This window comes from Microbacterium sp. T2.11-28 (assembly GCF_950097975.1).
Classification (GTDB): Bacteria; Actinomycetota; Actinomycetes; order Actinomycetales; family Microbacteriaceae; genus Microbacterium.
In genome coordinates, this window is the sequence record NZ_CATNHF010000012.1 from 279,015 (window position 1) to 393,711 (window position 114,697).

At 72.3% G+C, this 114,697-nt stretch carries 94 protein-coding genes and 3 tRNA genes (2 of these 97 only partly in view); 52 read left to right on the forward strand and 45 right to left on the reverse strand.

The window, feature by feature from the left end; translation table 11 throughout:
* The 4 genes in view from QQZ13_RS08385 to QQZ13_RS08400 are tightly spaced (each overlapping or abutting the next) and all read left to right on the forward strand, a layout consistent with a single transcriptional unit that may run on beyond the window.
* Positions 1 to 1,111 carry the 3' portion of an ABC transporter ATP-binding protein gene (locus QQZ13_RS08385; protein WP_284528568.1) on the forward strand. Its footprint begins 551 nt before the window's first position, so only the last 1,111 of its 1,662 coding nucleotides appear in the window; its start codon lies off the left edge, out of view; its stop codon occupies positions 1,109 to 1,111.
* Complete coding sequence (locus QQZ13_RS08390; RefSeq protein WP_284528569.1) at positions 1,108 to 2,130, forward strand: putative FMN-dependent luciferase-like monooxygenase; 1,023 nt, start codon at positions 1,108 to 1,110, stop codon at positions 2,128 to 2,130. Before QQZ13_RS08385 ends, QQZ13_RS08390 begins: the two co-directional genes overlap by 4 nt.
* Positions 2,127 to 2,726: a CMD domain protein gene (locus tag QQZ13_RS08395; protein WP_284528570.1), complete on the forward strand. Its 600-nt coding sequence runs from the start codon at positions 2,127 to 2,129 to the stop codon at positions 2,724 to 2,726. The genes QQZ13_RS08390 and QQZ13_RS08395 overlap by 4 nt, the downstream gene beginning before the upstream one ends.
* Positions 2,723 to 3,349, forward strand: coding sequence for an alkylhydroperoxidase domain protein (locus QQZ13_RS08400; RefSeq protein WP_284528571.1), 627 nt, complete (start codon positions 2,723 to 2,725; stop codon positions 3,347 to 3,349). The genes QQZ13_RS08395 and QQZ13_RS08400 overlap by 4 nt, the downstream gene beginning before the upstream one ends.
* Before the next feature lie 134 nt (positions 3,350 to 3,483).
* Here QQZ13_RS08400 and QQZ13_RS08405 read toward each other — a convergent pair whose 3' ends face one another.
* The 6 genes from QQZ13_RS08405 to QQZ13_RS08430 all read right to left on the reverse strand — a co-directional run bounded on the left by QQZ13_RS08405 (position 3,484) and on the right by QQZ13_RS08430 (position 9,078).
* Positions 3,484 to 4,347 carry a siderophore-interacting protein gene (locus tag QQZ13_RS08405; RefSeq protein ID WP_284528572.1) on the reverse strand — a complete coding sequence of 288 codons (864 nt, stop codon included), beginning with the start codon at positions 4,345 to 4,347 and terminating at the stop codon, positions 3,484 to 3,486.
* A gap of 54 nt (positions 4,348 to 4,401) precedes the next feature.
* Positions 4,402 to 5,274: an energy-coupling factor transporter transmembrane protein EcfT gene (locus tag QQZ13_RS08410; RefSeq protein ID WP_284528573.1), complete on the reverse strand. Its 873-nt coding sequence runs from the start codon at positions 5,272 to 5,274 to the stop codon at positions 4,402 to 4,404.
* Complete coding sequence (locus QQZ13_RS08415) at positions 5,271 to 7,067, reverse strand: ABC transporter ATP-binding protein (protein WP_284528574.1); 1,797 nt, start codon at positions 7,065 to 7,067, stop codon at positions 5,271 to 5,273. Before QQZ13_RS08415 ends, QQZ13_RS08410 begins: the two co-directional genes overlap by 4 nt.
* Before the next feature lie 100 nt (positions 7,068 to 7,167).
* Positions 7,168 to 7,716 (reverse strand): ECF transporter S component, encoded by a 549-nt coding sequence (locus QQZ13_RS08420; protein WP_284528575.1) that lies wholly within the window; start codon positions 7,714 to 7,716, stop codon positions 7,168 to 7,170.
* Between the two features lie 37 nt (positions 7,717 to 7,753).
* Positions 7,754 to 8,734, reverse strand: coding sequence for a pirin family protein (locus QQZ13_RS08425; protein ID WP_284528576.1), 981 nt, complete (start codon positions 8,732 to 8,734; stop codon positions 7,754 to 7,756).
* The gene (locus QQZ13_RS08430) at positions 8,731 to 9,078 is read right to left on the reverse strand and encodes a GNAT family N-acetyltransferase (RefSeq protein WP_284528577.1); all 348 of its coding nucleotides are present in this window, start codon (positions 9,076 to 9,078) and stop codon (positions 8,731 to 8,733) included. Before QQZ13_RS08430 ends, QQZ13_RS08425 begins: the two co-directional genes overlap by 4 nt.
* A 177-nt stretch (positions 9,079 to 9,255) precedes the next feature.
* On the opposite strand from QQZ13_RS08430, the gene QQZ13_RS08435 reads away from it, so the two are divergent.
* From QQZ13_RS08435 to QQZ13_RS08490, 12 genes are all read left to right on the forward strand, one after another.
* A complete protein-coding gene (locus QQZ13_RS08435; protein WP_284528578.1) occupies positions 9,256 to 11,517 on the forward strand; it encodes a carbon starvation CstA family protein in 2,262 nt (753 codons plus the stop codon).
* Positions 11,518 to 11,519: 2 nt separating this feature from the next.
* On the forward strand, positions 11,520 to 11,825 hold the full coding sequence (locus QQZ13_RS08440) for a YbdD/YjiX family protein (protein ID WP_342395262.1): 306 nt from the start codon (positions 11,520 to 11,522) through the stop codon (positions 11,823 to 11,825).
* Between the two features lie 151 nt (positions 11,826 to 11,976).
* Positions 11,977 to 13,167: a sensor histidine kinase gene (locus tag QQZ13_RS08445; protein WP_284528579.1), complete on the forward strand. Its 1,191-nt coding sequence runs from the start codon at positions 11,977 to 11,979 to the stop codon at positions 13,165 to 13,167.
* A 53-nt stretch (positions 13,168 to 13,220) separates the two neighbouring features.
* Positions 13,221 to 13,970, forward strand: a complete 750-nt coding sequence (locus QQZ13_RS08450; RefSeq protein ID WP_284528580.1) for a LytTR family DNA-binding domain-containing protein — start codon at positions 13,221 to 13,223, stop codon at positions 13,968 to 13,970.
* A complete protein-coding gene (locus QQZ13_RS08455; protein WP_284528581.1) occupies positions 13,967 to 14,353 on the forward strand; it encodes a heavy metal transporter in 387 nt (128 codons plus the stop codon). The genes QQZ13_RS08450 and QQZ13_RS08455 overlap by 4 nt, the downstream gene beginning before the upstream one ends.
* Entirely contained in the window at positions 14,350 to 15,807 is a 1,458-nt protein-coding gene (locus QQZ13_RS08460; RefSeq protein WP_284528582.1) for a cation acetate symporter, read from the forward strand. Before QQZ13_RS08455 ends, QQZ13_RS08460 begins: the two co-directional genes overlap by 4 nt.
* Before the next feature lie 149 nt (positions 15,808 to 15,956).
* Positions 15,957 to 17,156, forward strand: a complete 1,200-nt coding sequence (locus tag QQZ13_RS08465; RefSeq protein ID WP_284528583.1) for a glycoside hydrolase family 3 N-terminal domain-containing protein — start codon at positions 15,957 to 15,959, stop codon at positions 17,154 to 17,156.
* A 110-nt stretch (positions 17,157 to 17,266) separates the two neighbouring features.
* Positions 17,267 to 19,789, forward strand: a complete 2,523-nt coding sequence (locus QQZ13_RS08470; protein ID WP_284528584.1) for an RNA helicase — start codon at positions 17,267 to 17,269, stop codon at positions 19,787 to 19,789.
* A 49-nt stretch (positions 19,790 to 19,838) separates the two neighbouring features.
* Positions 19,839 to 20,375, forward strand: coding sequence for a DUF1697 domain-containing protein (locus QQZ13_RS08475; protein WP_284528585.1), 537 nt, complete (start codon positions 19,839 to 19,841; stop codon positions 20,373 to 20,375).
* Between the two features lie 63 nt (positions 20,376 to 20,438).
* Positions 20,439 to 22,493 (forward strand): DNA helicase RecQ, encoded by a 2,055-nt coding sequence (gene recQ, locus QQZ13_RS08480; protein ID WP_284528586.1) that lies wholly within the window; start codon positions 20,439 to 20,441, stop codon positions 22,491 to 22,493.
* Between the two features lie 195 nt (positions 22,494 to 22,688).
* Positions 22,689 to 24,794, forward strand: coding sequence for an acyl-CoA dehydrogenase (locus QQZ13_RS08485; RefSeq protein WP_284528587.1), 2,106 nt, complete (start codon positions 22,689 to 22,691; stop codon positions 24,792 to 24,794).
* A 228-nt stretch (positions 24,795 to 25,022) separates the two neighbouring features.
* Positions 25,023 to 25,595 carry a DNA-3-methyladenine glycosylase I gene (locus QQZ13_RS08490; RefSeq protein WP_284528588.1) on the forward strand — a complete coding sequence of 191 codons (573 nt, stop codon included), beginning with the start codon at positions 25,023 to 25,025 and terminating at the stop codon, positions 25,593 to 25,595.
* On the opposite strand, the gene QQZ13_RS08495 is transcribed toward QQZ13_RS08490, so the two are convergent.
* The 4 genes from QQZ13_RS08495 to QQZ13_RS08510 are packed head-to-tail and all read right to left on the reverse strand — an operon-like array spanning position 25,580 to position 28,744.
* Complete coding sequence (locus QQZ13_RS08495; protein ID WP_284528589.1) at positions 25,580 to 26,269, reverse strand: ABC transporter ATP-binding protein; 690 nt, start codon at positions 26,267 to 26,269, stop codon at positions 25,580 to 25,582. The genes QQZ13_RS08490 and QQZ13_RS08495 overlap by 16 nt on opposite strands.
* Entirely contained in the window at positions 26,266 to 27,360 is a 1,095-nt protein-coding gene (locus QQZ13_RS08500; RefSeq protein ID WP_284528590.1) for a hypothetical protein, read from the reverse strand. The genes QQZ13_RS08495 and QQZ13_RS08500 overlap by 4 nt, the downstream gene beginning before the upstream one ends.
* The gene (locus QQZ13_RS08505; RefSeq protein WP_284528591.1) at positions 27,357 to 28,475 is read right to left on the reverse strand and encodes a hypothetical protein; all 1,119 of its coding nucleotides are present in this window, start codon (positions 28,473 to 28,475) and stop codon (positions 27,357 to 27,359) included. The genes QQZ13_RS08500 and QQZ13_RS08505 overlap by 4 nt, the downstream gene beginning before the upstream one ends.
* Positions 28,472 to 28,744, reverse strand: coding sequence for a hypothetical protein (locus QQZ13_RS08510; protein ID WP_284528592.1), 273 nt, complete (start codon positions 28,742 to 28,744; stop codon positions 28,472 to 28,474). The genes QQZ13_RS08505 and QQZ13_RS08510 overlap by 4 nt, the downstream gene beginning before the upstream one ends.
* A gap of 244 nt (positions 28,745 to 28,988) precedes the next feature.
* Between QQZ13_RS08510 and QQZ13_RS08515 the strand changes: the two genes are divergently transcribed.
* The 9 genes from QQZ13_RS08515 to QQZ13_RS08555 all read left to right on the forward strand — a co-directional run bounded on the left by QQZ13_RS08515 (position 28,989) and on the right by QQZ13_RS08555 (position 46,615).
* Entirely contained in the window at positions 28,989 to 31,340 is a 2,352-nt protein-coding gene (locus tag QQZ13_RS08515) for an excinuclease ABC subunit UvrA (RefSeq protein ID WP_284528593.1), read from the forward strand.
* Between the two features lie 256 nt (positions 31,341 to 31,596).
* The gene (locus QQZ13_RS08520) at positions 31,597 to 37,692 is read left to right on the forward strand and encodes an Ig-like domain-containing protein (protein ID WP_284528594.1); all 6,096 of its coding nucleotides are present in this window, start codon (positions 31,597 to 31,599) and stop codon (positions 37,690 to 37,692) included.
* A 59-nt stretch (positions 37,693 to 37,751) separates the two neighbouring features.
* Complete coding sequence (locus QQZ13_RS08525) at positions 37,752 to 38,723, forward strand: MoxR family ATPase (RefSeq protein ID WP_284528595.1); 972 nt, start codon at positions 37,752 to 37,754, stop codon at positions 38,721 to 38,723.
* Positions 38,723 to 40,075: a DUF58 domain-containing protein gene (locus QQZ13_RS08530; protein ID WP_284528596.1), complete on the forward strand. Its 1,353-nt coding sequence runs from the start codon at positions 38,723 to 38,725 to the stop codon at positions 40,073 to 40,075. Before QQZ13_RS08525 ends, QQZ13_RS08530 begins: the two co-directional genes overlap by 1 nt.
* Complete coding sequence (locus tag QQZ13_RS08535; RefSeq protein WP_284528597.1) at positions 40,072 to 42,336, forward strand: transglutaminase family protein; 2,265 nt, start codon at positions 40,072 to 40,074, stop codon at positions 42,334 to 42,336. The genes QQZ13_RS08530 and QQZ13_RS08535 overlap by 4 nt, the downstream gene beginning before the upstream one ends.
* Positions 42,333 to 42,764 (forward strand): FHA domain-containing protein, encoded by a 432-nt coding sequence (locus QQZ13_RS08540; protein WP_284528598.1) that lies wholly within the window; start codon positions 42,333 to 42,335, stop codon positions 42,762 to 42,764. Before QQZ13_RS08535 ends, QQZ13_RS08540 begins: the two co-directional genes overlap by 4 nt.
* The gene (locus tag QQZ13_RS08545; RefSeq protein WP_284528599.1) at positions 42,764 to 43,609 is read left to right on the forward strand and encodes a PP2C family serine/threonine-protein phosphatase; all 846 of its coding nucleotides are present in this window, start codon (positions 42,764 to 42,766) and stop codon (positions 43,607 to 43,609) included. Before QQZ13_RS08540 ends, QQZ13_RS08545 begins: the two co-directional genes overlap by 1 nt.
* A complete protein-coding gene (locus QQZ13_RS08550; RefSeq protein WP_284528600.1) occupies positions 43,602 to 44,933 on the forward strand; it encodes an FHA domain-containing protein in 1,332 nt (443 codons plus the stop codon). The genes QQZ13_RS08545 and QQZ13_RS08550 overlap by 8 nt, the downstream gene beginning before the upstream one ends.
* On the forward strand, positions 44,930 to 46,615 hold the full coding sequence (locus tag QQZ13_RS08555) for a serine/threonine-protein kinase (protein WP_284528601.1): 1,686 nt from the start codon (positions 44,930 to 44,932) through the stop codon (positions 46,613 to 46,615). Before QQZ13_RS08550 ends, QQZ13_RS08555 begins: the two co-directional genes overlap by 4 nt.
* 135 nt (positions 46,616 to 46,750) lie before the next feature.
* Here QQZ13_RS08555 and QQZ13_RS08560 read toward each other — a convergent pair whose 3' ends face one another.
* The 3 genes from QQZ13_RS08560 to QQZ13_RS08570 form a co-directional block, all read right to left on the reverse strand.
* The gene (locus QQZ13_RS08560; protein ID WP_284528602.1) at positions 46,751 to 47,167 is read right to left on the reverse strand and encodes a recombinase family protein; all 417 of its coding nucleotides are present in this window, start codon (positions 47,165 to 47,167) and stop codon (positions 46,751 to 46,753) included.
* 89 nt (positions 47,168 to 47,256) lie between these two features.
* Positions 47,257 to 49,011, reverse strand: coding sequence for a sodium:proton antiporter (locus QQZ13_RS08565; protein ID WP_284528603.1), 1,755 nt, complete (start codon positions 49,009 to 49,011; stop codon positions 47,257 to 47,259).
* A gap of 27 nt (positions 49,012 to 49,038) precedes the next feature.
* A complete protein-coding gene (locus QQZ13_RS08570) occupies positions 49,039 to 50,052 on the reverse strand; it encodes a malate dehydrogenase (protein ID WP_284528604.1) in 1,014 nt (337 codons plus the stop codon).
* Positions 50,053 to 50,145: 93 nt separating this feature from the next.
* Here QQZ13_RS08570 and QQZ13_RS08575 point away from each other — a divergent pair, with 93 nt between their 5' ends.
* The 3 genes from QQZ13_RS08575 (at position 50,146) to QQZ13_RS08585 (ending at position 53,949) form a co-directional block, all read left to right on the forward strand.
* On the forward strand, positions 50,146 to 51,012 hold the full coding sequence (locus QQZ13_RS08575) for a neutral zinc metallopeptidase (RefSeq protein ID WP_284528605.1): 867 nt from the start codon (positions 50,146 to 50,148) through the stop codon (positions 51,010 to 51,012).
* Positions 51,009 to 52,016, forward strand: coding sequence for a prolyl aminopeptidase (gene pip, locus QQZ13_RS08580; RefSeq protein ID WP_284528606.1), 1,008 nt, complete (start codon positions 51,009 to 51,011; stop codon positions 52,014 to 52,016). The genes QQZ13_RS08575 and pip overlap by 4 nt, the downstream gene beginning before the upstream one ends.
* Positions 52,017 to 52,398: 382 nt before the next feature.
* Positions 52,399 to 53,949 (forward strand): DEAD/DEAH box helicase, encoded by a 1,551-nt coding sequence (locus QQZ13_RS08585; protein WP_284528607.1) that lies wholly within the window; start codon positions 52,399 to 52,401, stop codon positions 53,947 to 53,949.
* A gap of 193 nt (positions 53,950 to 54,142) precedes the next feature.
* Here the strand turns inward: QQZ13_RS08585 and QQZ13_RS08590 are convergent, their stop codons facing one another.
* The 4 genes from QQZ13_RS08590 to QQZ13_RS08605 form a co-directional block, all read right to left on the reverse strand.
* A complete protein-coding gene (locus QQZ13_RS08590) occupies positions 54,143 to 55,888 on the reverse strand; it encodes an aldehyde dehydrogenase family protein (RefSeq protein WP_284528608.1) in 1,746 nt (581 codons plus the stop codon).
* 56 nt (positions 55,889 to 55,944) lie between these two features.
* The gene (locus tag QQZ13_RS08595) at positions 55,945 to 57,420 is read right to left on the reverse strand and encodes an MFS transporter (protein ID WP_284528609.1); all 1,476 of its coding nucleotides are present in this window, start codon (positions 57,418 to 57,420) and stop codon (positions 55,945 to 55,947) included.
* Positions 57,421 to 57,580: 160 nt separating this feature from the next.
* Positions 57,581 to 58,831 carry a kynureninase gene (locus QQZ13_RS08600; protein ID WP_284528610.1) on the reverse strand — a complete coding sequence of 417 codons (1,251 nt, stop codon included), beginning with the start codon at positions 58,829 to 58,831 and terminating at the stop codon, positions 57,581 to 57,583.
* A gap of 31 nt (positions 58,832 to 58,862) precedes the next feature.
* Positions 58,863 to 59,123, reverse strand: a complete 261-nt coding sequence (locus tag QQZ13_RS08605; RefSeq protein WP_284528611.1) for a glutaredoxin domain-containing protein — start codon at positions 59,121 to 59,123, stop codon at positions 58,863 to 58,865.
* A 136-nt stretch (positions 59,124 to 59,259) separates the two neighbouring features.
* Between QQZ13_RS08605 and QQZ13_RS08610 the strand changes: the two genes are divergently transcribed.
* Positions 59,260 to 60,414, forward strand: coding sequence for a glycosyltransferase (locus QQZ13_RS08610; protein WP_284528814.1), 1,155 nt, complete (start codon positions 59,260 to 59,262; stop codon positions 60,412 to 60,414).
* Here the strand turns inward: QQZ13_RS08610 and QQZ13_RS08615 are convergent, their stop codons facing one another.
* The 10 genes from QQZ13_RS08615 to QQZ13_RS08660 form a co-directional block, all read right to left on the reverse strand.
* The gene (locus tag QQZ13_RS08615) at positions 60,415 to 60,768 is read right to left on the reverse strand and encodes a hypothetical protein (protein WP_284528612.1); all 354 of its coding nucleotides are present in this window, start codon (positions 60,766 to 60,768) and stop codon (positions 60,415 to 60,417) included.
* Between the two features lie 24 nt (positions 60,769 to 60,792).
* Entirely contained in the window at positions 60,793 to 61,254 is a 462-nt protein-coding gene (locus QQZ13_RS08620; RefSeq protein ID WP_284528613.1) for an adenylyltransferase/cytidyltransferase family protein, read from the reverse strand.
* A 113-nt stretch (positions 61,255 to 61,367) separates the two neighbouring features.
* The gene (locus QQZ13_RS08625) at positions 61,368 to 62,342 is read right to left on the reverse strand and encodes a GDP-L-fucose synthase (RefSeq protein WP_284528614.1); all 975 of its coding nucleotides are present in this window, start codon (positions 62,340 to 62,342) and stop codon (positions 61,368 to 61,370) included.
* Positions 62,339 to 63,370: a GDP-mannose 4,6-dehydratase gene (gmd, locus tag QQZ13_RS08630; protein WP_284528615.1), complete on the reverse strand. Its 1,032-nt coding sequence runs from the start codon at positions 63,368 to 63,370 to the stop codon at positions 62,339 to 62,341. Before gmd ends, QQZ13_RS08625 begins: the two co-directional genes overlap by 4 nt.
* Positions 63,371 to 63,473: 103 nt before the next feature.
* Positions 63,474 to 64,874: a hypothetical protein gene (locus tag QQZ13_RS08635; protein WP_284528616.1), complete on the reverse strand. Its 1,401-nt coding sequence runs from the start codon at positions 64,872 to 64,874 to the stop codon at positions 63,474 to 63,476.
* Positions 64,871 to 66,136, reverse strand: a complete 1,266-nt coding sequence (locus QQZ13_RS08640) for a hypothetical protein (protein WP_284528617.1) — start codon at positions 66,134 to 66,136, stop codon at positions 64,871 to 64,873. Before QQZ13_RS08640 ends, QQZ13_RS08635 begins: the two co-directional genes overlap by 4 nt.
* 13 nt (positions 66,137 to 66,149) lie before the next feature.
* A complete protein-coding gene (locus tag QQZ13_RS08645) occupies positions 66,150 to 66,893 on the reverse strand; it encodes a CDP-alcohol phosphatidyltransferase family protein (RefSeq protein WP_284528618.1) in 744 nt (247 codons plus the stop codon).
* Positions 66,894 to 66,958: 65 nt separating this feature from the next.
* A complete protein-coding gene (locus QQZ13_RS08650) occupies positions 66,959 to 68,146 on the reverse strand; it encodes a glycosyltransferase (protein WP_284528619.1) in 1,188 nt (395 codons plus the stop codon).
* Positions 68,143 to 68,733, reverse strand: coding sequence for an acetyltransferase (locus QQZ13_RS08655; RefSeq protein WP_284528620.1), 591 nt, complete (start codon positions 68,731 to 68,733; stop codon positions 68,143 to 68,145). Before QQZ13_RS08655 ends, QQZ13_RS08650 begins: the two co-directional genes overlap by 4 nt.
* A gap of 80 nt (positions 68,734 to 68,813) precedes the next feature.
* Complete coding sequence (locus tag QQZ13_RS08660; RefSeq protein ID WP_284528621.1) at positions 68,814 to 69,536, reverse strand: hypothetical protein; 723 nt, start codon at positions 69,534 to 69,536, stop codon at positions 68,814 to 68,816.
* Between the two features lie 112 nt (positions 69,537 to 69,648).
* Between QQZ13_RS08660 and QQZ13_RS08665 the strand changes: the two genes are divergently transcribed.
* Positions 69,649 to 71,016: a polysaccharide biosynthesis tyrosine autokinase gene (locus QQZ13_RS08665; protein WP_284528622.1), complete on the forward strand. Its 1,368-nt coding sequence runs from the start codon at positions 69,649 to 69,651 to the stop codon at positions 71,014 to 71,016.
* 6 nt (positions 71,017 to 71,022) lie between these two features.
* Positions 71,023 to 71,574, forward strand: coding sequence for a low molecular weight phosphatase family protein (locus QQZ13_RS08670; protein ID WP_284528623.1), 552 nt, complete (start codon positions 71,023 to 71,025; stop codon positions 71,572 to 71,574).
* Positions 71,575 to 71,684: 110 nt separating this feature from the next.
* On the opposite strand, the gene QQZ13_RS08675 is transcribed toward QQZ13_RS08670, so the two are convergent.
* On the reverse strand, positions 71,685 to 73,907 hold the full coding sequence (locus QQZ13_RS08675; protein WP_284528624.1) for an endo-1,3-alpha-glucanase family glycosylhydrolase: 2,223 nt from the start codon (positions 73,905 to 73,907) through the stop codon (positions 71,685 to 71,687).
* A 373-nt stretch (positions 73,908 to 74,280) separates the two neighbouring features.
* On the opposite strand from QQZ13_RS08675, the gene QQZ13_RS08680 reads away from it, so the two are divergent.
* The gene (locus QQZ13_RS08680; RefSeq protein ID WP_284528625.1) at positions 74,281 to 79,896 is read left to right on the forward strand and encodes a DNRLRE domain-containing protein; all 5,616 of its coding nucleotides are present in this window, start codon (positions 74,281 to 74,283) and stop codon (positions 79,894 to 79,896) included.
* Positions 79,897 to 80,043: 147 nt separating this feature from the next.
* Here QQZ13_RS08680 and QQZ13_RS08685 read toward each other — a convergent pair whose 3' ends face one another.
* From QQZ13_RS08685 to QQZ13_RS08695, 3 genes are all read right to left on the reverse strand, one after another.
* Positions 80,044 to 80,895 carry a PhzF family phenazine biosynthesis protein gene (locus QQZ13_RS08685; RefSeq protein ID WP_284528626.1) on the reverse strand — a complete coding sequence of 284 codons (852 nt, stop codon included), beginning with the start codon at positions 80,893 to 80,895 and terminating at the stop codon, positions 80,044 to 80,046.
* A 123-nt stretch (positions 80,896 to 81,018) separates the two neighbouring features.
* Entirely contained in the window at positions 81,019 to 82,248 is a 1,230-nt protein-coding gene (locus QQZ13_RS08690) for a glycosyltransferase (protein WP_284528627.1), read from the reverse strand.
* A 4-nt stretch (positions 82,249 to 82,252) separates the two neighbouring features.
* Positions 82,253 to 83,782 (reverse strand): sugar transferase, encoded by a 1,530-nt coding sequence (locus QQZ13_RS08695; RefSeq protein WP_284528628.1) that lies wholly within the window; start codon positions 83,780 to 83,782, stop codon positions 82,253 to 82,255.
* A gap of 354 nt (positions 83,783 to 84,136) precedes the next feature.
* Here QQZ13_RS08695 and QQZ13_RS08700 point away from each other — a divergent pair, with 354 nt between their 5' ends.
* The 3 genes from QQZ13_RS08700 to QQZ13_RS08710 all read left to right on the forward strand — a co-directional run bounded on the left by QQZ13_RS08700 (position 84,137) and on the right by QQZ13_RS08710 (position 85,910).
* On the forward strand, positions 84,137 to 84,445 hold the full coding sequence (locus QQZ13_RS08700) for a hypothetical protein (protein ID WP_284528629.1): 309 nt from the start codon (positions 84,137 to 84,139) through the stop codon (positions 84,443 to 84,445).
* Positions 84,446 to 84,544: 99 nt separating this feature from the next.
* Positions 84,545 to 84,832 carry a hypothetical protein gene (locus QQZ13_RS08705; RefSeq protein ID WP_284528630.1) on the forward strand — a complete coding sequence of 96 codons (288 nt, stop codon included), beginning with the start codon at positions 84,545 to 84,547 and terminating at the stop codon, positions 84,830 to 84,832.
* A 10-nt stretch (positions 84,833 to 84,842) separates the two neighbouring features.
* Positions 84,843 to 85,910 carry a YbdK family carboxylate-amine ligase gene (locus QQZ13_RS08710; protein WP_284528631.1) on the forward strand — a complete coding sequence of 356 codons (1,068 nt, stop codon included), beginning with the start codon at positions 84,843 to 84,845 and terminating at the stop codon, positions 85,908 to 85,910.
* A 31-nt stretch (positions 85,911 to 85,941) separates the two neighbouring features.
* Here the strand turns inward: QQZ13_RS08710 and QQZ13_RS08715 are convergent, their stop codons facing one another.
* Both QQZ13_RS08715 and QQZ13_RS08720 read right to left on the reverse strand, forming a co-directional pair.
* The gene (locus QQZ13_RS08715) at positions 85,942 to 86,367 is read right to left on the reverse strand and encodes a DUF1801 domain-containing protein (RefSeq protein WP_284528632.1); all 426 of its coding nucleotides are present in this window, start codon (positions 86,365 to 86,367) and stop codon (positions 85,942 to 85,944) included.
* Positions 86,368 to 86,406: 39 nt separating this feature from the next.
* Positions 86,407 to 87,033, reverse strand: a complete 627-nt coding sequence (locus tag QQZ13_RS08720) for a TetR/AcrR family transcriptional regulator (protein ID WP_284528633.1) — start codon at positions 87,031 to 87,033, stop codon at positions 86,407 to 86,409.
* 111 nt (positions 87,034 to 87,144) lie between these two features.
* Here QQZ13_RS08720 and QQZ13_RS08725 point away from each other — a divergent pair, with 111 nt between their 5' ends.
* Positions 87,145 to 87,969 carry a sugar phosphate isomerase/epimerase gene (locus tag QQZ13_RS08725; RefSeq protein ID WP_284528634.1) on the forward strand — a complete coding sequence of 275 codons (825 nt, stop codon included), beginning with the start codon at positions 87,145 to 87,147 and terminating at the stop codon, positions 87,967 to 87,969.
* Positions 87,966 to 89,093 (forward strand): Gfo/Idh/MocA family protein, encoded by a 1,128-nt coding sequence (locus QQZ13_RS08730; protein WP_284528635.1) that lies wholly within the window; start codon positions 87,966 to 87,968, stop codon positions 89,091 to 89,093. Before QQZ13_RS08725 ends, QQZ13_RS08730 begins: the two co-directional genes overlap by 4 nt.
* A gap of 133 nt (positions 89,094 to 89,226) precedes the next feature.
* Here QQZ13_RS08730 and QQZ13_RS08735 read toward each other — a convergent pair whose 3' ends face one another.
* On the reverse strand, positions 89,227 to 92,982 hold the full coding sequence (locus tag QQZ13_RS08735; RefSeq protein WP_284528636.1) for a LamG-like jellyroll fold domain-containing protein: 3,756 nt from the start codon (positions 92,980 to 92,982) through the stop codon (positions 89,227 to 89,229).
* A gap of 305 nt (positions 92,983 to 93,287) precedes the next feature.
* Between QQZ13_RS08735 and QQZ13_RS08740 the strand changes: the two genes are divergently transcribed.
* Genes QQZ13_RS08740 through QQZ13_RS08750 form a run of 3 tightly spaced genes read left to right on the forward strand, consistent with a single transcriptional unit; the run spans position 93,288 to position 95,979 of the window.
* Positions 93,288 to 94,040: an ABC transporter ATP-binding protein gene (locus tag QQZ13_RS08740; RefSeq protein WP_284528637.1), complete on the forward strand. Its 753-nt coding sequence runs from the start codon at positions 93,288 to 93,290 to the stop codon at positions 94,038 to 94,040.
* Positions 94,037 to 95,338: an ABC transporter permease gene (locus QQZ13_RS08745; protein ID WP_284528638.1), complete on the forward strand. Its 1,302-nt coding sequence runs from the start codon at positions 94,037 to 94,039 to the stop codon at positions 95,336 to 95,338. The genes QQZ13_RS08740 and QQZ13_RS08745 overlap by 4 nt, the downstream gene beginning before the upstream one ends.
* Before the next feature lie 20 nt (positions 95,339 to 95,358).
* Positions 95,359 to 95,979: a TetR/AcrR family transcriptional regulator gene (locus tag QQZ13_RS08750; RefSeq protein WP_284528639.1), complete on the forward strand. Its 621-nt coding sequence runs from the start codon at positions 95,359 to 95,361 to the stop codon at positions 95,977 to 95,979.
* Positions 95,980 to 96,007: 28 nt separating this feature from the next.
* On the opposite strand, the gene QQZ13_RS08755 is transcribed toward QQZ13_RS08750, so the two are convergent.
* Together QQZ13_RS08755 and QQZ13_RS08760 are read right to left on the reverse strand one after the other, a co-directional pair.
* A complete protein-coding gene (locus QQZ13_RS08755) occupies positions 96,008 to 96,673 on the reverse strand; it encodes a GAP family protein (RefSeq protein WP_284528640.1) in 666 nt (221 codons plus the stop codon).
* The gene (locus QQZ13_RS08760; protein ID WP_284528641.1) at positions 96,670 to 97,194 is read right to left on the reverse strand and encodes a TetR/AcrR family transcriptional regulator; all 525 of its coding nucleotides are present in this window, start codon (positions 97,192 to 97,194) and stop codon (positions 96,670 to 96,672) included. Before QQZ13_RS08760 ends, QQZ13_RS08755 begins: the two co-directional genes overlap by 4 nt.
* Before the next feature lie 120 nt (positions 97,195 to 97,314).
* Here QQZ13_RS08760 and QQZ13_RS08765 point away from each other — a divergent pair, with 120 nt between their 5' ends.
* Positions 97,315 to 97,671 carry a nuclear transport factor 2 family protein gene (locus tag QQZ13_RS08765; RefSeq protein WP_284528642.1) on the forward strand — a complete coding sequence of 119 codons (357 nt, stop codon included), beginning with the start codon at positions 97,315 to 97,317 and terminating at the stop codon, positions 97,669 to 97,671.
* Positions 97,672 to 97,749: 78 nt separating this feature from the next.
* On the opposite strand, the gene QQZ13_RS08770 is transcribed toward QQZ13_RS08765, so the two are convergent.
* Both QQZ13_RS08770 and QQZ13_RS08775 read right to left on the reverse strand, forming a co-directional pair.
* Positions 97,750 to 98,535 (reverse strand): SDR family oxidoreductase, encoded by a 786-nt coding sequence (locus tag QQZ13_RS08770; RefSeq protein ID WP_284528643.1) that lies wholly within the window; start codon positions 98,533 to 98,535, stop codon positions 97,750 to 97,752.
* Between the two features lie 126 nt (positions 98,536 to 98,661).
* The gene (locus QQZ13_RS08775; RefSeq protein ID WP_284528644.1) at positions 98,662 to 99,102 is read right to left on the reverse strand and encodes a MarR family winged helix-turn-helix transcriptional regulator; all 441 of its coding nucleotides are present in this window, start codon (positions 99,100 to 99,102) and stop codon (positions 98,662 to 98,664) included.
* 233 nt (positions 99,103 to 99,335) lie between these two features.
* On the opposite strand from QQZ13_RS08775, the gene QQZ13_RS08780 reads away from it, so the two are divergent.
* The 4 genes from QQZ13_RS08780 (at position 99,336) to QQZ13_RS08795 (ending at position 102,091) form a co-directional block, all read left to right on the forward strand.
* Positions 99,336 to 100,469, forward strand: a complete 1,134-nt coding sequence (locus QQZ13_RS08780; RefSeq protein ID WP_284528645.1) for a hypothetical protein — start codon at positions 99,336 to 99,338, stop codon at positions 100,467 to 100,469.
* The gene (locus tag QQZ13_RS08785) at positions 100,466 to 100,762 is read left to right on the forward strand and encodes an MGMT family protein (RefSeq protein WP_284528646.1); all 297 of its coding nucleotides are present in this window, start codon (positions 100,466 to 100,468) and stop codon (positions 100,760 to 100,762) included. Before QQZ13_RS08780 ends, QQZ13_RS08785 begins: the two co-directional genes overlap by 4 nt.
* An 86-nt stretch (positions 100,763 to 100,848) precedes the next feature.
* Positions 100,849 to 101,562 (forward strand): alpha/beta fold hydrolase, encoded by a 714-nt coding sequence (locus tag QQZ13_RS08790; RefSeq protein WP_284528647.1) that lies wholly within the window; start codon positions 100,849 to 100,851, stop codon positions 101,560 to 101,562.
* On the forward strand, positions 101,552 to 102,091 hold the full coding sequence (locus QQZ13_RS08795) for a MarR family winged helix-turn-helix transcriptional regulator (RefSeq protein ID WP_284528648.1): 540 nt from the start codon (positions 101,552 to 101,554) through the stop codon (positions 102,089 to 102,091). The genes QQZ13_RS08790 and QQZ13_RS08795 overlap by 11 nt, the downstream gene beginning before the upstream one ends.
* Positions 102,092 to 102,152: 61 nt before the next feature.
* On the opposite strand, the gene QQZ13_RS08800 is transcribed toward QQZ13_RS08795, so the two are convergent.
* The gene (locus QQZ13_RS08800) at positions 102,153 to 103,745 is read right to left on the reverse strand and encodes a glycoside hydrolase family 6 protein (protein ID WP_284528649.1); all 1,593 of its coding nucleotides are present in this window, start codon (positions 103,743 to 103,745) and stop codon (positions 102,153 to 102,155) included.
* 223 nt (positions 103,746 to 103,968) lie between these two features.
* Between QQZ13_RS08800 and QQZ13_RS08805 the strand changes: the two genes are divergently transcribed.
* The gene (locus QQZ13_RS08805; RefSeq protein WP_284528650.1) at positions 103,969 to 105,003 is read left to right on the forward strand and encodes a LacI family DNA-binding transcriptional regulator; all 1,035 of its coding nucleotides are present in this window, start codon (positions 103,969 to 103,971) and stop codon (positions 105,001 to 105,003) included.
* Positions 105,004 to 105,032: 29 nt separating this feature from the next.
* Here QQZ13_RS08805 and QQZ13_RS08810 read toward each other — a convergent pair whose 3' ends face one another.
* The 5 genes from QQZ13_RS08810 to QQZ13_RS08830 form a co-directional block, all read right to left on the reverse strand.
* Positions 105,033 to 106,178 carry an RNA polymerase sigma factor gene (locus QQZ13_RS08810; protein ID WP_284528651.1) on the reverse strand — a complete coding sequence of 382 codons (1,146 nt, stop codon included), beginning with the start codon at positions 106,176 to 106,178 and terminating at the stop codon, positions 105,033 to 105,035.
* The gene (locus QQZ13_RS08815) at positions 106,175 to 106,582 is read right to left on the reverse strand and encodes a YciI family protein (protein WP_284528652.1); all 408 of its coding nucleotides are present in this window, start codon (positions 106,580 to 106,582) and stop codon (positions 106,175 to 106,177) included. The genes QQZ13_RS08810 and QQZ13_RS08815 overlap by 4 nt, the downstream gene beginning before the upstream one ends.
* 201 nt (positions 106,583 to 106,783) lie before the next feature.
* Positions 106,784 to 106,856 (reverse strand) — tRNA-Phe (locus QQZ13_RS08820).
* A gap of 77 nt (positions 106,857 to 106,933) precedes the next feature.
* Positions 106,934 to 107,007 (reverse strand) — tRNA-Asp (locus QQZ13_RS08825).
* A 30-nt stretch (positions 107,008 to 107,037) separates the two neighbouring features.
* A tRNA-Glu gene (locus QQZ13_RS08830) sits at positions 107,038 to 107,110 on the reverse strand.
* A gap of 216 nt (positions 107,111 to 107,326) precedes the next feature.
* On the opposite strand from QQZ13_RS08830, the gene QQZ13_RS08835 reads away from it, so the two are divergent.
* Positions 107,327 to 108,715, forward strand: coding sequence for a M23 family metallopeptidase (locus QQZ13_RS08835; protein WP_284528653.1), 1,389 nt, complete (start codon positions 107,327 to 107,329; stop codon positions 108,713 to 108,715).
* Positions 108,716 to 108,778: 63 nt separating this feature from the next.
* On the opposite strand, the gene ppa is transcribed toward QQZ13_RS08835, so the two are convergent.
* On the reverse strand, positions 108,779 to 109,312 hold the full coding sequence (ppa, locus tag QQZ13_RS08840) for an inorganic diphosphatase (protein WP_284528654.1): 534 nt from the start codon (positions 109,310 to 109,312) through the stop codon (positions 108,779 to 108,781).
* A gap of 202 nt (positions 109,313 to 109,514) precedes the next feature.
* On the opposite strand from ppa, the gene tilS reads away from it, so the two are divergent.
* The 5 genes from tilS to folE form a co-directional block, all read left to right on the forward strand.
* Positions 109,515 to 110,507, forward strand: coding sequence for a tRNA lysidine(34) synthetase TilS (gene tilS / locus QQZ13_RS08845; RefSeq protein WP_284528655.1), 993 nt, complete (start codon positions 109,515 to 109,517; stop codon positions 110,505 to 110,507).
* Positions 110,508 to 110,595: 88 nt separating this feature from the next.
* The gene (locus QQZ13_RS08850) at positions 110,596 to 111,888 is read left to right on the forward strand and encodes a hypothetical protein (RefSeq protein WP_284528656.1); all 1,293 of its coding nucleotides are present in this window, start codon (positions 110,596 to 110,598) and stop codon (positions 111,886 to 111,888) included.
* Between the two features lie 113 nt (positions 111,889 to 112,001).
* Positions 112,002 to 112,553, forward strand: coding sequence for a hypoxanthine phosphoribosyltransferase (hpt, locus tag QQZ13_RS08855; RefSeq protein ID WP_284528657.1), 552 nt, complete (start codon positions 112,002 to 112,004; stop codon positions 112,551 to 112,553).
* An 83-nt stretch (positions 112,554 to 112,636) separates the two neighbouring features.
* A complete protein-coding gene (ftsH, locus tag QQZ13_RS08860) occupies positions 112,637 to 114,646 on the forward strand; it encodes an ATP-dependent zinc metalloprotease FtsH (RefSeq protein ID WP_284528658.1) in 2,010 nt (669 codons plus the stop codon).
* Between the two features lie 9 nt (positions 114,647 to 114,655).
* Positions 114,656 to 114,697 carry the 5' end (the start) of a GTP cyclohydrolase I gene (gene folE / locus QQZ13_RS08865; RefSeq protein ID WP_284528659.1) on the forward strand. Its footprint extends 549 nt past the window's final position, so only the first 42 of its 591 coding nucleotides appear in the window; the start codon lies at positions 114,656 to 114,658; the stop codon falls past the right edge of the window.

Here is a 114,697-nt window from a genome sequence, read left to right on the forward strand (position 1 = left end):
CCTCGACGTGACGGTCCAGCGCACCGTGCTCGACCTCCTCGACGACCTCCGCCGCGAGGACCGCTCGGGCCTGCTGTTCGTCACCCACGACCTCGCCGTGGCCGCCGAGCGCGCCGACCGGATCATCGTGCTCGAGGGAGGCGCCGTGCAGGACGCCGGCGACGTACGCACCGTGCTCGGCGGCGCCGGGCATCGCGCCGCGCCCTACACCCGGCGCCTCATCGCCGACGCGCCCGCCCTCCAGCCCGCGCGGTTCCGCGAGGCGCCGCCGGCGACCGGCGAGCCGCCCGCGATCGAGGTCGCGGGGCTCGCGAAGGTGTTCACGGGGCACCGCGGCCGTCCCGACGTGGCCGCCCTGCGGGACGTGTCGTTCACCGTGGCACGGGGCACCACCCACGCGATCGTCGGCGAGTCCGGATCGGGCAAGTCGACCGTCGCGCGCATCGCGCTCGGATTCGAGTCCCCGTCGGCGGGGACGGTGAAAGTCGCCGGCACCGACGTGTCCGGGACGCAGGGCCACGGCCTGCGCGGCGCCGGCCTCCGGCGGTTCCGGGCGAGCGTGCAGCTGGTCTATCAGAGCCCGTATGCGTCGCTCGATCCCTCGCTCAGCATCCTCGACACGGTCTCGGAGCCGCTGCGGCGCTTCGGCGGGCTCCCGCGCCGTGAGGCCCGCCGTTCCGCCGCAGAGCTCCTCGAGCGGGTCGCCCTCGCCCCGGCGCTCCACGATCGGCGCCCCCGGGAGCTGTCGGGCGGCCAGCGGCAACGCGTCGCCATCGCCCGCGCGATCGCCCCGCGGCCCGAAGTGCTCGTGCTCGACGAGCCGGTCTCGGCCCTCGACGTCACGGTGCAGGCCCAGATCCTCGCCCTCCTGGACGACCTCCAGCGCGAGTTCGGCCTCACCTACCTCTTCATCTCGCACGACCTCGCCGTGGTCCGTCGGATCTCCGACACGGTGACGGTGCTGTCGCACGGCCGCGTCGAGGAGACCGGGACCGCCCGCGACGTGTTCGAGTGCCCGCGGAGCGACTACACGGTGGCTCTGCTCGAGGCGATCCCCGTGCCGTCCCTCGCCCCGGCCCCTCTCCCCGCGCCCATCGGAGGCCACGCATGACCCAGCTCGCCCTGTTCACCCGCCTGCTCGACGATGCGTCCCCCGCCGAGCGCTACGCGCTCGCGCTCGCTCAGCTCCAGCAGGCCGAGCGCCTCGGCCTCGACCGCGCCTGGGTCGCGCAGCACCACTTCCGTGCCGCCGAGGGCGGGCTCCCGTCGCCGTTCGTGTTCCTCGCGCATGCGGCCGCCGCGACCAGCGCGATCCGCCTCGGCACCGGCGTCGTGACGCTGACGCTCGAGGACCCCGTGCGCGTCGCCGAGGACGCCGTGGTGCTCGACCTCCTCACCGGCGGCCGCCTCGACCTCGGGCTCGGCAGCGGCGGCACTCCGACCTCGTTCGCGCCCTTCGGCCTGCGCCTGGACGACAAGACCGCGGTGTACGAGGCGAAGCTCGACACGCTGCTCACCGCCCTGCGCGGCGGAGACGTCGGCGGCGGGAACACCCTGTACCCGGACGCCGGGACCCTGGGCGACCGGGTGTGGCAGGCCACCTTCTCGGCGGAAGGCGGCGCCCGCGCGGGGCGTCACGGGCACGGGCTGCTCCTCTCCCGCACCCAGCCCCGCCCCGACGACCGTCCGGACGCCACGCTGGCCGAGCTCCAGCTGCCCATCGTCGACGCGTACCTCGAGGCACTGCCGGCCGGCGCCCGCGGGTTCGTCACGGCATCCCGCACCGTCTTCGTGGCCGACGACCGCGACGAGGCGCGCGCCTTCGCCGAGACGGGGCTGCGGCGGGCCGCGCGCTCCTTCCGCGGCGGCCGGCTCGCGCCCGACGCCGACCTCGACGAGCTCATCGCCGCGAGCGACACCCACGTCGGCACCGCCGACGAGGTCGCCGCCTCCCTCGCCGCCGACCCGACCCTCGCCCGCGCCGACGAGATCGCGTTCCAGGTGCACTCCGTCGACGCCCCGCACGCGCACGTGCTGCGCTCGATCGAGCTCTTCGCGACCGAGGTCGCCCCCGCCCTGGGCTGGCGCAGCCCGGCATCCCCGCCCATCACCACAGGAGGACACTCATGACCACCACCGTCCCGGACGTCGTCGACGAGATCTCGGGCGCATCGCCCGCGGTCGCGGCGCGGCGCCGACCCGTGACCCGCGAGCAGTCGCAGGCGAGCTTCGACGCGCTCTTCTCGCCCCTCGACGACCGTCACCTGGCGACCCCTGACCGCTGGCTGCTCGCCGCCTTCGCGACCCGCCTCACCGCCGGCGACCACACCGCCGGCTTCTACGCGGACCGTGCCCGGATCGCCGCACCCGCCCTCGCCGAACGCGTGCTCGACGAGGCCGAGGCCCAGTCCGTGGCCGGCCCGTACGGGGTCTACGCCGAGCCGGGGCTGCGGGGCGAGGACATCGTCGGCCCGCGCTACGCGCCGTCGGCCGACCTGCGCGCGGCCGTCGGTGAGAAGCTCGCCGCCGGCCTCGCCCACGTGCACCTGCTGACCTACCGGCTGCGCGAGACCGACGGCGCGTCGCACGACGCCCTCGTCGACGCGGGCTGGAGCGTCGACGGCATCGTCACGCTGTCGCAGCTGATCGCCTTCCTCGCCTTCCAGCAGCGGGTGGCCGCCGGCCTGCGCGTCCTGTCGGCGAGCGAGGCGGGGGAGGCGGCATGAGCGGCACGATCTCCGACGCGACGGGCACCGCGCGCGCACTCCGGCACGACGCCCCCCATCCCGACGGCTTCACGCGGGAGAGCGTCGGCTGGCTGCCGTGGCTCGAGCCGCTGCCCGCCGAGGAGCTGACCGACCGCCATCATGCGGGCCTCGTCGACCGCGGCCGAGCCAACTCGGATTACTTCCGCCTCCTGGCGCGGGACCCCGAGATCCTGCGGGCGCGCACCCTCACCGACAAGGACATCTTCTACAACGTCGCCGAGGGCCTGCCGCGCGAGGATCGCGAGCTCGCGGCCGCGGCGGCGTCACGCGTCAACGGCTGCGTCTTCTGCGCCTCGGTGCACGCGCGGTTCGCGGCCCATTTCTCGGGCCGCGACGCCGACGTCGACCGCCTCCTCGCCGAGGGCGTCGGCGCCGACCTCGGCGAGCGGTGGAACGCGATCGTGGCCGCCGCCGTCGCGCTCACGCAGACGCCGATCGCCTTCGGGCCCGCGCACGTCGCGCGCCTGCGGGCGGCCGGGCTCGACGACCTGGAGATCTCCGACGTCGTGCACGGCGCCGCGTTCTTCAACTGGGCGAACCGCCTCATGCTCACCCTCGGCCGGGCGGTCGCGCCCGCCTAGCCGCCGCACGCGGGGGCGAAAGCAGGCAGGATCGCGACGCAGGGCTGGGGGCCATCCAGCCTGCTTTCGCCCCCGCCCGCCGGCGTCACCCCGCCCGCCGGCGTCACCCCGGCCCGGCCCGCCCCGGCCCGGGGTCAGGACCGTTCCGCCGACTGCCGCCCGGCCGCCGGTACCTCGCCGGCGCCGACGCGCCAGTACCCGACGAAGCTGACGGCGCCCTTGTCGAGGCCGCGCTCGCCGACGAGGTACCGGCGGGCGGCGGTCGGCAGCGCCTGCTCGCCGACGATGAAGGCGTGCGGATCGCCGGGGAGGTCCCGCTCCTGCAGTGCCGCCAGCGCGAGGCTCCCCGGCTTCACGCCGGCGCCGCGGACGATCCACTGCACATCGACCCCCGCCGGCGCATCGAAGGGGAGGATGTCGTCGGCCGACGGCGCCTCGATGATCGCGAACCCGGTGGCCGTCGCCGGCAGCGAGGCGCACACCCCCGCGACCGCCGGCGCACCGGTCTCGTCGGCGACGAGGGCGACCCGCTCCACGCCGCGCTCGGGGCGGAACCCGAGGCCCTCGTCGATGATCACGACGGACTCGCCCGGGGTCGCGGCCTCCGCCCACCGCGAGGCGGGACCGGCGGCGTCGCCCGAGCCGTGCAGCACGAAGTCGACGTCGATCTCCGCTCCGCCGCCGTCGGGGCCGCCGGCGCGGTAGGCGCGGACGGTGTAGTTGCGCATCACGGGACGCATCCCGGCGGGGATCCGCAGGTACTTCAGGTAGCCGAGGATGCTGTTGGCCTTGGCCGGGATCCGCTCCAGCCCCTCGTCGCCGCCCACCGGCAGGAAGAGGCGGAACCACTGGTCGTAGCCGAGCGGGCGGAAGCGCGCGATGTCGCCGCCGCCGAGCGTGATCCGCATCCAGTGAGGGCTCAGCCGCTCGGTGCGCAGCACCGTCAGGTGTAGGAGCTCCTGCACGGCGGGCTTCACGAGGGTGCTGGATCGAGCCATGAGGACGTCCTTTCGGGGAAGGTGCCGGCGTGCGCGGGGCTCACGGCGGCGGGATCAGGCGGCCGCCCAGGGGAATCCCGCCCCGGGGAATCCCGCCCAGGGGAATCCCGCCCAGGGTGATGCCGCCCAGGGGAACAGCAGCCACAGGATGACGAGCGAGACGGCCGCGAACGCCACCGTGAACGCGGTGTCGCGCGCCCGCCACGGCACCAGGTGCCGCTCGGTGCGGTCGGTGTGCGCGCCGAACGCGCGGGCGTCCATGGCGAGCGCGACCCGCTCGGCGTGGCGGATCGCCCCCGCCAGCAGCGGCACGAGGTATCCCCACCAGCGGGCGATCGCCGCGAACGGGCCGCGTCCGCCGTGCGAGCCGCGCACGCGATGCGCCTGCCGGATGACGTCGAGCTCGTGGCCGAACCGGGGGACGAAGCGGAACGCGGCGAGCGCGGTGTAGCCCACCCGGTAGGGCACGCGCAGCTGCTGCACGCTGGCCCGTACGAGGTCGGGGCCGGTCGTGGTGAGACCGGCGATCAGCGCGAGGGCGATGATCGCGGCCAGCCGCAGGGCGGTCGCCAGCCCGATCACCAGGGCCCCGCCGTACAGGGTCCAGGGTCCGATGGTCAGGACCACCTCCGACTGGTCCACGCGGCTCGCGTCGGCCCACACGGCCATGCCGAACCCGAGCAGTGCGACGGCCGCGGGAAGGGCGACCAGCAGCAGGAGCACGACGCGCGGGGTGAGCCGCGCTCCGGCGACGAGCACCGCGTAGGCGAGGCCGATGAAGGCGAGCGGCGTGACGAGGTCGCGGACGAAGACGAGCGCGATCATCGCCGGCAGCGGGGCGGCGAGCTTGGCGAGCGGATTGAGGCCGAGGAGGAACCTCCCGCGCGCGGCGAGGTCGGCGTACGGATCGGCGGCGAGGACGGTCACGGCGCCGCCTCGGCGGGACGGACGGTCCGGGCGTCGTGCTGCGGAGCGGGCAGGTCGGCGAGCCGGGTGACGCCGGCGAGCGCGGGATGGCGCGACCCCTGCAGCGCCTGACGCAGCGGCGGGAGGCGGAGCCCGGCGCGCCGCAGCAGCGCGGCATCGGCGAACACGTCGCCCGTCGTCGTGTCCGCGACGACGCGGCCGTCGTCGAGCACGATGGTCCGGTCGGCGTAGTCGGTGACCAGCTGCATGTCGTGGGTGACGACGATGACGGTGGTCCCGGTGTCGTTGAGCTCCCGGAGCAGCCGTAGCAGCTCGTCGGCCCGGGCGCGGTCCTGGCCGAACGTCGGCTCGTCGAGCGCGAGGATCGGGGCGCCGGCGACGAGCGCCGTGCCCACCGAGAGGCGACGCTTCTGCCCTCCCGACAGGAGGAACGGGTGGGTGTCGGCGCGGTCCTCGAGCCCGAACCGGGCGAGCACCTCGAGGGCGCGTGCGCGGACCTCGTCCTCCGGCAGCCGTTGCAGCCGCAGGCCGTGGGCGAGCTCGTCGAAGACGGTGTGGGCGATGAACTGGTGCTCGGGGTTCTGGAACACGAAGCCGATCCGCCGGGAGAGGCTGCGCAGGTCGGTGCGCGCGGGATCGGCTCCGGCGACGCTCACGTGCCCGCGGGGGAGCGGGATGACCCCGGCGATCGCCTGCAGGAGCGTCGTCTTGCCGGCGCCGTTGGCGCCCACGATCGCGACGAACTCGCCGCCGCGCACCTCGAGGTCGATCCCGTGCAGCACGCGGGTGCGGCCCCGCGAGAGCGACAAGTCCCGCACCGTGACGACCGGCTCGATCGGCGCGGCGGGCGGGGCGGGCGGCGTGGCGGCCGGGGCGCCCTCCGCGGCGGCGGGCACGGTCGCCGGCGGTGGGGCGTCGGCGGCCTCGACGGCGGCGCGCAGCTCGTCGGGGGTGAGCGGCAGCGGGTCGATCCGCCATCCCGCCTCGCGCAGCGCGAGGGCGGCGAGGGTGGAGACCGGCAGCCACACTCCGAGCGCGTGCAGCTCCTCGGCGCGGCCGCGCAGCACGTCGTCGGTCGTGCCGTCGGCGACGGTCCGTCCGCGGGCGTCGAGCACGACCACGCGGTCGGTGAGGCCGACGGCCTGGTCGAGGTTGTGCTCGATGAGCACGATCGCGCGATCGCCGGCGGAGACGACGTCGGCGAGGGTGGCGTACACCTCCTCGATGCCGGCGGGATCGAGGTTGGCGGTCGGCTCGTCGAGCACGAGCACGGGCGATCCCATCGCCAGCGCGCACGCGATCGCGAGCCGCTGCCGGCCGCCGCCGGAGAGCCGGTCGGGGTTGTCGGCGCGGCGCTCCCACAGTCCGACGCGGCGGAGAGCGTCTTCGGTGCGCGCGAGCACGATCTCCACGGGGAGGCGGAGATTCTCGGGACCGAAGGCGACCTCGTCGAGCAGGGTGCCCGTCACCAGCTGCGCGTCGGGGTCCTGGAAGACCATCCCGACGGTCGTGCTGAGCGTCGCCACCGGCGTGGTCGCCGCATCCCTCCCGCCGATGCGCACGTCCCCGTCGATCCGCGCGGGGATCGCGTGGGGGATCAGCCCGTTGAGCGACAGTGCCAGCGTGGACTTGCCCGAGCCGCTCGGCCCCAGGAGGAGGACGACCTCGCCGGGGTGCACCGCGAACGATGCGCCCGCGGGCGTCGCCGTCGTCTCGCCGTCGTGGGTGATCGCGACGCCTTCGACCTGCACCACCGGGGTGCCGGTCGCCGTGTCGTCCGCTCGGTTCCCCACACCCCTAACTTAGCCCACCCTAACCTCACCTCTCCTGGGCCGGTCGCCTGGGCAGCGGGAGCCGGGGCAGCGGGGCGTGAGCGTAGCGGCGGGGAGGCGGTCAGGCGTGGGCGCGGGCCACGCCGGCGCGGCGCAGGCCCCGGCCGACCGCGAGGCCGCCGGCGGTCCACACGACCGGCGACACCACCGACAGCGCCAGGTAGGCGATCTGCGCCCACGGCTCGAGCTTGCCGAGGTCGGCGGCGAAGAAGACGACGACGGCGATGATGACGCCGATGATCGCGGCCGAGATGAAGAAGCGCCACGGCCCCCAGGCGCGGTAGCGGGTGGCGGCGGCGACGGCCTCCTGGATCGCTCCGAACAGTAGCGCCGTGCCGAGGAACCGCCCGATCCACATCGGGGCGAAGGCGCTCGCGACGAGGGCGGCGAGCACGTGCGTGATGAGCGCGACGAGCGGCAGGCGCAGCACCTCCTGCGCGATGATCCCCGGCAGCACGTGGGCCCCCAGCAGCATCCCGTAGAGGAAGGGTGCGGTGGCCAGCACGACGAGGCTCAGCGAGCCGGCGATGCCGCCGACGATGCCCGTCGCGACGCCGATCGCCGCGCAGACGAGCAGCACGCGCGTCGACAGGAGCGGGGTTCGGGCCACCTCTCCAGCGTAGTCGCGCGAGGGAAGGGGCCGACCCTCAGCGGCCGGGGGAATCCGGCCGGCGGCGCCGGGTGAGGCGCACGCCCGGCAGCGGCGGTGCGGGGATGCGCTCCTCGCCGTGTCCGACGACGTGCCCGAAGCGGTCGGTGCCCGCCTCCCACGCGTCGCGTGCCGCCACGATCTCCTCGTGCGTGCGGCCGACGAAGTTCCACCACATGACGATGTCGTCCTCGAACGGCTCGCCGCCGAGGAGGAACACGGTGGCGTCCTGCGTCGCGGTCACCTCGACGCCGTCGCGCTGCACGCCGAGGTAGAGCAGCCCGAGGTCGGGCACGGCGACGGGATCCGGGGCGTGCACGGTCGGAGCGCCCGAGATGCCGACGACGGCGTACTCCCACTCCGGGTTCAGCGGCAGCCGGGTGCGCACCCCCGCCGGGATGACCACCTCGGCCCCGACGATCGGCGTGTACATGCGGGCGGGCGAGGTCGCGCCGGCGAACTCCCCCACCACCACGTGCGCTGTGGCGCCGCCGTCGAGCGCGACGACCGGCAGGTCTCCGATGCGCTCGAAGTCGCGCTCGCCGTGGCGGCGCGACTCGGGCAGGGCGACCCACAGCTGCAGGGCGTCGAGGGGCACCGCGTCCTCGCCGACGGAGTACTCCGAGTGCGAGATGCCTGCGCCGCTGGTCATGATGTTCAGCACGCCGCGCCGCACGACCACGTCGCTGCCGATCGCGTCGCGGTGACGCACCTCGCCGACGAACGGCCACGTCACGGTCTGCAGGCCGATGTGCGGGTGCGGCTCGACGCGCATCCGCGCGGTCTGCGGACCGAACCGGTCCAGGAAGCACCACGCGCCGACCATCGGCAGCGCGCGCTGCGGCAGGCTCCGGTGCACCGACATGCCCCGGACGCCCCCCAGGGGCACCTCGCGCGCCTCCAGCAGGAGCGCACGCGGGCCGTCGCACGCGATGGCCGCCTCCCGCGCGGGCTCGTGGGGCGCGTCGAGCCGGGTCATGCGTCCGCGGCGTCGATCTCGTCGCTGCCGGCCGCGTCGGCGGTGGGGCGCCACCGCACCTGCAGGCCGTCGACGTCGTGGGACTGCAGGTACTTCACGACGAACGGGCACACCGGCACGACGGTCTCCCCGCGCGCCGCCACGTCGGCGAGCGCCCGGCCGACCAGGACCGAGCCGAGGCCGCGACCGCTGAAGGCGGGGTCGATCTCGGTGTGAGGGAAGACGAGGCGGCCCTGGTCGTCCTCGCGGAACAGCGTGAACCCCGCGACGGTGTCGCCCTGACGGATCTCGTAGCGCCCCTTCGCGTCGTTGCGCTCGACCGTGATCCCGACGTCATCGCTCATGGCATCCCTCTCCTCGCTTCCCCCAACGTACGTCGTGGCCGGGGTGTTCCGCGAGCCTCCGCGGCCCGGCGCGGGGCGGGTGCCCGCCGTTCGTCGCGGCATCCGCGCCGCTCGTCGCACGTCGGCCCGCGGACGCGCCGCCCCCGGCGGGCCGGTTCCTACCCTGAAGCGCACGCAATGACGCGCCCACGAGGAGATCCGATGACTGCACCTTCCCCGACCCTGCCCCCGGTGGCCGTCTCCGACGACGACCACGCCTCACACGCCCGCTGGACCCCCCTGAAGATCGCGATCTGGGTCGCGATCGCCCTCCTGGGCGGTGTCGCCTGGGTCATGCTCGCGCTCGTGCGCGGCGAGACCGTGAACGCGATCTGGTTCGTGTTCGCCGCCGTCTGCACCTATCTGATCGGCTACCGCTTCTACTCGAAGGTCATCGAGCGCTACATCACGCGTCCCGACGACCGCCGCGCCACGCCCGCCGAGGTGCGCTCGGACGGCAAGGACTACGTCCCCACCGACCGCCGCGTGCTCTACGGGCACCACTTCGCCGCCATCGCCGGCGCCGGCCCGCTCGTCGGACCCGTGCTCGCCGCGCAGATGGGATACCTGCCCGGCACGATCTGGATCATCGTCGGCGTCGTGCTCGCCGGCGCCGTGCAGGACTACACCGTGCTGTTCTTCTCCATGCGCCGCGGCGGCCGCACGATCGGCCAGATGGCGCGGCAGGAGCTCGGCAGGATCGGCGGCACCGCCGCGATCATCGCGTCGCTGCTCATCATGCTGATCATCGTCGCGATCCTGGCCCTGGTCGTCGTCAACGCCCTCGGCGAGAGCCCGTGGGGCGTCTTCTCGGTCGCCATGACCATCCCCATCGCGCTGTTCATGGGCGTGTACCTGCGCTACCTGCGCCCCGGCAAGGTCACCGAGGTCTCGCTCATCGGCTTCGTCCTCCTGATGTTCGCCATCGTCGGCGGCGGATGGGTCGCCGGCACCGAGTGGGGACAGGCGATCTTCCACCTCGACCGCACCACGATCGCCGTCGGCATCATCATCTACGGCTTCGTCGCCGCGGTGCTCCCCGTCTGGCTGCTGCTGGCCCCCCGCGACTACCTGTCCACGTTCATGAAGATCGGCGTGATCGTCATGCTGGCCGGCGCGATCGTGCTGGTCCGTCCCGAGATCTCCGTCCCGGCGGTCACGATCTTCGGCGAGAACGGGCTCGGCCCCGTCTTCGCCGGTCCGCTCTTCCCGTTCCTGTTCGTCACCATCGCCTGCGGTGCGCTGTCGGGCTTCCACGCGCTGATCGCCTCGGGCACGACGCCCAAGCTCGTCGAGAAGGAGCGCCAGACGCGCTTCATCGGCTACGGCGGCATGCTCATGGAGTCCTTCGTCGCGATCATGGCGCTCGTTGCCGCGATCTCGATCGACCAGGGCATCTACTTCGCCATGAACGCACCGGCCGCCCTCACCGGCGGCACGGTGGAGGGCGCGGTCGCGTTCGTGAACTCGCTCGGGCTCACCGGGTCGCCGCTCACCGCCGACATGCTCACCGGCACCGCCGCCGCCGTGGGCGAGGAGTCGATCGTCTCCCGCACCGGCGGCGCGCCGACGCTGGCCCTCGGCCTCGCGCACATCATGCAGCAGGCCCTCGGCGGGCAGGCGCTCATGGCGTTCTGGTACCACTTCGCCATCATGTTCGAGGCGCTGTTCATCCTCACCGCCGTCGACGCCGGCACCCGTGTCGCCCGCTTCATGCTGCAGGACTCCATCGGCGCCTGGTTCCCCAGGTTCCGCGACGTCTCGTGGCGTCCCGGCGTGTGGATCTGCACCGCGATCATGGTCGCCGGCTGGGGGACGATCCTCATCCTCGGCGTCACCGACCCGCTGGGTGGCATCAACACGTTCTTCCCGCTGTTCGGCATCGCCAACCAGCTGCTGGCGGCCATCGCGCTCGCCGTGGTCATGGCGATCGTCGCCAAGCGCGGCCGGAGCTACGTGAAGTGGCTGTGGATCGTCGCCCTGCCGCTGGCCTTCACGGCGGTCGTCACCGTCACGGCGTCGCTCTACAAGATCTTCTCGCCGGTCCCGGCGATCGGGTACTGGGCGAACCACTTCAAGTACCGTGCGGCCCTCGACTCCGGCGACGACAGCCTCGGCACCCCCGAGGTGATCGGCGCGGTCATCCGCAACACCGCGGTGCAGGGCACGCTCTCGATCATCTTCGTGACGCTCGCCGTCGTGGTGATCGTGACGGCCGTCATCGTGACGGTGCGGGCCATCCGCGCCGGCGGCGGTGAGGAGACCGAGGACGAGGCGGTGCCCTCGCGGCGCTTCGCACCGGCCGGGTTCCTCCCGACGGCCGCCGAGCGCGCCCTCGAGAAGGAGTGGGAGCCGATCCTCGCCGACGAGCGCCGCGAGACCGCTCGCCGAGGGCACTGACGATGCGCGCTGTGCACAACTCCGGAAGAGTCGACGTCGCAGAGGCGGAGACGACGGATTCCGGCCGTCCGGGGCCCGATCTTCCGGAGTTGTGCCGGCGCGCCGTCGGTGCCGTCGCCCACGCCGCGGCCCGCGCGGCCCGCGGCGTGCGCTGGTACATGTCCGGGCTCATGGGCGACGGGGCGTACGACGTGTACCTCGCTCACCAGCGGCGCACGCATCCGGAGGCCGAGCCCCTCACCGAACGCCAGTTCTGGCGACAGAAGATGGACGATCAGGACCGCAACCCCGGGGCCAGGTGCTGCTGACGTCCCCCGGTCGCCTACCCCGGTCGTCGAGCGAGCGCAGCGAGACGAGACGCCCGCCCCGTGCAGCCACCGCCGGTTCGTCTCGGGCGCTGCGCGCCCTCGCTCGACGACCGTCCCCCGCCGACGGGTCCCCCCTCCGTAGGCTGAGCGCATGACCGATGCCGCCGTCCTCGCCGCTGTGCTCGGCGTGGTCGGCGGCGTCGCGCTGACCGTCCTCCTGCTGCTCGCGCGCCGACTGGCCAAGGGCACCGCCGACCTCGGCAGCGACGCCGACCAGGCGGCGTTCCGGGCGCTCCACCAGGCCAGCCTGGCCGCACCTCACCTGCGCGGCGGTCTCGACGGGCCCGACGTCGCTCCTGCCGCCCGGCACCTCCGGGCGCTCCTGGGCAGCACGGCGGTCGCCCTCGTGGGGGCGGAGGGCGTCGTCGCGATCGACGGACAGGCGGACGCCGCGGAGCTGACGGGGGCCGCCGCACGCGTCGCCGAGCGGGTGCGCGCCACGGGCCGCCGCCAGGTCGTCCCCCGGGGCGAGGGAGCGCACGCGCTCGAGGCGGTCGGCGCGCCGATCGTCGTCGACGGGATGGTCGCCGGCGTGGTCGTCGCCTTCGCCTCCCCGGTGCGCGCCGCGCTTGTCCGGGCCGCCGGAGAGGTGGCGCAGTGGTGCGCCGCGCAGCTGGAGGCGGGCGAGCTCGACGCCTCCCGCACGGCGCTCGCCGAGGCCGAGCTCCGCTCGCTGCGCGCCCAGATCTCGCCCCACTTCATCTACAACGCGCTCACCGCGATCGCCTCGTTCATCCACACCGATCCGCCGCGCGCCCGCGAGCTGGTGCTCGAGTTCGCCGACTTCACCCGGTACTCCTTCCGGCGCCAGGGCGAGTTCACCACCCTCGCCGAGGAGCTGCGCAGCATCCACTCCTACCTCGAGCTGGAGCGCGCCCGCTTCGGCGACCGCCTGCAGGTGACGCTGCGGATCGCGCCCGAGACGCTGGCCACCGTCATCCCCTTCCTGTCGGTGCAGCCGATCGTCGAGAACGCGGTGCGCCACGGCCTCGAGCCCGGCGAGGGCGGGGGGACCATCCGCATCGAGGCGCGCGACGACGCGACGCACACCGAGATCACCGTCGACGACGACGGCGTGGGGATGGATCCCGAGGCGTTGCGCGACCTGCTGTCGACGGCGGCCGACGGCGCCCACGTCGGCATCCGCAACGTCGACACGCGGCTGCGGCAGCTGTACGGACCCGACGGAGGCCTGGTCGTGGAGACCGGCACCGGCGCCGGTACCCTGGTGAGGATGCGGGTCCCGAAGTCGCAGCCCCACCACGAGCTCGACGGCGGCTGACCCCACCGGCCGATTCACCCCGAAACGACCCCGGACGGCGGAAAGGTGATCCCGTGATCGACGTGCTCGTCGCCGACGACGAGCGTCCCGCGCTCGACGAGCTCGTGCACCTCCTGCGCGCCGACGGCCGGATCGGCGAGATCCTGACCGCCGGCTCGGGAGCCGACGCGCTGCGGCAGCTGTCGGAGCGGGCGGTCGCCGTCGCCTTCATCGACATCCACATGCCCGGACTCACCGGCCTCGAACTCGCCCCCGCGCTGGCGGCCCTGGCCGACCCGCCCGCGATCGTGTTCGTCACCGCCGACGACGCCCGCGCCGTCGACGCGTTCGACCTGCGCGCCGCCGACTACCTCCTGAAGCCGGTCCGCGGGGAGCGGCTGCGCCGGGCCGTCGACCGCGTGGTCGAGCTCGCGGCCGCGGCGCCCGCCGAGACGGAGGCCGACGAGGTGCTGCCCGTGACCGTCGGCCAGTCCGTGCGCTTCGTGCGCCGCAGCGACGTGCGGTGGGTGCAGGCGCAGGGGGACTACTCGCGCCTGCACGGCGACGGGCGCGACGACGGAGCCGGACACCTCGTGCGCATCCCGATCTCGGAGCTGGAGCAGCGCTGGGCGTCCGCCGGGTTCGTGCGGGTGCACCGGTCCTACCTCGTGCTGGCAGCGGCGGTCACCGAGGCGCGGCTGAGCGGCGCCGAGCCGTCGGTCTCGGTGGGTCCGGTGGCGCTGCCGGTGAGCCGGCGGCTCCTCCCCGCCGTGCGCGACGCCCTCGTCGGAGACGCGCGCGCCCGCGACGGCGGTCCGCGGTGAGCGACGGCGCGCCGCGGCGGGTGCGGGTCACCGCCGACGCGCGGCGGCTGCCGGCGTCCCGCTCCCAGCCGGTCCGCTCGGCCGTCGCGGCGTCGGCCGACGGGACGGACGACGCCGATGCCGTGTACAGCCGCGCCTTGCGCCGCACGCAGCTGCGCCTCGCGCTCGGGACCGTCGCCGGCTTCGTCGTGGTCGCCGTCGCGCTGACGATCGCGATCGCCGGCATCCCCGAGCTCGATCGCCACGACCTGGGCGGCGTGCCGCTGTCGTGGCTGCTGCACGCGTTCGCCTTCTATCCCGTGATCTTCGTCTTCGCCGTGCTCTACGCCCGCGGCGCTGCGCGCAACGAGCAGCGCTACCGGATGCTGCGGGACCGCGGATGAACGCCGTCCTCGACCTCGTCGCGGTCGCGCTCGTGGTGCTCGCCACCGTCCTCATCGGCGCCTACGGGCTGCGCGCATCCCGCACGACGAGCGACTTCTTCGTCGCCTCGCGGACGGTGCGCCCGGTGTGGAACGCGTCGGCCATCAGCGGCGAGTACCTGTCGGCCGGGACGTTCCTCGGCCTGTCCGGACTCGTCCTCCTCGGCGGCGCGCGCGGCTTCTGGTTCCCCATCGGCTACGCCGCCGGGTACCTGCTCGTGCTGGTGTTCGTGGCCGCACCGCTGCGACGCAGCGGCGCGTACACGATCCCGGACTTCATCGAGGCGCGGCTGCAGTCGCGCACCGCCCGGCGGGTCACGAGCGTCGTCGTGCTCGTCATCGGATGGCTCTACATCGTGCCGCAGCTGCACGGGGCGGGGATCACCCTCGTGGTCGTGGCGGGCCTGCCGAGCTGGATCGGGGCGGTGCTCGTCGCCGTGCTGGTGGGCGGCGCGGTCGCGGCCGGCGGCATGCGCGCGATCACCTTCGTGCAGGCGTTCCAGTACTGGCTGAAGCTCACCGCGCTCCTCGTGCCCGTGGTCCTCATCGCCTTCGCGACCGCCGGCGGTCCGCACGAGATCGATCCGTCGGTGGTGTTCCCGCCCGCCGCGGGCCCGCGCGGCATCGACGCCTACGAGACGGCGTCGCTCCTGCTCGCGCTCCTGCTCGGGACCATGGGCCTGCCGCACGTGCTCGCCCGGTTCTACACCAGCCCCGACGGCGTCTCGGCGCGGCGCACGACGGTGCTCGTGGTCGCGATGGTCAGCGTCTTCTACGCCGTCTCGAGCGCGCTGGGGCTGCTGGCGCGGGTGCTCGCCCCCGACCTCGCGCAGCCGGGCGTCGCCGACACCGTCGCGCTGGTGCTCCCCTCCCGGGTGTTCCCCGGGCTCGTCGGAGAGCTCCTGACAGCCCTCGTGGTGGCCGGCGCCTTCGCCGCGTTCCTCGCGACCTCGGCAGGGCTCGTCGTGTCACTGGCCGGGGTGATCAGCCAGGACGTCTTCTCCGGGTCCGTCCGCTCGTTCCGGCTGTCGGCGGCGCTGTGCGCCCTCGTGCCGCTGGCCGTCGCCCTGCTCACCGCACCGGGAGGGCTGGTGACGAGCGTCGGCGTCGTCTTCGTGTTCGCGGCGTCGAGCCTGTCGCCGATGCTGCTGCTGGGCGTGTGGTGGCGGGGGCTGACCGCGCGCGGCGCGGTCGCGGGCGTCGTCACCGGAGCGGTCTCGTGCGCCCTCGCCCTGCTCGTCCACACCGCCGTGGGCGGAGTGGGCGCGGCGGCGCCGTTCCTGGCGCAGCCCGCCGCCTGGACGATCCCGCTGGCCACCGCGGTCACCGTCGTGGTCTCGCTCGTGGACCGCCACGGCCCGCCGACCCGCGCCGATCGCTTCCTGGCCCGGCTCCACAGCCCCGAGCGCGTCTGACGGCGGCGGTCGGGCGCGGGGCGCGTGCGAAAAGCAGGGGGAATCGGGTCGATCGGCGGCCAGCCCCGCCCGGGATGTCGATCCGCCCTGCTTTTCGCACGGGTCCGACCGGAGACGTCTGAGAGGATCGTGGGGAGGGAGATGATCCGATGAGACGTGCGGTCGGCGCCGTCGCCCTCGTGCTCGGCCTGCTGCTGAGCGCGTGCGCGGCAGTCCCGTCGGCGACCCCGGACGCGGTCGCCCCGGTGCGCCCCTCGGCCTCGGCCTCCGCCGCGCCGCAGCCCCTGTTCACCCGGACGCCCACACCGTCGCCGACCCCGGCGGATCCGCTGGAGGACCTCAGCCTCGAGCAGCGCGTCGGCCAGCTCTTCATGGTCGGGACGCCCGTCGAGCGCGCCTCGAAGACCACGCTCCGCGCCGTGCGGGACCGCCACGTCGGCAATGTGTTCCTGCACGGCAGGTCGAAGGGCGGAGCGTCCGAGGTGGCCGCGGTCGTCCGGCGCTTCACCGACCTCGTCGGACCCGACACCACCGCGGGCCTCCCGCTGTGGGTCGCCACCGACCAGGAGGGCGGCCAGGTGCAGGTGCTGCGCGGGCGGGGGTTCTCCGACATGCCGTTCGCGATCCGGCAGGCGGATGCCGACGACCGCGCGCTCGAGAAGCAGGCGCACCGCTGGGGTGCGCAGCTGCGTCGCGCCGGCGTCACGATGAACCTCGCGCCGGTGGCCGACATCGTGACGAGCCGGAAGGCGCGGTTCGACAACGCCCCGATCGGCGCGTACGGACGGCAGTACGGGTACGACGCTCGCACGGTCGACGAGAAGGCCGGCGCCTTCGCCCGGGGGATGCGCGCCGCAGGCGTCCTGCCGACGTTCAAGCACTTCCCGGGCCTCGGCCGGGTGACCGACAACACCGACACGACCCGGCACGTGACCGACACCGTCGTGCGCGCGGGCTCGCCGGACGTGCGCGTGTACCGCGAGCTCACCTCCGCCGGCCCGTCGGTCGTCATGGTCAGCAGCGCGGTCTACGAGCGCATCGACCCGTCGCGTCCGGCGATGTTCTCGAAGACGGTCATCGAGGACGTCCTCCGCGGCGACGTGGGCTTCGACGGGGTCGTGATGACCGACGACGTTTCCGCCGCGCAGGCGGTCGCGGGCATCCCGCCCGGTCGCCGCGCCGTCGCGGCGATCTCGGCGGGGGTGGATCTCGTGCTGGTCTCCGCCGATCCGGCCGTGCTCCCCGCGATGTACGACGCGGTCCTGAAGCGGGCGAAGACGGATCCGGCGTTCGCCGCCCGCGTGGACGAGTCCGCGCGCCGCATCGCGCAGGCCAAGTCCGGGGACTGACCCGCGGGAGGGCCCGAACCGGCCGGATCCACCCGCGCGGCCGCGCCTTCCGAGGAGTCGTGCAGCGGGCCCGCGTCCGCCGCCGGCCGGATGTCGGGCAGACTCGGGGGATGGGTGATGCGGCGCGGCTGATGGACGCCATCCCGGCGCAGGCGTCGCCGGATGCCGTCTACGACGCGTTCGTCGGCTGGACGACGGGGCGCGGGCTGTCGCTGTACCCGGCCCAGGACGAGGCGATCATCGAGCTCGTGTCGGGGGCGAACGTGATCCTCGCCACCCCGACGGGCACCGGCAAATCGCTCGTGGCGGTCGCCGCGCACGCCGCCTCCCTCGCCGCGGGCGGCCGCTCGTACTACACGGCGCCGATCAAGGCCCTGGTGAGCGAGAAGTTCTTCGCCCTCGTCGAGATCTTCGGAGCCGACAACGTGGGCATGGTCACCGGCGACTCCGCCGTCAATCCCGACGCGCCGATCGTGTGCTGCACGGCGGAGATCCTCGCCAACATCGCGCTGCGCCTGGGCGCCGACGCCCCGGTCGACCAGGTCGTGATGGACGAGTTCCACTACTACGGCGACCCCGATCGCGGGTGGGCGTGGCAGGTGCCGCTGCTCATGCTCCCGCGCGCGCAGTTCCTCCTCATGTCGGCGACGCTCGGCGACGTGACCCCCATCGCCGACGACCTCCGCCGCCGCACCGGCCGGGAGACCGCGCTCGTCACCGGCGTCGAGCGCCCGGTGCCGCTGCACTTCTCGTACGAGCGGCGGCCCGTCCACGACGTGCTCGAGGGCCTCATGGAATCCGGCGAGGCGCCGGTCTACATCGTCCACTTCTCGCAGGCCGCCGCCCTGGAGCGGGCCCAGGCGCTGACGAGCGCGCAGATCACGACGCGCGCGCAGCGGGATGCGATCGCCGCCGAGATCGGGGCGTTCCGCTTCACGACGGGCTTCGGCAAGACGCTCTCCCGCCTCGTGCGGGCCGGCGTCGGCATGCACCACGCGGGGATGCTGCCGCGGTACCGCCGGCTGGTCGAGACGCTCGCGCAGAAGGGCCTGCTGCGGGTGATCTGCGGCACCGACACGCTCGGGGTCGGCATCAACGTGCCGATCCGCACCGTGGTCATCACGGCGCTGTCCAAATACGACGGCACGAGGATGCGTCAGCTCACCGCGCGCGAGTTCCACCAGGTAGCCGGACGCGCGGGGCGTGCCGGCTACGACCCGTACGGCAACGTCGTCGGGATGGCCCCCGACTGGGAGATCGAGAACGCCGTCGCCCTCGCCAAGGCGGGCGACGACGCCGCCAAGCGCAAGAAGATCGTCCGAAAGAAGGCGCCCACCGGTGTCGTCAACTGGGGCGAGGGCTCGTTCGAGCGACTCGTCGCCGCGCCGCCCGAGCCGCTCGAGCCGCACCTGCAGCTGTCGGCGGCCATGCTCATCAACGTCATCGGGCGCGGGGGAGACGTCTTCGGCAACGTCCGCGCCCTGGTCTTCGACAACCACCAGACCCGCGCCCGCCAGTACGAGCTCGCCCGCCGGGCGATCGCGATCTTCCGCACGCTCGTGGTCGCGGGCGTCGTGGTCGCGGATGCCGACGGGATCCGCCTGACCGTCGACCTGCAGCCCAACTTCGCGCTCAACCAGCCGCTGTCGCCGTTCGCGCTGGCCGCCATCGATCTGCTCGACCCTGCCGCCGGCTCGGGGACCGGGGACGCCGACGGCGGGATCGGCACCGGCCACTACGCCCTCGACGTCGTCAGCGTCATCGAGGCGACGCTCGACGACCCCCGCGCGATCCTCGGCCAGCAGGAGTTCCGCGCGCGGGGCGAGGCGGTCGCCGCCATGAAGCGGGAGGGCATCGAGTACGAGGAGCGCATGGCGCTGCTCGAGCAGATCACCTGGCCGAAGCCGCTCGCCGAGCTGCTCGACCAGGCGTTCGAGACCTTCGCCTCGAGCCAGCCCTGGGTCCGGGACTTCGCGCTGAGCCCCAAATCGGTGGTCCGCGACATGTTCGAGCGGGCCATGTCGTTCGCGGAATACGTCTCGTTCTACCAGCTCGGTCGCAGCGAGGGGCTCGTGCTGCGCTACCTCAGCGACGCCTACCGCGCCATCCGTCAGACCGTTCCCGCCGACGCGCGCACCGACGAGCTGCTCGACATCATCGAGTGGCTCGGCGAGCTCGTCCGGCAGGTCGACTCGAGCCTCGTCGACGAGTGGGCGAGCCTGGTGAACCCCGCGGCCCAGCCCGACGCACCGGTCGTGCCGCCCGCGCCGCCGTCGGTGCTCACCAATCGCCGCGCCTTCACCGTGCTCGTGCGCAACGAGCTGTTCCGGCGGGTGCAGCTCGCCGCCCTCCAGGACGACGACGCCCTCACCGAGCTCGATCCCGGCGTCGACTGGCCGGCTGCGCTGGACCGCTACTACGACGAGCACGACGCGATCCTCACCGGCGGCCCCGCGCGGTCGCCGCGGCTGCTGTCGATCGAGGAGGAGCCCGACCTCTGGCGCGTCGAGCAGACCATCGACGACCCCGAGGGCCACCACGACTGGCGCATCCGGGCCGAGGTGGATCTGGCGGCCTCGGTCGAGGAGGGCGCCGCCGTGGTGCGGGTCACCGAGGTCCTGCGGCTGGGCTGAGGCCGCGGGCACCCGTGCGCGAGCGGTGGCGGACGGGCATGATGGGGCGATGGCCACTTTCCTCGCGTTCCTGCGCGCCATCAACCTCGGCAGGACGCGAGTGTTCCCCAAGGGCGACATCCAGCGGGTCGTCGCCGAGGCCGGCTTCGAGAACGTCGAGACGCACATCAACACCGGCAACGTGCGGTTCGACTCGCGGATGCGGTCGCGCGCCAAGATCGAGGCGACGCTGGAGCAGGCGTTCGCCCGCGACCGCGGGTTCGAGGTGCCCACGATCGTCTTCTCCACGGCGGAGTTCACCGAGATCGGCCGGCACGCCGACGAGCTCGCGGCCGCCCATCCCGGGCTCGCCCGTCACTACGTCTACCTCCTGAAGGACGAGCTCGACGCCGCCGCGCACGAGGCGGTGACGGCGGCCGCCACCGAGAAGGGCGAGATGATCGTGCGGGGCCGCGGTGCGCACGCCCTGCTGCGCCCGGGCTACCAGAACGGGCAGGTCGATCCGCTGGGTGCGGCCAAACGGCTGGGTGTGGCGACGAACCGCAACGTCACGGTCATCCGCACCCTCGTCGACAAGTGGTGCTGACGGCATCCCCCGGGCGACGCCCCGAGGCCCGCACTGTCGGACGGCGCGGCTATCGTTGTCCGGGTGAGTGACGGCGGCTGGAGCGACGACCCCTACGCCGACCTGGTGTGGGATCCCGACGAGCAGGCGCCTCCGCCCGACCCCGATGCGCCGCTGCCGCCCGATCCCGCGTACGACGGCTATGCCGGAGCCCTCGCCCGCGCCACCCGCGCCGGGTCGGGGCCGGCGACCGCCGGGCGGAGCGCGGCCCCGGTGGCGGCGCAGCAGGCAGCCGTCCTCTCGCTGGAGCGGCGCGACCACACCGGCGCCGATCCGCGCGCCGTGCTCAAGGAGGTCTTCGGCTACGACGACTTCCGCGGCGACCAGGCCGACATCGTGGCGCAGGTCGTCGGCGGCGGCGACGCCGTCGTGCTCATGCCCACCGGCGGCGGCAAGTCGATCACCTATCAGGTGCCCGCTCTCGTGCGGCCGGGCACGGGACTGGTCATCAGCCCGCTCATCGCCCTCATGCACGACCAGGTCGATGCGCTGATCGCCAACGGCGTGCGCGCCGCCTTCCTCAACTCCACCCAGTCCCCGGGCGAGCGCGCGGGCGTGGAGCGCGCGTTCCTCGACGGCGAGCTCGACCTGCTCTACGTCGCTCCGGAGCGCCTCAGCGTGCCCGCGACCACGGCGCTGCTCCAGCGCGGGCGGCTGAGCGTCATCGCGATCGACGAGGCGCACTGCGTGAGCCAATGGGGCCACGACTTCCGTCCCGACTACCTGGCGCTCGGCGACCTCGCGGACCGCTTCCCGGGCGTGCCCCGCATGGCCCTCACCGCCACCGCCACCCGCGCCACCCACGCCGAGCTCACCGAGCGGCTGTCGCTGTCGACCGCGAAGCACTTCGTCGCGAGCTTCGACCGCCCGAACATCCAGTACCGCATCGAGCCGAAGGTCGATCCCCGGCGGCAGCTGCTCCAGTTCATCCGGCGCTTCGACGGCGACGGTGCGGCCGGGGCGGGCATCGTCTACGCGCTCAGCCGCAAGTCTGTCGAGCAGACCGCCGACTACCTGCGCGGGCAGGGTGTCGACGCGCTGCCCTATCACGCGGGCCTTCCCGCCGAGGTGCGCGCCGCGAACCAGTCGCGCTTCCTGCGCGACGACGGCGTGGTCATGGTCGCCACGATCGCCTTCGGCATGGGGATCGACAAGCCCGATGTCCGCTTCGTCGCGCACATCGACCTGCCGAAGTCGGTCGAGGGCTACTACCAGGAGACCGGTCGCGCCGGCCGTGACGGCGAGCCGGCGATCGCCTGGATGGTCTACGGGCTCGGCGACGTGGTGCAGCAGCGCCGCCTCATCGATCAGTCTCCCGGCGACCGCACGTTCAAGATGCGCCTCGGGCAGCACCTCGACGCGATGCTCGCCCTCTGCGAGACGGTGGCGTGCCGCCGTCAGAACCTGCTCGGCTATTTCGGCCAGGAGTCGGGTCCGTGCGGCAACTGCGACACCTGCCTCGAGGCGCCCGACACGTGGGAGGGTCTCATCCCCGCGCAGAAGCTCCTCTCGACGATCGTCCGCCTGCAGCGCGAGCGCGGTCAGGCGTTCGGCGCCGGCCATCTCATCGACATCCTCCGGGGCGGATCGACCGAGCGGATCGCCCAGCAGGGACATGACAAGCTCGCGACCTACGGCATCGGCGCCGACCTGTCGGATCAGGACTGGCGCTCGGTGGTCCGTCAGCTGCTGGCTCGCGGCATCCTCGTCGCGCAGGGGGAGTACGGCACGCTCGCGCCGGGGCCGGATGCGGCCGCCGTGCTCCGCGGCGAGCAGTCCGTCCCGCTGCGACGCGACGTGCTCGGCCGTGCCACGACCACGCGCGTCCGCAAGGGGAGTGTGCCCGAAGCGGTGGCGGAGGGCGACCGCGACCTGTTCGAGGCGCTCCGCGCCTGGCGCGCGGAGCAGGCGCGGGAGCAGGGCGTGCCCGCGTACATCGTGTTCGGCGACGCCACTCTGCGTGCCCTGGCCGACAAGCGTCCTCGCACCGCCGACGACCTGAGCGGCATCACGGGGATCGGTGCGAAGAAGCGCGAGGCCTACGGCGACGCGGTCCTCGCCGTGATCGCCTCCGCCTGACGGCATCCGTCCCTCGGTCCATTCACCGGCCGTGGAACTGAGTCCCACAGAGGGCGGGTGTGGGTTTCACACAATCGGCATCGGCCGGGGCGGGGACCGGCGTTGTGCGAGTCGTCCAACGCAGTTGGCCGGGCCTTGTGGACCTCCTACCGTCGACAGTGACCTTTTCTGTCCGCCGACGCCGAGAGGTACGCGATGACCGACGCCGCCGTCCGTCCCACCAAGCCCGCCACCAACACGCGCACGCCCGCCGGGGGCGCGCCCACCGCCGCGCACTCGGCGGCCGAGGCGCACGAGCCGCGCATCGACGTGGCCGCGGTGGAGAACGCCCTCCTCGGCACGTGGGCCGAGACCCGCCGCAGCGCGCGCGAGCTGATCAAGGACCCGGTCTTCTGGCGGATCGACGGCCAGCCGATGGCCGACCACCGCGAGCGCGTGCTCAGTCAGCTGCACCTTCTGGTCGACAACGACGGATCCCGCCGCGCGTTCCCCGCCGAGTACGGCGGGCTCGACGACAACGGCGCCAACCTCGCGGGCTTCATGGAGCTCGTCCTCGCCGATCCGAGCCTGCAGATCAAGTCGGGTGTGCAGTGGGGGCTGTTCGGCTCGGCCATCTACCAGCTGGGCACGAAGGTCCACCACGACCGCTGGCTGCGGGATGTCATCAGCCTCGAGCTGCCCGGGGCGTTCGCCATGACCGAGACCGGCCACGGATCCGACGTCGCCGCCATCGGCACGACCGCCACCTACGATCCCGCCACCGAGGAGTTCGTCATCCACACGCCCTTCCGCGGCGCGTGGAAGGACTACCTGGGCAACGCCGCCCTGCACGGCAAGGCCGCGACGGTGTTCGCGCAGCTGATCACCGGCGGCGTGAACTACGGCGTCCACTGCTTCTTCGTCCCCCTGCGGGACGAGACCGGCGCGTTCCTCCCGGGGATCGGCGGCGAGGACGACGGCGTGAAGGGCGGGCTGAACGGGATCGACAACGGGCGTCTCCACTTCGACCATGTGCGCGTCCCGCGCGAGAACCTCCTCAACCGCTACGGCGACGTCGCCCCGGACGGCACGTACTCGAGCGAGATCCCGACGCCCGGCCGCCGCTTCTTCACGATGCTCGGCGCGCTCGTGCAGGGCCGCGTGTCGCTCGACGGTGCCGCGACCACGGGCACCGCCCTCGCCCTCCACATCGCGGTCACCTACGCCAACCAGCGCCGCCAGTTCGACTCCGGGTCGGGATCCGACGAGGTCGTGCTGCTGGACTACGGCAAGCACCAGCGCCGCCTGCTGCCGCGGCTCGCCCAGGTGTACGCCCAGTTCTTCGCGAACGACGAGCTCCTGCGGAAGTTCGACGGCGTCTTCGGCGGCACCGCCGACACCCCGGAGGAGCGCGAGGACCTCGAGACCCTCGCCGCCGCACTGAAGCCGCTGTCGACCTGGAACGCGCTCGACACGATCCAGGAGTGCCGCGAGGCCTGCGGCGGGGCCGGCTTCCTCGCCGAGAACCGTCTCGTCGGCCTCCACCAGGACCTCGACGTCTACGTCACCTTCGAGGGCGACAACAACGTCCTCCTCCAGCTGGTGGGCAAGCGCCTGCTGTCGGACTACGCCCGCCAGTTCAAGGGCGCGGATGCCGCGAAGCTCGCCGGGTTCGCCGCCCGCCAGACCGCCGGCAAGCTGTTCCACGGAGCGGGTCTCCGCCAGCTCGGCCAGACCGTGGCCGACTTCGGCTCGACCGCCCGCTCGGTGGAACTCGGCCTCCGTGCCGACCAGCAGCACGACCTGCTCGCGGGACGCGTCGAGCAGATGGTGTCCGACATCGCCGCGCGCCTGCGTCCCGCCGCCAAGGCCTCGCCGGCCGACGCCGCCGTCATCTTCAACGCCAACCAGTCGGAGCTCATCGAGGCGGCGCGCGCGCACGGGGAGCTCCTGCAGTGGGAGGCGCTGACCGACGGCGTGAACCGCATCGAGGACGAGGGCACGCGCCAGGTGCTGACCTGGCTGCGCGACCTGTTCGGCCTGAGCCTCATCGAGAAGCACCTCGCCTGGCACCTGATCAACGGCAGGCTGTCCACCCAGCGCGCCGCCGCGGTCACCCGCTACATCGACCGCCTGTGCCTCCGGCTGCGGCCCCACGCGCAGGATCTGGTCGACGCGTTCGGCTTCGCACCCGAGCACGTGCGCGCGCCCATCGCCTCCGGCGCCGAGCAGGCGCGTCAGGACGAGGCGCGCGCCCACTACGCGGCGCTCGCCGCCTCGGGCGAGGCCCCGGTGTCGGAGAAGTCGCTGAAGAAGAAGTAGGACGCGCGCGGCAGCGCCGGGACGCGACGTGCCGTTCGGTCACGGCGCGGTAACGATCGCGGTGCGGATGTACGTCGGCGGCCATCTGCGGACACTTCACGGTGAAGGCAGTGCGCTGCCGGGCGCCCGTTCGGCTTCGAGGCGCCGGTGGCGGCCTTCACGGGGGACCGTCTCGGGTGGGCGGTCCCCCATCTTCGTGCTGTCGTCGACCCTCGCTACCCTGACGGGGTGACGCACGACCTCCGCACCGGTCCCGACGGCATCGACCGCTGCGCGTGGGTCGGTGACGACCCCGAGTACCGCCGGTACCACGACGAGGAGTGGGGGCGGCCGCTGCACGGCGACCGTCCGCTGTTCGAGAAGATGAGCCTCGAGGGGTTCCAGGCCGGGCTCAGCTGGATCACGATCCTGCGCAAGCGGCCCCGGTTCCGCGAGGTGTTCGCCGGGTTCGAGCCGGCCGTGGTGGCCGCCTTCACGGCCGACGACGTCGAGCGCCTCATGCAGGACGTCGGCATCATCCGCAACCGCGCCAAGATCGAGGCGACGATCTCCAACGCGCGCCTGGCGCTGGCGATGGCGCCGGGAGAGCTCGATGCGCTGATGTGGTCGTTCGCGCCCGCGACGCACGAGCGGCCGCGGAGCTTCGCCGAGGTGCCGGCGACGACCGCGGAGTCCGACGCGATGTCGAAGGCGCTGCGCAAGGCCGGCTTCCGCTTCGTCGGTTCGACGACGATGTACGCGCTCATGCAGTCCGCGGGGATGGTCGACGACCACGTCGTGGGGTGTCACCGCGCGGGGTGAGCGTCCGCGCTCCCGAGTCGGGGCAGCTCGAGGATGCGGTCCGCCGCCTCCGCGACGGCCGGATCGTGCGTCACGAGCAGGATGGCCGCCCCCTCGCACGTCTCGAACAGGAGCGCGAGGATCTCGTCGCGCAACCCCGCGTCGAGTGCGCCGGTGGGTTCGTCGGCCAGCAGCAGGGCGGGTGGGCGCACCACGGCGCGAGCGATCGCCACCCGCTGCTGTTCACCGCCCGACAGTTCGGTGGTCCGGTGGTCCGCGCGCGCGGCGAGGTCCACGCGCTCCAGCGCGCGGATCGCGCGCTCTCGCGCCTCCACCCGGCTCACGCCCTGGAGCAGCAGCGGCAGCTCGACGTTCTCGCGCGCCGAGTACCGCGGCAGCAGTCGGAAATCCTGATGGACGTGCGAGATCTGACTCAGACGCACACGTGCCCGCTCGTCGATCGTCATCGCGCCGAGGTCGGCCCCGGCTACCGACACGGTTCCCGAGGTCGCAGTGAGTCGGCCGGAAGCGAGCGCGAGCACGGTGGATTTCCCTGAGCCCGAGCGACCGACGAGGGCGACGCGATCCCCCGGGGAGAGTGCGAAGCTCAGTCCGCGGAGGACTTCGACGTCGCCCCGACGCCGGTGGACATGGCGGAAGTGCACCTCGTCGAAGCGGAGTGGGGAATCGGTCATCGTGCTCCTTGGGTGGGAGTGGCGGGTGACTGCAGAGCGGCTCGGCGGTGGTCCCGCGCCGTGGAGATCGCGGCGGCGACGATCGCGGCGGCGGCGAATCCGAGCGCGGTCGCGAGCCAATGCGGCGTCTGGATGTAGATCCCCGCCACCTGCCACAGCAGCTGCCGCACCGCGGCCGCAGCCCCGAGAGCCGAAAGCGCGGTCATCGACGCAGTGACGAGCAGGGGAGTCGAACGAAGGCGGGCCGAGCGGCACCCCAGATCGAGCAGGAGATCGTCGACAGGAGCGAGTTGTGCGCGTACGCGCCGCGCGCCCTGGAGGCTCACGAGCAGCCAGAGGCCGAGGCTGATCAGCGCAACGGGCAGCAGCAGGCCGGTGAACTCGACGTCCGAGAGGGCGAGCAAGACGTGCGAGATCCGCTCCTCTTTGCCGGGGCGCTCTTCCCCACCCGGCGTGGTCCAGTACCGGACTGCAGATGTCGACGTTGCCGTCATCGGACCGGTCACCTCGTCGCACGTGTCGTCGGCAAGCACGAGCAGACCGCTCGCGAGACCGACATCGATGTCGCGGAAGGGGCGCGTGATCGCGCTCACGCCGATGCGGCATGAACGACCGTCGGCCGCCACGACCAGGTCGTCGCCGACCCGGATGCCGAGAGCCGCCGCCGTGGCCTCGTCGAGTGCCGCCTGGCGCGGCCGGGGGCGGCCGTCGAGAAGGTTCGCGCCGAGAAGCACTGCCAGATCCGTGGTTGCGGCGGACGGGTACACCCAGACGGTCGGCTGCGCGGAGCCGATGAGATCGCCGTCGGCACGGCCCTCCGCGTCGAACTGACCGGTGGACAGAACGTTGACCCCGGACACCGTGGTGATGGTCGGTGCGTCGGGCCGCGCAGACGCCGCCTCGACGGGGATGCGGCCCGCGTAGAAGAGATGGCCCTCGAACGCGAGCGCGTCGAAGCCGACCTGACTGGCGAGCAGGAGGACGACCATCGAGAGCATTCCGCCGACGGACGTCATCACAGCATCTGCGAAGAGCTGAGCGGCGTTCAGGTGTCGCACCTGTGCGCGCGCGGCGACCAGTCGCGGCGTCATCGGCTCGCCTGCCGCAGATGGATGAGCGCGATGAACGACGCGGTGATCAGTCCGACGATGACGCCCGCCGCGGTGAGGGCCACCCACACCGGTGCAAGAGACGGTGGCATGACGGGACCGGCGAAGCCTGTTGCGTACGCCGTAGCGCCGATCGCGGAGCCCATGGTCAGAGATGCGAGGATCACCGTGCAGACCGCGACCACGACGCCGCGGTACACGCGTCGGGCGGACGCGCCCAGCTCGATCAGGAGGGTGGCGCGTCCGCGGAACACCCGCAGGATCGAGACCGACTCGCCCGTGATGATCGCCAGCAGCGCCAGGAACGCGATCGCGCTGATCGCGAGGATGAGCGAAAGCTTGGCCACCGCCTGATCCTCGGCGCGCTCGAGCGTGGCGTCCTGAGGCTGCGCAGTGAATGGCTCGGTGTAGTTGCCCTCCAGCAGCCGTGACTTCCAGGGCTCCGACCTCAGCACCTTCAGGACCGCCGTCGGCGCCGCCGTCGTCAGCATCTGCGTCGGCGAGGTCGCCTCCGGCGGAAAGTGCGCGGACGCGGTCCGCGCAGAGATCTGAGCGAGGCCGTCGGTGGCCATCGCGCGGACGGCGTACACCCCGCGCACGGTGAGGTCGGCGGTCGTGTCGGGTCCCGTCACGAGTCGGACAGGGTCGCCGGGTGAGAGATCGAGCCCCCGGGCGATGTCGATGTTGATGTCGATCCAGTCGCTCTCGTCGTGCGGGTCACGCACACCGCCGGCGACCCGCGTCTCCGAGGGCATCAGGGTGAGCTCGAAGTCGGGCTCGTCGCCCGAGAGAACCCACAGATCGACGTTCGGGACCGCTCTCGTCGAGGTGCCGGCAGCGGTCGTGATGGTGGAAGCCAACGCGACCCGCTCCCCGCTGAGAGCGCGGCTCAGGGCGGGGCCGCTGTCGGGGTCGGCCTCGACCGGGGCCGATGTTCGGGCCTCGGTATAGCGGTATCCGGCGGTGTCGAGCACGAACTGAACGGGGAACACCATCCCCAGGGCGAGAGTGAGGCTGGCCGCCGCGCAGAGCACGACGGCCAACTTCCACAACTCCACGCGGATGGCGCGGAGCGCCTGTCTTGAGTGGGTGGTCACTTGACGGTGATGCGTACGGCGGCGTTCGCGTCGATCTGGTTGCCGGTGCCCGAGCCGGCATGGAAGTGTCTCGACCCGCTCGTGCCACCGACGGCGCTGCCCTTGATCGTCACCGTCTTCGAGCCCCAGAATGTGGACTCACCACGGACGAGCCACTGCGTCGTGCCGAGCCACGAGTCGTACTTCTTCGCGTATGCCGTGCTCTCGAGGGTCCCGTTCCACGAATCGAGTCGCGGCTGGCGGAAGATCGAGGGCGGCGAGAGCCCCATACGTGCCGAGCCGGCCTGTTCTGAGTGTGGACCTGCGCATGGACTCTTCCTCCCTGAGCGCGCGATCGATGATCACGCTTGTGAGCCACAGCATAAAAGCGCGAGCGTACGTTCGTTACGCTTCAGAGCGTTCTGGGGATAACTCGCGCACGAGCCAGCTCGGCGCGGGCGGGGCAAGCTCGGGCTGTCCGGGGTCGGTGCCAAGCTGTAGGGTCACACCGACCCGACGACCAGGACGGATGCCATGCCCACCACCGCGCACCCCGCCGACAGCCACGACCGCATCCGGGTCGTCGGCGCCCGCGAGAACAACCTCCAGGGCATCGACGTCGAGATCCCCAAGCGGAGGCTCACGGTCTTCACCGGTGTCAGCGGATCGGGCAAGTCGTCGCTCGTGTTCGGCACGATCGCCAACGAGTCCCAGCGCCTCATCAACGAGACCTACCCCACCTTCGTCCAGCAGTTCATGGGTCAGCTCAGCCGACCCGAGGTCGATGCGCTCGAGAACGTGAGCCCGGCCATCATCGTCGACCAGGAGCGGATGGGGGCCAACGCGCGTTCGACCGTGGGGACCGCGACCGACGTGCACGCGATGCTGCGCCTGTTGTTCAGCCGCCTGGGCCAGCCGCACGTCGGATCGCCGCAGGCGTTCTCGTTCAACGTGCCGTCGGTCTCGGGGGCGGGCGCGGTGACCATCGCGGTCGGCAAGGACAAGGGCAAGAAGGAGCGGCGCTCGTTCGAGATCACCGGCGGCATGTGCCCGCGATGCGAGGGTCTCGGTGAGACGAGCGAGGTCGACGTGGACGAGGTCGTCGACCGCTCGCTCTCCCTCAACGGCGGCGCGATCCGGGTGCCCGGCTACAGCGCCGACGGCTGGATGGTGCGCATCTTCGCGGAGTCGGGCTTCGTCGACGGCGACAAGCCCATCGCCGAGTACACCGAGCAGGAGCTGCACGACTTCCTGTACCGCGATCAGACGAAGGTCCGCGTCGCCAACACCAACATGACCTACGAGGGGCTCATCCCCAAGATCACGAAGTCGATGCTGCAGAAGGACCGGGAGTCGCTGCAGCCGCACGTGCGCGCCTTCGTCGAACGCGCGGTCAAGTTCCTGCCGTGCCCGGACTGCGGCGGCACCCGCCTGAACGAGGGGGCCCGCTCCTCGCGCATCGCGGGCAAGAACATCGCCGAGGTCGCCGCGATGCAGATCACCGACCTCGCCGACTGGCTCGCCACCGTCGACGCCCCCGAGGTCGCACCGCTGATGGCGGGGCTCCGGCAGACGGTCGCCTCCTTCATCGACATCGGCCTCGGCTACCTCTCCCTCGACCGCTCCAGCGGCACGCTCTCGGGCGGCGAGGCGCAGCGCACCAAGATGATCCGCCACCTCGGGTCGAGCCTCACCGACGTCACCTACGTCTTCGACGAGCCGACGGCGGGACTCCACCCCCACGACATCCAGCGGATGAACGCCCTGCTCGGGCACCTGCGCGACAAGGGCAACACGGTGCTGGTCGTCGAGCACAAGCCGGAGGTCATCGAGATCGCCGATCACGTGGTGGACCTCGGACCGGGGGCCGGACGCAACGGCGGACGCATCATGTTCGAGGGCGACGTCGCGGGCCTGCGCGCATCGGACACGCTGACCGGCCGCCACCTCGATCACCGGGCTTCGCTCAAGCCCGCGACGCGGACCGCGACCTCGCACCTGCAGATCCGCGGGGCCACCCAGCACAACCTCAAGAGCGTCGACGTCGACATCCCGCTCGGCATCCTCACCGTCGTCACCGGTGTCGCCGGGTCGGGCAAATCCTCGCTCATCCACGGCAACGTCCCCGCCTTCGACGACGTCGTGGTGGTCGACCAGGCGCCGATCAAGGGATCGCGCCGCAGCAGCCCGGCAACGTACACCGGCATCCTCGACGCCATCCGCTCCGCGTTCGCCAAGGCGAACGGCGTCAAGCCCGGTCTGTTCAGCGCGAACTCCGAGGGAGCGTGCCCGGCCTGCAAGGGCCTCGGCGTCATCATCACGAACCTCGGCTTCACGCAGAGCGTCGAGACGCGCTGCGAGCTGTGCGAGGGCAGCGGCTTCAGCGACGACGTGCTCGAGTACACCCTGGAGGGCAGGAACATCGCGGAGGTGCTGGCGATGTCGGCCTCGGAGGCGGCGGAGTTCCTGCCCAAGAGCCCGGCGCACGCCACACTCGCGCGCATGGTCGACGTCGGGCTCGGCTACATCACGCTCGGCCAGGCCCTCAACACCCTGTCGGGCGGTGAGCGCCAGCGACTGAAGCTCGCGATCTCGATGGCGAAGAAGGGCGCGGTGTACGTGCTCGACGAGCCGACCACCGGCCTGCACCTGGCCGACGTCGACAACCTCCTGAGCCTGCTCGACCGTCTGGTCGAGGCGGGCAACTCGGTGATCGTCATCGAGCACCATCAGGCGGTCATGGCGCACGCGGACTGGATCATCGACATCGGCCCCGGTGCCGGCCACGACGGCGGCACCGTGGTCTTCGAGGGGACCCCGGCCGACCTGGTCGCGGCGGGCTCGACCCTGACCGCTCAGCACCTGGCCGCGTACGTCGGCTCCTGACGCGCGAACCGACACGTTGCCGCCGAGCCGACACGCCCCGACCGCACGCGAGGTGTCGGCTCGGCAAGAGCGTGTCGGCTCGGCAGAGGACGCCTCGCGGACGGGCCGTGAAAAATGGGGAGTTCTCCCCTGCCTCCGGGCTCGGTGCATCGCGATCGCTGACGTAGGCTGACTCTGTCCGCCAACAGTGAGCGACTGATTCAGCGATCAGTTCCCGACGCCACGCCGAAGAACAGCCCGGGGGGAGCCGAGCCCGATGAAGTCCTTCGCGTGGCTTCGCGCGCGTCCGCGCACGCTCGCATCCGTCGGTGTCGTGGGCGCCGTCGCGGTGACCCTCGGCACCCTCGCCTTCGTCTACGAGGGCAATCCCACCACCGAGGTCGACCTCCACGACGGCGGCGTGTGGGTGACCAAGCAGTCGAGCATGCTCGTCGGTCACTTCAACCACGAGTCGCGCGTGCTCGACGGCGGGCTGCGGACGGCCACGGCGACCTACGACGTGCTCCAGTCCGGATCGCGCGTGCTGGTCGTCGACGAGACGACGGTCACGGCCGTCGACCCGGCGCGGGTCACCCTCGGCGGCAGCACCGACCTGCCGGCGGGTGCGCGGGTCGCCCTCGGCTCGGGATCGGTCGCCATCCTCGACCCGGGCGGCCAGCTCTGGTCCACCGACTTCTCCGCCGTCTCCTCCTTCGCCCCCGAGACCGTGGATCCGATCGCGGAGCTCGGCGACGGCGCCGTCACGGCCGTCGCCACGGACGGGACCGTGTATGCGGCCTCGGCCGAGAAGGCCTCGCTGCTCGCCTTCGGCGACGCCGGCGACGGCACGGTCACCGTGTCGGGAGAACGCGAGCTCGAGGGTGTCGAGAAGGATCACACCCTCCAGCTGACCGCCGTGGGCCACGTGGCGTTCGCGCTGGACGCCGACACCGGCACGCTCTACGGCAGCGACGGCACCCGGGTCGAGGTGCCCGCCGACGCGGTGCTCCAGCAGGCCTCCGACGCGACCGACGCCGTCACGCTCGCGACCCCGACGTCGCTCCTGCGGGTGCCGCTCGGCGGCGGTGAGCCCACGACGGTCGAAGTCGACGCCGCCGAGGGCACCGCGGCCCAGCCGGTGTTCGTCGCAGGCTGCGCCTACGGCGCATGGTCGGGCACGGGGCAGTTCGTGCGCGACTGCCCGGGCGAGGCCGACGACCTCACCGAGACGATCTCCGGCCTCGACGAGACGAGCGTCCTGCAGTTCCGCGTGAACCGCGACGTCGTCGTGCTCAACGACGTCTTCGGCGGTGCGGCGTGGATGGCCAGCGACAGCATGCAGCGCGTCGACAACTGGCAGGACATCACCCCGCCCGAGGGCGAGGGCGAGGAAGAGGAGGAGACCACCGAGGAATCGGTGCAGACCACCCTCCCCGAGCGCACCGAGGACAACACGGCGCCGATCGCCAACGACGACCAGTACGGCGTGCGGCCGGGCCGCACCACCGTGCTCCCGGTGCTCGAGAACGACACGGACGCCGACGGCGACGTGCTCGTCGCGTCGGTCGAGCGCGAGCCGTCGTTCGGGACGATCGAGCCGATTCACAACGGCGCGGCCCTCCAGATCACCGTTCCCGAGGACGCCTCGGGGTCGACGACGTTCACGTACGAGGTCGACGACGGACGGCAGGGCACCGACACGGCGTCGGTGACCGTCACGGTGCGGCCGCTGGATCAGAACTCCCCGCCCGTGCAGCGCCGCAAGACCTCGGTGCCGGTCGAGACGGGCGGCACCGCGTCGTACAACGTGCTGTCGGACTGGATCGATCCCGACGGCGACGACATCTTCCTGCTCGCCGTCACCCCCGACGGCGGCGACGAGGCCGACTTCACCTCGGACGGGCAGATCACCTACCGGGCGATCGGCGGGGTGCAGGGCCGCAAGGAGGTGCCCGTCTCCGTCTCGGACGGCACCGACACCGGAACGGGCGTCGCCGTCTACGACATCCGCCCCCTCGGGACGACGCAGCCGATCACCAACGCCGACCACGTCGTGGTGCGCGCGGGGCAGTCGATCACCGTCACGCCGCTGGCCAACGACACCAGCTCGGGCAGCGAGCCGCTGCGCCTGACGCGCGTCGACGAGGTCGAGGACGCCCGGATCGTCGCCGACTTCCCCGACAAGACCTTCACCTTCACCTCGACGAAGGTGGGGACGCACTACGTGCAGTACCTCGTCTCGGCGGGCCCGAACTCGGTGCCCGGTCTCGTGCGCGTGGACGTGCTCCCCGACGAGGAGAACGACCTCCCGCCGGTCGCCGTCCGCGACATCGCGCTCCTGCCCCAGGGCGGCGACGTGCTCGTCAACGTGCTGGGCAACGACTCCGACCCCGGCGGGGGCATCCTCGTCGTGCAGTCGGTGAGCGTGGAGCCCGGCAGCGGCGTGGCCGCGGCCGTCCTCGGCCATGAGACGGTGCGCATCACCGACCAGAGCGGTCTGGATGGTCAGGTGCGCGTCGCGTACACCATCTCCAACGGCGTGGCCTCCGCCACCGGGGAGATCGTCGTCATCCCCGTGCCGGCGCCATCTCGGCTGCGGCCGCCGGTCGCCGAGCCCGACCAGGCGGTCGTGCGCGTGGGCGATGTCGTCACGATCCCCGTGCTCGACAACGACTACCACCCCAACGGCGACACCATCCACGTCGCCGACGAGCTCGTCGAGACGGTCGACCCGGAGGACGGCGAGGCCTTCGTGGCCGAGGACACCGTCCGCTTCCGTGCGGGGACCGAGGCCAAGACCGTCAACCTGACCTACGACGCGGTGGACTCGACGGGGCAGCGCGACGCCGGCTTCGTCCGCATCCAGATCCTCCCGATGAACGAGGACGGCAACGCGGCGCCGCGCCCGCGGGATCTCACGGCGCGCGTGCTCGGCGGGTCCAAGGTGGAGATCCCGGTGCCGCTGGACGGCATCGACGAGGACGGCGACTCCGTCGAGCTCGTCGGTCTCGCCTCCGCGCCCGCCAAGGGACGCATCGTGGAGACGAAGGTCGCCTCGTTCGTCTACGAGGCCTTCGAGGAGTCGATCGGCGTCGACACCTTCACGTACCGGGTGCGCGACCGCCTCGGCAAGGAGGCCACCGCCACCGTGCAGCTGGGGATCGCACCGGTCGCTTCGGCCAACCAGGCCCCCTACGCGGTCCGCGACGCCGTCATCATGCGGCCCGGGCGCCAGGTCGCCCTGCCGGTGCTCGACAACGACTCCGACCCGGACGGCGACCAGTTCGGCTTCGCCGCGAACGCCGTCGAGCTGCCCGAGGGCGTCTCGGGGCTCGACGCGGAGGTCTCGGGCCGCTACCTGCTGATCACCGCGCCCGACGAGCCGATGCAGACGAGCGTGAACTACACGATCGCCGACGAGCGCGGCCTGGAGGCCACCACCTCGGTGCAGATCACCGTCGACCCCGACGTGCCGCTCCTCCCGCCGATCGCGCGCGACGACCGCGTCCTGGCCGAGGACGTCACCGAGCAGGGCACGGCCGACATCGCGGTGCTCGAGAACGACGACGACCCCGACGGCACCCGCAGTGCACTCGAGGTGACTCTGGGCACCGGCGGCGGATCGGCGCAGGTGCGTGCCGACGGCATCGTGCGCGTGACGCTCACCGATGAGCCGCAGCTGATCACCTACACCGTGACCGACGTCGACGATCAGTCGGCATCCGCCTTCCTCCGCGTGCCGTCGCTGGATGCGCTGCCGCCGAGCCTCCTCTCGACCGAGGCCCTCGTGGTGGACAGCGGCGAGACCGTCGAGCTCCCTCTGGCCGAGTACGTCACCGCGGCGGGCGGCAAGAAGGTCGTCATCACCGAGGCCGGAAAGGCCAAGGCCGCCCATTCCAACGGCGCCTCGCTCGTGAAGGACCAGACGACGCTCGTCTACACGTCGAAGGACCGCTACTTCGGCGCGGACGCCCTCACCTTCGAGGTGACGGACGGCACGGGTCCCGACGATCCCGACGGCCGCAAGGCCACGCTGACGATCCCGATCACCGTCCTTCCTCCCGAGAACCAGCCGCCGACGTTCGTGGGCGCCTCGCTCTCGGTGGCGCCCGGCGAGGACGCGGCGCGGCTGAACCTGCGCGAGCTCGTCACCGACCCCGATCCCGGCGACGAGGAGAACATCACCTTCGACCTCGCGAACGGTGCGCCGGCGGGTGTGCGGGCGACGATCGACGGCGGCTCGCTGCTGGTGGCCGCCGACGCCGATGTGGCCAAGGGGACGACGTTCTCGCTCCAGCTCCGTGCGACGGACGGGCAGACGACGCCCGTCGAGGCCGCCGTCACCGTGACGGTGACCGCTTCCACGCGCGAGCTCGCGAACGCGAACGACGACATCGTCGCCCAGGCCGACCAGGGCGTGATGGTGTCGGTGCCGGTGCTGAACAACGACGTGAACCCGTTCCCCGACACCCCGCTAAAGGTGGTCGGCGTCGAGCAGGAGTCCGGGCAGTTCCAGTCCGTCCAGGTGAACGGCGACCGCATCGAGGTCACGAGCGCCTCCGACTTCGTCGGCACGCTGGTGGCGCGCTACACGGTCGAGGACAAGACGCAGGATGCGGACCGCCGCGTGGAGGGTCGCGTCCGCGTCACCGTCCAGGGCCGCCCCGACGCTCCCGGCAAGCCCACCGTCACCGCGGTGGAGAGCCGCACCGTCGTTCTCTCCTGGACGCCGCCCATCGACAACGGACGCCCCATCACCGGCTACACGGTGACCTCGGTCGCGGGTGGGTACTCCAAGGCATGCCCGTCCACGACCTGCACCCTCGACGGGCTGACGAACAACGTCGAGTACAACTTCGTCGTCACGGCCACCAATAGCGTGGGCACCTCCGACCCTTCGGTGCCGTCCGAGACCGCGCGCCCCGACCAGCGTCCCGACCAGCCCAACCCGCCCACGCTCGCCTTCGGCGACCGCAGCCTCGACGTCTCGTGGACGGTGCCGCGCACCGAGGGCTCGCCGGTGGAGAGCTACACGCTCGAGATCTCCCCCGCCCCGCCCTCCGGGGTCACCCAGAAGACCGGCGTGACGCAGACCCGCATCACGTGGGACGGACTGGAGAACGGCGTCGCCTACCAGGTGCGTGTCCGCGCGCACAACCGCGCCCCCGAGCCGTCGGACTTCAGCGGCTGGTCGGCGACGGAGATCCCCGCCCGCCAGCCCGACGCGCCCGCCGCGCCGACGACCGAGCGGATCGACTCCGTCGGCTCGCAGAGCCAGATGCGGGTGTCGTGGAACCAGCCGGCCAACAACGGCGACGCGATCGCCGGGTACCAGCTGCGGGTCCTGCAGGGGTCCTCGGTGGTGCGCACCATCGACGTGGCCGCCGGCCAGACGAGCCAGGCCGTGACGGTGGACAACTCGACCAGTTCGTACACGTTCAGCGTGCGCGCCTCCAACAAGGCGGGCTGGGGCGAATGGAGCCCCGCCTCGGCGCCGCGTCAGGCCGCGGGCACGCCGTCCGCGCCGACGGCGGTCGCCGCCACCGAGGGTGACAACCGCGTCGGCGTCACGTGGACCGCGGGATCGCTCAACGGCGCGAACGCGAGCCAGGTGGCCTACCAGTACTCGGTGAACAACGGCGGCTGGCGCGGCGACTGGGTCGCCGGCGGGAACGGCGGCTCGGGGACGATCGGCAACGGGCAGGTCGACAACAACGGCACCTACTCGATCCGCGTGCGCGCCGTGTCCACCGTCGAGGGGGTCACGAACGAGGGCGACCCGTCGGCGGCGTCGAACCAGGTCCGCCCCTACGGGCAGATCGGCAACCCGACGGCCCGGGCGACCGCGAACGGCACGACCATCACGATGACCTGGTCGTCCCCGGCGCGCAACGGCCGCGACGTCACGACGGAGATCCGCACGGGCGACGGCCGCGGGTGGCGGACCGTGTCGGCCAGCGGCACCGAGAGCTACAACGTCGGCTACAGCACCACGCGCACGATCGACGTCCGCACGAGTGCCGCGGGCAGCACGACCACCACGGCTTCCGACTCTGCCCGGACGCAGGATGCGCCGCCGCCGCCGTCTCCGCGGGTGTGGGTCACGAAGGGCAGCGGCGGGCCGCAGGCGTGCGCGAACGGCTGCTACTACTTCCGGGTCAACACGGAGAACTTCCCCGGCGGGAGCTACCGCGTGGACTGCTACACGTCGAGTTCGAACAAGTTCAACTCGTACGACGGGCCGTTCAACATCCCCTCGAACGGGTCGGTGCAGCTGCAGTGCTGGCACGGCTCCGATGACGTCGACGTGTGGGTCGACATCAAGGGCTGGGGCGGCGCGGTCGACACCGAGAAGCGATTCTGGGCTCGATAGCCCGCACGAGAACGACGAACCGACGACACCGACGACACCGACGAGAAGGACGCAGACAGATGAGCATGACCCCCGAGCAGGCGGCCTGGTTCCGCGACACGTTCGTGCGGCTGGTGGACAACGTCGACCAGGCCCTCATGGGCAAGCGCGAGGTGGTGGGGCTGGTCCTGTCCGCGATGCTCGCCGAGGGTCACGTGCTGCTCGAGGACGCCCCCGGCACCGGCAAGACCAGCCTGGCGAAGGCGCTGGCCGCGAGCGTGCAGGGCACGTCCAACCGCATCCAGTTCACGCCCGACCTGCTGCCCTCCGACGTCACCGGCGTGACGATCTACGACCAGCAGAACCACAAGTTCGAGTTCCACCGCGGACCCGTCTTCGCCTCGATCGTGCTCGCCGATGAGATCAACCGCGCCTCGCCGAAGACGCAGTCGGCGCTGCTGGAGGTCATGGAGGAGTCGCGGGTCACCGTCGACGGCGTCGCGCACGAGGTGGGTCGTCCGTTCCTGGTGATCGCGACCCAGAACCCCATCGAGCAGGCGGGGACGTACAAGCTGCCCGAGGCCCAGCTGGACCGCTTCATGGTCAAGACCTCGATCGGCTACCCGTCCCTGGCCGTCGCCGAGCGGATCCTCGCGGGGGCGGTGGACCGCAACCCCTCGGCGAGCCTGCGCCCCGTCATCACGACCAAGGCCGTCGCCGACATGGCCGATCTCGCCGCCACCGTCCACATCGACCCGGCGGTCGCCCGCTTCTCGGCGCAGCTGGTGGAGGCCACCCGGGCCGACGAGGGCGCGCGGCTGGGTGTCTCGGTGCGCGGATCGATCTCGATGATGCGCATCGCGAAGGTCTACGCGGCCGCCCAGGGCCGTCACTACGTGGTCCCCGACGACATCAAGGCGCTCGCGGTGCCCGTGTGGGCGCACCGCCTGGTGCTCGACGCCGAGGCGGAGTTCTCGGGCGTGACGGCGGAGCGGATCGTCCAGAACGCGCTGGGCGCGGTCGAGGCGCCGCTGGCGAGGGCCACCGCCTGATGACGGTCACCCGGGACTCCGCCCTGCCGACGCGCGCCGCGCCTCGGCGGATCGGCGTGCCCGGAACGCCGCAGCCCCCCGCCCCGGCCGATGCGCCGGCGGCCACGACCTCCGTCACCGCCGAGCAGTCGCGCGCCGCCCGCTGGCGGGAGGATGCGCTCGTCTGGCTCGCCGTGGCGGGGCGTCACGCCGCGCGGGTCGCGGCCGTCGTGCGTCCGCTCGGCTGGGTGGCGCTCGCGCTGGCCGTCGTGCTCTGGTTCGCGGCGATCACCTACGGCTGGATCGAGGCGATGGTGGCCGCAGCGGTGGTGACCGCCGTCCTCGTGCTCAGCATCCCGTTCCTCTTCGGCCGCACCGCCTACGCGGTCGACCTCGACCTGACCCGCACCCGCGTGGTCGTCGGCGAGCGCGCCGTCGGCGCCCTCACCCTCACCAACGGCACCGGTCGTGCGCTGCTGCCGTCGGAGGTCGTGCTCCCCGTCGGCTCGGGCCGCGGCGTGTTCGACGTGCCGCGCCTGGCGGCAGGGGAGTCCCACGAGGAGCTGTTCGCCATCCCGACCTCCGCCCGCGGCGTGCTCGCGGTCGGACCGGTGAGCGTGCTGCGCGGCGACCCGCTGGGGATGTTCGAGCGCACGCACGACCGCCGGCAGGCGGTGGAGCTGTTCGTCCACCCGCGGACCACGTCCCTGGACGGGCTCTCCCTCGGGCAGATGCGCGACCTCGAGGGGCTGCCCGTCCAGCAGCTCGAGCGCGACGACGTCTCGTTCCACGCGCTGCGCGAGTACCAGCCGGGCGATGACCTGCGCCACGTGCACTGGAAGTCCACGGCGCGCACCGGCGACGTGATGGTGCGTCAGTACGAGCAGACGCGTCGGTCGCACTTCGTGGTCGGGCTCTCCAGCCACCCCGACGAGTACCGCGACCCCGAGGAGTTCGAGCTCGCGATCTCGGTGGCCGGCTCGGTGGGGCTGCGGGCGCTGCGCGATTCGCGCGTGCTCGACGCCCGCACCCAGCACGGGGCGCTGCGCGCCGACACGGGCCGGCGCTTCCTCGACGGCCTCGCGGCGCTCGAGCCGTCGCGACCGCGCGACGGCGGCGTGGTCGCCCTTGCCGGTGCGATGGCCGTCGGCGCGCCCCAGGCCGCCGTCGCCGTGCTCGTCTGCGGATCGGCCGTGGACGCCGCCGACCTCCGGCTCGCCTGCTCCCGCCTGCCCTACGGCGTGCGGGTGCTCGCGGTGATCGCGGACGCGCGGGCCGACGCGCCGTCCCTGCGCCGCGTGGGCGACGGCGACGTCGTCACGCTCGGCGCGCTCGACCAGCTGGGCCGCGCCGTCCGGAAGGTGCTGTCGTGAACCGTCCGATCGTGCGCCTCGGGATCGACCTGGCCGCCGTGGCCGCGCTGCTGGCTGTCGCCGTGATCGGGTTCGGACCGACCTTCGACGGGCCGCAGTACCTCGTCGCCGGCTTCGGGGCGATCGTCGTGGGCCTCGCGATCGCCTGGCTGGGGCAGTGGCGCCGCTGGGGCGTGCTGCCGGTGGCCGGCGTCACCCTGGCCGTGTACTTCCTGCTCGGCGGCGCCCTCGCGCTGCCGCACACCGCTTTCCTCGGGGTGATCCCGACGATCGAGACGTGGCGGCAGCTCGCCCTGGGCACCGTCACCTCGTTCAAGACCCTGCTGACCACGGTGCCGCCGGTGGCCGCCTCGGACGGCCACCTCATCGTCCCGTTCCTGCTCACCCTCGTGGCCGCCGTCCTCGCCGGGTCGCTGGCGCTGCGCGTGCGTCCCGCCGCGTGGGCGCTGCTTCCCGCCCTCGCGCTGACCGCGCTCCAGATCCTCCTCGGGGCCTCCCAGCCGGCCGCGCCGCTCGTGCAGGGTCTCGTGTTCGCGGCGATCGCGGTGGTGTGGCTCGCGCTGCGGCAGACGTGGGACGCCGACTCGGCCGCCCAGCGCATCGACAACCCCGCGGCGACCCCGTCGCGCCCGCTCCGCGCGCGCCGGCTGATCGCCGGAGGCGCCGTGCTCGCGATCGCCGCAGGCGTCGGCATCGGCACCGCCGCCTTCGCGACCCCGCCTGCGCAGCGCTACATCCTCCGCGACTTCGTCGTGCCGCCGTTCGACATCCACCAGTACCCGAGCCCGCTGCAGTCCTGGCGCGGGATCATCCGCGACGACGCGGACTCGACGCTGTTCACGGTGGGCGGTCTTCCCGACGAGGCCCGTGTGCGGCTGGCGACGATGGACGCCTACAACGGCATCGTCTACAACGTCTCCGACGACGGGGCGGGCTCCTCGAGCGCGTTCACGCCGGTCCGCTCGAACATGTCGCCGACGGCGACGGGCACCGAGACCACGGTGCGCATCGACATCGCCGACTACCGCGGCGTCTGGCTGCCCGATGTCGGCGCGGTCACCGAGATCGCCTTCGACGGCGACCGCGCGGGCGAGCTGCGTCGCAGCGCCCACTTCAACGACGCGACCGGCACCGGCATCGTGACCGCGGGTCTCACCGGCGGCGACGCCTACACGCTCCAGACGCGGGTGTCGGAGGTGCCGAGCGACAGCGCGCTCGCCGATGCGCAGTTCGCGCCGCTCACGATGCCCAAGCAGGAGGGCGTGCCGGAGTCGCTCTCCAAGCTGGCGGCCGAGAACCTCGGCGACGCGGAGACGCCGATCGAGCGCGTGCGCGCGCTGCAGGACTGGCTGAGCACCGACGGCTACTTCAGCCACGGCCTCGCCGACGACGTCTACTCGCCGTCCGGTCACGGCGCGGCGCGGATCTCGATGCTCTTCGGCAACGAGCAGATGATCGGCGACGACGAGCAGTACGCGGTCGCGATGGCCCTTCTCGCCCGGCAGCTGGGCATCCCCGCCCGTGTCGTCATGGGCTGGTACCCCGACGAGGACGAGGCCGATGCCGGCGTGTTCACCGCGACCGGCGACAACCTCCACGCCTGGGTCGAGGTCGCCTTCGACGGATTCGGCTGGGTGCCGTTCGATCCGACCCCCGACGAGGACAACGAGCCCAACGACCAGAACACGAAGCCGCAGGCCAACCCCAAGCCGCAGGTGCTGCAGCCGCCGCCGCCCGCGCAGGAGCCCGCCGATCTGCCGCCGACCATCGCCGACGACCGCGAGCAGGACGACGACAAGGAGCCGGGTGTCGACTGGCTCGGCCCGATCCTCCTCTACGGCGGGATCGGCCTCGGCCTCGCTGCCCTGATGATGGCGCCGTTCATCGTGCTCGGCCTCATCAAGGGCGCCCGCCGCGCGCGACGCCGCGCCGCGGAGCGGACCGCGGACCGCATCTCGGGCGGGTGGGACGAGCTGGTCGACAACGCCGTGGACCTGCGGACGCCCGTCGTCCCGGGGGCCACGCGCGCCGAGAGCGCGCAGATCGTCGGCACCCGCTTCGACGAGCCGCGCGTCGCCACCCTCGCCACCTGGGCGGACGCCGATGTCTACGGCCCCGGCGACCCGTCGCCGGAGGAGGTCGACGCGTTCTGGGCGCAGGTCGACGAGCTCGTCGGGGGCATGCGCCAGCAGACGCCGTGGTGGCGGCGCCTCGGAGCGCGCCTCAGCCTGCGCTCGCTGCGACGGGGTCGGCGGTCGTGACCGCCGTGCTGCCCTCCGACACCCGCCCCCGGGACGCGGTGCTGCGGGAGCTGCGCGGCGGCGACACGGTCGCCGACGTCATCGGCGGCGTGCCCGCGTTCGGACCTCGCGCCCTGGCGACGCTGGTGTGGGACGACGGCGTCCGTCACGCGGTGCGCACCCCCACGGTCTTCGGGCGCAACCCTGGCGCGGTGCCGGGGTGGCAGGTGGCCGCCGTCCGGGACGAGACGCTGTCGCTGTCGCGCACGCACTTCGCGATCGGCGGTACCCTCGGCACCGTATGGATCGCCGACACGGGCTCGTTGAACGGCACCGACATCGTGCGGGACGGCGAGCAGCACCGCGTCGCCCCGGGCGAGCGGTGGATGCTGCGTGCAGGTGACATCCTGGAGGTCGGCGATCGTCGGGTGAGCATCGAGGGGGTGTGATGGCGGAGTCTCCCATCACGGTGCTCGTCGGCGCCGCCACCCACGCGGGCCTGCGGCGCGCGGTCAACGAGGATTCCCACCTCGCCGAGGCGCCGCTGTTCCTCGTCGCCGACGGGATGGGCGGGCACGACGCCGGGGCGGCTGCCAGCGCGCTGGTCGTCGAGGAGTTCGGCCGGCTCGCCGGGGCGACGAGCCTCGGCATTCAGGACATGCGCGAGGCGCTGCGGCGGGCGCGCACCCGCGTGCACGCCCTCGAGGCGGGCCAGCGCGCGGCGGGCACGACGCTCAGCGGCGTCGTGATCGCCGACGTGGGCGGCGTGGGCTACTGGCTCACGGTCAACGTCGGCGACTCCCGCACCTACCGGTACTCCGGCGGGGTCCTGGAGCAGATCAGCGTCGATCACTCCGTCGTGCAGGAGCTGATCGACGCCGGCGAGCTCGCCGCGGCCGATGCCGTCCACGACCGCCGGCGCAACGAGATCACCCGGGCGATCGGGGCGGGAAGCGATGGCGAGCCCGACTTCTGGCTCGTACCGGCCGAGCCCGGCGACCGCATGCTCGTCTGCTCGGACGGGCTTTCGGGCGAGCTCGACGGCGAGCGGCTGCGCCGCGTGCTCGCCGAGACCGCCGATCCGCAGGAGGCCGCGACGCGTCTGGTCCACGAGGCGATGGTGCGCGGCGGGCGCGACAACATCACGGTCGTGGTCGTGGACGCCGTGACCGTCCGCGGGCACGACGAGGTCCCGGTCGACACCGCGCAGGCCGCGGCGCGCGATGAGGAGATCGACAGCGACACCCGGCCCAGCGGCCGGTCGCAGGGTTCGGGGAGGACCGATCATGGCTGAGGTCAGGTACGTTCCGGCGGCGGGGAGCGAGGGATGGCGTGCCGCCGTGTCGGCGCAGGCCATCGCGGTGCTCTCGCCGGCGGTCACGCCGCAGACCGCCGAGGCCGTGTGGCGGCGTCTCGACGGCGGCGGCATCGGCGCACTGGTGGAGGCCCTCACGGGCGCCTTCGGCACGTCGCTGACGGCGATCCCGCCCTTCGCGCTCGTCGTGGTGGAGGACGACGGGGTGCGCGTGGCCGTGCGCGGTCCGCTCGCTGTGGTGATCGAGAGCGGGTCGGGTGCGACCGAGGTGTCGGGACGCGGGGTGGCCACCTGGGCCGAGCGTCTCGTCCCGCGTCCGCATCGTGTGACGGTCGCGCCGGGGGTTCCGGACGGCGCGGACGGTGCCGGCGACGTCGACGACGCGCTGTCCCTGCCGATCGCCTCCGGCGTCGTCCCCGTGGACGGCATCGTGCTGACGATCGGCGTCCCGCGCGCGGCGGCGTCCCCGGCGGCCGCCGCTGCGGATCCGGCCGTCGTCGACGAGCCCGCTGTCGCCGCCGAGCCCGCTCCGCTCCCGGCGCCGTCGGGGCCCTTCGCCCCGTTCGCCGCGCAGCCCTCCGACCCGGCTCCCGCGGAGCCGGTCGTGCCCGCCGAGGCCCCGCCGGCGGCGCCGGCCGAGACGGAGACCACGGCCGCGGGCGAGCCCTCGGGCGCCGACACGTGGATCCCGTCCCTCACACAGCTCCCTGCCGACGACGTGCCGGCCGACGACAGCACGATCGCCACGCCGCGCCGCGGCGGAGCGGATGTGGCGGCGACGGTCGTGCGCGACGCCGTCCCGGTCGATGCGGCCGGCACGCCCCCGGCCGGCGATCACGACGGCGCCACCATCTCGGTCGCCGAGGCGCGCCGGCTCCGCGCCGCGCAGTCCCCGTTCGAGCCGGCACCGGCGGGCGCGAACCCGTTCGAGCCGGTGGGCGACGTCCCGCCGCGGTCCCCTGCGCGCGGCCGGGTGCGGCTGTCCACGGGGCGCGTGGTCGAGCTCGAGCATCCGGTGGTCATCGGCCGCCGCCCGCGCTCCACGCGCGCGTCGAGCACGGAGCTGCCGACGCTCATCGCCGTGGAGAGTCCCGAGGGCGACATCTCCCGCAGCCACATCGAGATCCGTGCGGAGGGCGAGCACGTGCTGGTCACCGACCTCGCGACCACCAACGGCACGGTCCTGCTGCGCGGCGGTCAGGATCCGGTGCGGCTGCACCCGAACGAGCCGACCATGGTCGTCACGGGCGACGTGCTCGACCTGGGCGACGGCGTCACCGTGACCTTCGAGGATCTTCCGTGAGCTCCAAGCGCACGCCCGCCCCGCCGCCGCAGCTGCCCGGGTTCACCTTCCTCGAGGTGCTCGGATCCGGCGGCTTCGCCGACGTCTACCTCTTCGAGCAGCATCTGCCCCGGCGCAAGATCGCTGTCAAGGTGCTGCTCCCCGAGAAGATGGCCGGCGCCTCCACCGAGCAGTTCACCGCCGAGGCCAACGTCATGGCGCTGCTGTCGACGCATCCGGCGATCGTCACGATCTATCAGGCGGGGGTCTCCGACGACCACCGGCCCTACCTCGCCATGGAGTACTGCCCGAAGCCGAACCTGCAGGTCCGGTCGCGGGCGGCCGCCCTCTCGGTGGCCGAGGCGCTGCGCATCGGCATCCAGGTGGCGGCTGCCGTCGAGACCGCGCACCGGGCCGGGATCCTCCACCGCGACATCAAGCCCGCGAACATTCTCGTGACGGAATACAACCGTCCGGCTCTGACGGACTTCGGCATCGCGACCACCGCGGGCAGCGTCGACCCGTCCTCGGGCATGTCGATCCCGTGGTCGCCGCCCGAGTCCTTCGCCGACGTCCCCGAGTTCGGCGTGCGGTCGGACGTCTGGGCCCTCGGGGCGACGCTGTTCACCCTGCTCGCCGGGCGGTCGCCGTTCGAGGTGCCGGGCGGCCGCAACGGCGGCGCCGAGCTGATCCAGCGGATCGAGGGACAGCCGCTCGCCCGGCTGGAGCGCGCCGACGCGCCCGAGTCGCTGCAGCTCGTGCTCGAGCGCTCGATGTCCAAGCGACCCGCCGATCGCTACGAGAGCGCGGTCGCCTTCGCCCGTGCGCTGCAGAAGGTCCAGATCGAGCTCGCGCACTCGGTGACGCCGATCGACATCCTCGACGACTCCCCGGACGCCGACGACGAGGACGACGACGACGGCGAGCTCACCCGGGTCCGCGGGATCGTGAGCATCGACCCGCAGACCACTCCGGCCGCGGGCCGCACCCGCGAGCGCATGGTGGACTTCGCCCCGCCGGCCGCGGGGACCAGCGCGGGGACCACCGCCACATCCCCCGACGAGACCGTCGCCCGCGTGGCGGTGCCGCGGTACGTCGAGCCCGATGTGGCCGCCACCGTCGTGCGGTCCTCGCCGCCCGCGATCGGCGCACCGCCGGTCGGGCCGGCACCGGTGGCCCCGGCGCCTGCCGGCTCTGCTCCTGGCGGGGCGGCAGCGACCGCGGCCTTCGCCCCTCTCACCGCAGGTCCCGCGACCCCGGCCGCGCGGTCACCGGCGGAAGCGGGCACTCCCCGCTCCCGCGCCGGGCTCTGGATCGGGCTGGCCGCCGGTGCCACCGCGCTGGCGGTCGCCGGCGTCGTCGCCGGGGCGAGCCTGCTCGCCCCGCAGGCCGAGCCGACCCCGACGACTCCCGCCGTGGTCGACCCGCAGGATCCCGTCGACGGGTACGTGCCCCCGGTGGCCGACCTCACCGGCACCGTCGAGGGCGACCGGGCGGTCTTCACGTGGACCAACCCCGAACCGGCGGAGGGCGACGGCTACGTCTGGTACCCGTACACACTGGAGGGCGAGGGGGAGCAGGGTCTCGTGGACACCGAGACCGTGTCGCTTCCCGTCGACGCGTCGGGTCGCACCTGCATCGCCGTCTCGCTCCGGCGCGAGGACGGCACGACCGGCGACGAGCTGCGCGCCTGCACCCCCTGACGGCTCCGTCCGCCGCAGCCGAGCCGACAAGTTCCTCCCCAACCCACACGCTTCTGCCGGTTCGCCGCGTGTCGGTTCGCGCGGAGCGTGTCGGTTCGGCGGGCGTCGTCGCAGCGCCGAGGTCGACGGGTCGGGTCAGCTCCGGCCGTGGCCGAGCACCTTCACGATGACGCCGCGGCGGCGGAGCTCGGTGAAGGTCCGCGTCTCCTCGTCGACGTCGCGGCCCAGCGCGTGCTTGTCGGCCACCACCACGACGTCACCGGACTCCAGGCGGCCGAACAGGCGTGTGAGACGCTCCGACCAGCTCTCCCCGGTCTCGGGCGCGGGATGGCGGAAGCCCTCGATGGGAACGCCGAACTGGGCGAGCGCGTCGCGCTGCGCGATGACGCTGGGAAGGTCGTCGCGGGCGACGACGAGGCCGACCAGGCGCGATCCGGCGGGGCGGGCGGCCCACCAGTCGGCTCCGGAGATGATGACCGGGACCGCCTCGGTGGTCGCCGGCAGCGACACGGACTCGGCGTAGTCGGCGGGGGCGCGGTCTGCGGTGGACATCGACGCTCCTTTCGGCGGTGGGCTCCATCCTCGCAGGTCTCGCGCACATCCTCGTGCCCGCGTTCTCGCCGGGTATCCCCGCCGCCGGTTCAGTCGCCGTCGCGCAGGCGCAGCTCCAGGCTCAGCTGGTCGGCATCGAGCTCGGCGAGCGTGTGACGCAGCGAGCGCGTGCTGAACGCGCCTCCCGAGCTGAGCGCGGTGAGGCGCACCCGCATCGCCTCGATGAGCGCCAGCCGCAGTTCCAGCATGTCGGCCATCAGCGCGCTGGACTCCTCCGAGGGCGGCTGCGCGTAGCGCCTGCCGACCTTCTCGATGAGCGACGGATCGAACGCCGAGCCGTCGCGGCGGCGCAGGGCCGGATCCTGCAGGGCCGCGGCGGCGGCCTCCCGCAGCTCGGCGTCGATCCGGTCCTGCTCCGCCGCGTCCATCGGGCCGTCTCCGGGCTTCTCGAGCCGGACGAGACGCACGACCCACGGCAGGGTGAACCCCTGCAGCATGAGGCTGACGAGGGCGACGACGAAAGCGATGTAGACGAGCTCGGGCCGCGTGTCGACGCTCTGCGGGATGGTCTGGGCGGCGGCGAGGGTGACGACGCCGCGCATGCCCGCCCACACGATCACGGTGCCGTGCTTCCACCCGAGCGGCGACGCCTGGTAGTAGTCGAAGTCGGCCAGGGCGCGCGACACGCGCTCGCGCATGGAGTCCAGGCGCCGCTGCCGCCGCTCCGGCGACGACGGACGTCCCCGGCGCTGCGCTCTGCCGTCCTGTCCACGGCGCTCCGGCCACCCGTTCGCCTCGATCTGGTCGAGACGGGCGTCCATCGCCTCGAACTGCGTGCGGCTCATGCGCCGCGCGCGGCCGCGGCCCGCCCACAGCAGGAACGACACGTAGGCGGCGCGCACGAGCAGCACGATGAGCAGTGCGGCGAGCGCGACGAGCGTGGGCAGCGCGATGCCCTCGTGGCGGCTGATGACGTCGGTCACGATCTGCTTGAGCTCGAGGCCCATGATCAGGAAGATGGCGCCCTCGAGCACGAGCTCGACGGTGCGCCAGTTGACCTCGTCCGACAGACGCTGCTCGGGGGTGAACCACCTCTGCGCCCCCTGTCCCGCCACGATGCCCGCGACGACCGAGGCGACGAGGCCGGAGCCGCCCAGATGCTCGGTGGGAAGATACGCCAGGAACGGCACGGTGAAGCCGATGGCGGTGCTGGCGGCGGAGTTGCCGACCCAGGACCGCAGCCGCATGGCGAGGAGGCCGATGAGACCCCCGACGACCGCGGCCACCACGACCCCCCACGCGAAGCTCCCGACGGCGGAGCCGACCGAGAACGAGCCGGCGGCGACGGCGAGCAGCGCGGTGCGCAGGAGCACGAGCGCGGTGGCGTCGTTGAGCAGGCTCTCGCCCTCAAGCATGGTCGTCACGCGGGGGGAGATCCCGAGGCGCTTGGCGATGCCGGTCGCCACGGCGTCGGTGGGGCTCAGGATCGCGCCGAGGGCGACGCCGAGGGCGAATCCCACCCCGGGCAGCACCATCGAGAAGAACCACCCCAGCACCAGGGCGGTGATGACGACCAGCACGATCGCGAGCCCCGCGATGGGGGTGAAGTCGCGCCGGAACTCGATCGCGGGGAGGCGCACCGCCGACGCGTACAGGAGCGGGGGCAGCACGCCGACCAGGATCAGCTCGGGATCGATCTCGGGGACGTCGACGAAGGGCAGCAGCCCGACGGCCAGCCCGAGTGCCACCAGCAGGAGCGCGCCGGCGACACCGAGCTTCTGCGCGAGGGCGGTGACCACCGAGACGGCGACCACGCCGATCAGGATGACGAGCAGCAACTCCACAGCGCGAGACTACCCGCGCGCGGCGGATCAGATCACGCCGAGGGCGCGCACCGCATCGCGTTCGGCGACGAGCTCCGCCACCGACGCGTCGAGTCGCCGCCGGCCCCGCTCGTCGAGCTCCAGGCCCCCGATCACCCGGTAGCCGTCGCCGTCACTGGTCACGGGGAAGGAGCACACGAGCCCTTCCGGCACGTCGTACTCGCCGTGCGAGACGAGCGCGGCGGAGGTCCACTCCGTGCCGTGCACGGCGTCGCGGACGTGGGAGATCGCGGCGTTCGCGGCCGACGCGGCCGAGGAGGACCCGCGCACCCGGATGATCTCCGCGCCGCGCTGGGCCACGCGCGGGATGAACACGTCGTCCAGCCACGCGCGCGCCGCGTCCGCGCCGCCGAGGCGCTCGGCGAGGGCGTCGGGCACGGGACGCCCCGCGACGGTCGCATGCGCGACGTCGGGGAACTGCGTGGCGGAGTGGTTGCCCCAGATCGTGACCCCGTGGATGTCGGCGACGGGAGCGTCGAGGGCGACGGCGAGCTGGGCGAGCGCCCGGTCGTGATCGAGCCGCGTGAGCGCCGCGAAGCGCTCGGCGGGGATGTCGGGGGCCGACGCCGCCGCGATCAGCGCGTTGGTGTTCGCCGGGTTGCCGACCACGAGCACCTGCACGTCGTCGGCGGCCACGGCGTTGAGCGCGGCCCCCTGCGGTCCGAAGATGCCGGCGTTGGCGGCGAGGAGGTCGCCCCGCTCCATGCCCGCCGTGCGCGGACGCGCACCCACCAGCAGGGCGATGCTCGCGCCCTCGAACGCCGTGCGCGGGTCGTCGGTGACGTCCACGCCGCGCAGCAGCGGGAAGGCGCCGTCCTGCAGCTCCAGCGCGGTCCCCTCGGCCGAGGCCAGGCCCTGCGGGATCTCGAGGAGGCGCAGGCGCACCGGCCTGTCGGGTCCGAGCATCGCCCCCGACGCGATGCGGAAGAGGAGGGCGTAGCCGATCTGACCGCCTGCGCCCGTGACGGTGACGGTGGTCGTCGAGCCGGTCGTGGCATCCATGATGCGAGCCTATGCCCGCGCCCGCGCGTGTGTCTCCTGCGCTGTGCGGACCCCCGGTCCCGCGACGGGGACCTGGGCGGTACGGTGAACGGCATGACGTTCAACAGCAACGCGCAGGTCGGTCAGACCACCGCGCGGCGACGGGGCGGCGGCGCGATGGTCGCCGGAGGCGCGGGCGTGGCGGGCCTCGGCGGCATCGCCCTGCTGCTGCTGAGCCTGTTCACCGGCAACGACCTCACCGGGCTCCTGGGCGGCGGGGGCTCCGCCGCACCGGGCACCGAGACCGTCATCGAGGACTGCGACACCGGCGCCGACGCCAACGAGAACGACGACTGCCGGCTGGTCTTCGGCCAGGCGGCGCTCGACACGTACTGGGAGGGGCAGGTCGACGGCTACCGCGCGCCGCAGCTGATCGTCGTCGACCAGCAGACCTCGACGGCGTGCGGCACCGCCTCGAACGCGACCGGCCCCTTCTACTGCCCGCCGGAAGAGACCATCTACGTCGATCCGACCTTCTTCGGCATCCTGCGCGAGCAGTTCGGGGCGCAGGCCGGCTCCCTCGCGCAGCTCTACGTGCTGGCCCACGAGTACGGCCACCACATCCAGCAGCTGATCGGCGTCTTCGACCAGTACCCGAGCAACGGCTCCGGCCCGACGAGCAACGGGGTCCGCACCGAGCTGCAGGCGGACTGCTTCGCCGGGGCGTGGGTCGCGGCGATGGAGGACCAGAAGGACGAGAACGGCGTGCCGTATCTGAAGCCGGCGACCGACGCCGAGCTCCGCGACGCGCTGAACGCCGCGGCGACCGTCGGCGACGACCACATCCAGGAGCAGTCGGGCGGTCAGGTGAACCCCGAGAGCTGGACCCACGGGTCGAGCGAGCAGCGGCAGCGCTGGTTCACGAACGGCTACCGGGGCGGGCTGGAGCAGTGCGACACGTTCTCGGGGGACGACCTGTGAGCGACCCCGCCGAGGCGGGTCACGCCGGTCCGCCGCACCTCGACGGCATCCTCTATCCGCCGCTGCGGCCCTACGAGACGGGTGAGCTGCTGGTCGGCGACGGCCAGCGCGTGTACTGGGAGCAGTCCGGCAACCCCGAGGGCAAGCCGGTCGTGTTCCTGCACGGGGGTCCCGGGGCGGGCACCTCGCCGTGGCACCGGCGCTTCTTCGACCCGGACCGCTACCGGATCATCCTGTTCGACCAGCGCGGCTGCGGCCGCAGCACCCCCCATGCGAGCGCGCCCGACGCCGACCTCCGCTTCAACACGACCTGGCATCTGGTCGCCGACATGGAGCTCCTCCGCCGCAACCTCGGCATCGAGCGGTGGCAGGTGTTCGGCGGATCGTGGGGGAGCGCGCTGGCCCTCGCCTACGCGCAGGCCCACCCGGAGGCCGTCAGCGAGCTCGTGCTCCGCGGGATCTTCACCCTGCGGCGCCACGAACTGGAGTGGTTCTACGAGGGCGGCGCCTCGGCGCTCTTCCCCGATCTGTGGGAGGCGTTCATCGCGCCGATCCCGCCGCTCGAGCGCTCCCGGCTGATCGAGGCGTACCACCGGCGGCTGACCGATCCCGATCCGGCGGTGCACGAGCCGGCCGGAGTCGCCTGGACCACCTGGGAGGCGTCGACCCTGACGCTGTACCCCGATCCGGATCTCGTGGCGTCGATGGCGGAGCCCGCGGCCGCTGTGGCGTTCGCCCGCATCGAGAACCACTACTTCGTCCACGAGGGGTGGTTCCGCGAGGGGCAGCTCATCGACGACGCCGGACGCATCCGCCACATCCCCGCCGTCATCGTGCAGGGCCGCTACGACGTCTGCACCCCGATGATGACCGCGTGGGACCTCCACCGCGCCTGGCCCGAGGCCGAGCTGGTCGTCGTGCCGGACGCGTCGCACTCGGCGACCGAGCCCGGCATCGCCGCGGCGCTGCGGGCCGCGACCGACCGCTTCGCCGCCGGCGAGTGACGGACCCTGCGTCTCGTCTCGTCTGCGTTTCGTCTCGTCTGCGTTTCGTCTCGTCGCTACGCTCCTCGCTCAACGACCTCGGGGTGCCGGTCGTTGAGCGAGCGCAGCGAGACGAAACGCCCGTGCCGGGGGTGCGCGTGCCCGGTCGTTGAGCGAGCGCAGCGAGACGAAACGCCCGTGCCCCGTCGTCCGCTAGACTGGAGGAACTTGCAGCGCCGATCGTGGCGCTTCTCGCGTCGTAGAACGCTTCCCTCGCCGCCGGTCCCGTACCGAAGCCGGCTGACATTCTTCGTACGGCGAACCCGTTCGTGCAGCCGCACGACGGGCCACCGACCGGGCGCCTCCCCCTGACCACAGGACCCGTGCGCTCAGAAACCACTCCATGACTGACACTTCCTTCCGCACGCTCGGCGTGCCCGCCCCCCTGCTCGAGGTCCTGAAGGCCGAGGGCAAGACCGAGGCCTTCCCGATCCAGGTCGACACGCTCCCCGACACGCTCGGCGGACGCGACGTCCTCGGACGCGGCAAGACCGGCTCGGGCAAGACGCTCGCCTTCTCGATCCCGATGGCCGCCCGGCTCGGCGGCGCGCTCGCCGGCGGCGCTCGCCGTCGCGGCCGGATCCTCGGCCTCGTGCTCGCTCCCACCCGTGAGCTCGCCACGCAGATCAACGCCACGCTCGCCCCGCTCGCGGCCGCGTACGGCCTGAAGACGACGACCATCTTCGGCGGCGTCAACCAGAGCCGTCAGGTCGCAGCGCTCCAGGCCGGCGTCGACATCGTCGTGGCCTGCCCGGGCCGCCTCGAGGACCTGCTCCAGCAGCGTCACCTCACCCTCGACTCGGTCGAGATCACCGTCATCGACGAGGCCGACCACATGGCCGACCTCGGCTTCCTGCCGGCGGTCACGCGCATCCTCGACAAGACGCCGCGCGACGGTCAGCGGATGCTGTTCAGCGCCACGCTGGACAACGGCGTCGACAAGCTCGTCAACCGCTTCCTGCAGAACGAGGTGCTGCACTCGGTCGACGAGGCCAACTCGCCCGTCGCCGCGATGACGCACCACGTGTTCCACGTGGAGGGCGCCGACGCCAAGAAGGAGCTCGTCCGCACGCTCGCCTCGGGCACCGGCCGCCGCATCCTCTTCATGCGCACCAAGCACCACGCCAAGAAGCTCGCGCAGCAGCTGACGGCGCAGGGCATCCCCTCCGTCGACCTCCACGGCAACCTCTCGCAGCCGCAGCGCGACCGCAACCTCGCGGCGTTCTCGTCGGGCGACGCGAAGGTTCTCGTCGCCACCGACGTCGCCGCCCGCGGCGTGCACGTGGACGACGTCGAGCTCGTCATCCACGTCGACCCGCCCATGGAGCACAAGGCGTACCTCCACCGCTCGGGCCGCACCGCGCGTGCCGGCGCCGAGGGCTCGGTGGTCACGCTCGTGCTGCCCGGCCAGGAGAAGGACGTGAAGGACCTCCTGCGCAAGGCGGCGATCACGGTCACGCCGATCCGGGTCACCGCCGAGTCGGCCGAGGTGGCCGAGCTCGTCGGCGAGGTCGCGCCCTACGTCACCCCCGCGCCGAAGGTCGCCCCGCAGCGCGGCGGCGGACGCAGCCAGGGAGCCAACGCCCAGCGCAAGCGCGCGGCGCGCGACGGCCAGGGCCAGTCGGGCCAGGGCCAGTCCGGCCAGGGTCAGTCCGGCCAGGGTCGTCCGCGGCGGGATCGCGGCGGACGCCCCGCCGGCGGCCAGGCGGCGGCGCACACCGACCGCGCTCCCCGTCAGTCCGATCGGTCGCACGCCTCGGCCCGTCCGGCGCAGCAGCCGGCCGCCTCGGGCAACGCCCGCACCGCGGGACGCCGCGCCAGCCAGCAGGGCGGCAAGCTGACGGTCGGCTCGGTCGTCCGTCAGAACGGCGGCAACCGCCGCGGCGGCCACTGACCCCGGCGGGTCACGCATCCCGTCTCCGCGCTTCGTCTCTGCGTTTCGTCTCGCTCCGCTCGCTCAACGACCGGTGTCATCCTCCCGGTCGTTGAGCGAGGAGCGCAGCGACGAGTCGAAACGCAGAGGAGCGCAGCGACGAGTCGAAACGCAGAGGAGCGCAGCGGCGAGTCGAAACGCCGTCGCCGGCGGGTCAGGCCCGGAACGCGCGCAGCAGGGTGACGACCATCTTCGCCCAGTCGCCGTCGATCCGGAACCGCGTGAAGCCCTCGCTCACCGCCGCGCCCGTGCGCGACGTGACGAACCACGGCGGCTTCGGCAGCACCGACAGTCCGCCCCGCAGCCGCTGCGCCCGCGCGGTCGACAGCGAACGCGGGAAGGGACGGAACGGCCCCCGTACGACCGTGCGCTCCACGCGATCGAGCAGGAACGCGTTGTGGACCACGCCGATGCCGCTCGGCGCGTCATCGACCGTGCCACCGGGGAACGCGCCCCACGTGGCGGTCGGGGTGAGGAAGCCGAACGCGGTCCACGCGTTGATCGCCACGGTCCCGTAGCGCAGATCCGCCATCGCCCGCTCGAAGCCGTCGCCCAGGGCACGCTGCGTGACGGGATCGACGAGCACGTTGGCGCCGAGCGTCCCCATGAGGCGCTCATTGGCGTGCGCGACGGCGGCGTCGACGAAGTCCTGCCCGAGCCCCGCCACCGAGACCACCCCGAGCACCGGGGCGAAGTACTCGGTCTGCTCGACCGCGGCCGCCTCGGCGGCGTCCGCGACCACGAGCGCCCGGGTGCCGTCACCGCACCACGCGGCGTCCGGATACGCCGCGCGGGCAGCGTCCATCCTCGCCTCACTGCCCGGGTACCAGACCGTCCGCTGCGGGGCCCGGTCGTACGCGGTGCGCAGCTCACGGAGGAACGCGTCCCGCTGCGACCAGTCGGAGCTCAGGATCACGACCTGTCCGGCGATGCAGTTGTGGCCCGCGTTCTGCAGGCGCATCGTCACGACGTGCTCCGCCTGGAAGCGCAGGTCGGCGTCGGACCAGTCGCCGGGCACGACGATGATCGGCGACACCCCGCCGAGCTCGGCGGTGATCGGCACGGTCAGTCCCGGGACGATCGCGCGGAAGGTCGCCTCCGAGCCGGTGACGTGCACGTGATCGATCGACGGATGCCGGGTCAGGTAGGCGCCGACGTCGCCGCCGCCGCGGACGATCCGCAGGAAGCCCGGCTCGATGAGCGGGGCGAGAGCGCGCTCGAACACCGGCACGAGCGCGTCCTGCGTGGGGTTCACCTTCAGGATCGCCGTGCGGTTGGCCGAGAGCAGCTCGTAGAGCACGTCGAGGAAGGGGATCGAGCTGACGTTCCCGGCGCCGAGCACCACGCCCACCCCGCCAGGCTCCTCGGGATGCCGCTGCGCGAGGCCGGCCGACCCCCGGGCGTCGGCGACCGACGTCCCGGGCTCCAGCCACACCTCGGTGGAGTAGCCCGACAGCAGGAGCCGGTCGGTCGCCGTCAGCGGAGAGGTGCGGACGGCCACGCGGCCGCCCGGGGCGCGACGGATCGCGGCACGGGCGATCGGGCTCTCTCCCCGGGCCAGTGCCCCCACCGTGTCGGCGTAGGCGTCGAGGGCGACCAGGGCGGCGTAGGGTCCCGAGAGCCATTCCTCGCCGCGCAGGGGGTGGCCGGGCCCGAGTCCCTTGGAGGTCGCCGCGACATCGGCCCACTCGTCGGCGACGGTGGCGACCGACGCCCGGATGCGCTGCAGCAGCGTGCGCCGCTGCCCGAGCGTCAGCAGCGCCCAGGTGCGCCCGCCGGCCGCGACCGCGGCGATCGCGAGGTCGAGCCCGGCCCGCACATCCTCGGCGAGTCCGTGGTCCGACGGCGATGTGGGCGTGGGCGGCGTCGTCGCGGGCGTGGACTTCGCGGGCGTGGTCACGGCGCACTCCTTCGGGGCGGAGACCCCAGCATACGGCGACGGCGCGGCATCCGGTCTCAGGGGGTCCGCGACTCGATGTCGTCGCGTCGCAGCCGGTAGCCGCCGAGCGTCACCAGGCTTGCCGCGACGAGCACCGCGGGTACGACGCTGAAGCTCAGGACGATGCCGGCGATCGCGCTGTCGGGCTGAGTCGCGGCGGCGCCGGCCATCCGCTCGACGTAGCCGGTGGAGGCCAGCACGACGGCCAGCGCCGTCGCGCCCAGCGCGAAGCCCGTGGTCTCGCCGGCGGTCCAGACGCCGCCGAAGGCGCCGGCCCGCCCGGGTCCGTGACGGGCCGCGTCGTGCGCGATGACGTCGGGGAGCATCGCCATCGGAAGGGACTGCATGCCGGCGTAGGCGATCCCCGCGAGGGCGACCGAGCCGTACAGCCACGGTCCCGGTGCCCACAGCGCGCCGACCGTCGTGAGGGCGGCGACGGCGAAGACGACGCTCGCCCCGGCGAACGCCCGCTCCTTGCCGGTGCGGCGCGCGAGCACACCCCAGGCCGGCGCGGCGAGGAGCGCGGGGGCGATGAGGGCGACGAAGAGGAGCGTCACGGCATCCTCCGACCTCAGCACCCAGGTGGCCAGGTACTGCGCCCCGGCGAGCATGAGGCCCGTGGCGAGCGCCTGCAGGACGAAGGTGGCCAGCAGCGCGCGGAACGGGCGGCTGCGGCGCAGCGCCTCGCCGGCGGCGCGGAAGTTGTCGCGCGCCCCGCCCCCGGGCGTCGAGGCATCGGCCCCGAGCCGGCGCGGCGTCTCTTCGCCGACGCTGGTCGCGATGAGCTCGGCGGCCTCGGCCGCGCTCGTGCCGGCGGCTGCCATCGCCGATCGCGTGCGCGAGGTGCGCGCCGCGACGCCCGTCGCGATGAGCATGCCGAGTCCGATCACGACGCCGGCGACGATGCCCATCAGGAGGTAGCCCGTCGTCGGATCCCCGGTCAGGCGCCGCAGGACGGGCCCACCGGCCCCGAAGAGCAGGATCGCGACGGTGAGCACCACGACGCGCCAGGTGAGGAGCCGGGTGCGCGCGTCGTAGCCGTCGGTGAGCTCGGCGGGCAGGGCGATGTAGGGAACCTGGAACAGGCTGAACGCCGTCGCCGTCGCCATGAACGACAGCAGGACCCACACGGCGCCGGCCGCCGGGGCCAGTCCGGGCGGCACGGCGAAGGTCAGGGCGAACAGGACGGGGAGGGCGAGCGCTCCCACGAGCATGAGGCGACGCCGCGTGCCGTGGCGCGCCAGATCGGTGTCGCTCCAGGCGCCGACGACGGGGTCGATGATGACGTCCCACACCTTGGCGGCCGTCACGATCACACCCGCCAGCAGCGCCGTCACGCCCAGGCTGTCGGTCAGGTAGTACGTCAGCACGAGGCCCGGCAGTGTGGCGAACCCGCCGGTGCCGATCGAGCCGAGCGCGTAGCGGGCGATCGTCGCGCGTCCGAGATCGGGCGAAGTCGGGCGGGGGGAGGCCGGGGGAGCAGCGTCGCTCATGGCGTCAGCCTAGAGGGCGCGGCGGGCGGGACGGCGATCCTGGAGGGCGAGGCCGCCGCCTCGGCGGGCGTGCGCCGCCGGCTCCTCCCCAGGTGAGGTCGCCGGGGCGTCATCCACGCGAGGGCCGTCGACCGGGTCTTCGCCGGTGCCGGCCTCGTGTTCACGCCCGCCCGGTGACGGTGTCCCAGGCATCGGCGACGGCGCGCATGCCCGTGACGACTTCGGTGAAGGAGGTGCTCAGCGGCGACAGGCCGATGCGCAGGCCGCCGGGATCGCGGTAGTCGGGCACCACGTCCTGGCGCCACAGGAGCGCGGTGACCTCCCGCATCGCGGGATGCTGGAACGTGAGGTGTCCACCCCGCTCCGCGGCCTCACGCGGCGAGGCGACCGTCACCCCGCGCCCGGCGAGCAGCTCGTCCGCAGCCCGCAGCGCGAGGCCGGTGAGCGCGATCGACTTCTCGCGGATCGCGTCGATGCCCGCCTCCGCGATCATCTCCAGGGTGTCGCGCATCGCCAGCATCCCGACGATCGGCGGCGTGCCGGAGAGGAACCGCCTCATGCCCTGCGCGGGGACGTACTCCGGTCCCATGGCGAAGACGTCGGCCGCGCCCATCCAGCCCTGGATCGGCTGCGCCAGCGCCTCCTGGTGGCGCTCCGCCACATACGCGAACGCGGGCGAGCCCGGACCGCCGTTGAGGTACTTGTAGGTGCAGCCCACGGCCACGTCGGCGCCCCACTCGTCGAGATGCACCGGCACGGAGCCCGCGGAATGACACAGGTCCCAGAGGATGAGCGCGCCGGCGTCGCGGGCGATGCGCGTGAGCGTCGCCGCGTCGGCCAGATGACCCGACCGGTAGGCGACGTGCGAGAGCAGCACGACCGCGGTGCGAGGCCCGACGGCGCCGCGCAGCAGATCGGGCGTGACCCCGGCGGAGAGGTCGACGTCGACCCATCGGACCGTTCCGCCGCGCTCCGCGGCGATCCCCTCGACGAGGTAGCGGTCGGTCGGGAAGTTGTCGCGATCGACCACGATCTCCACGCGTGCGGGATCGATCGAATGCTGCGCATCGAACGCGGCCCGCAGGAGCTTGTAGAGCAGCACCGTCGTCGAGTCGCCGACCACGGTCTGACCCGCCGCGGCGCCGAGCGCGATCCGCCCGATCTCATCGCCGATCGCGAAGGGCAGCTCCATCCACCCCTCGTCCCAGCCGCGGATCAGCCGCCCGCCCCACTCGTCGTCGACGAAGCGCGCCAGCCGGTCGGCCGTGGCCCGGGGAGGGCGCCCCAGGGAGTTGCCGTCGAAGTACACCAGCGGCGCCGCGGACGCCACGAAGCGATCGCGGAACCCGCCGAGCGGGTCGGCGGCATCGAGGGCGGCGGCCTCGGCGGTCAGCGTCGCGGCGGTCTTCACGCCGTCAGCCTAGAGGCCGGTCCGGGCGGGATCAGATGAGGGCGAGCTCGCGGAGCTTCGCGGCCACGTCGTCGTTGGTCGGCTCGACGTGGTGGGTCGCGTCGGGGTAGACGACCACCGGGATGTTCATCCGTCCCGAGATCTCGCGCGCCACCTCGGCAGCGGCGGGCTCCGCCTCGAGGTCGACATAGGTGTACGAGACACCGAGATCATCCAGCTGCGCCTTCGTGCGGCGGCAGTCACGGCACCAGTCGGCGCCGAACATCGTGAGGGTCTTGTCGTGCGAAGTCATCCCTCCATTCTCCCCGCTGTGCACAGGGTCGGGCGCGTTCGCCCGTCGTTCAGGTCGACGTGCGACGATAGACGGCACTGCATGTCGGCGCGGCCGCGGCAGCTCGACCGTTCCAGCACGACCACGGGGGAAAGCCATCGACCTGTCGATCATCGTGCCGACCTACAACGAAGCTCCGAACGTCGCGGAGCTGGTCCGTCGCGTCGCCGTCGCCGTCGAGCGCCTGGACGCGGTGCGCGACGCCGAGATCATCTTCGTCGACGACAGCACCGACGACACCCCCGACGTGATCCGCGAAGTTGCCGCCACCTCCTCCCTCCCGGTTCGTCTCATCCACCGCACCGTCCACACGGGCGGACTCGGCGGCGCGGTCATCGAGGGGATGCGCGCGGCCGCCTCGGACTCGTGCCTCGTGATGGACGGCGACCTGCAGCATCCGCCCGAGGAGATCCCCGCGCTCGTCGAGCGCTTCGGCGCCGGCGACGTCGACGTCGTCGTCGCCTCGCGCTACGCCGGCGGCGGCACCGCCCACGGGCTCGCCGACCGCACCCGGGTGCTGGTGTCCAAGGTCTCCACCGCGATCACCAAGTCGATGTTCCCCGTGCGGCTGCGCGACATCACCGACCCGATGACGGGGTTCTTCCTCATCTCGCGCTCGGCGATCGACCTCGACGGGCTTCGCCCGCGCGGCTTCAAGATCCTGCTCGAGATCCTCGTCCGCCGCGCCTACCGCGTCGCGGAGATCCCGTTCCACTTCGCCGACCGGCACGCCGGCGAGTCGAAGGCGTCGGTGCGCCAGGGAGTGCATTTCCTCACCCAGCTGACGGCGCTGCGCTTCGGGAAGATGTCCCTGTTCGCCGTCATCGGCGGACTCGGGGCGGTCGCCAACATCCTCATCGTCTGGGCGCTCACCCAGTGGGGCGTCGACTACATCGTCGCGGCGATCATCGCGGCCGAGGCCACGATCATCGGCAACTTCCTGCTCATCGAGCGGTTCGTCTTCTCCGACATGCGCGGCCAGGCCTCGGGGGTGTGGTCCCGGTTCGCGAAGTCGTTCGCCTTCAACAACGCCGAGGCGGTCATCCGCATCCCGATCGTCGCGCTCATGGTCGAGTCGGGACACATCTCCGCCGTCGTCGCCACCGCCATCACGCTCGTCGTGGCGTTCGTCGTGCGCTTCGTGTTCCACTCGCTCGTGGTCTACGCGCCGCGCAAGGCGGGGCCGACGACCCCCGTGCGCGCCACGATGGAGAAGCTCGACGAGCAGGCGATGCAGCCGGGCGAGCTCTGATCAGGACGCCGTCGCGTCGGTCGCGGCGACGGCGCGCTTGACCCGCAGGGCCCGCCCCGAGATCGAGACCACACGGAAGACCGCAGCTTCCAGGGGCGTGTCGATGTCGAGGGGGTGGATGGACACCTCGATCTCGTTGCCGTCGAGGAGGAAGATCCCGCGGTGGGGCGCGAACGTGACCACCGAGTAGGTGCGGGTGCGGGCGCGACCCCGAGGGTCGTCGTCGGCGCCGGCGAGCGCGGCACGCAGCGCATCGTCGTCTTCGACCACGTCGGCCGCGCGGCGCGTGACCGGGAGAAGGGCGATGACCTGCCCGATGAAGAGCTCTTCACCGGGCAGGTCTGTGGCCATCATGCAGGCCGCTCGTCGACTCGGCCGTCAGGCCGAGGCCGCACGTTCGTCGTAGTCGTGCAGCGTCTCGGCCGTGACGACCTCGAGAGCGCGCCGCAGCTGCGAGCTGGACGTGTGGGCCGTGTACGGGAAGTACACGACCTCGACCCCCACCTCTGCGAACTCGCGCTCCAGACGCAGCCCCTTCTCGGTGCCACGCCAGTCGTCGCCCTTGAAGAAGTGCGTGAAGCCGACCTGACGCCAGACGTCGAGCTTGTCGGGCACGTCTTCGACGTGGACGTGATCGACGTAGCGGACCGAACGGACGATCTCCGCCCGCTCGGACGTCGGGATGAACGGCTGGACGCCCTTCACCTCGCGCAGCATCTCGTCGCTCACGACCCCGGCGATCAGCAGATCGCACTGCTCCTTCGCATGGCGAAGGATATTGAGGTGCCCGACGTGGAACAGATCGAACGCCCCAGCGGCATAACCAATGCGTGTAGCCATGACTTCCCCCAAAGTCTCAGCGGTATCAACGCGCAGACCCCCCAGCCTGCACTACCCCGCGCTCAGTGTATCCACAAATCCCACTCGCGTGGGAGAGCGGATTCCCGCGGCCCTCAGCCGCGGACGGTGGCGTGGTGCTCGCGGTACCACGCGACGGTGCGCTCGAGCCCCTCGCGGAGGTCGATCTGCGACCGCCATCCGGCATCCGACAGCCGCGACACGTCGAGCAGCTTCTGCGGCGTGCCGTCGGGCTTCGAGGTGTCCCACTCCGTCTCGCCCTCGTAGCCGACGACCTCGGCGATCGTCTCCGCGATCTCGCGGATCGTCACGTCGCTGCCGGTTCCCACGTTCACGTGCTCCGGGCCGTCGTAGTGCTCCAGGAGGTGCAGCAGCGCGGCGGCGAGGTCGTCGGAGTGCAGGAACTCGCGTCGCGGCGTCCCGGTTCCCCAGTTCGTCACCGACGGAGTCCCGGCCGCAGCGGCCTCGTCGTACCGGCGGATGAGCGCGGGGAGCACGTGAGAGCCCAGCGGCGAGAAGTTGTCGTTCGGCCCGTAGAGGTTCGTCGGCATCGCCGAGATCCACGGCAGGCCGTCCTGACGGCGCACCGACTGGACGTGCATGATCCCGGCGATCTTCGCGATCGCGTAGGCGTCGTTGGTCGGCTCGAGGTGCCCCGTGAGCAGGGCGTCCTCGCGGATGGGCTGCGGCGCGAACTTCGGATAGATGCACGAGGACCCGAGGAACAGCAGCCGCTCGACGCCCACCTCCCGGGCGGCGTCCATCACGTTCGTCTGGATGCGCAGGTTGTCGCTGAGGAAGTCGACCGGATAGGTGCTGTTGGCGAGGATGCCCCCCACCTTCGCGGCGGCCAGCACGACGTAGCGCGGGGCGTTCTCGCGGAAGAACGCGAACACCGCATCGCGGTCCTTCAGATCCAGCTCGGCGGAGCGGCGCCCGATCAGGTTGCCGAACCCGGCGCCCTCGAGCGCCCGCCACACGGCACTTCCGGCGAGGCCGGAGTGCCCGGCCACGTAGAAGGGCGCATCGCGGTCGAGGGGCCCCGGCGTGAACTCGACCCCGTCGCTCATGACAGCGGCCAGCCGGCCAGCGGCACGCGGTCGATCCACGGCGACCCGGCGTGCTCCAGGGCCTTGATGTCGGCGTCGACCATGAGCCGGGCGAGATCCAGCGGACCGACCGTCGCCTTCCAGCCGAGCTTCTCCTCGGCCTTCGACGGGTCGCCGATGAGGGGGTCCACCTCGGTCGGGCGCAGGTAGCGCTCGTCGAAGCGGACGTGGTCCTCCCAGTTGAGGCCCGCGTGCGAGAACGCCGTCTCGAGGAACTCCCGCACCGTGATGCCGACGCCGGTGGCCAGCACGAAGTCGTCGGGCTCGTCGACCTGCAGCATGCGCCACATGCCCTCGACGTACTCGGCGGCGTATCCCCAGTCGCGGATCGCGTCGAGGTTGCCCATGTAGACATGGTCCTGGCGTCCGGCCTTGATCGCGGCGACCGCGCGGGTGATCTTGCGCGTCACGAACGTCTCGCCGCGGCGGGGCGACTCGTGGTTGAACAGGATGCCGTTGGTGGCGAACATCCCGTACGCCTCGCGGTAGTTCTTGGTGATCCAGAAGCTGTAGAGCTTCGCGGCCGCGTACGGCGAGCGCGGGTAGAACGGCGTGGTCTCGCTCTGCGGCGGCGGCGTCGCACCGTACAGCTCCGAGGACGACGCCTGGTAGAACCGCGTGTCGATGCCCGACATGCGCACCGCTTCGAGCACGCGGATCGAGCCGGTGCCCGTCGTGTCGGCGGTGTGCTCGGGCTCGTCGAACGAGACCCGCACGTGCGACTGGGCGGCGAGGTTGTAGACCTCGTCCGGGTTGATGCTGGCGAGCAGCGTCGTCAGCCGGGCGCCGTCGCTGAGGTCGCCGTAGTGCAGGAACAGCTTGGCCGACGGGTCGTGCGGGTCGACGTAGAGATGGTCGATGCGCGATGTGTTGAACGTCGAGGCGCGGCGGATGAGACCGTGCACCTCGTAGCCCTTGCCCAACAGCAGCTCGGCCAGGTACGACCCGTCCTGCCCCGTGATGCCCGTGATGAATGCGCGTTTGGTCACGTGTGACCCTCCTGTGGATTCGATCGTGCAACGGTCGACCGGATGCGCGCCCCCTGCGCGGGCCGTCCCCGAAGCCCCCTGCAGGCGATACTAGCGGGCGTTTTTACCCGCTCGGAGCGGGAGCCCGCTCGCGCACCGAGATGAACAGCAGCGAACCGATGAGCATGACCAGGATGCCGGTGGCCTGCAGCCACGATCCGCGCAGCAGGATCAGCAGGTAGAACGGGAACACCGCGCCGGCGATCTCGACGATCGGCGAGGGGTTGCCCTCGCGGAAGCGCACATCCAGACGGCCGAGGAAGTACGCGAGAACGAGCGAGCCGACCACCACGCCGATAAACCCGAAGCTGAGCAGGAGCTCGGCCCAGATCGGTGCGGACAGGTTGGTGAAGCCGTACTCGCGGAACTCCGCCAGCAGCACCCCAGAGCCGGTGGGCTTGTCGCGCCAGATCGACCGCGGCACCCAGAAGAAGAGGATCCCCAGGAACTGCCGGGCGAAGCGGAAGGGCATGGTCGCGTCGTAGAGGATCGCGTTCGACAGCTGGCCGAACGCGTCGTAGTCGCCGTTGCCCTCGTACTCGGCGAGGAAGCCGGTGCGCTCGTTGTTGACGACGTTGAGGCGCCGGAACATGTCGGCGATCGGGAAGAGGAACAGCAGGCCGAAGACGATCCCGAGCATCATCACCGACGTCCGCACCCGGGTGCGGAACGCGCCCAGCGGGCCGAGGAAACTGCCCCACACGACGCCGAAATGGTAGCGGGCGCTGGAGATCGGGTTGGTGATGAACATCGCCACCAGCGTCGTGATCCACGCGATCCACCGGGGCCCCTTGCCGGTGGCCCCGCGTGCGAAGTGCCACCAGCCGTGGGCGGCGATGAGGATCGGGAAGCTCGACACCGCCCCGATCATGGCGTTGGTCGTGGGGTCGGGCCAGCGCGCGTTCTCGACGAGCGAGAACTCCGCGCGGCTCGAGAAGAGCACCCCCACCCCGAGGCTGGCCACGTAGTACGCGGATGCCGCGAGGGCGACGAGGGTGAGGATTCCCAGGCGCCCGCGGCTGATGCCCAGGCGCTCGGTCGAGGCCGCGAAGGCGACCTTCCGGCGATGCGCCAGGGCGAAGCCCACCGCGAACGACGCGATCCCGAGCACCCCCGTGGCCGCCGTGACCATGTCGAGCTGGGGATCGAGGCCCGCCGTGGTGGTCGCCATCGCGTCGGCGCGCAGCTGCACCGTCGGGGCGAGGCCGAAGAACACGTAGGCGAAGAGCCAGAAGATGAACTCGAACATGCGGCGCTCGCCGCGGGCGATCAGCACGGCCAGGCGGATGGCGGCGACGAACAGGACGCCGAAGGTGACCGCCCACGCCGAGCTGCGCCCCGAGTCCGGGCTCGTGAGCACGAAGATCGGGACGACGATCCCCAGCGCGATGAAGGCCAGGAATCCGAGCACGAGGACGAGCGTGCCCTCGCGGTGCTCCGCGGTGCGCGTCTCGGTGGTGGTCATCCGTGGTCCGTGTGGGGGGTGTCGTCCGGGCCCGGCGCGCCATCCGCATCGGGCCCGCGCTGTTCGCGCCGTCGCGCCCGAGTCTCCCACACGAGGCCCACCACCACGCTCAGCGCGACGGCCGCGGCGAAGCCCCAGGCGGCGCCGGCGGCCGCCATCGCGAACGCGAGCGCCATCGGCAGCACCAGCGTCGCGCCGGCGAGGAACCCGCGCATCGCCGTCGAGGACGTGTGGCGGGCCGCGGCGCGGAAGTGCGCGAGGAGCGCCGTGTAGGCCACCATCGCCAGACCCTGCACGGCGTACGGCCAGCGGAGGTCGGCGGCGACGTCCCACGTCGCGCCGAGCACCAGGCGCCCGATCTCGTCGGGCAGCAGCAGCACGACGCCGCTCCAGACCACGCAGATCCCGGTGAGGATCAGCGCGGTCTCGCGCAGGCGCGACCGGTAGCGCCGGCTCCCGCGACTGCGCACGAGGTCGGGGACCACCGCGATGCGGACCGCGTTGAAGGCGGTGTTGAGCGGGGAGAACAGCAGCGACGCGCCGCGGAGGGCCGCGACCCCCGCGACTCCCAGGGGTCCCGCGAGGAGGAACCACACGACCGTGTTCGACAGGTTGAGGCTCGCGTACTCGCCCGAGAACCGCACCGCGATGTCCCGGTTGGCGACGATCCAGCGCGCCCCGGAGACCGGTCGCGGCAGGACCCGGGCGTAGGCGATCGCGACGATCATCGCCACCACGCCGCCGGCGGTCCAGGCGGCTGCGACGGTCCAGGCGGGGGCCGAGACGGCGACCAGCCACACCATGACCGGCAGGGCGACGACGGCCCAGACCGCATCGGAGACCAGCGCATGCCCGGACCGGGCCCGCGCGATGAGGATGTAGCGGACGATGTCCTGCACGAACACGAGCGGACCCGCGACGGCGAGCACCGTCCACATGAGGGGGTCGCCGCCCGCCAGCAGCCCGCACACCGCGAGCGCCACCGCCGAGACCACCCCGACGGCCACCGAGACCCCGGCCGCGGAGTCGTCGACGCCGGCGGGGCGCTCCCCGGCCTTCGAGAAGCGCACGAGCAGCACCTCGCCGACGAGCGCGCGCTGGAATCCGAGGAAGAACAGCAGCAGCACGTAGCCGAGGCTGAAGAGGCCGAACTCGGCGGTGGTCGCGACGCCGGCCACCAGCGCCACGAGGGCGAAGTTCGAGAGGCTCGAGACGATCTGGTCGAGGATCGTCACGTAGCGCGAGTGCGCGAAGCGCTTCACGGCTGCACGCGCCTCACGACGGGTTCGATCGGCGCTCGCGATCCTCCCGCCGCAGGGTGCGCCACCACTTGGCCAGCAGCATCGAGGTCGTGCCCACCTTGGCGAGCGCCGCCAGCGCGTAGATCACGACGAACACCGGGACGACGGCGGTCAGGAGGTACAGCCAGCACGTGACGCCGTAGTCGACCGGCAGCATGAGCGCCGAGCGCAGCCGCGAGCCGGAGGTCACCTGCGTGCGCGGGGCGCCCGTGGTGAGCTTCTCGAAGAGGCTTCCCGCGAAGAAGGTCGCCGAGGCGGCCACGACGAACACCGTGCACAGCGTGAAGGCCAGCCACGTTGGGACGGCCTCGGTCCGCAGCAGGAACGCGAGCGTCGCGATGTGCAGCAGGACGATCCGGATGCCGTCGATGACGTGGTCGAGCCACTCCCCGGCGGCCGACCCGCCCCCGCGCAGCCGCGCGAGCTGGCCGTCGGCGGAGTCGAAGAAGAAGCCCACCACGAGCGCGACGCCCACCAGCGCGCTCGCCAGGCCGCCCTCCGCCCACACCAGGAGGTACAGGATGCCGGCGAAGGTGAACAGCGCGCCGATCGCGGTCAGGTGGTTCGGCGTGATGCCGCGCGGCGAGGCGGCGGCGATGACGCGCCCCACGGGGCGGTTGACGGCCAGCGTGTACAGCGGAACGCCGGTGCGGCGCTTCTGCGCGGCACGCAGCAGCTCGAATCGTTGGCGGAACGTGGACGCGGTCGTGTCGGTCATCTCGTGCTTCCCCTCAGCACTCGCTTCCCCCCGCTCGGCGACGCTCGCTCACGCGGCGACCCCCTTCACGGAGAGGTGACGGGACGTCGCTCCCCGGCGGACGGCCCACCGGCATAGTATCCGTCGAGCAGGTCGCCGATGCGCGCGATCGAGAATCCGCTCTCGATCGCCCGTCGTCCGCGGGCGCCGAGCGCGCCCCGCGCGGACCCGTCGCGCACGAGCGCACCGATCGTCTCGGCGAGGGCCTCGGCCGTCTCGGGACCGGCCTCCGGCGACGGCGTCGCGGCCCCGGCGGCCGCCCCCCGCTCCGGGAAGGTGGCGACGGCGTCGCCCAGCCGGTCGGCGATGTGGCACGTCTCGGAGATCACCGTCGGCGTGCCCACCGACAGCGCCTCGAGCACCGACATGGGGAACGGCTCGCTGAAGCTCGGCAGGACGTAGACGTCGGCGCGCGCCATCCGGTCCCGCCCGGCGCCCGGGGGCACCGCGCCCTCGTAGCGGATGCGCTGTCCGTGCTCCCAGGCGGCGATGCGGCGCTGCAGCTCGGCGAGGTCTCCCTCGTCGGGCCCGACGACCACGAAGTCGGCGTCCACGCCCGCCGCCAGCAGCCGGTGCGCGGCCTCGGCGAACAGCAGCACGCGCTTGCGGGGCTGCAGGCGGGCAAGGAAGAGCACCTCCGGGCGGGCGGAGGCGTCGCGGGCGATCGGCGACGGCAGCGACACCCCGTTGGGCAGGTCGACGATCCTCACCCGGGGCTCGACGGCACGCAGGCGCCCGGCGTCGGTGTCGGTCAGGGCGAACGTGCCGGTCGCCCCGCGGAGCACGGGACGCACCCAGCGGTCGAAGATCCGCGCGCGCACGCGTCCGTCGGGCTTGACCATGCCGTGCGGCTGCAGGAACAGACGGGGGCCGCCGGCCGCGCCCCGCAGCGCGTGCGCGACGGGAAGCGTGATGAGGTCGCGCGCGAGGTGGACATGGACGACGTCGAACTCGCCGCGACGGCGCAGGAGCGCGCGGCGCAGTCCCGGGGCGACGAGGCCGCTGAAGCCCGCCCCGGGCACGACCTGGCGGGCGGGGAAGAGGTGGACGGTCACGCCCTCGGGGGCGAACCGCGCCTCGCCGTCCCATCCCGCGAAGACCTCCACGTGGTAACCGCGCCGCGCGAGCTCGCGCGTCTGCTCGCTCATGACCGCCAGCGGACCGCCGAAGGCCCCGTCCGCGCTGATGTAGGTGAGGACGTGCGCGATCCTCATTCGGCGCCGGTCTCGACGTCGGACGCGGCGTCCGTCTCGAAGCGCTGACCGACGACCACGGCCGCGGGCGCCGAGACGATCGCGTTCTCGGGCACGTCGCCGCGCACCACGGTCAGGGGCGAGATCACGGCCGAGCGCCCGATGTGGGAGCCGCCCAGGACGACGCAGCGCGACGTGACCCACACGCCGTCCTCGATGACGATGGGCTTCGTGATGAGGCCCATGTCGGTGCGGAACGCGTGCGCTCCGGTCGTCATGTACGTCTCCTGCGAGATGGACACGTCGCTGCCGATGGTGATCCGGTCGCGGTTGTGGAACCACACCCCGTCGCCGATCCAGCACCGGTCGCCGATCTCCAGGTTCCACGGCGACTTCACCCGCAGGCGGGGCCGCATGACGACGCCCGTGCCGATCTTCGCGCCGTAGCGGCGGAGTGCCCAGGCGCGCAGGGCGGAGCTGATCTGCAGCCGGTTGGAGACGAGCAGGAGCTCCACGAGCGACCAGCTGAACGTCACCCACTTCGGCTTTCGGAGGGGCTCGGGGGCGCCCGGCGCCAGCGAGAGGTCGATGACGCGTGTGGGTACCATCCCTCTTTTGTACCGACGCGTCGGCGTCGGCGCCAGCCGAGGGGCGGCTCCCGAGGCGGATCGGGAGCCGTGCGGCGAGGTCAGCCGCCCAGGCCGCGGAGCACGCGCACGGCGATCGCGCCCTGCCCGTCGGCGTCGATCCTGCCCTGGTCGTCGACCTCTTCGTCGGTGACGGCGGACGGGGAGAGCAGGCTCACGAAGCGGATGTCGGCGTCTGCGGCGGCGGCCTTGAGGATGCCCTCGATGGTCGTCACCTCCGGCGTCGCCGGGGAGGTGGCCGCCGGGCCCACGACGACGATCTGCGCCGACGGCAGTCCGACCTGGAGGGCGGTGAACACCGCGACGGCGCGGTCGCGCAGCTCGCTGCGGGAGACCGAGGCGTCGGCGACGTCGGCCGAGATGATCACGAAGTCGGCGTCGGAGGCGACCGCGTCGGGCACGGCGTCGAGGATGCTCGGGCAGAAGTCGGTGTCGCAGGGGCTGACGTCGGCGCCGGTCGCGAAGCCCGCCCCGTCGACGGACAGGTCGACCAGCACCGCGTCGAGGTCCGAGGCGACGAGGTCCTGCCAGGTGCGGCTCACGCCCTCCTGCGCGCGGGCCGCGGGGTCGTCGCCGAGGAAGGCGACCGTGGTCACGGCGGGGTCGGGATTCACCGCGCTCGGCGGCGTGACGCCCGAGCCGTTGCCCTGCGCGGAGACCGAGTCCACGGCGTACACCGCGGCCGCGCCCGCGACCACGGCGAGGAGCAGCACCCCGCCATAGGCCCAGAGCCGGGACCGGCCCCGAGTTGAGAACGTCGCCATGGGCACTATCCTGACATAGCCCGCCACGGGTCTCAGGCGACGGGGATCGCTGAGACCGGGCCGGACACGAGGGAGGGGGTGCGGGGTGATCCGTACGGAGACACTCGCACTGTTGCGTTCACGCTGGCTGACGATCGTCGTCTTCGTGCTGGTCGCGATCATCGTGGCGGCCGCGTACGTCGCCTTCAGTCCCCGCGAGTACAGCGCGAGCACGCGCCTGGTCGTGAGCGCCTCCACCAGCAGCAACGGCTCCGACCTCGCGCAGGGCGGGACGTTCGCCCAGCAGCAGGCGCGCAACTACGCGAACATCGCGACGAGCGACGTGGTGCTGCAGCCGGTCGTCAACGCCCTGGACCTCGACATGACCGTCGCCGCGCTCGGGCGCAAGGTCTCGGCCACCATCCCGCTCCAGACCTCGATCATCACGATCGAGGTCACCGACTCCAGCCCGGAGCGCGCCGCGACGATCGCCAACTCGGTCACCACCAGCCTCGCCAACGCGGTGGGCAGCCTGGTGCCCGCCGACGCCGACGGCCGCGCCCCCGTGAAGACCGAGATCGTCCACCGGGCCACCGTGCCCTCGCGGCCCTCGTCGCCCAATGCGACGGTCGCCCTCGGCGCCGGGGCCCTCCTCGGGCTCGTCGCGGGGATCGCCTACGTGATCATCGCCCGCCGGGTCTCCTCGCGCGTGCGCACCGCCGGCGAGGTCCGCCGCCTCGCTCACGCACCGGTCATCGGCACCGTCCGCGAGGACGACCCCCGCGTGCGCGGCGTCATCACCGACTCGACGAGCCGTTCCGTGCGGGCGGAGGAGTTCCGGCAGATCCGCACCAACATCTCCTTCCTCCAGGCCGGCAACGCGCACAAGGCGTTCGTGGTCACCTCCTCGGTGCCCGGCGAGGGCAAGAGCACGGTCTCGTCCAACCTCGCCGCCAGCCTCGCGTCGATGGGGCGCTCGGTCTGCCTCGTCGAGGCCGATCTGCGCAAGCCGTCGCTGGCCGGGGTGCTCGACCTCGAGGGGAGCGTCGGCTTCACGACGGTGCTCGCCGGCGAGGCGACCCTCGACGACGCGCTGCAGCCGTGGGGGAGCTCGGGGCTGCAGGTGCTCCTGTCGGGCGAGCTGCCGCCCAACCCGAGCGAGCTGCTGAGCTCCGAGGCGGCGACGGAGATCATCGCCGAGCTGCACGAGCGCTTCGAGGTCGTCATCGTCGACTCGCCGCCCATCCTGCCGGTCACCGACGCGGCGATCCTGGGCAACCTCGTCGGCGGGGTCATCCTCGTCGTCGGGCTCGGCCGCGTGCGCGAGCGCGAGCTCGCGGGCACCGTCGAAGCGCTCGCCGTGGCTCACACGCCGCTGCTGGGCGTGGTCACCAACTTCGCGCCGGCCAGCGCCGGCGACGTCTACGGCTACGGCGCCCCGCCCGAGCCGCGTGCCGCGGTGACGGCGCCGGCCGCCGCGACGGCGGAGACCGAGCGGTAGCCGGCCATGGCGGCCCGTGGCGGCATCCTCGTGGTGTGCACGGCGAACCGGGCCCGGTCGCCGATGGCGGAGCTGATGCTGGCGGCGACCTTCGCGCATGACCGCACCGACGTCGAGGTGCGCTCGGCGGGCACGCGCGCGGAGGAGGGCGAGCACGTCACGCGGCACACCCTGCAGCTGCTGGAGGGCCGCGGGATCGAAGCGGCGGCGTTCCGCTCGCAGCCGCTCACCGCGGAGCTGGTCGCCTGGGCCGACGTCGTGCTCTGCGCCGAGCGCGCCCACCGGGCCGACGTCGTCCGGCTCGTCCCCCGCGCCCACCGCAAGACGTTCACCCTGGCGCAGTCGGCGCGACTGCTGGCGGTCGCCGACGTCCCGCGCGGTGCGTCCGCGGCGGAGCTCGCCGACGCCCTCGCCTCGGCGCGAGGGGTCGTGCCGCAGAGCCCCGACGACGACATCGCCGATCCCGCCGGCGGCACGACGACCGACTACGAGCGTGCGGCCGACCGCATCGCGTCGGCCGTGCGGGCGCTGGGCGAGGCGCTGCGCGTCCGCGGCTGATCCCGCACCGACGAGGATCCCGGGACGACTTCCGCGCCCGCACGACGACGCCGCCCCGGGGATCCCCGAAGGGATCCGGGCCGGGGCGGCGTGCTCGTGCGGCGCGGCGCTCAGTCGCGGCTGGTCGCCGCCGCGTACAGCAGGTTGACGATCTCGGGCGACGAGACGACCGGCTCGTCGGTCGTGGCGGTGGCGAAGACCGCGCCGTCGCGCGCCGCCGAGGCGGACACCTTGCCCGTGCGCAGCGGCACGGTGTGGGCGCTCAGGCCGGCCGGCGCGTCGATGGTGTGCGTCGCCGAGCCGACACGCAGGGTGACGGTGGCCGGCTCCGTGAGCATCGTGACGACCTCGACGGTGTCGCGCGGTGCGGTGGTGTTGCCGCCGAGCGTCGCGTTCAGGGTCACCGGCGGAAGGAGCGCGGCCGCCTTGTACGACTGGGTGCGGTGGGTGACGATGATCTCGTCGCCACGCAGGCCCGGAGCCTTGCCCGTCTTGAACCACGAGGCGTAGTACGCGCTCAGGTCGAGGAACGCGGAGCCGTGCATCTCGGACGCGGCGAAGCTCGTCGCCTCGCTGTAGTCGTTCCACGTGATCAGCTGCGCGAAGTCCGCGTCGTTCGAGATCGCGCGCTTCCAGGTCGCCCGCAGCGTCTCCGTGTTGGCGGCCTCGGCGTAGACGCCCGACTTGTGCCGCACGTCCTGCACGGCGATCGGCTCGATCCACTTCATGCCGAGCGCGTGCGCGAGGTCGGTGCGGTCCGTCGCCGCGGCGGCGGAGTCGGGGGAGCGCTTGCCCCAGTTGCTCGCCGCGTAGGTGAACGGCGCGAACGTGCGGAGGTTGGCCTCGGAGGAGTCGAGGAACACGGCCACGAACGCCGCGGAGACGCCGTGCGTGTTCTTCAGCGCCGCCATGATGTCCTTCCACCAGGACGCGGGCTTGCCCTCTGCCTTGAACGAGGACAGCAGCACACGACCGTCGGACAGCTTGTACGCCGCCTTCGACTTCATGAGCGGGGCGATCGCGGCGGCGACCGTGGCCGGCGAGGCCTTCGCCACGCTCGAGGTCGCATCGATGTTCGGGATCACCGTGAAGCCGTCGGAGCGGCCGGCGGCGGCATTGGTGAGTCCGACGGTGCGGTCCCAGTTGCCGCCGGACAGGCTCAGCACGTCGACCATGAAGCCGTCGACCCCGGCGGCCGCGGCGTCGTCGATCTCGGCGTTGAAGTCCTTGGTGCGCCAGTCGCCGCTCAGCGGCGCGCGGGTCTCGGGACGGTCGCGCAGCAGCCCGCTGTACGCCGCGTGCTTGCCGTTCTCGCCGCCGACGGTCAGGTAGTTGCGCGCGTAGTAGTCGCTGTCGGCCGACAGGTTGTCGAACGAGACCGGGTACGGCGGGAAGTAGTGCGCGAAGACCTTCTTGGCGCTGGCTCCGACCCCGGGCACCGAGAACGGCAGCTCGTCGCTGCCCGCGGAGGGCGGCGTCGTGGCGGTCGGCGTCGGCGTGGGCTTCGGCGTGGCCGTCGGGGTGGCGGTGGGCGTCGGACGCGGCGAGGGCGTCGCCGTCGCGGTCGGCTTCGGCGTGGGCGTGGGCTTCGGCGTGGCCGTCGGGGTGGCCGTGGGCTTGGGCGTCGCCGTCGGCGTGGCGGTCGGGGTCGGCCCGGGGGTGGAGCTGCTCGTCGTGTAGGTGATCGTCAGCTTCGGCGGGGCGGAGCGCAGGTTGATGAGCGTGCCGACGGCCGGCTGCGAGTAGCGCAGCTCGAAGGAGGTCGCCCCCGTGGTCGACAGGGCGCCGGAGGTCGCGAGGGGGATCGAGATCGTGCGGCCCGCGACCGCCTTCACGGTGCTCGTGCTGACCGCCGCACCCAGGCGCGCCGGACGGTTCGCGTTGGTGAGGGTCTTCGGCGACCAGGTCGTCGCCGCCGGGTAGACGAGCACCCCGCCCTTCGTGGCCTTGGTGGAGCGGATGTTCAGCGACAGCGTGGCGGCCGTGATCTTCGCTCCGTCGGGGAGGGAGGCGGTGGGGAACGTCAGGTAGCCGGCGTCGGCCGCGTACGTCGTGCTCAGCCAGTAGGCGTTGCTCTTGGCCGTCTTCGGCGCGCGCGTCGTCGTCCATCCGCCGGCGGTCGCGGTGAGCTCCACCGTCTGCGTCGTGGTGGCCGCCGAGGCCGGCGAGGTGATCTCGTTCACGACGGCGGGCGCGAGCAGCGCGGCGGCCGAGAGCACGGCCAGCACGCGCGCGGCGCGGCGACGGCGGCGGTCGCGGGCCGTGAGGCGTCGCGAGCGGTCGCGGAGGGTGTCGGTGGGTACGGTCGGGGTGGGGGTGTGGCTGGGGGCCATGGAGTCATCCGCTTCGAGCGTCTCGGCACCACGCGGTGTGGGATCGCGGTGCCGGAGGTGGGCAGGTTCGGGTTGCTGTAGCCATCGCTGCTGGGGGGCGGAGCATAGTGCATCGTGCGATGGTGTCCGATCAGTGTGGCTCGGCTCCGGAGCGCGGTCAAGTTCCTTTATGAGAGTCCTCTCACGAATTTCCTCCGCAACGACTTCTCGACGAGTGGTATACGGATGGCATCGAGGTGTGCTACGTTCTCCGGCGTACCGTTTGGTCACTCGACCACGCCGATCATGGGGAACGGCGGATACGGTGCACGTTCGCCGTACCGGTTAGGGGTAACCGAGGCGGACGGGGGGAATCTGGGGAATCGGGGAACCGATGCGTACACGCATCTTTGCCAGCGCTGTTGCTGTCTTCGCACTTGTCGTAGGGGTCGTCGTCGCCACGCCGGCGTCACCCGCACAGGCCATCACACCGGGTGTCACGTTCAGTGCGGACAATCTCGGCACATGGCAGACCAACGGCGTCGTGCGCGCCGTGGCCGCCTCCCAGGGGAAGGTGGTGGCGGTCGGCGAGTTCACGCAGATCCGCCCGGGCGCGGGGATGAGCGGAACCGCTCGGAACGTGGCCGGCGTCGCGATCTTCGAGGCCGACACGGGTGCACCGTCCACCTGCCAGCTGCCGGCGGCCCTCAGCGGCGGCACGGCACGCCTGTACACCGCCGAGGCGTCGCCCGACGGGTCGACCGTGTTCATCGGCGGCAACTTCAACAGCATCGGCGGCGTGTCCCGCACCCGCATCGCCGAGATCAACGTGCAGACCTGCGCGGTGACGAGCTTCAACGTCAGCGGTCTCTCCTCGTTCGTGTACTCGCTCGAGGTCACCGCCGACGCCGTGTACTTCGGCGGCCTCTTCCAGACCGTCGCCGGCCAGCCCCGTCGCAGCTTCGCCAAGGTGAACCGCGCCGGCGTGCTCGACCCGAACTGGGTCGCCGACGCCGTGGGCAACATGGAGACGCGTCCCGAGCCCGGCATCGAGTGCCGCACCACGGCCGACGCGAACTCGCGCGGCCTCGCCATCGCCGCCTCGCCGGACGGCTCGAAGATCGCGCTCGGCGGCTCCTTCTACACCGTCAACGGCACCAACACCCACAGCATCGCGATCGTCGACGCCGCCACCGGCGCCGTGACGCGGGCGTACCCGAGCAACCCGCTCAACTGGGGCGACGGCAGCAACTTCATCCACCCGTGCTCGATCACCAAGGCGATCGTCAGCGACGGCACCTCCTTCTACATCGGCAACGAGGGCAGCGGCGGCGGCGTCTTCGACGGCGCAGCCCGCCTGAGCTGGTCGACCGGCAACCAGGAGTGGCGCGACACCTGCCTCGGCGCGGTCCAGGCGCTCCAGCTCGACAACGGCAAGCTGTTCCAGGCGCACCACCACCACGACTGCTCCTCGATCGGCCTGTACCCGGACGGACGCCGCATCTACCTGAGCGTCACCGACACGCAGGACCCGCAGCAGAAGCAGCTGGGCTGGTTCCCGACGCTCAACGACGGCACCGGTGAGGGCATCGGCGGCCGCGGCCTCGCGGTGGCCACCAAGAACGGCCAGAAGTACCTGTGGGTCAGCGGCGAGTTCACGTCGGTCAACGGCGGCGCGCAGCAGGGCCTCACGCGCTTCGGCACGACCGACACCGGCAACCCGCCCACGCCGACCATCAACGTCCGCGCGGTCACGCCCGGTGCGCTCCAGATCGTCGCGCGCTCGGTGTACGACCCGGACGACTCGCCGCTGCAGTACATCCTGTACCGCAACAACGTCCAGCTCGGCGACCCCGTCAGCGTGGAGACCAGCTGGTGGACGCGTCCCCAGGTGACCTTCGTCGACTCCACCGCGACTCCCGGTGTCAGCTACTCCTACCGCGTCCGCGCGGTGGACGCCGCCGGCAACCAGAGCGCCCTCTCGGCGGCGCAGAACGGCGTGGCATCCACGACGGCGTCGAGCTACGCGGCGACGGTGATCGAGGACCAGCCCGACCTGTACTGGCGCTACGACGACTCCGGAGCCTGGGTCATCGACCGCTCCGGCAAGGTGGGCTCCGCCAAGAACGGCATCGCGCAGAACGGCGTGACCTACGCCGCCGGCGCGATCCCCGGTGACGGCAGCAGCAGCGCGGTGTTCGACGGCGCGAGCCAGTACGTCTGGAACGACCAGATCGCGACCGGACCCTCGACGTACACGATCGAGACCTGGTTCAAGACGGCCTCCACCACCGGCGGCTCGATCGTCGGCTACGGCAACGGTCGTCCGCGCACCGACAACGGCAACGACACGATGAGCGGCAGCTACGACCGCATCGTGTACATGGAGAACGGCACGGGCCGCATCCGCTTCGGAATCTACAACGGCTCCGTGCGCACGCTGCGCTCCGACCTCGCCTACAACGACGACCAGTGGCACCACGTCGTGGCCACCCAGAGCAGCGCCGGCATGCGCCTCTACATCGACGGCGCCGAGGTCGGTCGCAACAACGTGACCAACGCGCAGGCGTACTACGGCACGTGGCGCGTCGGCGGCGACAACCTCAACTCGTGGCCCGACAACGGCGGCAGCAACAACACCGCGTCGCGCTTCTACGACGGTCAGCTCGACGAGACGGCGATCTACTCGACCGCGCTGAGCCAGAACCAGGCCATCGAGCACTTCCTCGCCGGCGGCGGGGAGATGGACCTCAACGAGGCACCCGCGGACGCCTACGGCGCCGCCGTGTTCGGCGACAACCCGACCTCGTACTGGCGCTTCGACGAGGCGAGCGGCTCGGTCGCGGAGGACTCCTCGTTCCTGGGCGCCCGCGACGGTGTCATCGGCTCCGGCGTGACCCGCTTCACCGAGGGGACGAAGATCCCCGGTGGCGCGGTCACGACGCCCGGCACCAACAACAGCGAGGGCAGCGGCCTCATCCGCACCGGGCTCGTCGCGGCACCGTCCGAGTACTCGGTCGAGTTCTGGGTGAACACCACCACGACCGTGGGCGGCAAGATCGTCGGCTTCGAGAACAGCCCGACGGTGAGCGGCAACTCTTACGACAAGCAGATCTACATGCTCAACGACGGGCGTCTGCGGTTCGGCATCTACAACGGCGCCGTGCAGTCCGTGACGACCACCTCGGCCCTCAACAACGGGCAGTGGCACCACGTCGTGGCCACGCAGAGCTCCGCGGGCATGCGCATCTACGTCGACGGCGCCCTCCAGGGCTCCAACGGCGTGACCAACAGCGAGACCGGTGACGGCTACTGGCGCTTCGGCGGCGGCAACCTCGGCGGCTGGCCGGACGCCTCGAGCAGCCACTACTTCGCGGGCAAGCTCGACGAGGCGGCGATCTACCCGGCCGCGCTCACGTCGGACGCGGTGGTGAACCACTACGCGATCGCGCTGCAGGACTCGACGGCGCCGACGGTCCCGACCAACGTGACCCACACCGGCACCACGGCGGCCCAGCTCAGCTGGTCGGCATCGGCAGACGCCAACGGCGTCAGCGGCTACCGCATCTACCGCGGGTCGTCGGCGGGCTTCGAGATCGAGCCGAGCGCCCTCGTGGGCGACGTGACGACGACCTCGTGGACCGACCCGAACACCACGCCGGGGACGCGCTACTACAAGGTGACGGCCTACGACATCGCCGGCAACGAGAGCACCTCGGGCTCCGCCCTGCAGGTCGTCCTCGCCGACGTCACCGCGCCGTCCACGGTGTCGGGTCTCACGACCTCCGTCGCCGGCGTCGACGTCGCCCTCACCTGGAACGCGGCGACCGACGACGTCGCCGTCGACCACTACGAGGTGTACCGCTCCATCACGCCGGGCTTCGCCATCGCCGACGGCACCCTGATCGCCGAGCCCTCGACGGCGGGCTACACCGACGTCGCCGTGGGCGAGGGCCAGTGGTACTACCGCGTGGTCGCCCTCGATGCGGCAGGCAACGTCGGCGGCGCCAGTGCCGCGGTCGGCGCCCTCGTCGACGTCGACACCGACGCGCCGAGCGTGCCCACCGGCCTGGAGGGCACCGCGGCAGCCGACGGGACCGTCGCGCTCGAGTGGACCGCGTCGAGCGATGACGTGGGAGTCGTGGGCTACCGCGTCTACCGCGGCGCGACGGCCGGCTTCACGGCCGACGCCGACTCGCTCGTCGCCGACGGCGTCACCACGACCGAGTGGACCGACACGGCCACGACGATCGGCACGCGCCACTACAAGGTCGCCGCGTACGACCTCGCCGGCAACGTCAGCGCCGCCAGCGACTCGGTCTCGGTGACGGTGGCCGACACCGAGAACCCGACGACCCCGACGGGTCTGACGGTCACGGCGACCGGCTCCGACGCCACCCTGCAGTGGACCGCCGCCACCGACAACATCGCGGTGGACCACTACGCGGTGTACCGCGGCACCTCGGCCGGCTTCTCGATCTCGGGTCTCACTCCGATCGCCGAGCCGACCACGGCCACCTACACGGACGAGGACCTGGCCGACGGCCAGTACTTCTACCGCGTGGTCGCGGTCGACGGTGCGGGCAACCGCAGCGCCGCCACCGGTGCCCAGGGCGTCACGATCGACACGTCGGAGCCCGTGGAGCCGGTCACCCTGACGGCGAACGTCCTGGCCGACACGATGGTCGCCCAGAGCGCGGCGAACACGGTCTACGGCGCGAGCAACCAGATCTCGGCTCGCGGCGGGTCCACCGGTCAGATCGAGTCCTACCTGCGCTTCGCCATCCCGGCGGCTCCCGCGGGGACCACGCTCACCGGTGCGACGCTCCGCCTGACGACCTCGACGGACTCGACGGCCAACTCCACCGGCACGCACCAGCTCTCGATCCTGACCGGGTCGTGGGCCGAGGCGACGACGACCTGGAACAACCGTCCGACCTCCGGCTTCGGGGCGACGATCGGGCAGCTCAGCGGCGCCACCGCGCTCAACACGACCTACACGGTCACGCTGGACGCCGAGGCCCTGGCCTCGCTCACCGGCTCGGAGGTCTCGCTGGCCCTGCGCACCACGTCGGCGGACAACGTGCGGCTCGTCTCGAAGGAGGGCACCGGCACCACCCGCCGTCCCGTCCTCGTCCTCGAGTACACCCCGGGCGAGGGCCCGGTGGAGCCGGAGCCCGACACCGCGGCTCCGAGCGTCCCGACGGGGCTCGAGGGGACTGCCACGTCGGCGGGCGCCGTGTCGCTGACCTGGTCGGCGTCGACGGACAACGTCGCAGTGACCGGCTACCGGGTCTACCGCGGAACGTCGGCCGGTTTCACCGCCGCCTCGGCGAACCAGGTGGGCACGCCCGGCGGCACCTCGTTCTCGCAGACCGGCGTCGCCGAGGGCACCTGGTACTACCGGGTGGCAGCGGTCGACGCGGCCGGGAACGTGAGCGCGGCCTCCGCTTCGGCGTCGGTCGTGGTCCCGCCGGCGCCCGAGGAGCCCCTCGAGCCGGTGACCACCTCGGTGGTGGCTCTGAAGGACGCACTGGTGGCGCAGTCGGCGACCGGCACCAACTACGGCGCCGCGACCTACCTGTCCACGCGCGGCGGAACCTCGGGGGCGCTGCAGAGCTACCTCGCGTTCGAGCTGCCCGCGGCCCCGGAGGGACGCGTGCTGACCTCGGCCGTGCTGCGACTGCGGACGACGTCGGACTCCACGTCGGGCTCGACGGACGCGCACGACGTGCGTCTCGTGGCCTCCGACTGGACCGAGGCGTCGCTCACCTGGGCGAACCGTCCCACCGAGGCCGGCGCGACCGTCGGAAGCCTCACCGGGCTGACGGCGATCAACACGACGTACGAGCGCGAGCTCACCGCGTCGACGCTGGCCCCGCTGAGCGGTACGACCGTCGGGTTCCTCGTGACCGACAACGGCACGGACAACCTGCGGTTCTGGTCCAAGGAAGCCGGCACCGCCGGCAACCGCCCCACTCTCGTGCTCACCTACACGGCCGCTCCGTGAGCTGAGCACACGACCCCCCATCGATGAGGGACGAGCCGCCCCGGGCTCCCCTCGTCGATGGGATCCGGACGGCCACGGCCGCCCGCGCGAGCACCCCCGGCTGCAGAAGGGGGTGCTCGCCCGTTTCTGCAGCAGAGTCCGGCGACCCTACGCGATCTCGACGGCGCGGCCCGTCACGGTGATGCCGCCGGCCACGGGGATGGCGACCTCGAGAACCCCGGGGCGGCCCACGTGGGCACCCTGGTGGATCGTGACCGATGCCGGAGGTGCCACGAGACCGCCGGCCCGCAGGTAGGCGCCCACGGACGCCGCTGCCGACCCCGTGGCGGGGTCCTCGGTGATGCGCCCGACGGGAAAGAGGTTCCGTGCCGTGATCTCCCGCAGCACGCCCGCACGCGGCGCATGCAGCACGGTGACGGTGCCCCGCCAGTCCTGCGCGTCCATGAGGGCGCGCACCCGCACGGGATCGAACGTGAAGGAGTCGAAGATCTCCCGATCCGCCAGCGCGATGACCGGATGCCGGTTGCCGGCGAACGCGAGCGCCGGCGGCATCCGAGGGTCGAGGTCGCCCCGGCCGATGCCGAGTTCGTCGAGGACCTCCGCCAGCACGTCGGCGGGGAGCTCTTCCACGTACGGGTCGACACTCGTGAAGGACGCGGTCACGCCGTCGTCGACCCGGGCGGTGCGGATCGCAACGGGGCCCACAGGGGTGCGGAAGGTGAGCTCGCCCGGCGCGGACAGCGCGCGCTCGACGAGGGCGACGGCCGTCGCCACCGTCGCGTGGCCGCAGAACGGCACCTCGGCGATCGGGGAGAAGTAGCGGATGGTGAGACCGTCGGCATCGCGGCCCGTCACGAACGCCGTCTCGGCGTAGTCGACCTCGGCCGCGATGCGCTGCATCGCGGCGTCGTCGAGCGCCTCCGCATCGAGCACCACCCCCGCCGGGTTCCCTCCCGAGGGGTCGGTGGAGAAGGCGGCGAGACGAAGAATCTGCGGCATGCGATCAGGATGCCCCATCCGCGCGCCCCCTGGACCGGACCGGAGGGGTCCGATCGTCCCCTGGTGGCCCTGGTGGCCCTGGTGGCCCTGGTGGCCTGCGGCGACCCGTGGCGACGGCGAGGACTACCGGCCGGTGGCGGTGACGGTGTCCAGCACCCGGGCGAAGCCGTCGATGGCGGCGTCCTCGGTGAGGACGCGCTGCCGGTACGCCTGCCCGTTGCGACCGAAGCCCCGGGCGCGCTCCGGGTCGGCGGCAAGGCTCTCGGCCGCGTCGACGAGGGCGCCGGGGTCGGCCGGCGGCACACAGGGACCCGCCTCGGCGGCGCGCATCTCGTCGTAGGTGGTGCTGCCCGTGTCGACGGCTGCGATCACCGGGAGTCCCGTCGCGAAGTACGTGGTCATCTTGCTCGGCACCGACATCTCGGTCAGCCCCGGCCGCTCGTTGACGAGCAGCGCGTCGGCAGACCCCAGCACGGCGAAGAAGTCGTCGTCGTCGAGCGGGTCGATGAACTGCAGGTGGGGATTGGGTCCCAGCGCCTCGAGGGCCGCCCGCTGGTTGCCGTCGCCCAGCAGGACGAACCGCACCGCCGATCCGCGGCGGTGCGCCTCCTGGGAGGCGAGCACGACGGCCTCGAGCCCCTGCTTGGCGCCCATGGCGCCCGCGTGCAGGACGACGATGTCGTCGTCGCTCCAGCCGTAGCGACGACGCACCTCGACGCTGCGGCGGTCGTGGAGATCGGGCACGTGCGACCAGTTGCGGACGACGTCGATCGGACGCTGCACGGCGAGGTCTTCGGCGAACATCCGGCGGAACCGGTCGTGGATGACGACGACGCGGTGCGAGGCATTGGCGAGCCCGCGCTCCCACCGCTCGATGAGTCCCGAGCCGAGCCCGCCGCCGGTCTCCTTGACCCCGAGCGTGTAGATGTCCTGCACCCACGTGACGACCGGCACGCGGCGCGCCCGCGCGCGCACCGCGACGATGCGCGAGGCGAGCAGTGCCGGGCTCACGACGACGACGGCGTCGGGGTCGCCCCAGCGCGTGAACGCCGCCCGCAGGCCGAAGGTGACCTCGTGAAGCGCCCGGGTGAGCGCGTTGTGGCGGCGCGGCACGAAGTGGTGCACGCGGCGCAACCGCACCCCCTCGACGACGTCACGGCGCGGCAGCCCGCGGTGCTCCGCGGGAATGCGCCACCACGGGTAATGGGGGTGGCCGGTGACGGCCGAGACGTCCCAGCCGCGCGCCGCCAGCCCGGTCGCCATGCCGGCGGTGTAAGGACCGATCCCGGTCGGTTCCGGGGCGTAGTTCACCCCGACGAACAGGACGGAGCGTCGCGTCGAATCTGCCGGCATCGCCTCAGTATGCGCCATCGGGACGGATCATGACCTTGACGGTGCGCCACATGAGCACCAGGTCGGACATGACCGACCAGTTCTCGACGTAGCGCAGGTCGAGGCGCACGCTCTGCTCCCAGGACAGGTCGCTGCGACCGCCGACCTGCCAGGGGCCGGTGATGCCGGGCTTGATGTACAGGCGGCGGAACACGGTGCCGTCGTAGGCGGTGACCTCGGACGGCAGCGGCGGACGCGGTCCGACGACGCTCATGTCGCCGAACAGGACGTTGAGGAACTGCGGCACCTCGTCGAGCGAGTACTTGCGCAGGAAGGCGCCCACGCGGGTGACGCGCGGGTCGGAGCGCATCTTGAAGAGCGGTCCGGCGCCCTCGTTCTCCGAGACCAGCGCGGCCAGCTCCGCCTCGGCGGTGGTGCGCATCGAGCGGAACTTGACCATCTTGAACTCGCGCCCGTCGCGGCCTACGCGCGACTGGCGGAAGAACACCGGTCCCGGCGAGTCCAGCTTGATGGCGATCGCGATGACGAGGGCGAACGGTGCGAACAGCGCCAGCGCCGCGAACGAGCTGATGATGTCGAGCCCGCGCTTGATCACGTACGCGCCGCCCTGGAAGGTCGGGATGGTCACGTGCAGCATCGGCAGGCCCTCGACGGGGCTCAGCGACATGCGCGGCCCCGCGACGTCGGCGATCTGGCTCGTGAGCACCAGCTCTGCGGCGGTGCCCTCCAGCTCCCAGGCCAGGCGCTTCACGTACGTCGGATCGCCGGCCGGCTGGCTGGCGACGACGATCGTGTCGGCGTACAGCGCCGATGCGGCGCGCGTGACGGCGTCGGGCCCACGCGTGACGGAATACGACACGTCGCCCACGGTGAGGTGGTCGATGTCGTCGTCGAGCACGGCCGTCCCCACGACCTGGTACCCGAGCTTCCCGTCCGGGCCCAGCGCCCGGATCGTGTACTCGACGTCATCACGCGCGCCGACGATCAGCGTGCGCGACGCGTAGTGACCCTGTGCACGCTGGCGCATGAGCCACCGGCGCGCACGCCAGCGGCACAGGATCAGGGCGACGAGCCCCACGGGCAGCGCGAAGTACAGCTGCTCGCGGAGCCCGTCCCACTCGAACAGCACGAAGACGATCGCCAACGTGCCGAATGCGAGACCTGTGGCATGGGCGACGCGAGCGTACTCGGTCGCGCCTGTGCCCAGGATCGCGGACGCGCGGGTGTTGAAGAGGCTGAGAGTCAGCATCCAGAACACCGCGGTGCCTGCCGAGATCCGGGCGATGAGCCACGGATCGTCGGCGAGCGTGTTCGGTGCCGTGAACAGCAGCGGAGCCACCGTCGCGACGAAGCACGCCAGAGAGATGACGGTCGCGTCGATCACGCGGAGGCGCATGCGATAGCGACGCTCCCACTGCAACCGGCTGACGACCGCGGCGGACGCGCGTGGCGCCACCGATGCCTCCCGCCGCACCGACAGCGAACCGATGCTCGGCAGCTGAAAGAAGGGTGCGACGTCGTCGATCGCGCTCATCGCACGATCCCCATGGCGTTACCGAACTTGCGCATTGTGCCCCCCAGCAACATGCGACAACCACCGTCGACCCGAATCGACGAAGGTATCTTTCCCCCGGAACGCTGAAATCCCCCCGGATACGCGCGACGACCCCACTCGTTTCGCGCTGCGTTCGGTCTCACTCTAGCGCTATGACGGGGGCGATGCGAGGGACGAACGTAAACTCCGTGTAAACCCGTGTTCAGATTGGGGCCATCCGGTACGCCCCGGTAGCCGCGCGCGGACGGGTCGTCAAGGCCCTCAACGGAGCGCGCCGGGCGACCTAGGTTCTCTAGAGCGCGGCCCACTCCGCGCGCGAGACGGGGGACGCCGATGACGGACACACTGCCGGGTCGGATTCCGCCGGTGCGCGGCCGCCGCACCCTCGCCCACCCGCCGGGCTCGTCGACGCCGGTGCCAGGAGTGATCTGGGAGCGCATCGACACCGAGGCGTATGCCGTGTCGGTCGACGGGTGCACCGTCGGGTTCATCGACGTGGTCGGGACCGTCTTCGTGTCCCTCGCCGGACATCGCTACGACCGCGCGGTCGAGGTCGCCCAGTCCCTCGTGTTCGAGAGGGCCGTCGCCGCGCTGGCCCCGCGGCGGGACTCGTCCTCCGCCCACCGCGCCGGCCGGGATTAGGCACCTGCGGAGTCGGAAGTCAATCCCCTCGCCCGCGCGCGAACCGTGTCGCATCCTTCTGGCTGGACGTCGATGACCGCCGTCCGGAAAGCACCGCCCATGAGACACCACCAGCTCGCCCTGGATCCGCTCACCGACACGACCTGGCGGCTCTGCGATCGCTCCTTCGCCGCGTGTGACGCCGACAACGTCGTCGCGTACATCGAGGCGCTCCCCGACGGCCGGTACGAGGCCGTCTGGGTCTCGCACGGCGCCGGCGTGGGGGTGTTCGCCACCCTCGACGACGTCGTCCAGCGCGCCGCCGAGATCGTCGCCCCGCGCCGGCCGCGCGGCCCGGTCAAGCCCGTCCCGATCGCCCATCGCCCGCCGCCGCTCGCGGCGACCTGAACGACGGTCCGTGAGTCACGCCCCGTCGACCTTCGGCATCGAGGAGGAGTTCGTCCTCGTCGACCCGCGCACGCTCGGCCCCGTCGACCTCGGCCTCGAGGCGGTCGCGCAGCTGCGCGGCTCGTGCCCCGGCGTCGTCGTGCGGGAGTTCTTCCCGTCGCAGATCGAGTACGCCACCCCGGTGTGCACCGACGTCGACGAGGCCCTCCACGATCTCAGGGAGTTCCGCACGCGGCTCGCGGCGTGGGCGTCGGCGGCCGGCGCGCTGGTGGCCCCGTCGGGGACGCCGTTCACCACGGACCGCCGTGAGCCCGCGCACGAGGGGCGCTACGCCGCGATCGCCCGCGACATCGGGGGACTGACCGTCGAGCACCAGCTCAACGGGCTCCATGTGCACGTCGGCATCCCCGACCCCTCCGACGGAGTGCGGGCCTCGAACTTCCTGCGGCCCTGGTTCCCCGTCCTGCTCGCCCTCGCCGCCAACTCGCCGTTCTGGCTCGGGCAGGACACCGGATTCGGCAGCTGGCGCGCGATCCACAGCCGTCGGTGGACGACCCACGGCGTCCCCCCGTGGTTCGCCGACGCCGCCGACTACCACGCCGCCCTGGAGCGCCTGACGGGCGTCGGCGCCACGTCGGACCCGGGAACGATCAACTGGGTGGCGCGCCTGTCGGCTTCCCACCCCACCCTCGAGGTGCGGGTGTGCGACGTGCAGCTCGACCCGCGGGCCTCCGTCGCGCTGGCCGCCCTCATCCGCGCCCTCGTCGAGCTGGGGCGGCGGAGCGAGACGCCGCGGGCCGAGCACTACGAGGGCTGGGACGCCGCCCTCTGGCACGCGGCGCGTCACGGCACGTCGGGCACGCTCGTCGACCCGGCATCGGGTCGCCTCGTGCCGGCGGCGGCGGTGCTCGAGGCGCTGCAGGACATCGTGCGGCCGGTGCTCCCGGACGCGGATGCGCGCCTCGTGGAGTGCTTCCTCGCCGAGCACGGCCGGGTGGGCGGAGGGGCGCAGCAGCAGCGTCGTGCGCACTCCCGGGGACGGCTGGCGGCGCTCTACCGCGACCGGGTCGCCGGGTGACCGCCGCGTGACGACCCGGGGCTGACGGCGCTCAGCGCGGTTCGGGGTCGTCGTCGCGCGCCCAGGCGATCGCCACGAGGCGCCGGAGCACGCCCAGGTCGATGTCGTCGAGCTTCTTCACGTACACGCAGCCGGCTCCCTCCGTGTAGGCGCCGAGCTCCGGGAGGAGGCCGGCTCCCTCGGGCAGGTCCTTCAGTCCGTAGAGCGACAGCTGTGCCTTGCGCGGCGAGAAGGCCACCTTCGGCCAGCGGCCGCGCCGCCTCGGATCCGAGGGCGAGATGTAGCGGTAGCTGCCGTAGCCGACCATGGACGGGCCCCACAGCACGGGCTCGGTGCCGGTCACCTCGCGGAAGATCTCCGCGAGACGCAGTCCGTCCTCACGCCGGCGCGCGGGGGTGGCCGCATCGAGGAAGGCGTGCACGTCGGCATCGGTCGGTCCGGTCTTCGGTTCGCTCATACGCTCATCCTCGTCCAGCGCGGGCGCGCGGGGAACCCGTCAGCGCGGGGGCTGGAGCAGGGCGGCGAAGGTGCGCAGCGTCGACTCCAGGCCGAGCGAGGGTTCGAGCAGCCACTGGATCTGCAGACCGTCGGAGGCCGCGATCAGCAGTGCCGCCAGGTGCGCGGCCGGCACGTCGTCGCGGATGCGCCCGGCCTCCTGGTCGGCGGTGAACTCCGCGGTCAGTCGCGCCCGGATGCGCTCGAAGCGATCGGAGAAGAACCTCGTGCCCACGTGGTCGTCGCCGTCCAGGGCGGCGGCGACCAGGGTCGAGTACAGCTCGACCAGTCCCGGCACCTCCACGTTGGCCATGGCGGCGTGGACCATGCCGTCCACGCCCCGGTGCGGTTCGGGCTCCGCGGCGGAGCGCTGGGCCTCGGCGTGGGCGTAGACGGCCACCAGCAGCTGCTCCCGCGAGTCGAAGTAGTGCAGGAGGGCGGCGTGGGAGACCCCCAGCGCCTCGGCGATCCGGCGCAGCGACGTGCCGTAGGCGCCGCGTTCTCGGAACACGTCGATGGCGCGGTCGAGGATCTCCTGCCGGCGGGCGACGCCCTTGGGCTGAAGGCCCTGACGCCCGAGGGCCGGGTCGGGGACCGGCCGGTCGGGGTCGGGGGCGGACGCGCTCATGGACTCAATGTAACCCAGCCGCGGAGAAAAACCTCCAAGTGGAGGTTTTTCTGTTATCGTCGGACGCAACGCCGGCCCCGGCGCTCGACGACGACGTACGAAGGAACACCCATGGCCCTGCCCGCCGCTTCTGTGCAGCTCTATTCGCTGGCGAAGGAGTTCACCGCCGACCCGAACGGATCGCTCGACCGCCTGGCGGCGATCGGGTTCGCGTACGTCGAGGCCTTCGACTTCGTCCGCCGGCCGGCCGAGATCCGCGCCGCCCTCGACGCGAGCGGGCTCCGCGCGCCCACCGCTCACGCCCCGCTCCTCTCCGACGAGCTCTGGACGCCCGACGGGGCCATCCCGACGCCTTCGCCGGAGGTGGTGTTCGAGGCGGCCGCCACGATCGGCGTGCAGACCGTCATCGACCCCTTCGTCGCCCCCGAGCGCTGGCTCACCGAGGACGGCGTCGCCGACATCGCCGACCGCCTCAACCGGGTCGCGGAGACCGCCGCATCATTCGGACTCACCGTCGGCTACCACAACCACGCCCAGGAGTTCGTCGCGTCCTTCGGCGACCAGACCGCGTACGAGCGGTTCGTCGCCCTCACCGACGAGCGCGTGCAGCTCGAGCTCGACCTGTTCTGGGCCCTCACCGGCGGCCAGGACGTCCCGGCCCTCGTCGCGCGTCTGGGCGACCGGCTCACCGCGGTGCACGTGAAGGACGGCGTGGTGCCCGCCTCCAACCCGTGGGCGCCCGGCGCCCCCTCGTTCGGCTCCGACAGCCTCGACCAGCGCCACGCGGGCACCGGCGACGTCCCGCTCGCCGAGGCGCTGCGCGCCGGCACCGGCATCCGCTACGCCGTCGTGGAGTACGACCACGCGCCCGGCGACGTCTTCGCCGACATCGCCGCCAGCTACGCCTTCCTCCGCGACGGGGGGTTCGTCGCGTGAGCCGCCTCGGAGTCGGCGTCATCGGCGCCGGTGTCATCAGCCAGACGTACCTCGAGAACCTGACGTCGTTCCCCGACGTCGACGTCGTCGCGGTGGGGGACATCATCCCCGAGCGCGCGCAGGCCAAGGCCGAGGAGCACGGGGTTCCCGCGTGGGGCACCGCCGACGACGTGCTCGGCGACCCGCGCGTCGACCTCGTCGTGAACCTCACGATCCCGCAGGTGCACGTGGAGGTCTCCGCCGCCGCCGTCGCCGCCGGCAAGCACGTGTGGACCGAGAAGCCGCTGGGCCTCGACCGTGCCGGCACACAGGAGCTGCTGCGTGCCGCGGACGCCGCCGGCGTGCGGGTGGGGTCGGCCCCCGACACGATCCTCGGACCGGGGTTCCAGACCGCCAAGCGCGCGATCGCCGAGGGCGTCATCGGGACGCCGCTGTTCGTGCAGACGGCGTTCCAGACGCAGGGTCCCGACCTCTGGCACCCGGAGCCGGCGTTCCTGTTCGCCGAGGGCGCCGGCCCGCTGCTGGACATGGGCCCCTACTACTTCTCCGCGCTCGTCAGCCTGCTCGGGCCGATCGCCGGGGTCGCCGCCCGCGGGTCGCGCTGGCGCACCGAGCGGCACATCCACACCGGTCCCCGCGCGGGCGAGTCCTTCCCCGTCGAGGTGCCCTCGACCGTGCAGGTGCTCTCCTCGTTCGAGGGCGGCCAGCACGGCACCCACCTGCTGAGCTTCGACTCGGCGCTGGAGCGTCACGGGGTGATCGAGATCCACGGCAGCGAGGGCACGATGATCCTCCCCGACCCGAACCGCTTCGAGGGCCGGATCGCCTACGTGAAGCCGCTGGGCGTCTTCCGCGACGGCATGCGCACCGAGCAGGAGTGGATCGAGATCGAGCAGCAGGGGACCGTCGTCGGGCGGGGCCTCGGCGTGCTCGACATGGCTCGCGCCATCGCTGCCGGTCGCCCGCACGTCGCGACCGGGGAGCTCGGCTATCACGTCCTGGACGTGATGCTGTCGGCTCAGGAGTCCGCCTCGACCGGCCAGTACCTCGAGATCGCGAGCACCGTCGCCGACGTCCCGCTGCTGCCGGAGGGCTTCGACCCCTTCGCCGCCGAGCTGGGCTGACACCCGTGAGCGCGGCCGGGCGGGGGTGCGACCCGCCCGGCCGCGTCGGCCGGCGTTTGGGGACGGCGCTCGGGGATGCGCCGAAGCCGGCCGGAGAGGGGCCGGGCCGGAGCCCGGCGCCCACGACCGACGCTTACGGAATGGCTGTGTAGGTGAGCGTCAGCGTCGGACGGAACGACGCATTGGTGGCCTCGCGCGTCCAGAGACGCACGTTGTCGGTGCCGGCGCTGCTCGACAGCCGCAGCGACACCGAGGTGCCGGCGCGGTCGGCGAGCTGAGCCGCCTGCAGGTCGACCGTGTACGCGGTGCTGACCGCCGTCGCGCCGGAAAGCTCGCCGAGAACGCTCGAGACCACCCCGGTGGTCGGACGGTTCGCCCACGTCAGCGTCGCCTCGTCCCACGTCGCGTCGATGATGCGCAGCTGGTGCGCGTCGGCCGACCCGGCGGTGGGATCGCTGGAGGTGCGCACCGACAGGGTCGCCCCCGTCAGCGCCATCCCCGCCGGCGCCGCAGGCAGCGGGAACCGGAGGAACGACTCGATCGCGGTGTCGAAGCGCGACGACAGCTGGGTGGAGGTCCCGTAGACGAACGCCGGGTTCACCGCCGCCGCCATCGTGTCGGCATCCGCGACGACCGTCCGCGTCGTCGTCGCCGGGGCGATGGTGGCGCTCACGGCGGCCGTCGGTGCGCTGACGTTGCCCGCCGCATCGATCGCGGTCACGCGGTAGTACCAGGTGCCCACCGCCAGCGAGGTGTCGGTGTATCCCGGCGTGCCGACCGTGGTGACTCGTGAGGACGCGTCGACGCTGAAGTCCGGCGTCGTGCCCCGATGCACGGCGTATCCGGAGACGCCCCCCGCGTCCGTCGACGCGCCCCACGAGAGCGCGATGTCGTCGCCGCCCTGCACCACGGCCGAGAGGCCGGTCGGCACGGTCGGCGCCGTGGTGTCGGGATCGATCGTCGCCGAGGCGGCGTCCGACGCCGGTGACCAGTTGCCCGCCGCGTCACGAGCACGGACGCGGAAGAACCACGTGCCCACGGCGACGTCGGACTGCGTGAACGACGTCGTCGTCACGTCCGAGGCGACGAGCGTCTCGGAGGACAGCGCGAAGTCGGCCGTCGTCCCACGGTGCACCTCGTAGCCGGTGACGCCGACGGCGTCGGTCGACGCCGACCACGAGACGACCACGTCGTCGCCGTTCTGGACGGCGGCGGTCACGCCGGTGGGAGCGGTGGGCGCGGTCGTGTCGGGCGGGACCACCGAGGCGGTCTCGGCGACCGAGGGCGCCGAGACGTTGCCGGCCGCGTCCTTCGCGATCACGCGGTAGTACCAGGTGCCCACCGGCACCGACGAGTCCGCGTAGGTCGTCGCCGTCGCGGAACCGCGGAGCGTGGCCGCCGACGGGGTGAACGTCGCCGTCGTGCCGCGGTGCACCTCGTAGGACGTGACGCCCACGTTGTCCACCGCCGCGTTCCACGAGAGGTCGACCGTGCTCCCCGACACCGAGGCGGTCACGGACCCCGGGGCAGCCGGCGGCGTGGTGTCGCCCCCGGTGCCGGTGCCCGCCGCGTAGTGCGCGGAGATCCGGCTGGCGGGAAGGGCCGAGTAGTACACGGCCGTCTCGTCGAGCTGGCCGTGGAAGTAGCGACCGGCCTGCGTGCTGGCGGTGTTCTGGTAGCCGATGAGGTTGTCTCCGCCGGCGTGCCAGGTGCCGTAGTAGGTGCCGTTGGCGGTCGTCGTGTTCTGCCCCTGCAGCGCGCCGTCGATGTAGAGCCGCATGCCGGCCGCGGACTGCGTGGCCACGACATGGTGCCACTGTCCGTCGTTGAGCTGACGCGTGGACCGCAGCGTCGTCGTGCTGTTGTTCGGGTTGCGGACGCCGAAGCGGACGAAGCCCGAGCCGCTCTCCATGTAGAGCACGCGGTCCACGGTCGAGCTGACGCGGTCGGTGCCGTCGTCGCTGCGCGGGCGCCCGTTGGACGAGCCGTAGTTCACGAGCGCGCCGCCGGTGGTGGAGGTCGTCCGCAGCCAGGTCTCGACCGAGTACGTCGTCGGACCCTGCGCGATCACGTCGTTCCAGATGTACTGCGGAAGTCCCGCCGTCTCGCTGAAGGTGGCGCTGAGGCTCGGGTCGCCCGCGAGCGCTCCGGTCGCCGTGCGGTCCACGCCGTTCTGCGCGAGGCCGTTCAGCCCCGTCACCGTCTCGCCGGCGGAGTCGACGATCCACTGGGCGACGGCGGTGTCGTCGTAGCGCCAGTAGAGCCGCGGGGCGTCGGCGAGGACCGTCGACGCGTAGGCGGAGCCCGTCCCGGACGCCGTCACGCTCGCGCTCGCCGTGATGCCGCTGCGGTTGCCGGCGGCGTCGATCACCCGGGCGCGGTAGGAGTAGGTCTGCCCGGGCGTGACGTTGGTGTCCACGAACGTCACCTGGTTGCGGTACCAGTGCTGCGACTTCGCGACGCCGGTCCAGATGGGCGTCGTCGTGTTGGTGCCCTTGTAGACGGCGTAGGTGAGGTCGCTGTCGTCGGGGTCGACGACACCGCGGATGTTCACCTGCACGGTGCCGGGCGTCAGCGCCCGCACGGCGATGGTCGGCGTCGGCGGGTTGCCGGTGTCGGTGCTTCCGAACCGGGTGAGACCCTGCTGCGGCTCGCCGTTCACGCGCGTGAACTCGCCGGCGACCCAGAGGTACTCGTCGCCCGTGGCGGCGGTGCCGATCGCGAACGCCCGCGGGCCGAGCGCCTCGCCGGTGCCGTCGTTCAGCTCGGGCAGCCACCCGAGGTGCAGCTGGCCCGGGTCGTCGGCGCGCGTCGCGCTCAGGTAGGTGCGGCGGCCGTCGGGGAACATCCCCTGCCCGCTGCAGTCGTGGTGGTGGTGCGCCTCGAACAGGATGCCCTCGTGCAGCAGCATCGCCTGCGTCGCGCCGGCGCAGCTGTCGCGCCAGTACTGCGAGTAGTCGCTCCAGTTGTAGGCGAGGCTGCCGTCGAAGCCGTTGAAGCCCTCGTTGCCCACGTAGAAGCGCGTGCCGTCGGAGACGAGCGCCTTCGTCCGCGAGGTGTTGCCGACGGTCGAGGCCGGCCAGGTGCGGAGGTTCGCCCCGGTGGCGGCCGAGACGACCGCGAAGCTGTGGCTCGTCTGCCCGTTGACGGTGAAGAAGTCGCCGCCGATGACGACCCGGTCGCCCGTGGGCGACAGCGTGATCGCGGTGCCGCGGGCGTTCTTGTTCGGCTCCACCGTCTGGCTGTACGACGAGGTGGTCGCGCCATAGGCGTTCGCGACGAACGCGGTGTCGAGCGCTCCCGTGCGGCTGAGCTTCGCGAAGCTCCGGCGCGGCTGGCCGCCGACCGTCTGGAAGGCCCCGCCGATGTACACCGCGTCGGCGGTGACGGCCAGCGAGAGCACCGTGCTGGAGATCGCCGCCGGGTTGAAGGAGGTCACGCGGCAGGTGCGCAGGTCGATCTCGGCGAGGCGCGAGCGCGCGACTCCGCCGATGCGCGAGAAGTTGCCGCCCACGAAGACCGTGTTGCCGTCGGGCGCCGCCGCCACGGCGTAGACGGTGGCCGTGCCGCTGGCGAGCGTCGCCGGCAGCTGGCACGCATCCGGCTGGCCGGTCGCGGCATCCAGGATCGCCACGCCGGTGAGGCTCTGCACCGCTCCGGACTGCCCCGCTCCCGGACGCAGCTCGGTGAAGGCGCCGCCTGCGACCACGCGTCCCTGGGAGCCGGCGACGCCGAACACCTGGGCGTTGGTCTGCCACGTGGGCAGGTCGTCGGCGCTGAACGACAGCCCCGGCGACAGGGCCGAGGCCGGGTCGGTCGGACCGACTGCTGTGAGGCCCCCGGCGATGACGGCGACGATCGCCGCACCGATGAAAAGACGTGAACGCATGATGTCCCCCGCTCCGTTGCGCTACAGAGCGGACGCCCGCGTCGGTGAAGCCCCGACGAGGATCCCCATCCCCATGTGCCGAAGCGGCGGCGCGCGGTACCCCCCAGTAACCACGTCGAATAGATCTGCACGGAGTGTAGTACCTGACGGTCCCGGAGGGAAGGATCCATGTGGACGAATTCGATCGGCGCCCGTCCGCACCCATAGGGAACTGTCAGCCTGCGCGCTTCGCGTCCGGTCCGGCGGAGGCTAAAGTTGCAGCCACTGCACTAAATCGAGCAGAGACTGCAAGCAGAGAGGTCGCCATGTCCACCGCATCGTCCGCCGAGCCCGCGCGCGCCGCCGCGCCGCCCGTCCCGCCGCCTCCGGTGCTGAGGGCGCACGCGCTCACCCGCACCTACGGAAAGGGCGACACCGCCTTCCGCGCTCTCCGCGGCGTCGATCTCACGGTCGCCCGTGGCGAGTCCCTCGCGATCGTCGGCCGATCCGGCTCCGGGAAGTCGACCCTCATGCATCTGCTGGCGCTGCTCGACCGGCCCACCACGGGCCGGGTCGAGGTGCACGGCACCGACGCGTCGACGCTGTCGGCCAGGGAGCTGAACCGCGTGCGCAACAGCGAGTTCGGCTTCGTCTTCCAGCAGTTCTTCCTCACCGCCGGACAGACCGTGTTCGAGAACGTGAGCCTGCCGCTGGTCATCGCCGGCGTGGCCCCGAAGGAGCGACGACGGCGCACGCTGGAGGCCCTGGACTCCCTCGGCCTCGCCGACAAGGCGGGCAATCGCGCCACCGACCTCTCGGGCGGGCAGAAGCAGCGCGTCGTCGTCGCCCGCGCCCTCGTGGGAGAGCCGTCGGTGATCTTCGCCGACGAGCCCACCGGCAACCTCGACACCGCGACCGGCGGGCAGGTGGAGGACATCCTCTTCGGCCTGCGCCGCGACCGCGGCATCACCCTCGTCGTCGTCACCCACGATCACGAGCTCGCCGCGCGCTGCGACCGGTCCGTCACGATCGCCGACGGCCTCGTGGTCGCCGACCGCCCCGCGGAGGTGGCGGCATGAGGGCCGTCGACGTCGCCCGGTCGGCGACGCGCAACGCGTTCCGGAGCAAGCTGCGGACCACCCTGACCGTCCTGAGCCTCTTCGTCGGCGCGTTCACCCTGACCCTCACCACGGCGCTCGGCGCCGGGGTCAACGACTACGTGGAGCGGCAGGTCGCGACCGTCAGCACCGGCGACATCCTCCTCGTGAGCCCCGCCGCGTCCGTCGACACCGGCGACGGCCCCGCCGAGTACGACCCCGACGGCCGCCAGCAGGGCGGATCGGCGGGCCCGCTCGGCGCCGGGAGGCTCCTCAACCAGGACGACATCGACGCCGTGGCCGCGATCGACGGGGTCTCGCGGGTCGAAGCGGTCAGCCAGCTCACCGTCGACTGGATCGCCGCCTCCGGCGACGCCGGCGACACCCGGTTCGAGCTCACGGTCAACCCGACCTCGTCGATCGGGCGCAGCGACCTCGTCGCCGGGGCGCAGCTCGACCAGGACACTGCGCGGTTCGAGGTCGTCCTGCCCGAGGACTACGTCGCGGCCCTCGGCTTCGACGGGGCCGACGAGGCGATCGGCCGCATCGTCACCCTCGGCTACGCCGACGCCGAGCGCGTCGACCAGCAGGTCGAGGCGACGATCGTGGGGATCGCGCGGGCGAGCCTGCTCGCCTCCGGCGCGGGCGCCAACGCCGCTCTCGTCGACGAGGTGTCGGCGGCGCAGGCCGTGCCGGGCCAGCCCCGCGCCTGGCCGCTCGCGGTCGCCACGCTCGAGGGCTCGGGCACCGGCGGCGCCGTGACCGCCGACGACATCGCCACGGTCAAGGACGCGCTCGCCGGCGCCGACCTGGCAGGTCAGACCGTCGAGGACCAGCTCGGCGTCGTCCAGACCGTCATCAACGGCATCATCGGGGTGCTGAGCGCCTTCGCCGCCATCGCGCTGCTCGCGGCATCCTTCGGCATCGTCAACACCCTGCTGATGAGCGTGCAGGAGCGCACCCGTGAGATCGGGCTCATGAAGGCGATGGGGATGTCGAACGGGCGCGTCTTCGGACTCTTCAGCCTCGAGGCGGTCGTCATCGGACTCCTCGGCGCGGCGCTCGGCGCGCTCGCCGCCATCGGCGCGGGCACGGCCATCGCCGCCGGGGCCAGCCAGACGCTCCTGGCCGACCTGCCGGGGCTGCAGATCCTTCTGTTCGAGCCGGTCACGGTGGTGACCGTGATCCTCGTCATCATGGGCATCGCGTTCCTCTCCGGCGTGCTCCCGGCGCGCCGGGCGGCACGTCAGGACCCGATCGAGTCGCTACGGTACGAATGACGGCAAGGAGTCCGCAGATCATGTCCACCCCGCCCCCCGCACGCCGCCGAGACGCGGTCCAGAAGCGCCGCGCCATCGAGCGCGCCGCCACCGACCTCGTGCTGGAGCACGGCTACGACGCGGTGACGGTGGACATGATCTGCGAACTCGCCGGCGTCAGCCCCCGCACCTTCTTCAACCACTTCAAGACGAAGGACGCCGCCCTCCTCGGCCCCGAGCCGCCCGTCGTCGACGAGCAGGCCGCGCGGGAGTTCATCGTGTCGACCGGGCCGCTGCTGGCCGGCCTCGCCCGCGTCATCCGCATCGACCCCGGCGCGATGGCCGCCGACCCCGCGCTGCTCGCCCGCCGCATCCACGCGGTCGGGACGACGCCCGTGCTGATGTCGCGACAGATGGAGCGCCTCTCGGCAATCGAGGCGGAGCTGCGCGAGATCGTGCTGCTGCGGCTGCGCACGCAGTGGCCGGGCGACGATCCGGCGGAGCGCGCGGAGCAGGCGGAGCTCATCACCCACCTGCTGGCGGGACTCATGCGCCACATCGGGCTCACGTGGGCGCGGCAGGTCGAGGCGGGGGAGACGCCGACGATCGACCCCGGCGCGATCGAGGACAAGCTCCAGCGCGTGCTCGGAAAGCTCGGCTGACCGGCGCGGGCCGTCGCGCGCCCGGGCGTCAGGCGATCCAGAACGGGACGGTGGCCACGGCCGCTCCGGAGACCATCAGCGCGATGGCGATCGGCACCGACCTCGGCACGGTCCCGGTGCCGAATCTCCGCACCAGCGACTCCAGACGCTCCCGCACTCGTCGACGTGCGATCAGGCCCACCGTCAGCAGGACGAGGCAGGGCAGGCAGTAGACCACGGTGTATCCGGCGATCACCGCGAGTCCCGCCGCCGCATCGACCTGATTCGCGACGAGGCGCTCGATCGCGATGAAGTACGGGAAGGCGTTGGGCAGATCGGCGGCGGTCACCATCACGCCGAAGGGGAGCGCCGTCCACGGGCCGAACCACGGCGGCAGGGCGATGGGACGGCGCGTCCGTTCGCGCAGGCGCCGGACGCCCGCGAGCACGAGGGCCGCGCCGGCGGCCCCGAAGGCCACGAAGCGCAGCGCGATCACGATCCCCTCCACGGCGCCGGCGGCGGCTCCGGCGGTGAGGAACAGGGCCGCGCCCACGACGAACACCGTGAGCGCGGCGCCCAGCACCGCCGCGCACGCGACGAGGGCGGGCCTGCGCGGCGCCGCGATGAGGATCAGCATGACCGAGATGATCGTCGCGGGATTCAGCGAGTCCAGCAGGGCGAGACCCGCGATCCCCAGCAGGAGCGCGGCGCTCACGCGGGCAGGTCCGGCTCCGGCCGGCCGACGAGGAGGAAGGCGGCCAGCTCGTCGACGAGGTCGGGCGCCGACTCCACTCCGGCGACGGCGTTGGCGACCAGCGCGTCACCGACCAGCCGGATGACCCGGGCGCGCACGGGATCGCCGACCTCGGCCTCGATCAGCGCCTCCCAGCGCTGGATCGCGACGCGCGCCTCGTCGAGCATGCCCTGCATGGCGGGGTCCGCGGGGCGGAAGGCGGCCGCGAGGGCTCGCAGCAGCTCGCGCTCCTCGACCCCGGGGAGCGACAGTCGCAGCCAGGTCTCCGCCGCGGAGTTCGTCCGGGCGGCGGCGTCCATCGCCGCGTCGACGTCGCCGATCACCTCGTGCGCCAGTGCCGCGAGCAGCGCCGCGCGCGAGGGGAAGTGATGGATCAGCCCGCCCTTGGACACCCCTGCGGACTCGGCCACGGCGTTCAGCGACGGCACGACACCGCGCGACAGCACGAGGCGTCGCGCGGCGCTCAGGATGACTTCTCGCATGCATCGATGATAACCAACCAACCGGTCGGTCGGTCGATCCCAAAGACATTTAGTGTCCTGCGTGACAGTAATTGTGATACTGTCCGTGAGGACGGTATCTACCGCAGACAAGGAGACATCATGAGCAAGGACCTGAGCAATGCAGACCTGCCGGCAGCGGCGCGCGGCTTCGTCGACGGATGGCAGGGAGGTGACGCCGAGAAGGTCGCGAGCCTGTTCGCTGAGGACGCGGTGGCTCACGACCAGGGGGAGACCCACCGGGGCCTCGCGGAGATCCGCACCTGGATCGACCGGGACATCAACCTCTTCTCGACCACGCTGACATTCCTTCGGGCGCGCGAGGTCGACGGGATGGTGGGGGCCTCCTACCGCCTCGAGGGCGACTTCCCGGGCGGCGTGGTGGATCTCGAGTACCGGTTCCGGCTCGACGACGAGGGGCGGATCGTCGAGCTCGACTTCGCTCCGGCCCCGGCGTAGCCCTCCCGGACGACAGCGAAGAGGCCGCCTCCCCGCGATGGGGAAGGCGGCCTCTTCAACGCTCCGCAACCCCCGGAGTCAGGTGGTGCGGACCGTTCCGCCGTCGATGACGACCTCGGTGCTGACGATGGCCGAGGCCCGGTCGGAGACCAGGAACCCGACGAGATCCGCGACCTCCTCGGTCTCGGCGAACCGTCCCAGTGGAACGCCCCCGAGCGAGTCCATGACACGCTGTGCGGCGGCTTCGCGGCTGATCCCGTTGGCCTCGGCCAGCCGGTCGTAGAAGACCGCGGTCGCCTCGGTGCTGATGCCGCCGGGGCTGATCGCGTTCACGCGCACGCCCTTGGGCGCAAGTTCGGTCGCGAGGCCCTTGCTGTACGTGCGCAGCGCTGCCTTCGCGGCCGCGTAGGGAAGCGTCGACTCCCACTGCGGCTGCACCCGCTGGATCGAGGTGAAGTGGAGGACCACACCGGATCCCTTCGCGATCATGCCGGGGATGAGGGCGCGATCGAGGCGCACGGCGCCGAGGAAGTTGAGCTGGAGCTCGGTGATCCACTGCTCCTCGGGGACGGCCTCGAAGCCGCCCGCCGGCGTGGAGCTTCCCCCCACGACGTGCACGATGATGTCGACGCCGCCCGCCTTCTGCAGCTCCGCGGCGACGAGGTCCGTGCCCTCTTTCGTGGAGGTGTCGGCCGCGATGAAGCGATCGGGTCGCTCGTACCCGGGCGGCATGGACCGGGCGCTCACGTAGACGTCGGCGCCGAGCTCACGGAGCCTGGCGACCACCGCGGCGCCCGCGCCCTTCGTCCCTCCGGTGACCAGCGTCCTGCGACCGTCCAGGCGATCGCGATCGGGGTGTGCCATGTGTGCTCTCCGTCGCTCGATGGATCTCGGGACGGTCGCCTCTGTGGCGGCGCCCAAGATTATGTCTCACAGGACAGTAACATATTGCCGTCCCACAGGACATAAATATGCGAGCAGCGGGGCGCGTCAGGACTCGGCGGGGAGGAGACCTCGCTCCAGCATCCGATCCGCCGAGGCGATCGCGTCCTTCACGAATCTCTGGGTCAGCTCGGTGTAGCGGCGGACGTCGGCCGGGGACCACCCCGCGAGCACCTCGGCGATCATCCGATCGCCGAGCGCGTAGACGCCGCGTGCGGCCTCTTCTCCGGCGGGGGTGAGGCTGATCAGGGTCGCGCGGCGGTCGGTCGGATCCTTCTTGCGCTCCACGAGCCCGTCGCTCTCGAGCCGCCGCACGATCTTGCTGACGTACGAGGCGCCGGTCGCCAGCACTTCGGAGAGCGCGGTGGGACGCATCGGTCCCCACGCGAGAAGGTGCCTGAGCGTCTGATGGGACGGCTGGTCGATCGTCTCGCCGCTCTTGGCGAGGATGTCGCCCTGGAGGGCGGGAGAGTCCCACAGGAGGATCAAGGCACTGAGGTTGGCAAGCAGTTCCGACCGGTAGGGGAAATCGCTCGCGCTCAGTGATCGCGAGCCGTCGCCTGTTCTGCTGTTCTCCACATCGCGACTCTATCGACAATGGTCCCCGCGACAGTTTCTCCCGGTCCGGCCCGCCGATGACGGGGAATATTGATGTCCGCTAGGACATTAATACAGGAGAGGCGATGAGGCCTCACGAGAAGAGAGGGAGGCTCATGGGCACGATGGACGAACTCATCGACCCCCGCGCCGTCCGGGGCCTGCGGGAGTCGCTGCGGGCTGTGGCGCCCGGGTTGCCGCTGCGGGCGCTCGCCGACGCCGAGCGCGCTGTGCCGGGGAGGCGGCTGCGGGAACGCGTCGACATCGTGCGCGATGCGCTGAGGGAGGACGTGCCCGCCGGATTCGCCGCCGCTCGCCGCGTGGCCGTCGATGTCCAGACCGTCCCGCGATTCGGCGGGTGGATGATCTGGCCCCTGAGCGAGTTCGTCGCGGCCCGTGCCCTCGAGAGCGGATCGGCGCTCGATTTCGATGCGGCGATGGACGCGCTTGCTCAGCTCACGATCGGACTCAGCAGCGAGTTCGCGGTGCGCAACCTCCTGATCGCTCGGCCGGAGCGTGCTCTGGCCACGATGCGAGGCTGGACCGGCCACGAGAACGAACACGTGCGCCGGCTGGCCACCGAAGGGTCGCGTGCGTATCTCCCGTGGGCCCGGCGCGTGCCCTGGCTCATCGCGCACCCCGGCGCGACACGCGAGATCATCGACGCCACCTATCGCGACGCGGCGGAGTACGTGCGCCGCTCCGCCGCCAACCACCTGAACGACCTCAGCCGCGTCGACCCGGCGTTCGTGGTGTCCGTCGGTCGAGGCTGGCACGCGGACCCCGATGCGAACACGCCGCGAGTGCTGCGACACGGCTTGCGCACCCTCGTGAAGAAGGGCGATCCCGGAGCGCTGTCCCTCCTGGGGTACACGGGCGACGGGCTTCGAGTGAGCCGCCCCCGGCTCTCCCGTTCCACGGTGTCCGCGGGCGGCGCGGTCGAGTTCTCCGCGACGGTGACCAACGGCGGCGGCGTCGCGGCCACGGTGGCGATCGACTACTCCATCGGGTTCGTGCGTGCCAACGGCACTCTGAGTCCGAAGACCTTCAAGCTCGCCTCGCGCACGCTCGCCCCGGGGGAGAGCGTCGTGGTGGCGAAAACGCACTCGTTCCGTCCGATCACGACCCGCACCTACTATCCCGGGCGGCATCACGTGACCGTCCAGGCGAACGGCATCGCATCGCCGCCGGCGGAGTTCACTCTGCTGGGCGACGACGCCGCGACGCCGGCCGACGATCGGCGAGGAGTGGACGGATGACCGAGCTGACCGCCCGGATCGTCCGAATCGTGGCATCCATCCCCGCAGGGCGGGTGATGACCTATGGGGCGATCGCAGGCGAGGCGGGCACGAGCGCCCGGGTCGTCGCGCGGGCGCTGCACGGTGCGGGGCACGAGATCCCCTGGTGGCGCGTCGTCAACGCCGAGGGGCGACCCTATCCGGGTGCCGCACGTGCCGCACACGATCGGTTGATCGAGGAGGCGACGCCGCTCAGCGACGACAGTGAAGACCTGCGGGTGGATCTCACGCGCGCGTCGTGGGTTCCGGACTGACCCTTGGCATTCGACCTTTGATGGGTAATACTGTCCGCCAGGACACTAAATAGTGTCCGACAGAAAACTATCGAAGGAGAAGGACAATGGCTGAAATCAACAACGTCGTGCTCGTGCACGGCGCGTTCGCAGACGGCTCGGGGTGGCGGCGCGTCTACGAGATCCTCGTCGCGCGGGGCTATCGGGTCTCGATCGTGCAGAACCCGCTGACCTCGTTCGCGGACGACGTCGCAGCGACGGTGCGCGTGCTGGACCTGCAGGACGGACCGGCGATCCTCGTCGGCCACTCCTGGGGTGGCACCGTCATCACCGAGGCGGGGGCGCACCCGAACGTCGCGGGACTCGTCTACGTGTCCGCGCTCATCCCGGACGCGGGCGAGACGAGCGGTCAGCAGTACGAGGGATTCGCGCCCACGCCCGACTTCGTGATCGACGTGACCGAGGACGGCTTCGGCTACCTCCGGCGCGACGCCTTCCGGGCCGGGTTCGCCGCCGATGTCGACGAAGCCGCTGCGGCCTTCCTGGCCGACAGCCAGGTGCCCGTCAACATGTCCGTCTTCAGCGAGCCGGTCACGGTGGCCGCGTGGCGCGAGAAGCCGAGCTGGGCGGTCATCGCGACGGACGACAAGGCGTTCGATCAGGCGATGCTGGAGCACATGGCCACCCGCATCGGCGCCGACATCACGCGCGTCCCGGGCAGCCACGCGCTGTTCATCACCCAGGCCGAGACCGTCGCCGACGTCATCGACGCGGCTGCGACCGAAGCGGTGGAGACACCGGCGAGCGCCGTTGCCGGGTGAGGTCCGGCCGCCGGCACCGGGGTGGGATGCCGGCGCCTGTCCTCCGGACGCCGGCGATTTCCCGTACCGGTCGAAGCTGCTCTCCAGCCTCAGCGCCCTCATCCTGCTGTGGAACTCGCCCGTGCTGCAGGGCGAGATCCTCGCGAAGTCGGGAGAGGCGCTCGATCAGCCCGCTCATCAAGCCCTGCGTCACCTGCTCGCGTGGGGAGCGACGCGGCCGAGCGTGCTCGCCGAGGTCATCGGGACGAGCGCGTCGAACGTCAGCAAGATCATCGGACGACTCGATCGCGATGGCCTGATCGAGCGTGACACGGACGGGCAGGACCGGCGCGCCGCAGTCATCAGACTGACCGTGCGCGGCGAAGCTGCAGCGCGCGGTGTCTACGCGCTCGGCGATCGGATGATCGCGGAGGTGCTCGAAGGGTGGTCCCCCGGCGACGTGCGGCGGTACACCGTCCTCACCGACCGGTTCGTGACCGACGCGATCACCTCGGCTGCGCGCATGCGCGAACGCGGACTTCGACCGTAGCGCGAAGCCGCGCGACCCGGGGAGGGCCGGCCGTCGCCGCCCCTCCCCGGGTCGCGTCAGGTCAGGAGGTGCAGACCCGACCGTTCAGCCGGAACTGCCACGGCACCTCGGCCGAGCCGATGCCGGTCACGACCAGCGCCGTCTTCTTGCCGGGCGCGAGGCTCTGCCGCACCTTCGGGGCGGTGATCGTGACAGCCGGGCCCGACTGCGTGAACGAGCCCCCGACGACCTTCTTCACGCGCTGGTCGCCGCTGAACTCCCACGACAGCTTCCACGGCTTGAGCGTCGTCGTTCCGCGGTTCTCGACGCTCACCGCGGCGACGAACCCGCGTCCGACCTTCGTGCCCACGACCTTCACGTGGCAGGTCAGCGCCGGCAGCGCCGGCGAGGCCAGCGCGATGAGCTCTCGCGCCTGCGCCGGGAACCACTGTCCGGCGGGCGGATCCACCACGCCGCGCGCGGGGTCGAGCGGTCCGGCCGTGCCGCGCAGGCACGTGCCGTCGGACTCGCCGGGGCGCTTGATCCACAGGTAGGCGTCGACGAGCGCGACGCCGGTCGACGTGGTCGGCACCACGCCGGCGCCGCGGTCGGGCGGGTTGCACCAGTCCTCGTGCGCGGGGTACACCCCGGCCGGGTACTGCCACGGGCCCAGGGCGTTGCGGCTCGTGTCGATGACGAAGCGCGTGGTGGGCTCGACGCCGCCGAGGATCGCCTCGTACCGCGAGTCGAGGCCCGCCGTGTTGGCGGTCGGGTCGGTCGCCTCCGCAGACCAGCGTCCGTACTGCGACATCGCCACGCCCTGCCAGTCGGTGGCCGGACCGCCGTTCCAGTACTGGTTGCCGCAGTTGGCGAGGTCGCCCGGGGCGACGTCGGTCACGTAGGCGATGCACGACGAGACCCACGTGCCGTAGGCGATGTTGTTCTCCGTGAACTGGTAGTTCGAGGCGTTGAGGAAGAATCCGGTCGCCCTTTCGACACCCGCCTTGATGAGGCGGTCGGAGATCTCGTCGACTGTCAGCCACGCCGACGACGTGCCGTCGAGGTACACCGACGTCCGCTCCAGGGCCGAGAACGCGTCGACCGCGTGGTTGAGCTGCGCGAAGCGCTCGGAGGTCGCGATCGAGGCGTCGATCTCGGCGGGCTGACACCACTCCACCGAACCCTCGAGGTTCGTGTAGTGCGGGATGATCCCGAGTCCGTCGGGCTCCACGAGCACCGTGGCCGCCCGATCGCCGATGCCCTCGGCGAACGCGTCGATCCACGCGGCGTACTCGGCCGTGTCGGCAGCGCCGCCGGACGAGTACTGGGCGCAGTCGCGGAACGGCAGGTTGTACGCGACGAGGACGGGCATCTGGCCGGCGGCGTCCGCGGCGGTCACGACCTTGTCGACGGCGGCGCGGATCTCGTCGGGCGTGCCCTTGGTGAACCAGTCCGCGGCGGGGATGCTGCCCAGCAGCTGCGCGTCGGCGCGCGCCTGGCCCGTGAGGGACTGCGCGGCCTCCAGCGTCGTGCTGTGCGGGTTGAGGTAGAGCGTCGAGCCGACGAGGTCGTCGGGCTCGGCGGCGTGCGCGGGGATCGCGGCGACGAGCGATGCCGCGAGAGCGCCGACAGCGGCCAGAGCACCCCAGCGTGTTGGGCGGTGCGTGGAATTCATGCTTCTCCCGGGTGGTGACGAAACCCCGCGCGCGGCGTTGCGGGCGAGGGCGTCCGCGGCGCTTGCGCTCCGCGCGACCTCCTCAGCCTGTCGTGAGAGCGCTTTCACGTCAAGGGGTTCGGTACTCCTGCAGCGGCGGCTCATCGGCGGATTCTTTGCCGCGCTCGACCTGAGAGCGCTTTCGCATCCGGGTGAGGGCGCGGCGCTGTTACGCTGAGGGCCCGTGCCAGCACAGACCCGAGTGGAGCGCGCCGCGCCCAGACATCAGCCCACTCTCGACGAGGTCGCCCGCCTCGCCGGGGTATCGCGCGCGACCGTGTCGCGCGTGGTCAACAACTCCCCGCGGGTGACCGCCGCCAACCGCGAGGCGACGGAGCGGGCGATCCGCGAACTGGGCTACGTGCCGAACCAGAGCGCCCGGGCCCTCGCCAGCAGCAGCACGGGCGCGGTCATCCTCGCCGCCGCCGACCCGAGCCTCGACCTGTTCGCCGACCCGTTCTTCAGCGAGGTGATCCTCGGCGTCAGCTCGGTGCTGGAGAAGACGGAGCTCGAGCTCTCCCTGGTGCTGGCGTCCTCTCCCGAGGGTCGCGCCCGGCTCCAGCGCACCCTGACCTCGCCCCGCGCCGACGGCATCATGCTGGTGGCCCTCCGGACCGGGGATCCCCTCTACGGCCTCGCGCAAGCCACGCACCTTCCCCTCGTGCTGCTGGGCAGTCCGCCGGGAGGTGACGACGGATGGTACGTCGACGCCGACAACTACACGGGTGCGCGCCTAGCCGCCGAGCATCTCATCGGCTCCGGCCGCCGGCGCATCGCGCTCATCGCGGGCCCCGCCGACGTCCCGGCGTCGGCCGTCCGCCAGAAGGGGTTCTCCGACGCCCTGACGCTGGCCGGGCTCACGCCCGACCTCGTCGCCCACGCGGACTTCTCGGTCTCGGGCGGGAGCGACGCGATGCGCGAGCTGCTCGCGCGGGATGCCGCCATCGACGGCGTCTTCGCGGCATCCGACAACATGGCCGCCGGTGCGCTCGCCGCCCTGAAAGCCGCCGGTCGGTCCGTGCCGGCCGACGTCGCCGTCGTCGGGTTCGACGACATGCCGATCGCGACCTACACGCACCCCGCGCTCACGACCGTCAGCCAGCCGGTGCGTGCGATGGGCCGCGAGCTCGCCCGCATGCTGCTGAGCGCGATGGGCAAGGGCGAGCCGCATCCGGTCATCCTCCCGACGCGACTCGTCGTGCGGGAGTCCGCGCCCTGATCTGACGCGCCCCCCGTGACTGCGCTGCGTCAGCCGCCGCGCCCGAGCCGCTCGGCCTGACGCAACAGGTGCTGCTGCTCGAGGATGCTCGTCGCCCGGCGCGCCGCCTCCGCATACTCGGATGCCGCGGCATCCGTCTCTCCCGACCGCTCGTGCAGGTAGGCGAGGGCCGCGTGATACCTCGGCACATCCGCATCCACGGCGGCGAGCGCCGCAAGGCCGGCGCGCGGACCGTCCGCCTCGCCGACGGCGACCGCGCGACCGAGGCGGACGACCGGCGAGTCGGCGAGGCGGACGAGCTCGTCGTACCACTCGACGATCTGCACCCAGTCGGTCTCCTCAGCGCTCGTGGCGTCCGCGTGCAGCGCGGCGATCGCGGCCTGCGCCTGGTACTGGCCCAGGGCGTCGCGGGCCAGCGCAGCCTGCAGGATGTCGACGCCCTCGGCGATCGCCTCGGTGTCCCAGAGCCCGCGGTCCTGCTCGGCGAGCGGAACGAGACGGCCGTCGATCACTCGGGCCGGTCGCCGCGCGTGGTGGAGGAGCATGAGTGCGAGCAGGCCGCGCACCTCGGGCTCGTCGGTGAGTGCGGCGAGCTGCCGCGTCAGGCGGATCGCTTCGGCGGCGAGGTCGATCTCGCCCGAATACCCCTCGTTGAACAGCAGGTAGAGCACGCGCAGCACCCGCGACAGGTCGCCGTGCTGGTCCAGCGGGATGCCGGCGAGTCGCTGCTTGGCGCGACTGATCCGCTGCGCCATCGTGGCCTCCGGCACCAGGAAGGCGTCGGCGATCTGGCGGGTCGTCAGCCCGCCGACCGCACGCAGGGTCAGGGCGACGGAGGACGTCGCCGTCAGCAGGGGGTTCGAGCACAGGAAGTACAGCGCGAGCGTGTCGTCACGCTGTGGCACGGGGCCGGGCTCCGGCTCGGTCGCGAGGCGCTCCTCTCGCGCGGCGCGGGCCGTGTCGCTCCGCACCTGGTCGAGGAACGCCCGCCACGCGACGGCGACCAGCCACGCTCGGAGGTCTCGAACGTCGTCGAAGCCGCCTCGCTCCAGGGCTCGCGTCAGAGCGGTCTGGACGGCATCCTCGGCCGACGCGAAATCAGCGCCACGCCGGACGAGGATGCCGGTGACCTCCGGGATCGCCCGGCGCAGCGCCGTGGCATCCGGGATCGTCATCCCACGTCAGCCGGGGGCGCGCTCATCACCTCGCGCAGCTCGAGCCACTCACCCAGCGGCGTGCCGCCGGCCCACGGCGCCGCGGACAGCTCCGAGGCGAGTTCGAGCGCGCGATCGTACGAATCGACCTCGATCAGCATCCACCCCGCGATGAGGTCCTTGGTCTCGGCGAAGGGACCGCCGACGGCCGGCGGGCGTCCCTCGCCGTCGAAGCGCACCCACGCGCCGCCCATCGCGAGTCCCTCCGAAGAGACGAGTTCGCCGGACGCGAGGAGGCGCCGCTCCATGTCCGCCATGTACTGGATGTGCGCGCCCCACTCCTCCGGCGTGAGCTGGTCCATCGGGACCGAGTTCACCGACGGCCGGCCGCCTCGGTAGTGCTTGAGCATCAGGTACTTCGGCATGTCTGCCTCCCATTCGTGCGGCCCATTCTGGCCGCTTCACAGAGGGGACGGAACCGAACCCGCGTTCTCTACATCCGTCAGCGAAGTTGTTCGCGGCGAGTGACGCACGAGCACCGCCCGCGCACTGTCCGGGAAAGGCAAAACCCCCGCCATGTAGAAGCTAGGCGAGGGTTTCTGGGCTGATTGTAACGATCAGCCGTGTGGCTCCGACGGGCGTCGATCCCGTGACCTCACGATTTTCAGTCGTGCGCTCTACCAACTGAGCTACAGAGCCGCATGGCATCCGAAGAGCCATGTCCGAGACGAAAGGCCCTGTGATCAATATCTGAACAAAGGGCCCGTCGCTTGGAGCGACCCTGACGGGACTTGAACCCGCGACCTCCGCCGTGACAGGGCGGCACGCTAACCAACTGCGCTACAGGGCCATGCGTATGAAGTTGTGTTGTCGGGAAGTGTGACCCCAACGGGATTCGAACCCGTGCTACCGCCGTGAAAGGGCGGCGTCCTAGGCCGCTAAACGATGGGGCCGAGCGAACCCGGAGGCTCACGCTTACCGACGCTCAAGCATACGCAATTCCCTACGGAATCGGAAATCGAGGGCGTGGCCGCTGGTGGACGGGGCCGCGGAGGGCGATGATGGCGGAAGCATGCGTCGTGCCCCCCGTCGATGCATCCGAATCCTCGGCAAATGTTGCGCGTGTTGTTAGTGTGGCACTTGTTGCTGGTGTGACTGAGGAGTGAGACGTGTCTGAGCTGTCCGGATCTCCGGAGGACTGCGGCTGCGCGCCGACCCCTCGCGAGCTGGCTGCCTTCGACCGGGGACGCTCCGTCACGCGGCGCGGTGCGATCGGACTCGGGGTGGTCGGAATCGCCGCCGCCGGCCTGCTCGCCAGCGCGCCGGCGTTCGCCGCGACCTACCCCTCGTGGGACGACGTCGAGAAGGCGAAGGCCAACCAGTCCGCCAAGGCGCGACAGGTCACGCGCATCGAGGGACTGATCGCCTCGCTCGCCAACGACGTCGCCGTCAAGCAGGCCGAGGCCGAGCGCCTGGGTGCGGAGTACATCGCCGCGCAGGAGGCCTTCGAGGAGGCCGCCGACCGTGCCGCCTCGCTGCAGGAGCAGGCAGACGCCGAGGCCGCACGCGCCGCCGCGGCCGCCGACAAACTGGGACGCCTGGCCGCGCAGCAGTACCGGATGGGCGGCGATGACACGTCGCTCGAACTGTTCTTCTCGGGCTCCGCCGCCAGCGCCGACGACCTGCTCGCGCGCCTGGGCACGATGGACAAGCTCCTCGACGCCAACCGCAGCGTGTACGCCGATGCCGTGAGCGCCCGCGACAACGCGCAGAACCTCTCGAACCAGGCCGAAGTCGCCCGCACCGAGCGCGACCGCCTGCAGCAGGAGGCCGAAGCCAAGATGATCCGCGCGCAGGAGGCCGCAACGGCCGCGCAGGCGGCGCTCGACGCGCAGTCCGAGCACCTCGAGGTGCTCGAGGCGCAGCTGGCGGCCCTCAAGGACACGACCGCCGCGACCGTCGCCGACTACCGCGCGGGCGTCGTGGCCCGCCGCAAGGCCCGCGAAGCGCGGCTGCGCCGGGAGCGCGAGGAGGCGGCCCGCCGCGCCCGCGAGGAGGAGGAGCGCCGCAAGCGCGAGGAAGCCGCCAACGGCGGTGGCGGCGGCGGAAGCAGCGGCGGTGGCGGCGGCGAGGTGCAGCCCTCGGGCTGGGTGCGTCCCGCGTACGGCTACATCAGCGCGTGGTTCGGCTCGCGCGGCACGATCTGCTCCAACGGGTACTGCACCTCCAGCGGCCACCGCGGCATCGACTTCGCCGGCGGCTGCAGCTCGCCGATCTTCGCCGCCGCATCGGGCCGGGTCATCTTCGCCGGCTTCAGCGGTGCGTGGGGCAACTACATCAAGGTCGACCACGGCGGCGGCATCGTCACCGGCTACGCGCACATCAAGCCCGGCGGCTACAACGTCGGCTGGGGCGACACGGTGCGCGCGGGCCAGACGATCGCGTACGTCGGCAACACCGGCGCCAGCACCGGCTGCCACCTCCACTTCGAGGTCTACAGCGGCGGAGTCCGCATCAATCCCGCGCCGTTCCTGCGCGCCCGAGGCATCTCCGTCTAGTCCTCCCGGCGCAGACGGAAACGGGTCGGATGCCGTGGCATCCGACCCGTTCCGCACAGCGCGTCAGAGGGTGTTGGGCGCTTCGCCCTCACCCTGCGTCTTGGTCTGTCCCTCGTGCTCCTCGAAGCGCGCGAACGCCTCGGTCACCAGGCGCTCGGCCTCGGCCGCGTCGGCCCACTCGTCGACCTTGACCCACTTGCCGGGCTCGAGGTCCTTGTAGTGCTCGAAGAAGTGGTTGATCTCGTTCTTGGTCCACTCGTCCACGTCCGAGACGTCCTGCACGTGGCCCCAGCGGGGGTCCTTGGCGAGCACGGCCACGACCTTGTCGTCGCCGCCGGCCTCGTCCGTCATCTTCAGCACGCCGACGGGGCGCACCTTCGCGAGGATGCCGGGGGCCAGGTCGTGGTCGAGGAGCACGAGCACGTCGAGCGGGTCGCCGTCCTCGCCGAGCGTGTTCTCGAAGAAGCCGTAGTTGGCGGGGTATCCCATCGGGGTGAACAGGATGCGGTCGAGGAACACGCGGCCGGTGCCGTGGTCGACCTCGTACTTGATCTTGCTGTTGCGCGGGATCTCGATGACGGCGTCGTACGCGCCCATGCTGTGCTCCTTCGGAAAGTGCTGTGGATGCCGCCGACCAGCCTAGTCGCGGCCGGCCCCGCGTTCGGAACTCCGGAAGAGCGATGGTGATCGGGCCGGAAACACGAGATCGGGGCCGCCGACGCGGGATCTTCCGGAGTTGTGAACACCGAGCGCCCGTGCCCGCCCGCGCCGCGCCGGCGGGAGCGGATACCGTGGCGATATGGAACACCGTCCGGGCCTCGATCCCGCCGTCGCCGACGTGCGCCGTGCGGTGCGGTCGGCCCTGACGGGACTCGCGGGACCGATCGTCGTCGGCCTCTCCGGCGGCGCCGACTCGCTCGCCCTCGCCGCGGCCGTCGCGTTCGAGGCGCCGAAGGCCGGTCTCTCGGCGTCGGCGGTGGTCATCGATCACGGGCTGCAGGCCGGGTCCGCGCAGGTGGCCGCCCGCGCCGCCGAGGCGGCTGCGTCCCTGGGGCTCCCCGCCCGCACGATCCGGGTCGAGGTCGGCCGGGAGGGCGGGCCCGAGGCGGCCGCACGCGACGCCCGCCGCGAGGCGCTGCGCGGCGCCGCCCGCGACGCGGGGGCGACGGCCGTGCTGCTGGCGCACACTCTCGACGATCAGGCCGAGACCGTGCTGATCGGCTTGGCGAGAGGCTCCGGCGCGATGAGCCTCGGCGGCATGGCGCCGGTGCGCGAGGAGGACGGCATCCGCTGGATCCGGCCGCTGCTCGGCCTCCGCCGCGCGACCACGCGCGCCGCGTGCGCGGCCCAGGGCCTGCCGCCGTGGGACGATCCGCACAACCTCGACCGGCGGTTCCTGCGCGTGCGGGTGCGTCAGGACGTGCTCCCCCTGCTCGAGACGTCGCTGGGTCCGGGCGTGGCCGAGGCGCTCGCGCGGACGGCCGACCAGCTGCGCGAAGACGCCGAGGCGTTCGACGCGATGATCGAGGAGACCATCGAGGACATCGTGGAGCACGCCGAGGCGGGGATCGCGGTGTCGGTCGCCGCGCTGGCCGCCAACCCGCCGGCGCTGCGCCACCGGATCATCCGCCACGTCGTGGCCAGCGAGTTCGGGGTGAGCCTCACACGCGTCCAGACGCTGGAGGTCGCGCGTCTGGTGACCGAATGGGCCGGTCAGGGCGCGATCGATCTGCCCGGCTGCCGGGCGCTCCGCCGCGGAGACCGGATCGAATTCCGCGCTTCCGCGTCATAGCCGGCCCCCTCGTCGGTCTCATTCCCTGGCGGGTTCCCCGCCATGCGCGCCGCCGAACGCGGGCGCTCGACCTTGGGGGAGGTACGACGTGGGCCTGCGGATGCGCGTGCGACGGACGGCGGCGGTGGTGGCGGCGATGGTCGCCGGCGGGACTCTGGCGGTGGGGATGGCCGCGGTCGCGGCCGCCGCGCCGCCCTACGCGACCGAGGCCGAGATCACCGCGGTGACGTTCGTCGACGAGACGGTGCAGTCGGGTCGCTCGACCGAGCTCACGGGCGAGTGGGCGCTGCCCGACGACCCGGCGGCGCCAGCGGGGTTCACGGTGGACCTCCCCGACGGGCTGCGCGGGCTCGCCGACGCGTTCGACCTGCGGGCCCCGGACGGCTCGGCGATGGGCAGCTGCGTGGTGACCGCGACGCAGATCGTCTGCGACATCGATGCCGACTACATCGCCACGCACCCGCGCGACCTGCACGGGACGTTCGGGTTCTGGGCGCAGGTGACCACCCAGGTCACCGAGGCCACCGAGACCACCTACGACTTCGGCGACGTCGAGGGCACGATCACGGTCACCCCGCCGGCATCCGGCTGCCCGGACTGCACGTTCACCGGGCGCCCGAACAACAAGCACGGCGTGTACGACCGCGACGACGACACGATCGAGTGGACGATCGCCATCAAGGCGCCCGCGAGCGGGATGACCGCCGGGCAGGACGTCATGGTCGTCGAGCGCCTGGGCGCCGGACAGGAGTGGGTCCGCACCGGCGCCGGGACGCCGGCCCTCCGGGTGCTGGGGGCGGTGGAGCGCACGGCGACCGGCGCGCCGACCGGCTGGAGGAATGTCGGGGCGCGTGTCGGGGCGACCGTCACCGAGACCGCCGACGGCGTCGTGGTCGCTTTCACGGCCGAGGAGGGCTGGTTCTACGCGATCGTGGGGGAGGCGCGGGTGACCGACCGGGCGCTCACCACCTACACCAACGACGCGGACATCACCGTGGCCACGGAGTCGCCGGTCGGCGTGTCCGCCACGGTCATCCGCCAGGGTGGTGGCGGCACGGGCAGCGGCACGCCGACGCATACGCCGACACCGACCGCGACGCCGACGCCGACGCCGACCGCGACGCCGACGCCGACGCCCACCGCGACGCCGACCGCGACCCCGACGCCCACCGTGACACCCACCGCGACCCCGACACCCACGCCGACCGCCGGGGTGGGTTCCGAGTTCACGGCGACGCCGACCGCGGAGGCGACGCCGCCCCGCGGCGGGCTCGCCGTGACCGGCGGCGACGTGCCGTGGGGCCTCCTGTGGGCGGCGCCGGTGATGATCGCGCTCGGGGTGGGACTGCTCTCCCGCCGCCGCCGCGTCGCACAGGACTGATCCCGCCCGGGATCCCGCCTGCCCGGCACCCCGAGCGCCCGGGACCTCGAGACGGGGTCCCTGGCGGGGGCTCCCGGTCGGCCGGGTGCTGCGGGAATGCCTACACTCGAAGCATGCGCGCGGCCGACATCGCAGACCAGCTCACCAGCGTCCTCGTCACCGAGGAGCAGATCCACGAGAAGCTCGAGGAGCTCGCCGCGCGCGTGGTCGCCGACTACGAGGGCAAGGACCTGCTGCTCGTCGGCGTCCTCAAGGGCGCGGTCATGGTCATGGCCGACCTCGCCCGGGCGCTGCCGCGCGCGATCGCGATGGACTGGATGGCGGTCTCCTCCTACGGCGCGGGCACGAAGTCCAGCGGCGTCGTCCAGATCCGCAAGGACCTCGACACCGACCTCACCGGGAAGCACGTGCTGATCGTGGAGGACATCATCGACTCCGGGCTCACGCTCAGCTGGCTGCTCGAGAACTTCGCCTCCCGCGGCGCCGCGTCGATCGAGGTGCTCGCGCTGCTGCGCAAGCCCGAGGCCGCCAAGGTCGAGATCGACTGCCGCTACGTCGGCTTCGACATCCCCAACGACTTCGTCGTCGGCTACGGCCTCGACTACGCCGAGGGATACCGCAATCTGCGCGACGTCGCCGTCCTCGCCCCTCACGTCTACAGCTGAGCGGCACCCGGCCCCGACGTACGGTACGCCGTGGGCGAATGCACAGACGCCCCATAGACGGCGCGCGATAGCCTGAGCGGACCATGGATCTCAAGAAGCTGACCCGCAACCCGTTGGTGTACGTGTTGCTCATCGGCGTGCTCCTGCTCATCGGGATGTCGCTGATCTCCGGGCTCACCGGCGCGAAGCGCATCACCACGCAGGAGGGGCTGGAGCTGCTGGGCGGTGACACCGTCAGCAAGGTCGTCATGACAGACGGCGACCAGCGCGTCGACATGACGCTCGCCAAGGAGTTCGAGGGCTCGACGAACGTGCAGTTCTACTACACGTCCGCGCGCGCCGACGAGGTGGTGGCGGCGATCGACTCCGCCGCCCCGGCCGACGGATTCGACGACGTCGTCCCGCAGCCGAGCTTCTGGGGCGGCATCCTCTCGCTCGTGATCCCGCTCCTGCTCCTGGGTCTGCTCTTCTGGTTCCTGCTCTCCAGCGCCCAGGGCGGCGGCAGCAAGGTCATGCAGTTCGGCAAGTCCCGCGCCAAGCTCGTCACCAAGGAGACGCCGACGGTCACGTTCGGCGATGTCGCCGGCGCCGAAGAGGCCATCGAGGAGATGCAGGAGATCAAGGACTTCCTGAAGGACCCGGCCAAGTTCCAGGCCGTCGGCGCCCGGATTCCGAAGGGCGTGCTGCTGTACGGCCCTCCCGGAACCGGAAAGACGCTGCTCGCCCGCGCCGTCGCCGGCGAGGCGGGGGTCCCCTTCTACTCGATCTCCGGATCGGACTTCGTCGAGATGTTCGTCGGCGTGGGTGCCAGCCGCGTGCGCGACCTGTTCAACCAGGCCAAGGAGAACTCGCCGGCGATCATCTTCATCGACGAGATCGACGCCGTCGGCCGTCACCGCGGCGCCGGCATGGGCGGCGGGCACGACGAGCGCGAGCAGACGCTGAATCAGATGCTCGTGGAGATGGACGGGTTCGACCCCAAGGTCTCGGTCCTCGTGATCGCCGCCACGAACCGTCCCGACATCCTCGACCCGGCGCTGCTGCGCCCGGGCCGCTTCGACCGTCAGATCGGCGTCGACGCGCCCGACCTCAAGGGACGTCAGAAGATCCTCGAGGTCCACGGACGCGGCAAGCCGCTGTCGCCCTCGGTCGATCTGTCCGTCATCGCCCGCAAGACGCCCGGCTTCACGGGCGCCGATCTCGCGAACGTCATCAACGAGGCGGCGCTGCTCACGGCGCGCTCCAACGCGCAGCTCATCGACATGCGCGCCCTCGACGAGGCGATCGACCGCGTCATCGCCGGTCCACAGCGCCGCACCCGGGTCATGAAGGACAAGGAGCGGCTCATCACGGCCTACCACGAGGGCGGCCACGCGCTCGTGGCGGCGGCGATGAACCACTCGGACCCGGTCACCAAGATCACGATCCTCCCGCGCGGCAAGGCCCTCGGGTACACGATGGTCATGCCGCTCGAGGACAAGTACTCCATCACCCGCAACGAGCTGCAGGACCAGCTCGCGTGGGCCATGGGCGGACGCGTCGCCGAGGAGGTCATCTTCCACGACCCGACCACCGGCGCGAGCAACGACATCGAGAAGGCGACCAACATCGCCCGCAAGATGGTGACCGAGTACGGCATGACCACCGACGTGGGACCGGTCAAGCTGGGGCAGTCCTCGGGCGAGGTGTTCATGGGCCGCGACATGGGTCACGGCCGCGACTTCAGCGAGCGCATCGCCGAGCGCGTCGACCAGCAGGTGCGCGAGCTCATCGAGCAGGCGCACAACGAGGCGTACGAGGTGATCAACGCGAACCGCGACATCCTCGACCGGCTCGCGACCGCGCTGCTGGAGAAGGAGACGCTCGACCACATCGAGATCGCCGAGATCTTCACCGACGTCCGCAAGCTGCCGCCGCGTCCGCAATGGCTCTCGAGCCAGGAGCGCCCGGTCTCGATGCTGCCGCCGGTCGAGGTGCCGCGCACCCAGGACGAGGCGGGCCTGGCCGCACAGGTCGCCTCCGACGGGGAGCCCGCCGCGCAGAAGGCGCCGGCGCGACGCGCGACCGGGCAGGCACGTCCCGCGACCGCATAGGCTCGGGTCGTGGCTGTCGACCGTGACCGCGTCGCCGCACTGGTGCGCGAC

What these genes read in the sequence shown, in the direction of transcription:
- QQZ13_RS08720 (WP_284528633.1), bottom strand. Translation starts at nt 87,033, where the DNA reads ATGAGCGCGTCCGCCCCCGACCCCGACCGGCCGGTCCCCGACCCGGCC.
- QQZ13_RS08700 (WP_284528629.1), top strand. Translation starts at nt 84,137, where the DNA reads ATGACGGACACACTGCCGGGTCGGATTCCGCCGGTGCGCGGCCGCCGC.
- QQZ13_RS08515 (WP_284528593.1), top strand. Translation starts at nt 28,989, where the DNA reads ATGCCCACCACCGCGCACCCCGCCGACAGCCACGACCGCATCCGGGTC.
- QQZ13_RS08650 (WP_284528619.1), bottom strand. Translation starts at nt 68,146, where the DNA reads ATGAGGATCGCGCACGTCCTCACCTACATCAGCGCGGACGGGGCCTTC.
- QQZ13_RS08615 (WP_284528612.1), bottom strand. Translation starts at nt 60,768, where the DNA reads ATGATGGCCACAGACCTGCCCGGTGAAGAGCTCTTCATCGGGCAGGTC.
- QQZ13_RS08680 (WP_284528625.1), top strand. Translation starts at nt 74,281, where the DNA reads ATGCGTACACGCATCTTTGCCAGCGCTGTTGCTGTCTTCGCACTTGTC.
- QQZ13_RS08655 (WP_284528620.1), bottom strand. Translation starts at nt 68,733, where the DNA reads ATGGTACCCACACGCGTCATCGACCTCTCGCTGGCGCCGGGCGCCCCC.
- QQZ13_RS08485 (WP_284528587.1), top strand. Translation starts at nt 22,689, where the DNA reads ATGACCGACGCCGCCGTCCGTCCCACCAAGCCCGCCACCAACACGCGC.
- QQZ13_RS08685 (WP_284528626.1), bottom strand. Translation starts at nt 80,895, where the DNA reads ATGCCGCAGATTCTTCGTCTCGCCGCCTTCTCCACCGACCCCTCGGGA.
- QQZ13_RS08815 (WP_284528652.1), bottom strand. Translation starts at nt 106,582, where the DNA reads ATGCCGAAGTACCTGATGCTCAAGCACTACCGAGGCGGCCGGCCGTCG.
- QQZ13_RS08740 (WP_284528637.1), top strand. Translation starts at nt 93,288, where the DNA reads ATGTCCACCGCATCGTCCGCCGAGCCCGCGCGCGCCGCCGCGCCGCCC.
- QQZ13_RS08585 (WP_284528607.1), top strand. Translation starts at nt 52,399, where the DNA reads ATGACTGACACTTCCTTCCGCACGCTCGGCGTGCCCGCCCCCCTGCTC.
- QQZ13_RS08625 (WP_284528614.1), bottom strand. Translation starts at nt 62,342, where the DNA reads ATGAGCGACGGGGTCGAGTTCACGCCGGGGCCCCTCGACCGCGATGCG.
- QQZ13_RS08460 (WP_284528582.1), top strand. Translation starts at nt 14,350, where the DNA reads ATGAACGCCGTCCTCGACCTCGTCGCGGTCGCGCTCGTGGTGCTCGCC.
- QQZ13_RS08620 (WP_284528613.1), bottom strand. Translation starts at nt 61,254, where the DNA reads ATGGCTACACGCATTGGTTATGCCGCTGGGGCGTTCGATCTGTTCCAC.
- QQZ13_RS08660 (WP_284528621.1), bottom strand. Translation starts at nt 69,536, where the DNA reads ATGGCGACGTTCTCAACTCGGGGCCGGTCCCGGCTCTGGGCCTATGGC.
- QQZ13_RS08760 (WP_284528641.1), bottom strand. Translation starts at nt 97,194, where the DNA reads ATGCGAGAAGTCATCCTGAGCGCCGCGCGACGCCTCGTGCTGTCGCGC.
- QQZ13_RS08430 (WP_284528577.1), bottom strand. Translation starts at nt 9,078, where the DNA reads ATGAGCGATGACGTCGGGATCACGGTCGAGCGCAACGACGCGAAGGGG.
- QQZ13_RS08790 (WP_284528647.1), top strand. Translation starts at nt 100,849, where the DNA reads ATGGCTGAAATCAACAACGTCGTGCTCGTGCACGGCGCGTTCGCAGAC.
- QQZ13_RS08800 (WP_284528649.1), bottom strand. Translation starts at nt 103,745, where the DNA reads ATGAATTCCACGCACCGCCCAACACGCTGGGGTGCTCTGGCCGCTGTC.
- QQZ13_RS08400 (WP_284528571.1), top strand. Translation starts at nt 2,723, where the DNA reads ATGAGCGGCACGATCTCCGACGCGACGGGCACCGCGCGCGCACTCCGG.
- QQZ13_RS08765 (WP_284528642.1), top strand. Translation starts at nt 97,315, where the DNA reads ATGAGCAAGGACCTGAGCAATGCAGACCTGCCGGCAGCGGCGCGCGGC.
- QQZ13_RS08735 (WP_284528636.1), bottom strand. Translation starts at nt 92,982, where the DNA reads ATGCGTTCACGTCTTTTCATCGGTGCGGCGATCGTCGCCGTCATCGCC.
- QQZ13_RS08690 (WP_284528627.1), bottom strand. Translation starts at nt 82,248, where the DNA reads ATGCCGGCAGATTCGACGCGACGCTCCGTCCTGTTCGTCGGGGTGAAC.
- QQZ13_RS08785 (WP_284528646.1), top strand. Translation starts at nt 100,466, where the DNA reads ATGACCGAGCTGACCGCCCGGATCGTCCGAATCGTGGCATCCATCCCC.
- QQZ13_RS08705 (WP_284528630.1), top strand. Translation starts at nt 84,545, where the DNA reads ATGAGACACCACCAGCTCGCCCTGGATCCGCTCACCGACACGACCTGG.
- QQZ13_RS08500 (WP_284528590.1), bottom strand. Translation starts at nt 27,360, where the DNA reads ATGACGCCGCGACTGGTCGCCGCGCGCGCACAGGTGCGACACCTGAAC.
- QQZ13_RS08475 (WP_284528585.1), top strand. Translation starts at nt 19,839, where the DNA reads ATGGCCACTTTCCTCGCGTTCCTGCGCGCCATCAACCTCGGCAGGACG.
- QQZ13_RS08440 (WP_342395262.1), top strand. Translation starts at nt 11,520, where the DNA reads ATGCGCGCTGTGCACAACTCCGGAAGAGTCGACGTCGCAGAGGCGGAG.
- QQZ13_RS08575 (WP_284528605.1), top strand. Translation starts at nt 50,146, where the DNA reads ATGACGTTCAACAGCAACGCGCAGGTCGGTCAGACCACCGCGCGGCGA.
- ppa (WP_284528654.1), bottom strand. Translation starts at nt 109,312, where the DNA reads ATGGGCGCGTACGACGCCGTCATCGAGATCCCGCGCAACAGCAAGATC.
- QQZ13_RS08395 (WP_284528570.1), top strand. Translation starts at nt 2,127, where the DNA reads ATGACCACCACCGTCCCGGACGTCGTCGACGAGATCTCGGGCGCATCG.
- QQZ13_RS08570 (WP_284528604.1), bottom strand. Translation starts at nt 50,052, where the DNA reads ATGGATGCCACGACCGGCTCGACGACCACCGTCACCGTCACGGGCGCA.
- QQZ13_RS08675 (WP_284528624.1), bottom strand. Translation starts at nt 73,907, where the DNA reads ATGGCCCCCAGCCACACCCCCACCCCGACCGTACCCACCGACACCCTC.
- QQZ13_RS08510 (WP_284528592.1), bottom strand. Translation starts at nt 28,744, where the DNA reads ATGGGGCTCTCGCCGCCCTCGATCTTCCGCCAGCCGCGACTCGATTCG.
- QQZ13_RS08530 (WP_284528596.1), top strand. Translation starts at nt 38,723, where the DNA reads ATGACGGTCACCCGGGACTCCGCCCTGCCGACGCGCGCCGCGCCTCGG.
- QQZ13_RS08435 (WP_284528578.1), top strand. Translation starts at nt 9,256, where the DNA reads ATGACGCGCCCACGAGGAGATCCGATGACTGCACCTTCCCCGACCCTG.
- QQZ13_RS08550 (WP_284528600.1), top strand. Translation starts at nt 43,602, where the DNA reads ATGGCTGAGGTCAGGTACGTTCCGGCGGCGGGGAGCGAGGGATGGCGT.
- QQZ13_RS08645 (WP_284528618.1), bottom strand. Translation starts at nt 66,893, where the DNA reads ATGACCGACACGACCGCGTCCACGTTCCGCCAACGATTCGAGCTGCTG.
- QQZ13_RS08495 (WP_284528589.1), bottom strand. Translation starts at nt 26,269, where the DNA reads ATGACCGATTCCCCACTCCGCTTCGACGAGGTGCACTTCCGCCATGTC.
- QQZ13_RS08810 (WP_284528651.1), bottom strand. Translation starts at nt 106,178, where the DNA reads ATGACGATCCCGGATGCCACGGCGCTGCGCCGGGCGATCCCGGAGGTC.
- QQZ13_RS08425 (WP_284528576.1), bottom strand. Translation starts at nt 8,734, where the DNA reads ATGACCCGGCTCGACGCGCCCCACGAGCCCGCGCGGGAGGCGGCCATC.
- QQZ13_RS08595 (WP_284528609.1), bottom strand. Translation starts at nt 57,420, where the DNA reads ATGAGCGACGCTGCTCCCCCGGCCTCCCCCCGCCCGACTTCGCCCGAT.
- QQZ13_RS08405 (WP_284528572.1), bottom strand. Translation starts at nt 4,347, where the DNA reads ATGGCTCGATCCAGCACCCTCGTGAAGCCCGCCGTGCAGGAGCTCCTA.
- tilS (WP_284528655.1), top strand. Translation starts at nt 109,515, where the DNA reads ATGGAACACCGTCCGGGCCTCGATCCCGCCGTCGCCGACGTGCGCCGT.
- QQZ13_RS08770 (WP_284528643.1), bottom strand. Translation starts at nt 98,535, where the DNA reads ATGGCACACCCCGATCGCGATCGCCTGGACGGTCGCAGGACGCTGGTC.
- QQZ13_RS08750 (WP_284528639.1), top strand. Translation starts at nt 95,359, where the DNA reads ATGTCCACCCCGCCCCCCGCACGCCGCCGAGACGCGGTCCAGAAGCGC.
- QQZ13_RS08525 (WP_284528595.1), top strand. Translation starts at nt 37,752, where the DNA reads ATGAGCATGACCCCCGAGCAGGCGGCCTGGTTCCGCGACACGTTCGTG.
- QQZ13_RS08715 (WP_284528632.1), bottom strand. Translation starts at nt 86,367, where the DNA reads ATGAGCGAACCGAAGACCGGACCGACCGATGCCGACGTGCACGCCTTC.
- QQZ13_RS08695 (WP_284528628.1), bottom strand. Translation starts at nt 83,782, where the DNA reads ATGAGCGCGATCGACGACGTCGCACCCTTCTTTCAGCTGCCGAGCATC.
- QQZ13_RS08725 (WP_284528634.1), top strand. Translation starts at nt 87,145, where the DNA reads ATGGCCCTGCCCGCCGCTTCTGTGCAGCTCTATTCGCTGGCGAAGGAG.
- ftsH (WP_284528658.1), top strand. Translation starts at nt 112,637, where the DNA reads ATGGATCTCAAGAAGCTGACCCGCAACCCGTTGGTGTACGTGTTGCTC.
- QQZ13_RS08670 (WP_284528623.1), top strand. Translation starts at nt 71,023, where the DNA reads ATGGCGGCCCGTGGCGGCATCCTCGTGGTGTGCACGGCGAACCGGGCC.
- QQZ13_RS08560 (WP_284528602.1), bottom strand. Translation starts at nt 47,167, where the DNA reads ATGTCCACCGCAGACCGCGCCCCCGCCGACTACGCCGAGTCCGTGTCG.
- QQZ13_RS08605 (WP_284528611.1), bottom strand. Translation starts at nt 59,123, where the DNA reads ATGACTTCGCACGACAAGACCCTCACGATGTTCGGCGCCGACTGGTGC.
- QQZ13_RS08780 (WP_284528645.1), top strand. Translation starts at nt 99,336, where the DNA reads ATGGACGAACTCATCGACCCCCGCGCCGTCCGGGGCCTGCGGGAGTCG.
- hpt (WP_284528657.1), top strand. Translation starts at nt 112,002, where the DNA reads ATGCGCGCGGCCGACATCGCAGACCAGCTCACCAGCGTCCTCGTCACC.
- QQZ13_RS08465 (WP_284528583.1), top strand. Translation starts at nt 15,957, where the DNA reads ATGAGACGTGCGGTCGGCGCCGTCGCCCTCGTGCTCGGCCTGCTGCTG.
- QQZ13_RS08745 (WP_284528638.1), top strand. Translation starts at nt 94,037, where the DNA reads ATGAGGGCCGTCGACGTCGCCCGGTCGGCGACGCGCAACGCGTTCCGG.
- QQZ13_RS08545 (WP_284528599.1), top strand. Translation starts at nt 42,764, where the DNA reads ATGGCGGAGTCTCCCATCACGGTGCTCGTCGGCGCCGCCACCCACGCG.
- QQZ13_RS08635 (WP_284528616.1), bottom strand. Translation starts at nt 64,874, where the DNA reads ATGACCACCACCGAGACGCGCACCGCGGAGCACCGCGAGGGCACGCTC.
- QQZ13_RS08520 (WP_284528594.1), top strand. Translation starts at nt 31,597, where the DNA reads ATGAAGTCCTTCGCGTGGCTTCGCGCGCGTCCGCGCACGCTCGCATCC.
- QQZ13_RS08390 (WP_284528569.1), top strand. Translation starts at nt 1,108, where the DNA reads ATGACCCAGCTCGCCCTGTTCACCCGCCTGCTCGACGATGCGTCCCCC.
- QQZ13_RS08445 (WP_284528579.1), top strand. Translation starts at nt 11,977, where the DNA reads ATGACCGATGCCGCCGTCCTCGCCGCTGTGCTCGGCGTGGTCGGCGGC.
- QQZ13_RS08470 (WP_284528584.1), top strand. Translation starts at nt 17,267, where the DNA reads ATGGGTGATGCGGCGCGGCTGATGGACGCCATCCCGGCGCAGGCGTCG.